We start from the raw sequence: 115,343 nt of genomic DNA on the forward strand, positions 1-115,343 counted from the left end.
GCATTACCCCATTACGATTCTTCATAAAATGCGGGAGCAGATACTTTGCCACTCTCGCGGCACCGAATAAATTGACATCAAAAACATCATGCCAGTTGCCAATATCCTGAGTATGCAATAAACCATCAAATGACATCGCTGGAGTATAGATAACCGCATCAATACATTTCATCTTTTCAATTACAATTTCAATTGCTTCTTTTACGCTGCTATCCGACATAACATCTAAATGAATCGCTTCATTATGCGGTTTACGCGAAGTCCCTAATACTTCATAACCACTCTCTGCCGCATGTTTACAAATCGCATTCCCAATATCACTTGATGAACCAATAATAAGTACCTTGCTGTTATATTTATGCATTTAAACATCCCTACCTTATCCCGAAGTTATTTTCAACAGTCAACCCTACTTTAAATAAAGCATTCAGAATAAATATTATTTAAAAGAGTATTTTTTGACTGATTTAATGCATATAATTCCATGAGTCACTATAAATAATAGGGTGGGTTCTTATATCTGTCAAATTATTAATCTAATATTTAAGAAACATTAAAACATTGGTCAAATTACACGCAAAATTAAAGTGAAAATATAAATTGTGAAATCATTTAACACGGCTAATTTAATCCATGTATAATAATATAACCAGTAAATTCATAATCAATTATTTAATTTTGAAACAATAACAATTACAAATTATCATCAATCATATTAATTCATTAAAAAAACAAAATCCGACAACCCAATAATTAATAAAAAAATATATAGCATCAAATCTAAAAACATTGATTATATTATTTATGAAATTGTTTTAATAAAATTCACCAATAAGAATAAATACCTAATAGAATCGGTTTCAAGATATTTCCCAGTGATAAGAACGCTATTCTCCCTTTTACTTTTCACTTTCCTACCGTTAATCTATTCACATTGAGTTTGATGTATGGCGCTATCATTTTGAACTAAAAGCATTACTCCTGCAATTCGGATTATGATGACCCTTATTGCCTTTTTCTTTTATTTTTTTGGTTTATGCACAGATGAAAACTCGTAGAATGAACGGCATACGGCCATTTAGTGCTGTAATTGATGCTTGTTGGAAAGAACCCTACTCTTTTACCCGTTTAATTAAAGATATTATTGCCGGTATTACTGTCGGTATCATCGCTATTCCACTCGCGATGGCGCTCGCTATTGGCAGTGGTGTCGCGCCACAATATGGGCTTTACACTGCCGCTATCGCTGGCATTGTTATCGCTGTCACTGGCGGCTCGCGCTATAGTGTTTCCGGTCCTACAGCCGCTTTCGTTGTCATTCTCTATCCGGTATCTCAGCAATTTGGCCTGAGTGGTTTGCTTATTGCCACATTAATGTCGGGAATTATGCTGCTGGTTATGGGGTTAGCCCGCTTTGGCAAACTGATAGAGTATATTCCTCTATCCGTGACACTGGGTTTTACTTCTGGGATCGCCATCACGATCGCCACCATGCAGGTAAAAGATTTTTTTGGTCTGCAATTGGAACATGTACCAGAGAGTTACATCAATAAGGTTGCCGCGCTGTTTCAGGCACTGCCAACATTGCATTTAAGTGATACGCTGATTGGCCTGGCGACACTTTCAGTTCTGATTTACTGGCCTAAGCTTGGGCTGAAATTACCCGGGCATCTTCCGGCCTTGATCGCGGGAACCGCCGTGATGGGGATAATGAATTTATTTGGTCAGGATGCTGTGACTATCGGTTCTGAATTCAGTTACCTATTGAATGACGGTACGCAAGGCCAAGGTATCCCCCCCATCCTTCCTCAATTCGTTTTACCATGGCGTTTACCCGATATAGACTCTCATCACGTTGATATAAATTGGGCAACAGTTTCAGCTTTATTACCCGCAGCCTTTTCAATGGCCATGTTGGGTGCTATTGAATCACTGCTTTGCGCCGTTGTTTTGGATGGTATGACCGGGAAAAAGCACCACTCAAACAGTGAATTAATTGGTCAGGGGTTGGGAAATATCACTGTACCGTTCTTCGGGGGTATTACAGCTACTGCTGCCATTGCCCGATCAGCGGCAAACATCAGAGCCGGCGCAACATCACCTGTTTCGGCAATTGTTCACTCTCTGCTGGTGTTATTAACTTTACTGGCATTGGCACCAATGCTCTCCTATCTTCCGCTGGCCGCCATGTCCGCCCTATTGCTCATGGTCGCCTGGAATATGAGCGAGATACATAAAGTTATTGATCTGATCCGCCGCGCACCAAGAGATGACATTATTGTGCTGGTGCTTTGTATGTCGCTCACGGTGCTGTTTGATATGGTCATCGCTATTACGATTGGTATCGTGTTAGCCTCACTGCTGTTTATGCGTCGGATAGCCAATATGACCCGCATCAGCCAATTGCCACAAACAAATGGGGATAAAGATCTGCTGGTTGTTCGTATCAATGGCCCGTTATTCTTCGCCGCAGCTGAACGTATCTTTACAGAATTAAAGGAAAAAAGCGCAGGTTATCAGACAATCCTCATGCAATGGGATGCGGTTCCTGTACTGGATGCCGGTGGGTTGCACGCTTTCCAGCGCTTTATTGATGAAGTCGGTAAGGATAAATATATTGCTGTTTGCGATATTCCATTTCAGCCGTTAAAAACACTGGCCAGAGCCAGAGTTCAATTGATTGAAAACCATCTCAGCTTCCATGCAACACTGCCACGGGCAATGGAAGAATTGAATTTCAATTGAAAAATGGACAACTGAAACCACTAGAAAGAAGAGTTTAGTCAGCCTTTTCCCAATAATGGCGCTGTAAACCAGCGCCAAACACATTCATCATTTGATAACCAGATTATTTACTGGTATCCAGTTGAGGGAAGCTTTTCACTGCGTCATCAATCGTTTTCATCTGGATCAGGAATGGTTCAAGTTTTGCCAACGGCAACGCTGATGGACCATCACACATCGCATTTACCGGATCGGGATGCGCTTCAAGGAATAGGCCGGCAATACCGACGGCCATTCCCGCACGCGCCAATTCAGCCACCTGAGCACGACGGCCACCCGACGCGGCACCAAATGGATCGCGGCATTGCAGTGAATGAGTGACATCAAAAATTACAGGATGCCCCCCCGTGGCCTGAACCATGACATTGAAACCCAGCATATCCACAACCAAATTGTCATAACCAAAGTTACTGCCACGATCACACAAAATCACCTGATCGTTGCCACCTTCTTTGAATTTTTCAACAATATTTCCCATCTGGGCTGGACTGATAAACTGTGGCTTTTTAACGTTAATCACCGCGTCGGTGCGGGCCATTGCCTCAACCAAATCAGTCTGACGCGCCAGAAATGCCGGAAGTTGGATCACATCAACCACTTCCGCCACCGCTTGTGCTTGTACCGGCTCATGCACGTCAGTAATAATTTTCACACCAAAAGTTTGTTTCAGCTCCTGAAAAATCCGCATTCCCTCTTCCAGCCCAGGACCACGGTAAGAGTGAATTGATGATCGGTTCGCTTTATCAAAGGACGCTTTGAAAACATAAGGAATGCCCAGTTTTTGTGTCACTGTCACATAGTGCTCACAAATACGCATGGCCAAATCCCGTGACTCAAGGACATTCATACCACCAAAAAGAACAAACGGCAGATCGTTAGCGACCTTGATATCACCAATATTAACCACTTTCTGTTGCATACTTATACCTTCCGTTAAGGGCAAATCAATTAACCAAATGAATCAGCGCAGAGTCATATCAGTGCAACACGATATATTGCTGCTCAATGGAGTGTATCTGCATTCTGATCATTTCTGTGGCCGGATCTTCCGGGCAGTGCTCGACAAAATAATTTAAATCAGAAACCGCAATATGATGACAATCAAGCTCAGCGTAAATCAGCCCTCTATCACGTATTTCATATGGGTCATCGGGATCAAACATCAGAACAGCTTCACTGGCTTTCAGCGCCAGCTCCAACTGCCCTTCTGCCATTAATGCGGCTTTTATGGTCTCCAACACTTTAAATACGATGCTGATATTATCGGCTTCCTGCACATCATCCGCCGTCAATTTGGCTGTCTGGCTAATATTACCTTTTAGCCACACATCAAGCATATATTCACTCAGCACTTCGCCATTGGTTGGATTAATAAATCTCACCGGTTTATCTGGGCAATCAACACGCAAAATCAACTGTGTCGGAAAAACAACCGGCATAAAGGGCAGTTCTAAAGCCTGAGCAATATGGATAAGAATTATGCCCAAAATAGCAGGAGAACCTTGACGGGTTTGCAGTACTTTATCCAACCACAATGTATCTGACAGACAATAAACACCCCTGGCACCGCCGAATTTCCAGTTCTGATAAAACAGCTTGAGTAATTTTTCCAGCTGCTCCTCTCTATTCATCTGTGGAGATATTTCACGTCTGGCTTCATCAATCAATACCTGAAGCTGCTTCTCCACTGAATTCTGAGGAAAGTCAGAGCGAATGGTGCCAGATATTAACAGAATACCGCGGCTTAAAGATGCGTTATTAAATTCATAATCAGCTATGGCTTTCATCACTTTTCCACTGGCCCAGTGTTATTCGCTCATTACCGCCATAATCCTGAAAAGTAGCCACCTGCTGATAACCACTCTCAGAAAACAGGCTTCTTACAACGTCTCCCTGTTTCCAACCATGCTCCAGCAACAACCATCCATCAGGTAACAGAAAATGACGTGACAAATTGATAATGGTATTCAGATCGGCCATTCCCTGTTTTGCCGCAATTAATGCACTCTCTGGCTCAAACCGCACATCACCGTGAAACAGATGTGGATCGGTTTCATCAATGTAAGGCGGATTACTCACAATCATAGCAAATTGTTGATTATTCAACGAAGAGAACCAACTGCTTTGCAGAAAATCCACATTTTGTATTTTCAGTTTTTCAGCGTTACCCTGCGCCAGAATGACCGCATCAGGATTGATATCAACCCCGGTAACCCGGCAATCAGGGCGCTCACGGGCAATCGCCAGCGCGATCGCACCGGTGCCGGTTCCCAAATCCAGAATGTGGCAAGGTGCCGGTGAAAGCCGTTCAAGCGCTTTTTCAACCAGACACTCCGTGTCAGGCCGCGGGATCAATGTGACCGGCGAAACATTTAGTGGCAACGACCAGAATTCGCGTTCTCCGGTAATGTAAGCGATGGGTTCACCTTTTGCCCGGCGAGCCAGTAACGTTTCAAGCTGGCTGAACTGCGCTGAACAGAGTTGCGTTTCCCCGAACGCCAATAGGTAAGTTCGGGAATGGTGAGTGACGAACCCCAACAAAATCTCTGCATCCCGTTTAGGGCTGTCACTGGCTGATAACTGTATTGTGGCTTGTTTAAGCCAGGATTGATAATCCATCAATCCTGCTCTGACAACGCTGATAATTGATCGGCCTGATATTCATTAACGATCGGCTGAACAAGCATATCCAGTTTACCTTCCATCACTTCATCAAGGCGGTACAAGGTCAGGTTAATACGGTGATCCGTCACCCGTCCTTGTGGGAAGTTATAAGTACGGTTGCGATCTGAACGATCACCGGAACCCAGCAAGTTACGGCGCTCCGAAGCTTCCGCTTCCTGGCGCTTACGCACTTCAGCGGCACGAATACGCGCGGCCAATACCGACATCGCTTTCGCTTTGTTTTTATGCTGAGAGCGCTCATCCTGACACTCAACCACAATGCCGGTTGGAATATGCGTGATACGGATAGCGGAATCTGTGGTGTTGACGTGCTGGCCACCGGCACCAGACGAACGGAACGTATCAATACGCAAATCACTTGGGCTGATTTCTGGCAATTCTGCTTCCGGAATCTCCGGCAAAACGGCAACAGTACAGGCAGAAGTGTGAATACGCCCTTGCGATTCGGTTTCCGGTACACGCTGAACACGATGACCACCAGATTCAAATTTCAGATGACCATAAACCTGTTCGCCAGAAACTTTAGCGATAATTTCTTTATAACCACCATGCTCACCGTCATTGGCGCTCATCACCTCGACTTTCCACCGACGGGATTCAGCATAACGGCTGTACATACGAAACAGATCCCCGGCGAAAATAGCCGCTTCATCCCCCCCGGTTCCGGCGCGAACTTCAAGAAAACAGTTGCGTTCATCATCAGGATCTTTCGGTAGCAGCAACAATTGCAACTGCTGCTCTAACTCCTCATTACGAACTTTGGCGTCCTTGATCTCTTCCTGTGCCATTTCCCGCATTTCAGGGTCATCAAGCATTATTTCAGCGGCTTTAAGGTCATCCTGCACCGTGCGCCAGACCTTAAAACAATTCGTCACATCCGTCAGTTGAGCATATTCCCGTGACAAAGCACGGAAACGTTCCTGATCAGCAATCACATCAGCATCGCTGAGGTGAGCCAAAACTTCTTCGTGACGTTCTTGTAATGCTTCCAATTTAGCAACAATAGAAGGCTTCATTCGTGATTTCAGACCCTATTCCGAGATATGGTTAATTATGTTTCAGCCCCAAGCTGTCACGTAATAAATTAAGATGCTCCAAGTCACCATTGCTGCCAGCCTGCTGGAGTGATTTGGTAGGAGCATGCATCAGGCGATTCATCAATTGATGAGTCAATTGATTTACTGTCTGTTCTACGTCAGCCCCTTGGTTGATAGCCGCCAGCGCTTTGGCTGTCATTTCAGTCCGCATCTGTTCTGCCTGATCACGATACTCACGGATTGAGTTGACTGCGCCTTGTGAACGCAACCAGTCCATAAAATAACCGCTTTCCTGCTGAATAATATATTCAGCCTGAACAGCCGCCGCTTTGCGCTGTGCAAGATTGTGCTGAATAATTGCCTGCAAATCATCAACACTGTAGAGATAGACGTTATTCAATTTTTCTACATCAGGTTCTACATCGCGGGGAACCGCAATATCAACGAGCAACATGGGTTGGTTACGGCGTAACTTTAATGCACGTTCAACCATACCCTTACCAATAATCGGCAAAGGGCTGCCGGTTGAACTGATGACAATATCAGCTTCAGATAAACGAGTATCAATTTCAGGTAAAGTGATCACTTCCGCCTGAACTTCGTCAGCCAATGCCTGCGCCTTCTCTCTCGTCCTGTTAGCAATCATCATATGATGCACCCGATGCTCTTTCAGATGGCGGGCAACCAGCTCAATGGTTTCACCAGCACCAACCAGCAAAATATTCAGCTCAGAAAGTGTTTCAAAAATCTGCCGCGCCAAGGTACAAGCCGCAAAAGCGACGGAAACCGCATTTGAACCAATCTCTGTTTCAGTTCTGACACGCTTAGCGACAGAAAATGATTTCTGAAATAATCGTTCCAGCTCACTCGATAAAGAATGGCTGTCCTGCGATTCGGCAAATGCTTTCTTCACTTGCCCCAGGATCTGAGGTTCTCCAAGTACTAACGAATCCAGCCCACTCGCCACTCTCATCAAGTGGCTGACAGCTTCATTATCATGATGCCAGTAAAGACTGGATTTTAGATCTTTGGGATTAAGCTGGTGGTATTCACACAACCAGTTAACTAATTGCTCATACAGATTATCCTGCTGTTCTACACTGAGATAAAGCTCTGTGCGGTTACACGTTGACAATACAACTCCGCCCCTCACCAGGGGTTGCTGGAGAAGGTTGTCGAGTGCTTCACTGATAGTGTCCGGTGAAAAAGTGACGCGTTCACGCAGGGATACAGGAGCGGTTTTATGGTTGATACCAAGTGCTAACAAAGTCATATTGAGTTATCAGCAGGGAGGCCGTTCATCGTAAATAACATCTTATTTTGATGAAATCATCACCCTTAATAAGGACTCTTATTGGCTGTGCATTCTACTTGATACCTCCGTTCAATAAAAGACGATCAGCGATGTCTGATCTCATTATTCAGGATATTTTTTTGAGATTTAACTGGATTAATGCGCCATTCTTCATTATTAAGTGGTGTAAAAGTTTTCAAGTTATTAATCAGGGATTGCCGATGAAGCCAATGCAAAAATTATCACTATTCCGTCTGCTGCCACTCTCTTGTGTGCTGTTGACCGCCTGTACATTAACGCAACCTGGTGGATCCGGTTCGGCTGACTCCCCTCAGTGGCGGGCACACACACAACAGCTACAGCAACTGAACCAATACCAGACCCGTGGGTCTTTTGCCTATCTGGCTAATGAGAAAAAAGTTTATGCCCGCTTTTTCTGGCAACAATATAACCCTGAGCGCTACCGTTTATTATTAACGAATCCTCTGGGCAGCACTGAATTAGAACTGGTCGTTCAACCCGGCATGACGCAATTAACCGATAACCAGGGTAAAAAATATTTCAGTGACAATCCTGAAGCGATCATTTATCAACTCACCGATATGGATATTCCTCTAGATAATCTGCGACACTGGATAACCGGCCTGCCCGGTGACGCAAAAGACTTTAAGCTGGATGCCAACTATCTGTTAAAAACTTTAAATTATCAACAACATGGCGCAACATGGCGGGTTAATTATCAATCCTACGATACCTCAACAACCCCCTCTCTTCCTGACCGTCTTGAACTGACTCAGGGCGACCGCCGCATTAAACTGAAAATGGATAACTGGACCACCAAATAATGACGCTGACCTGGCCTTCACCCGCAAAACTTAACCTGTTTCTCTATATTACCGGTCGCCGTAATGATGGTTATCACCAGTTACAAACCCTGTTTCAGTTTCTTGATTACGGTGATGAAATTACCATCATCCCACGTCAGGATAATGAAATCCGTTTACTGACACCGGTAGAAGGCGTGGAGCATGATAACAACCTGATTATTCGCGCGGCACGTCTGTTGCAATCCTACAGCCATCAACACGGCACCGGCATTGTTCATCAAGGCGCAGATATCCATATCAACAAGCGTCTGCCTATGGGCGGTGGGTTAGGAGGCGGTTCATCAAATGCCGCTACCGTACTGCTCGCCCTGAATTACCACTGGCAAACTGGCCTCACAGACGAGACACTGGCAACCCTCGGCGTCAATCTTGGCGCTGATGTGCCGGTCTTTATCAAAGGCCATGCCGCATTTGCAGAAGGTATTGGTGAAATCCTGAACATAGCAGAGCCGGAAGAGAAATGGTATCTGGTTGCTCACCCTGGGATTGAGATCCCAACTCTGCGCATCTTCACAGATCCAGAATTAAAACGTGATACACCAATTCGCTCTCTGGCCGCATTATTACAGGCTCCGTACGCAAATGATTGTGAATCTCTTGTAAGAAAACGTTTTCGTAAGGTTGAACAGCTTCTTTCATGGCTGCTAGAATACGCGCCGTCACGCCTAACAGGGACCGGTGCATGTGTATTCGGCGAATTCGAATCAGAAGCATCGGCCCGTAAGGTGTTAAATCAAGCCCCTGAGTGGTTGCATGGTTTTGTTGCGCGTGGCGTCAACAATTCACCTTTGCACAATTTCCGCTCTGGGATACCCGGTTATTGAACCAATGAACAGATATCGTTCATTTGAGCATTGGTCAACAATATTTCTCTGGACGCAAGCCTGAGGTTTTTCTCGTGCCCGATATGAAGCTTTTTGCTGGTAACGCCATCCCTGAACTAGCACAACGTGTTGCCAACCGCCTATACACCAATCTTGGAGAGGCTGCTGTCGGTCGTTTCAGCGACGGTGAAGTCAGCGTACAAATTAACGAAAATGTACGCGGTGGTGATATTTTCATCATCCAGTCCACTTGTGCACCGACTAACGACAACTTAATGGAATTGGTCGTTATGGTTGATGCACTGCGCCGTGCCTCTGCCGGACGTATTACCGCAGTAATCCCTTATTTCGGTTATGCCCGTCAGGACCGCCGGGTCCGTTCAGCCCGCGTGCCGATTACCGCAAAAGTTGTTGCAGACTTCCTGTCCAGTGTCGGCGTAGACCGCGTATTGACAGTTGATTTGCATGCTGAACAGATCCAGGGTTTCTTTGACGTTCCGGTTGATAACGTATTTGGCAGCCCGATTCTGCTGGAAGATATGTTGCAGCAAGAATTAGAAAACCCTATCGTTGTTTCCCCGGATATTGGTGGTGTTGTCCGCGCCCGCGCTATTGCTAAACTGCTGAATGACACGGATATGGCTATCATTGACAAACGCCGGCCACGCGCTAACGTTTCTCAGGTGATGCACATTATTGGGGATGTTGCCGGTCGCGACTGCGTACTGGTCGATGACATGATTGATACTGGCGGTACATTATGCAAAGCGGCTGAAGCATTGAAAGAACGCGGAGCCAAACGTGTATTTGCCTATGCCACTCACCCGATTTTCTCCGGCAACGCAGTGGACAATATCAAAAACTCGGTGATTGATGAAGTCGTTGTCTGTGACACCATCCCATTGTCTGCTGAGATCAAGGCGTTGAACAAGGTTCGCACTCTGACTTTATCCGGTATGTTAGCTGAAGCGATCCGCCGCATCAGTAATGAAGAATCAATCTCTGCCATGTTTGAACACTAAGTTTCATCCATAACCGCCTTATAAGAAAAAACCCGTTGTCAAAAGCTTCAACGGGTTTTTTGCTTATCCAGAGACATAATAATATATCTCCATTAGCAAAAATTCTAACTAACACTGTTTTTGTTATGGATACCGATGGTCACCACGACGATAACGCTCATCGTAATTTTTCAACCACCAATAACGATCTGCCACACCTTCCCGACCTCCCACGCCGGCACCAGCTAACCAAACAAGAGCACCAACAAAAACTCCCAATAGCGCTGCTTCAGATAAAAATTCAGGCCAGCCAAAACCGAAGATATGGGGCAGTAATGTATAAGCCAGGCTGCTAACGATGGTCAACATACCAACACCCATTAATACATTACCGACTATGAAGGCACTTTGACGTTTCATATGTTACCTCCAACCTCTTCATACACACTAAGAACCTAAAGTCAAAAAAATTATGTTTACTTACACTATAGAGTATAGCTCTATTTGCTAAAAGGCCATTGCGGACGCGATCACAACTAGCAGATATTTAATCGCAATTTCCTACTTATAGTGAAAAATAACAGGATAAAAATAATAACTTAGATAATCTGAACCTCATTTAAAAAGAAGTTCAGGTTTTCGCTGTAATATTGATATATAACAATGATAGTTGTGAAACTCGATCGAGGTTATTATCATTTTAAGCAATATTCCTTACCGGTATAATAAAAACCATAGGCAGATTCACATGATAACGGCTAAAAATAGGCGATTTCTCTAACTTTTCAATAATAAATCATGCAATCAGCACCCCCAAAATAGTCAGCGTCTAATATAGTTATAAGGTTAATTCTATCCACGTTTGACAATATACCCTCCCATCAATACAACTTTATACCAACTGATGAAGTTTCACTCATGAGAGATACAGGACAAGGCGAATATCCTCAATTTTTTCGGATCTGCATTTAATAAACCGAGGAGTTCAGGACCATGAGATAAAATTAATTATCAGCCGATAACCACTAGTAATCACTTAGCAAAAACCGCCGTAAACCCTTGCCCAGTGTGTCATTAAATATCTACACAATTTTCATCAAAATATAAAAAACCCGTTGTACAAGTAATTAAACGGGTTTTCTGATTATTTGTGATTATAAGTTCGCACCCAATTATTGTAGTTTTTCCGGCAATTGCACTCGAACATTAATCACTCGTCCATCGGGAATATCACATAGCTCACCATCATTGTAATAAATGACTTCCCCGTCACCGTTAACGCTCTTTACACGCTTATTTTGAGTAAATATCGGCGCATCGGTATTTTGCCGATGATAACATTCGATGGTTATATCGCCACTAGACGTGTCTACTAATTCATTAACCCAAATAAGATTTAACCCGTTGCTGTCTGCCGGGATGATGGTACCACCGTGAATTCCCCATGCACCGTCTTTAGCAAAACCATTGCAGCCACTAATGCGATATTTCCCGGTCTCTATCCGCTCGACAGTCACCCCCTCCGCTTCATGGGTTAGCTCGTAAGTTCCGTCTGGATAAATACTCACTACGGGGCTGGATACTCTAAGATTACCGTTAGTATCGGCTATACAATTATCATTAAGGATTGCAATATTATTACCGTTATATTTCAACTTATCGCCAACTGTCAGCCTGCCATATTTTTTTTCATTGCAAATATCAAAATCCGATGATCCATCACCTGGAAATCCAACGAATGCCGTTCTTGTTGTCCCTTCATAAAACTGCAAATATGCATGTCCGCCTGCATCGTATGTTACGTTAAAAACACCCCCAGCTCCCTTTAAATTTGCCGACCCGGCATTAATCCGACCCACCGGAGAAACAGAGAAAACCAGATTGTTATTAATATATGCCGCCAACTCTCCACCAATTGTTAATTTGCTAGATTTTTTTTCGTTACAAATATCAAAATTCGGTGACCCGTCACTTGGAAATCCAACGTAGGCCGTCCTTTTTGCTCCCTCAATAAACTGAAAATATGCATGTTTACCCGTATCGTGGATTATGTTAAAAACACCCGCATTCCCCTTTATATTTGCTGACGCCGCTTCAATCTGACCCGCAGGAGAAACAGAAAAAACCCGTTTACCATTAATATCCACAGTATATCCGTAGGTATCTACGCTACTACCACGCACAATACCTGTTTTAATATAATTGTCATACCAATTGTAAAGCGTAAACCCGACTATTTCACTTGTCGGTTTGGCGCCCTGTAAAGAAACTAACATAGTCGCATTACGTTCGGTGGGCAATGTTTCAACCTGTTTAAACCTAAAATACCCTGAATAATTGCCACCATCGGCCGATACCGCATTTTTCGCCAACGCCACCGTTTCCGATAAGCCGAGATTTTTTACAAACGTGTTTTTATCAGGAATATCTGCACCATTTTGATTTTTTGCCAATCTGTTATTAGCGTTATCATTTACATCAGAAACAAGCTTCTGCGTCACCGCAAGGGTATTACTGTTACCGGTTTTATCTGTAAGCTGAGTAACACCTTTTTGTATTAATGACGCACTTGGTACTTCGGTTGCGATTTTTTGTTCTAACGCTCTACTTAATTGGTCAGCAAGCTTAACTATGTCACCATCGTCTAAAACATCATTACCAGAATATGTCGAGATAAAATTAGCCACAACAGATGCTATTGTTGATGACTGACGTAATACCTTATTGAGCAAATGAGTAGTAATATTTTCTGGCGGAAAACCAGTCTTTAAACTCTGACTTTCTTCATATCCTTCTTGACTCACTACATTGGCATTATTACTAATAGAAAAAGCTTTAAAATCATTTTTTTGACTCATATATCCTCCTCAAATTAAACAACATCACTTTATAAATAACATGTTGAATTATTGTAAACATCATTTCCCGTAATTTTATTTCAATTATAGTCTATCTCGGAAAAATAATAATTAAACATTCTTATGACTTAGCTAAATAAGGTTTCATAATTCCGCTACACATGGTTTTATTCAACTCATTGTTATACATAGGGTTGTTGGTGGATAAGGTGTAGCGCCATTTTGGAAAGTTATTTAGTTAACTATTTTTATACCACTGACAACAATAAAAGATTCAATATTTTCAAACCAGACAGATATCATCAATATCTGTAAATTACTTCTTTCCTTCCCATTTCCTCTCGAAAATTTTTGTAACAATATTTCCTCACTTTCAAACTGAACTTTGTACTCGTCGCACCTGACAGGTAAACTACCCCTCTTTATTGTTTTTACTGTTAAAAGTGAAGAAAAATAGTGAGCAACATAAAATTAATTGTCGGTCTGGCTAATCCTGGTGCTGAATATGCCCAAACCCGGCACAACGCCGGGGCCTGGTACCTTGACCTGCTAGCGCGGAGCCACAATCAACCATTGAAAGAAGAGAGTAAATTCTTCGGCTACACCGCCCGGATTAATATGTGCGGCCATGATGTTCGTCTGTTAGTCCCTACAACATTCATGAATCTCAGCGGTAAATCTGTCGCAGCCCTCGCCTCCTTTTACCGTATCCAACCAGATGAAATTTTGGTGGCACATGATGAACTCGATTTACCGCCGGGAGTGGCAAAAATGAAGCTGGGCGGAAGTCATGGCGGCCATAATGGTTTGAAAGATATCCAAAACAAATTTGGCAATAATCCTAACTTCTATCGCTTACGTATTGGTATCGGTCATCCAGGCGATAAAAATAAAGTTGTTGGCTTTGTACTGGGAAAACCACCAGCCAGTGAACAAAAGCTGATTGATGACGCGATTGATGAAGCTCTGCGCTGTACTGATATTCTAATGAAACAAGATATGGATAAAGCGATCAACCGCTTACACAGCTTCAAAGCCAGTGCCTGACGACACAGAATAGATAAATCTTATTTGCGGGATCGTGATAGCTCGCCATTCCGTGTATAATGGCGCCAATTTTTTCTTATTCAACACAAAGGCCACCCCAGCCTATTGATTTATAAGTAATTTAAGGTGAAAACTTATGGGATTCAAATGCGGTATCGTTGGCTTGCCTAATGTCGGGAAATCAACATTATTCAATGCGCTGACCAAAGCAGGTATCGAAGCGGCAAACTTCCCGTTCTGTACCATTGAACCAAATACCGGTGTAGTACCGATGCCCGACCCACGACTTGAGCAACTGGCGCAAATTGTAAAACCTCAACGTATCCTGCCGACCACAATGGAATTCGTCGATATTGCCGGTCTGGTGAAAGGCGCATCAAAAGGTGAAGGTCTGGGCAACCAGTTTCTGACTAATATTCGTGAAACGGAAGCTATCGGCCATGTTGTGCGTTGCTTCGTTAACGACAATATCATTCACGTTTCCGGTCAGGTTGACCCTGCCGCTGATATTGAGATCATCAATACAGAACTGGCCCTTTCCGATCTGGACACTTGTGAGCGAGCCATTCATCGCGTCCAGAAAAAAGCCAAAGGTGGCGATAAAGATGCCAAAGCTGAGCTAGAAGCGCTGGAAAAATGCCTGCCGCATCTGGGACAAGCCGGTATGCTGCGGGCATTGGATCTCAGTGCCGAAGAGAAAGCCGCTATCCGTTACTTGAGTTTCCTGACGCTGAAACCCACGATGTACATTGCAAACGTCAACGAAGATGGTTTCGAAAACAATCCTCATCTGGATATTGTTCGTGCAATCGCAGAAAAAGAGGGATCGGTTGTCGTACCTGTTTGTGCTGCGGTAGAAGCCGATATTGCAGAGCTGGAAGATGATGAACGTGAAGAGTTTATGGCTGAACTTGGTCTGGAAGAACCCGGTTTAAACCGCGTTATCCGGGCTGGCTATCAGCTACTGAATCTGCAAACTTACTTCACCGCTGGCGTGAAAGAAGTCCGGGCATGGACAATCCCTGTAGGCGCAACCGCACCGCAAGCTGCCGGTAAGATCCACACTGATTTCGAAAAAGGCTTTATCCGTGCGCAAACTATCGCTTTTGCAGATTTCATCACTTATAAAGGCGAACAAGGCGCAAAAGAGGCTGGCAAAATGCGCTCAGAAGGTAAGGAGTATATCGTTAAAGATGGCGATGTGATGAACTTCTTGTTTAATGTCTAAACTATTACTCATGTCCCGTGACATCGCATGGTGTTTCAGAGGCTGAATGAATCACTTAAAATCCACGCAGTTGCGTGGATTCTTATTTTCAATCTTCGACAACGACTCACCAAGGCATCAATACCACCTTTTCAGCCAGAGGCGGCAAAATCTAACGGCCGAATCGTCCGGGTAATGGGGCCATTACTGACGCTACGTTTCAGGAATGAAACTTAACTATCCGATCAATAGCAAATTGCAGGCTATCATCATCGAATAATTTCAATTTTCGATTCGCCCACCTTTCACCGGCAGGCCAGTGATGTAATCCCTCTTTCACAGATATCAGTGTTGGCTGGCAATTTTCGCGGGCCAGTAACCAATCAACCGTAGCCAGTAACTCCATACCAAACGGTGATTCAAAGCCATCAATTAACTGGCTCACCTGTTCAAGTGCAGGTAGCCAGCTTTTGGCTTCACTGTGCAGGTAAGCGCTCACATAGTCTCTTTCCCTATCGTTAAACCAGATTACATCCAATGGCTGACTATCTGGGATGCGTTTTTCTGCTTTGAGATAACGACCATCCAGCGCATTTAGCAGATGATTCAGATTAGCGGCATACGAGCCATAATAATTTGCCTCAAATCGTAGCGTTAACACATCTTCCAAATGATGCTGGTCAATAGCGCGTTGTAGCAACCATCCCAGCTTTTGAATTTCCAGCAGGCTGCACTCCATACCTAACACCCAATAGCGCCGCACAAGTTCTGCGATCATCGCTCTGGCTGGCGTTAAATTTTTTACCCCAGTATTTTTGGCAACATTTTGATATTTATCCGTTGGCTCATAGATCAGGATTTCTGTGTCGTGGAGATCGGACAGGGTTTTCTCAATCCGAATTTTCACCTCAGGCCAGTTCAATCCACCGTTACCGGCCCCCAGCGGTGGAATAGCAATGGAACACACCTGATTTTCAATCAGAAACAGACGTAAATCCTGCAATCCAGTTTCAATCCATTCCATTTTAGAGTCAACACGCCAGTGTTGTTTGGTAGGGAAATTGACTATCCAGCGCGGCCCCATCAACTCACCGGTTTCAGTGACGAACATCTTTCCAGTCACGACCTGCTTCTGCTTACAAGCTTTGGCATAGGCCTGCATATTGAGTGGAAAACGCTCTTTGAACATCAGGGCAATGCCTTTCCCCATGACACCCACAGTATTGACCGTATTCACCAATGCTTCTACAGGGGCATCCAGTAAATTGCCTTTTGTATATCTAATCATGAGAAGTACCATCTTTCGCGGGCATAAACGGGCATAGTTATGTTGCGTTGAGTCAGCCAGCCTTCTAATTGTAACTTGACAGCATCGGTATAACAAACCATCCCTTTCAGCAACGCAATCGGACAATGCTGATGAATAAGCGCCTCTGCCTGATAACGTTCAAACTTTGCCGGATTTTCCGGATCACGTTTGAAATCCCGCTCTTGCAGAATGCGCCAGTCAACATGATTTAAATCAGTCAGATCGGTATAAAAATTCGACCAGTTGTAATAAGCGTGACTATCGGTAAAAACAAAACGCACATTTTGTGCAAACTACTGACCAGAATCACTATTTCATCATTTGGCCGTTGTTTAATGCCTCCACGACCACTGCGTATATTCATCAACATGGGTGAAAAGGGGGTAAAATAAAATGGAACATAATCATGCAAAACTCCCCCCGTACCAACAAGAACCGGATGACTGGCGCGCTTACTAATCAATTCTGGGTTACCAATGTTGACCCAGTTTTCGGCCTGAACAGGACTGTTACCACAGTGCAAACCGTTATCCAAAATCCATGGGATATTATCCCGGTGGACAACACGCCAGATCAGGGCTTTTTCAGGGTTAAGTTTGTCGCTGTAGTCATATGCCATTTCAAACTCCTGGAAACATATGCGGATTGTTATTAACCTGCATATCTAATTGAATGCTAAAAAATTATGCTTGTGTTAGATAATGATGATATGGTCTTTTTTTCATAATTCCTCCCCAGAATATGACTAATAAATTTTTAAGTAACATTACTTTTCATAGGATAACGTATTGATTTTGATCATATTAAGGCTATTACTTGTTTTTCAACATAGCATGGATTCATTAAAAATAGCGTCATCAGGGAAAATATTCGTATCCCTTATCCGTTGTTCTGCCAATAACGGTTGTGTTGAAAAATAGACGACGACTAAATCTTTTCTGGCTCGAGTGCAACAGACATAAAAAAGCCGTCTCGTTCGCTCAACAGACGTATCCTTCTTTTCTTTTATGTTTTTCAAATCTTGTAGTGACAAGTCCTTAACACCGAAATACTTATCATATGAAAACTGCCTATGAGTACCTTCATCATCGTCCAATACAACCAACACTCTTTCAAATTCAGCACCTTTAATGCCCTGTTGTGTAGAAAAAGGCGATTGCTCACGAAAATAGCACCAGAAACCTCTGAACTCTCTGGCGGGGCAGGCAAGAAATGTCGCCATCGCTGTTATTTCACGGGATAAATCATCTCCTTCTACCTCATCCTCCTCTCCGTTGACCACAGGAAAAGTATCCTCAAGATAATTCAATATCCTAGGATCGAATACAACAAGTTGTTGATCGCGTAATAACACTAATACATCACGGGTAGTAGCCGAAGAACCTTCAGCCATCATTTCTACCAATTGATGAGTTGCGCTCCTCAGACGACCAAGTAATTCTGCCACTTTTTTGCCGGTCAGTGCTTTTTTGTCAAGCTGCGGACAATATTCTCGTAATAGCGTCATAGCCTCAAATTCCCGCCCAGCTTCTACTGCATCAACCATCGGCAACACAAAAGAGACAAATGGTCGAAGTGGCCATGCGCTTGCGTCCATAAATCTATCACCGAAATAACTGGGGGCTTTATCGTTCATTGCCGCATACAACTCTGCAAATCCAAGACGCATAGCGGCCATGCGGTGCACGATAACCAGTTGTTTTACCTCCTCTTGAGGCCCTACCCGCCATGCAGGATCGTTTTGCACATCCGCCACCCATTCACGGACAGCCACCATAAAATCGTTTCTACGATCATCCGCTGGCAGAATAAATATTCGAGCCGACCCGGTAACGATTTGCCGTTCACCGTTAATATCTATCGTTCTGCCGCCGTACTGAACCAGTCTATCGCCAGTTCGCCGGATGGCATTAGCAACATTCAGAACAGTTGAAGGACAGCGAAAATTTTCTTCTTTAGTTATCAACTCCCAGCCATCTTCACAGAGAATATGTCCGACGCCAGATGGATAAATTCTCTGCATTGGATCACCGAAGAAACCCAAACTGAAGGTTGGGCCAGCCTGAAAGGTAATCGCTTTTAATGCATCAACAACGACATTCTGGGTGTCCTGGCTCTCATCAACGAAAACAAAGGGAAACTGTTGCCTAAGCAGGGTTCGAAATAGCGGCCTTTCCCGTAAAAAATCCGTCGACATTCTGATAATGTCGTCATGCCCCAAAATACCTTTGTTATAATTACTACCTGCACCATAGTTAAAAGTTGGCACGTGCTTGATTCGGGGTTTTAACGCCTGATAGCGTTCGATATCACAACTGTTTTTATCCCTCGTTTTCTGTTGGATCCGAGATCCAAAACTCGCCGCACTCGCTTGAAGCTCAGCAATACGTTCATCAATCCGACGTTCAACCCAACAACGAATATCGCTCTGAAAGGTTCGCGTAATCATCCACAGAAAACTATGGATCGTTGAAACATGAATAAGCGGATTATTCTCCACATCAGCCCATATCTCACCCACTGCAATTTCAGTGTAAGTGATACAAGCAATCCGTTGTCGATTAAGTTTCAGCGTTGGACCATGTGCCGAAACAATTGTAGCAAGCGCTTTTACCAATGACGTTGTCTTACCTGATCCCGCACCCGCAACCATTGTGAAACAACGCTTCTCAGGGGCAAGTAAGCAGTTACGTAGCTGAATATCTGCTGGGGTATCAGGACTGTTTATTCTGCGACTGGTCATGACATTGACTCCATCACGGAGATAGGTGCTTGAACCATCGCCTCAGTTTCTTCTTCGACCTCAAGACTCACCTGTCCTTTAAGCCAGACTAGTCCTTCCTGTATATATTTTGGAACATTCCATGCTTCTTTTTCGCTGGCAAGTACCTGTAATGCAAATTTCGTTTTATCAAACGCTTTTCCTGTAACGCGCTTGTGTAAAGCACTGGCAAGCATATTTGGATCCACAGGAGGCGTTCTAATCTTCAAACCAACAGACTTCTGTTCTAGAGCCTGACACCACTCCGCATTTTCCAAACCAAATGCTTCTTCAAGAGTACGACCGCATAACGATACCGTCGAGCCTCCCCAAATAACGTCAGTTGCTATCTGGTAAGCAACCCGAATTTTGGCTGGTCCTGAACCAGCCAAATCCGCCTCCTTGCTTTCATTCCCCGCAGCCAGAAGTTTATCAATATTCCGTATACCGGGTAACCATTGAATAAGCGTCTGATTTGATGTTACTGCACCCTGTGTTGCAGGCAGACACGCCTTGCCATAACGTTTTACAGAAGGTACTTCAGGTTCATTACCCGGATCGTCAAATTCAATAAACTCATCTTCATCTTCGTCGTTTGTGGGGGCATCTGTATTTATTACACTGTCTATATCGGTGATAATGAGTGTGGTGATCCCCAAAAACTCAATCAATTCCCTGAAACGATGACCGAATGCTCCGCCCACTTCCAGTATACAAAGCGAAGCGGAACGAAGAAATTTTGCTTCTTTCTCAATCATCAATGGCAATAATAACCGTTCAACATTTCCTTCAACAAGGATGGCGGCATCTGCAAAAAACAGATCGCAATGAGTAAGCTTCATATAGCGTTGAAGAAAATCCCGGTCTTTAGGCATATCACCGGCCTGAAACCTAGATAAGTTGAGTATTTTCGTGCTTTGCTCACCGTTAATAGTATGACGTCGAAAATAGCGAATTGGACTAAAACCTCGTTCGTAAATAACATGTGGCGAGTGAGTCGTTATTACCACCTGACTGGAAAATACCCCATTCTCTTCACCTTCAACTTTCAGTAAATCAAGAACATTACGGACGAACACTTGCTGAAGCTGGGCATGCAAATGAGCTTCCGGTTCTTCAATGAAGATAAGATGAAGTGGGGGACGATCTTCTTTCTCATGGATCCATTTTTCCTGAAGATCTAAAATCTCAACCACAATATAAATCAGGTTCTTAAATCCTAATCCACTATAGCTGTCTGGAAGACGAACTGCGTCGTTACCCTTTCCAAGCACATAGTGAATACGAGCATCCTGACTCATAAGCGTTGCTGGCTTAAGTGCCGATTTAATTTCCAAGTGTGGATTATGGAGCCCTGGGTAACCAAGCGTAGCAATTCGATCCAATGTCGGTTTGAAAACCTCCATTAAATGATCATTTAACCCATTTTCAGAGTCAAAAAGGGCTTTTAACACAGTATGATCCTCATCCCGCTGGGCAAGGTTACGCAGGTAAAAGCGGCTTAAACGTCGGGAGAGATCCTCTGATCGACCTCCAGCATTCTGCGTATTCGAGGATGGGTCAGCCAGATGCCGCTGGGCATTCAAACAGTCCACACGGATCAGCGTCTTTAAAACCGCCCCACCCCCAGGGTTACTAGTAAGAGGAACCGGTTTATAGCCATCATTAGAGATCAACTCATCATTAAACTGGGAACGATCTAAAATGAAATAGCGAAGATCAAATTCATTATGCAGTTCCTTCTCCAGATAATCCATTAATGATTTAGGCCATGGAATATAATCACCAGCTCCGCCAAGTAATGCAGTAGCCCGTTCATAAGAATTCTGCTTCTTTTCACGAAAACGCCGGAGAAGTTCAATCGGATTTTGGGCAGCAAACTCTATCCTGATACCCACAAGGTTACCGCTCCAGTCGCTACTTGGTAGAATCGGGATAACCAGATAGAGATCCGGCTCTGTTACATGAAACCAGAGATCTAACGTAATGGCAGGCATCTCAAGATCTGTATCTTCACCGCTAAGTTCGTTAAATATTTTCCAGGTATACGAACTAAAGTCGAAAAGTGAAAAACGATTCTTTGATCCCGATAAAAACATCTCAAGAGCCTGAGTCGCTGACGTTTTGCCGCTATTATTTGCACCAACAAAGATGGAAATATCAGGAGCAAACTCTACATGAACGTCACACAGACGCCGATAATTTTTTAACCGATATGAATGCAAATGCACTTTAACCACTCCTCTCTAAGAATAAAACCAAGAAAATCCTCATGTTCAGGATAGGTTTTCATGATTAATACTCATTAGTTATCATTTAATATTTCACAATATCAATAGATGGAACTTCGTTATATAAGGTGATGGGATCCAAATGAAATAACTCATTTATTATTCTTTCTATTGAAAGTACTGGAGCCTTATCAAATCTTGGCTTTGAGTAGTCAGCATCATTTTTTTCTATAAAGTCGAGATATCTATTTATTTTATGTAATAACATATTCTGAGTATGTCTTGTACCTGAACTCTGAAGTTCATGAAACCCAGCCGTTGAATTAACCGAACTAAAAGCTACAAAAGATAGCCTTCTGGCACTTGAGTGGATATTTACTAGACGCTGCATTGTATTTTCGTTAAGAGAAAAATCTTGTGCCCATTTGCCTGATGCTTTTAAAAGATAATATTCCAGAGTGCTATAAAAATAGCCGATAGTGATTTCTCTCCAAACATTAACGAGACTACATTCAACATCATTTCTTCTAAGTATTTCCTCTTTTATAATTTTTAATGACAGCGTTTTGGTATCTTCGATACCAATAATATTTAAATGCAACCTGGAATTATTAATAAATAAATCAAAATTATATAATTCGTCATCTTCTAATACATTAAAATCGGATGCTGAGATTTTTATAATATGTTTTGTAAGTAAATCTTTCAGCAACCTGTTACTTATTTTTGTTGAAGGAAATGTATATCTCAAACGTTGTTCTGTCGTAGTAAATCCCCAGTCTCCACCACATCCATCAATAAACCCCGCCAATATTAATAACATCTCCGTTGAAACAGAATCTAATGCAACAGGAGTTATATTAACAGGATTGATCGGATGCTCATACCGTTCCAGCTCTTTATTTATCGCTTTTTCACCTTGCTCCTGTAATTGTTGATATACAGGATCGTCATAACCCACCAGCGATTCAAGAAGCATCATCCATTCATCATACTCATGCCAAAGGGAACAACGTATTGTAGCACTTATTGTATTTTTACATAATAATTTTTTATAAGAACTATTATAAGATAAATTTCTTGCGGATAGAAATGCAGAAGCATAGCCTATTGCTTGTTTATCTTTTTCATTCAATTTGAAATAGGATAAAAAGAAATAAACAGACTGACTACCTTCACCATAAAGATGATTGTCAACAAATAAGGTGAATTTATTTAGTTCACTACCATTATCTATTAATAAACGATGAAAATACTCATAAAAAGTCAATAAAACATCATCATATAAATGCTCTGATAGTAGACAATTAATTCCTCCTACGTTATCCATCAGTCTCATAAAACAATTAAAGTAAGGGCTAACTCTTCCTTTTGCTCCAACTCTAATAAAAACATCAAATAACTGATAATAATGGTGTGCTGTTTTAAGTTCAGATCTGATATTATCAAGATTTAAGAATATCATTCGTTCAGAAAGAGTAAAAGAGTGTTTTCCTGAAATAAGTTTATTTATATATGAAGGAATTTCATCACCAATAGTTAGAAGTAATAGGAAAGCAGACTCTCTGTGCATTTCATAGTCCTTGTTCTCCCAGTAAATAATCATTCTGGCAAAATGAAAATCAGAACTACTTTCCAGCGTTGGATTTATTCTTACCTGTTCAAGTATGCTGAGACAAAAATCAACCAGAGAAATATCAGTTGGTAAAAGGATACCATTAAAAGTATATTCTTCTTTCCTTACAGGAGAAGCTATATTCTTCTTCTGCAATAATTTTCTATGATTGCTTTTCGATTTCTTAGTAGCCATACTCCCCCCCCTTAGATTAGATAAGCAATCCCATGCTAACACTGAGTATGAAAAAGTTAAACAGTCATATCCTTCATTCCGCACCTAATTCAGGAATAAACCGCTTTATATTGTGCGCCTAATAAACTCAAAAGCTCATGGTGGTAAGATTGCATTCCTGTCACCATTTTATGTTCTTGAAATTCAAAGGTGCTGATCCCTTCAAAGGCCAGAAACACCCAACGCGCGGTGGGGGATTGTGTCGGTTTGTTCTTCATATCGGGGAAAAACGGCACACTTTGTTTCAATTCATGGCGAATTTTATGTTCCAGCGCCGCATAAACCATGAGACAACATGTCATCACCATTAACAGCGCTTCTATCCGCTCTGGTTTTTTCAGGAAAATAGCAGACGTCAGGAATTCCGGACTTTTCAGGAAGCGAAAACCCCGTTCCACCTTTTGTTGTGCCTTATAATTAGCCAGTAACGCCGCCATATCAAGCCGTCCTTCATCCCGTTCATTGGTCGCTAAAATAAACCTCCCGACCCGCAATCTGGCCTGCTTCACCTTGTCTAACCGGGTATAAACCTGACCGGCTAATTGATAATGAACCGATTTGGGGTGTTGATGCTTGCCGGGTTTCCCGCGCCCCGCATAGACGGTAATCGCCTGAATTTCCGGCGAGGCGATGCCGATAAACTGGCATTGAGACTCAAAATCATGCAGTGCCTGTAAGGCATCTTCCCGGCAGGCAAAGGATTTTTTGCCCAGTTTGTCGAACTGTTTAGACTCATTTTCTGTTTCCCTGAGTGTGTTTTTCCGGAAAGTCTGGTTTTCACGTTTTTCAGCCGCCGTACTGTTCACCAGTAACCAACGCTGAGGAACGCCGCCATACGATGACGTCACCCAGCAGCCTGAATAGCCCTCACTGATGGGGCTGAATTGCTCCGCTGTCACGTTCAGGAGAGACTGTTTAGCTTCCTTGATCGTCAGGGGAACACGCGTAATAAATCGTTGTTTTTGCTGATGAAGCGAAGCGATCGCGGCTTCAGTATAAAGGGCAGCATCGGCCACAAAGTAGCGGCTGTTTTGTGCCGCTTTCAGACATTGAATATGGGTTTTGATCGTCTGGGCAAAGGCTTTGGCATCATTCGTATTCCCGCTCATAGCCTGCATATAGACAGGGATGCCTGCCTGATTTTCGCAAATCAGTTCAAGGACAACCTGGTTCAGTTCAGGCCGGTGATCCCGGCTATAACCCGGCACCAGTGCAATGCGTTTTGTGTCATCTCCCAACGCGCTGTCATAGTCACCATCGACATGAAAACTCGTGATATCCAAATGAACGGAATCGGGCTTCAGCCCCAATTTATCAACCACTTGCTCAGCAAGCACCTGATAAACTTCCGACACCCCCGCTTCATATAAGGCATCCAGTGTACGGCCGAGCACATCATCATTAAGGTGTTCAGCTTCAATGTCAGCGCCAATTAAACGCGCAATCGGCTTATGTTGAAAAAAGCCGGAAAACATGTGCAATGTCCGGCTGTGAAACCCCAGCCCGTTAAGGATCATCGCCAGAAAAGCGTCGGCGTGAGAGACGGTATGCGATGAATATTTTGGGATAATGGCATCAATCATGCGGGGTAAACCGGCTTCATGACAAAAAGCGGCGATAAGGCCAGGATGATCGAGACGTTTAATGGCAGGTATGGGTGTGGACATATTCGCTTTCCGGCAAATAAAAGTAATAGATCAAAATTAGCGATTACCGTCAACCCCACCGATGTCATCAATACAAAAAACCTGTGTAAGATCACATTATTTTTAAATCAGAAATACGGTGCGGAATGACGGATGAAGAGTTATTTAGAGAGATATAAGTTATCACCACAAAAAATAAATTTACGCTGGTGACCGGGGATAATGTATTTACCAAGAATAATCAAAGTATCGCTGCCTTGATTCGCTATATAAGATATTATGCAGACGCTAAACAACTTCATGACAGTCCTGTCATCTCTGCCTTTGATCTGCTTTATGATGAATATGACAAATCATTAGAAAAGTTAAATACCAAGTTGCGTACAAGTGATTCCAAATTCAAATCGGAACAAATTGTTGCCCAACTGCTACGCGAGATCCTAGCTCAGGAAGCGTTCAATTCAATTAAATATCACATGCAGGTTGACCTCTTTCAGCTGGTTTCACCGAAAAACAACACATTTACTCCGCGCGAGTTGGAATTTATGAGAAACAGGGCCAGCTGTGATTTTGTTCTCTACTTCAAAATGGGGAAATCTCCTTTGGGAGTCATTGAGGTGGATGGTTATTATCATGATTCAGCTCAACAGGCTGAACGTGATAATGTAAAAAATTCTATTCTGATAAAAGCAGGCATTCCTTTATTAAGATTAAAAACCATCGATAGCAATATTAAATGTAAAATAGCTGATTTTATAACTGGCAGATTCAATAACCCCCTTATGACAACTACTTGAATGCAAATGTTGTTTACTAAATGGAGAATCTGACTGAAATCCATCACTGTTTAACTTATCCAAATTTAATTTAAAGCCTCCTGTTATTTCAGAAGGCTCTTTGAATTTCCGGTAAAATCGAATTCGTTTTTTATTTACCTCCGACTTTTCCTTGATTAATATAAATTATTAAAATTTCGTTATTATCGTTATCTACCTTTCATCGCTAATAACAATAAAACAAGATAAACCAAACGACAAAAAACATTTCAACCAAGAAGCTAATATAATCAATAACAATCCTTACTTGTAATTATTCATTTCACATAAATATAAACAAAAAACAAATCAATATATAATTGATAATAAAAAAATTATTAGCAGATATAAATACATTATCAAACTGTATAATAAAGGGTTATTTTTATAAAACACCCTAAAAACAAATTTTATGATAATAAACTTTACATATTGTATTTTTAAACTATTATAGAAATATCATGGATGCAATTTCCATCAATTGACATAGATATTACAGGTTTTCAGAAAATATATTTATCACACAAAATAAAATCATATCTCATTGATCTAAAATAAATATATTTCCTGAAGACATAATTAACCTGAATTAAAAATAAATATTCAATAGTTAATTATATAAACTTATAAGGAAAATAATTATGAAGAATATATTCACCAGCTTTGACTATGAATTTAAAAAAGCTCAAGAGTGGCTGGAGTATATTAAACAAGGAAAACTAAGATACCTGAAAATACAGGAATATCCCGATAACATTTTTTCTCCTTCCCCCGCACCTGAAAATCTTTCTGACGTGCAAAGCCCAGCCAGTGTAGCAGTAACAAATGAATACTCAATATTTGCAAAGAAATCTGCTACATCATATAAATACCCAGTAAGTGTCACTGAAGGTTTGCAAACTATCATCAACTTATGCAGGATAGCTTCAGGCTATGATCCTTTAAAACCAGAAGGTAACGGCAATGCGAAAAAGTTCATTGCATTCACAAAAGAAATAGCAAATATTCCATTTCTCTCTTTACTGTGGGCAAACTCCAGTATTGTGACTCAACAAAGCCATAATACCGATATCCTAATCGATTCTTTTGTTCAAGCCTTTAGAGGACTCTCTCCTCAGGATAAAATTACAATCAAAATCTATCTAAAAGAGTTGGCTAATACTGCTTTGTCATATGCTGATGAGAAAGAAAGACAATCTAATTTCGTACAATACGTTCTTACTAAATCCCCAAATGGCGCTTCACTTATATTATACTCCTCTGTGTTAACAATAAAGAGAGTGAATAATAAAGGTACTATAAAATTCAAATCCAGTTATAAACTTTCACAGGCAGAATATAATCTCAGTCAAGCATCATGGGAAAATGTAAAATCGGCATTCGAGAAAGAAAATAAAATATCAATCGAATATTTAATTGATTGTATGACAACCAGACTAAAAACATAAATTAAAATATTTTTATAAAAAGATTATAGGCATTGTTGCAAATAGGACTCAATATCGTTCCCTATTTTCAACAGTATTTTGACATTCAATATCTTGTTTAATAAACCTAGAAAGGATAAAAATCATGGAAAATATCTTAAGCAATCCTGATTACGCAGTAAAGAAAACCCAAGAATGGATGGAACATATTGAGAAAGGAGGAACAAGGTTACTGAAAGATTGGCAACGCTCAGATAACATTTTCACAGATATTTCCGATCTTGAAGATTATTCCAAAGTACAAAGCCCAGCTAACGCCGCAGCTACAGAAAATTATACACTACTTGCAAAACAATCTGCTACATCATATAAATATCCGGTAAGCGTTACCGAAGGTCTGCAAACTATAGTGAATATATGTCGTGCAGTTTCAGATTATAATGCGTTAGATCCAGAAGGCAAAGGCAATAAAGAACACTTCTTTGCATTTACAAAAGAATTATCGGGTGTACCGATCTTGTCCTTAATATCAAAAAGCGTACAAAATGTTGTCCAAAAAAGCCGTAATATGGATGTTTTGATCAATTCTTTCCTAGAAAGCTTCCACGGTTTAACTTATCTGGAGAGAGACCAGATGAGAATCCCCTTGAGACAATTGGCTCTCGCTGCATTATCCTATGCGGGTAAGAAGCAGACTCGATCTAATTTCGTACAAAACGTGCTTGCCACATCGTCAAGAGGCGTATCATGCTTCTTATATTGGTCTGAGTTTTCAATAATCGCTTTAGAAAATAATAAAGGCACTATCGAATTCCAATCGACTTACCTTCTACCGCAAGCAGAATATCAACTGAGTTACGAAGCATGGAGAAATTCACGGCCCGCATTCGAGAAAACACAGAAAGAAACATTAGAAGACTGGATTAACACTATGACAACCCGGAATAAAGAAAAGAAGTAACGGCACTTTGTATATACCCGTTATCTTTCAAGTTGCCTCTTTGTTGGCTGCGCTCACTCACCCCGGTCACATCGTTTTCTATGCTCTCGGGGATTCGCTCCTTTGCCGCCGCGATGCATCTTGAAATCCATAGGGTATAGGATAAGTTGATATAGTGAAATAACTGACAAAATGGTGTCCGCAAATTCATCGTGGACACCATAATGAATATCTCCGATGTAAAACACTTCGTTAAAAAAAGTCATAAATACAGTAAGTACCCCCTTAGTTAGCCCAGTTCTCCACGCGAAGACCAGAAACTCGCTCAAATTCACGCACATTGTTGGTAACGATAATCAGTCCTTGACTTCTAGCATGTCCTGCTATCTGGTTGTCATAAGCCCCAATGCGCAAACCGTTCCGCTCAAGCTCTGCAACGACTTGGCCAGAGTGCATAGCAGCCCTATTATCGAAATTCAACACTTCCAACCTAGCAGCGAATTCCTCAATTACCTTCATATTAGCCTCTGGATTTCCTGATTTCTCCGCCCCTTTCACCAGTTCCATTAATGTCACCGTGCTGATACACAATTGACCGTGATGACGCAGAAAAGCTTCACGCACCTTCTGGGGCCGGTTCTTGAGAGTGTAGATACAGATACAAGTATCAAGCATGTATTTCAGCATCAGAACCCCTCACGCTCTTGCACTGGCGGCTGTTCACGTTCTGCCATGAAATCGGCAGTTACACCTGGACCATCAAACCAGCTGTTCCAAGACTCACCTGCGGGTGTAATGATACGAGTACGACCCACGGCGACCACATCAACACGTTTCACTTCTTCCGGCAAGGCTACAGCTTTGGGAAGTCTGACTGCTTGAGAACGGTTACTTTTAAATACGGTTGTTTGCTCCATAAGATTCTCCTCCACAGGGATATGCTTCTTATATATCCCATAATAAGCACCAGGAAGAATATGTCAAAGGGATATACCTGATTTTTCCTATTTAAGCACTCTATATGTGACTTCCTCTATAGAGCTTGAACTAAATTTCACCCTAACCATCCGGCCAATACGTTATAGTTATTACCCACATTCAGCCAATAAAGTATGGCAAAGATGACCTAAAATCTGCATAGCACGTTCCATGTCCTCATTCCAATCAAAAGAGACATTAAGACGAAAGGCATGGTTAAACTGTTGGCTGGTACAAAACATACTGCCAGGCGCAATACTGATCCCTTCCGCCAATGCCAGTTGATAAAGCCGCTCGGCACTGAACAGTGGCTCAAATTCCAGCCAGAGGAAATACCCGCCTTTCGGGCGATTCACTTTCACTGACGCAGGCATATAGTCACCAATCGCCCGTAGCATTTGGTGTTGACGTTGCTCCAATACACGGCGAAGACGGCGCAAATGTTTATCGTATCCCCCTTCAGCAAGATAATCGGCAATAGCCAGTTGCGTCGGTGTGCTGGCAGAAACCGTACTCATCATTTGCAACTGCTGGATTTTTTTTGCGTGCTTTCCGGCCGCAACCCAACCTACCCGGAATCCCGGGGCCAGACATTTAGAAAATGAAGAGCAATGCATAAAGTTACTCTCACTGTCCAGAACTTTCGCCGGTACAGGCCGTTGCTGATCAAAATAAAGTTCACCATACACATCATCTTCTATCAGTACCACTTGGTTACTGTTAAGAATATCCACCAACCGTAATTTATTTTCGGCAGACATCGTTCCGCCTAATGGATTCTGGAAGTGAGTCATTAACCAACAGGCTTTTACCGGATATTTTTGCAGCACCTCCTCCAACGCATCTAAATCAATGCCGTGTTGCGGATCGGTTTTTATTGCCACGGCTTTTAAGCGTAAACGCTCAATTGCCTGCAAAGCACCATAGAAAGCCGGTGATTCAATGACCACCCAATCACCCGGTTCAGTCACTGACTGCAAACTGAAACTCAATGATTCCATCGCCCCGGCGGTAATCACAATTTCATCAGGAGAAACATGAATACCCTGCATCGCGTAGCGGCGCGATATGTTACGGCGTAACTTATCGTTACCCGGTGGTAAGTTGGCTAAAGAGCTATGCGGCGCTATTCGTCTGGCAACTGCCGCTAACGCTTTGGTGAGTTTAGGCTGAATCAATAAGGATGGATCCGGGAATGCTGAACCAAAAGGTATAATCGAAGGATCTTTGCACGCTTGTAATACATCAAAAATAGAAGCGCTTATTTCCACGCTTTCGCTCAGATGTAATCGCTTTCCCCCTTTCGCCGCCGCAAATGGTTGCAAACGCTTGGTGACATAATAACCAGACTGAGGCCGGGAAGTGATCCATCCCTGACTTTCCAATAACTGATATGACTGAACAACTGTCATCAAACTCAAACCCGATAATTTCACTGACTCTCTCAGAGAGGGTAACCTATCACCTACCAGCCAGGTCCCATCTTCAATATGTTGCAAAATTTGCTTGGCAAATTGTTCATAACGCTTCATAAGTTCAGACCTCCGTGAAAACTGTTATAGTCAATATACAGAAAACTGTCACTATTATAGTTATTTTTTTCATGTTCTACTTACCCACACACATTTCCTGCCTTTGTTCAAACTAAAAATAAGAGGTCACTATGTTTGGCTTAAGTGCTCTGGAACTGGCCAGAATTCAGTTCGCTTTTACTGTCTCCTTTCACATTATCTTCCCAGCAATCACCATTGGGCTGGCGAGTTTTTTAGCGGTACTGGAAGGATTATGGTTGAAAACCCGTCATACCGATTACAAAGAGTTATATCACTTCTGGTCGAAAATTTTTGCAGTTAACTTCGGCATGGGCGTGGTTTCTGGCCTGGTTATGGCTTATCAGTTCGGCACCAACTGGAGTTTTTTCTCCGAGTTTGCCGGTTCGATCACCGGCCCCTTGCTGACGTACGAAGTGCTGACCGCGTTCTTTCTTGAAGCAGGCTTTCTTGGTGTGATGTTATTTGGCTGGAACCGTGTGGGTGAAAAGTTACATTTTTTCGCCACCTGTATGGTTGCGCTGGGGACTCTGATATCCACCTTTTGGATACTGGCCTCCAATAGCTGGATGCAAACCCCACAAGGCCATGAAATTATCAATAATCAGGTCGTCCCCATCGACTGGCTGGCCGTCATATTTAATCCCTCCTTTCCATACCGTCTGGCTCACATGTGTACGGCGGCATTCCTTGCCTCCGCATTCTTTGTTGCCGCTTCAGCGGCATGGCATTTATTAAAAGGCAATGACTCAACAGCAATGAAAAAAATGCTATCCATGTCGATGTGGATGATCCTGATTATTGCGCCTTTGCAGGCGTTGATTGGTGACGCGCACGGTCTTAACACACTCAAGTACCAACCCGCCAAAATCGCGGCAATGGAAGGCCATTGGGAAAATCGGCCCGGCGAAGCGACTCCGCTGATCTTGTTTGGTATTCCTGATATGGAGCGGGAAGAGACCCGTTATGCCGTGGAAATTCCTTATCTCGCCAGCCTGATTTTGACCCACAGCATCGATAAACAGGTTCCTGCTCTTAAAGCGTTTCCACCGGAAGACAGGCCAAACGCCCTAATGGTTTTCTGGTCATTCAGAGTGATGGTCGCCCTGGGTATGCTGATGATCATTGCCGGCTGCTGGGGACTCTGGTTGCGTTATAAGCAACGGCTTTACCAATCAAAACCCTTCCTGCGTTTTATATTTTTGATGGCACCTTCCGGCCTGATCGCTATTCTTGCCGGCTGGTTTACCACAGAAATAGGCCGTCAACCGTGGGTGGTTTATGGTCTGCTACGCACCAAAGACGCGGTATCCGCACACGGTGAGATACATATGAGCATCAGCCTGTTGCTGTTTATCGTGGTTTATAGCTCGGTGTTTGGTGTGGGTTACACCTATATGATGAAACTTATCCGCAAAGGCCCCAAAAAGGAGTTAAAAAATGGGTATTGATCTGCCGTTAATCTGGTTCATCATCATTGTATTCAGCACCATGATGTACATTGTCATGGATGGTTTTGATCTTGGGATTGGGCTGCTCTATCCCACGATGAAAAGCGACAGCGACCGTGATTTAATGATGAACAGTGTCGCCCCCGTCTGGGATGGTAACGAAACCTGGCTGGTACTTGGGGGTGCTGGTTTATTCGGTGCTTTTCCTCTGGCTTATGCCGTTATACTTGATGCACTGACAATCCCCCTGACATTCATGTTATTTGGCCTGATATTCCGGGGCGTTGCCTTTGAGTTTCGTTTCAAATCCGCGCCTGAACATCGTCACATTTGGGATAAAGCCTTTATCAGTGGTTCTGTGATTGCCACATTCGTTCAGGGGGTTGTGGTGGGTGCCTTTATTCAGGGGTTCCCTGTTGAAAACCGGGCTTATGCGGGTGGCTATTTTGACTGGTTCTCACCTTTCCCGCTGTTCTGTGGCTTTGGGCTTGTCGTTGCTTATGCCCTGTTAGGCTGCGGCTGGCTGATTATGAAAACCGAAGGCCATCTGCAACAGGCGATGTTCCGTGTAGCCCGCCCACTCATTCTTCTGATGCTGGCTGTCATCGCCATTATCAGTTTGTGGACACCCTTAATCCATCCGGCAATTGCCGAACGTTGGTTTAGTTTACCTAATTTATGGTTCTTCCTTCCTGTACCACTATTAGTGATATGGTCCGGCTGGAAATTACTGCGTTCCATCAAACGCGAAACCCATTACACACCGTTTCTGTTAGCACTATTGCTGGTTTTCCTCGGCTACAGTGGATTAGGTATCAGTATCTGGCCTAACCTGATCCCACCAGCGATCAGTTATGAAGCCGCCGCCGCAGCACCACAAAGTTTAGGTTTTATGCTGGTCGGTGCCCTGCTTATCATCCCAGTGATCCTGGTTTATACCTATTGGAGCTACTACGTTTTCCGGGGGAAAGTGAGCCATGAACAAGGCTACCACTAATCAAAATATCCAACGCCCTTCCGTATGGAAACGGATAGGCTGGATGGCGGTCATCTGGCTTTGCAGTGTGATGACTCTTTTTGCTGTCTCCACACTATTTCGCCTTCTGATGACAGCAGCAGGCATGAAATTAAAGTAATTGTTAACACTATTTAATAAATTGAGCTAAAGTTTTCATCAGTATTGCAGAACGGAATCTTTGCCTGATGAAAACAAGTTCAAATAACGCTATCTTCACAAACCAAAAGTTGTTTGTAATCAACTCCATTATAAATTTATTTTTACTTTTTATACTGTTATTGATTAATAAACCGTCTATTCAAGATTTAATTCTACCATTGCTGATAATGTTAAGCATGACAAATGCGTATTTCCTGATAAAAGTAGTGCATAACTCTGTTCCTGTCAAAGAATGGCAACATTCAAAATACAAAGCAGAAATTAACGCACTAAAACAAAAAAATGGCCATTTGGATTTCCTCTGTCAAAGCCATTTCAAACTACAAAACTGTAAACTTCTTCCTGAAAAGCTACAGGAGATTTTTTCTCATCTCAATCGCCTGATCCCTTTCTGTGAAGCCAAAATCATCTTTTATCCATCGCAACAAGAATACTTCTTCCGCAATCCCCACCAGTGTCCCTATTTCGATATGCCTCTGATTATGAGATGGAGTCTGGATGATAATATTGACAACTATGGGACACTCTGGATAAAAACACACAGAAATAGTGATCTGACCCCCGATGAAAAAAGCCTGGTTCAGAATGTGGTTGCCTTAATGACAAATAAACTGTTACGGGAAAACCAAATCCAGTGCCACCATCAGAGTATCTTGGCAGCAGAAAGAGCGGCTATTTCCCGTGAACTCCACGATTCAATTGCCCAATCGCTCTCTTTCCTTAAGATTCAGGTTAATTGCCTGTATATCGGTAGTGATAACTTATCCAAGCAAAGTTTAACTTCGCTCAATATGATCAAGGACGAGTTGAATATCGCTTACCGCCAGCTAAGGGAATTATTGGCAACCTTCAGGAACGAACAGCCTCAATGTAATTTACAAGAATCTTTACAAACGTTGATTAATGAATTTAACCATCGTCTGGACTTCAATATTGAATTCAATTACCGCCTGACACATCAACACATCCCTGACAGTTACTGTAAACATTTAATACAAATCATCCGTGAGTGTTTAAACAATTGCTACAAGCATTCCAATGCAAACTGGATCAGTATCCGTATTTATCCTATTGATGACAAAATCATTGCTGTTGTCAGTGACAATGGCCGGGGCATCAATCTAAATGCAATTGATAAAAACAGATTTGGACTGGCTATTATGCAAGACAGAGTCACGCTCATCGGTGGACAATTACAGATAAAAAACCGTAAAAATAGTGGTACAGAAATAGAAATTCAATTATCGCTGGATTAAAAAAGACAGATAAATCAAATTACTGGCATCAGCGCAACTTATTGAATGATAATGATTAGCATTTGTGTTAATTACTGTTACACTGCACTTTGCTTTATCAGATCATTACCTTCGATAAATTTTCCAGAGGAATTTTACGTGGCGAATAAAACAATTGAAGAGAAAAATATTTACCGCCCTGCACCACCGAGGCTTGTTCAGGTAAAAAAAATTTTCGACGTAACCCCCAATATGCGCAGTATTACTTTCGAAAGTGAAAACCTGGACACTTATCCCACTGAATGCGAAGGCGGGCTGGTAAAAATATTCTTACCTCTTCCGGGGCAGTCCAAACCCATCTTACCCACTCTATCCCCAGAAGGCCCAATATGGCCGACAAAAGAACTGCGCCCAGTGACCCGTGCTTACACTGTTCGGGCTCTCCGCGCCGAACAAAAAGAGATCGATATTGAGTTCGCACTGCATGACCATGGCGGTCCGGCGGTAGAATTTGCTCACAGAGCCAAAATCGGTGACTGGATCGGTATCACTAACCCCGGAGGCCCTGATCCATTACTGCCAAAAGTCAGCAACTATTACATGGCTGGCGACCCAAGTTCCCTGCCTGCAATTGCGGCTCTATTGGAAACAATAAAACCAGACGCTGCCGGGCAGGTGATTATCCGTGTCGAAAATGAACAGGATATTCAGGAGTTGAAAAAACCTGCGGGAATAACGATCCACTGGATTACCGGCGGTGTTGAAGTGACTGACAAGATGGTATCCACATTCAAATCCTGGTCATTACCAACCGAAGATGTCACTTTCTGGCTTGCCGGTGAAGATAAAATGGTCAAAGCACTTCGTCGCTATGTTCGCCGTGAAAAAGGTTATGAACGCTACCAGTTATATGCCATCCCTTACTGGAGACATGGCTTTAATGAGGAAGGTTATCACGAGCTGCGCCATGAAGTGATGGATAGCTTTGCGCTATGATTAGCGCATAATTTCAGCCAGTCATAATAGGCAGAAGATCACGCCGGGAGATTTTTTCAAAAACCTTGACGGTGTGATCTATATCACGAGAATGATCTACAACCATTAGGATATTAGATAGTTAATCTCAAATTTGTGCCTATCAGGTCAATCAATGATTTTGGCACACCAAAATCAGCAGCTAACTTACTCCAGGCAGAGACTTTTTCTATGGTTTCCTCAATAATTCCATTAACCATTTTTTTGGTGAACAGCGGGCTTAGTTTTTCTAATGAATAAAAATCTTGCCGGGTGAAGTTGTCTCTTTTACCATTTAAAGTCATCCAGTGACTATTTACCCACTTACTATCAGGCTTGTAACTGTAGGCTAAATCGTAGGCTGGCGCCAAATACCATTTTTTGTCTCTTAATATGAATGCAAAGTTTTTAGCGTGATCATCATGATTTCTAGCAATGATATTAAAGCACATTCTTCTTAGTAGCTGTTCAGCAGCCTTAGCCGATAGTTTTAGCTGCCTGGCAACAAAGAAAAGTTCCGCATAGGAGAAGGAACCTGGTTTTTTATAGTCAACGTGAGCAAGTCCATTTAATGTTTGAACATGGATTTTTTTATTCCCCAGACGATCAAAACGCTGTGTGATAAAGTGACGCCTGTTGCCTTCATGGAATAATCGGCAGGGCATCATGTCTATACCACACTCTTTTGCCATTAAATGGTAAACATATTCCATCGCTCCAAAGCCTAGTGGATCACCAAAGGTTTCCTGGTTTTTGTTGTGCTCACTGACACCATCAAATTTCATAAGATAGTGAATAAAACCGTCAGGAACTTTAACTTGACCAGAGCGAACCTGAGTGAAGTCCTCATTAAAGGATAATACAGCTTTGGGTCTGGCTCCACCAGCGCTCATACCCACAGAAAGTAGTGACATCATGGCCTCGCGGTCTTCCTGACCGTGATTAATCAACTCAACAGTAAAATCGCCACGGAAATCCAGAATTTCTTGGGCGATAGAAACTAATGAATCTATTTCTACTTGTTTTGAGGAATTGAGGTTTTTCATTTTGGTTGCTGGTGCGTATTCAAGAGCGCCCATTCCCCGTTTCCCAGTATATTGAAGTCGCTGTAAAGGTGTAATGTCGTTAGGAGATTTGCCTTGAGCTGCAACCCATGCATTAAGTACAGTGTTGCCAAAATCGTCTGGTAGTGAATCTGCAATCAAGCCAGGTAGTCCTTTAAACGTGTTATAGTCCAGTTCTGGAAAACTGTAGATTTTATTTGTTAAAGGCATTTTCAACGGAGACAGTTCGATCCCTTTAGCGATAAAGCTGGGGTCATACTGAAAAAAACCCAAATTTTTACCCGGGTCAAAACTCACCGCACCAACTTTATGTTGATTGTAAATTACGTTGATAACTTCCATTACCATTCCGGTGTATCCTCTTCAATATTGTTTTTTCTAAGACCAGATGCTCGTTGCCGTTTTTTTCCCTGAAGTTTAGCTAGTTGGATAGGAGATATGCTTTGTTTGGGTAGAAAAAGATCTAATTGTCCGGTTAAGTTTAACGCGGCCATAATGGCAACAAAAACCTCTAATTGGACTTTCCCTTTTTCAGCATTCAGTACAGTTTTTCTTGTGACGCCTAAAAGTTCAGCAACTTCAGCTTGAGTCAGATCATTGTTTAGTCGAGCTTGTTTCAAGCGTCCTCCCAATTCTTCTGCAATTGCTGAAGCTGTTCTTTCATGTGAAATCATAATATCCCCAAAGTGGCACATTAAAATTATTAATAGCTATAATGGATATTTATTAGCACATTATAATATAACTGTAACGTGATTTTTTAATGTCACTTTAATCGAATATTATGCGCTATTATGATTATAATGTCCTATAAATAGAACATTATAAATCATGTTGATTTAGATTGGATTAACGGTAGGAACTGAAATAAGGAGAACATAACTCTATGATCACCCCCGTTTTTACAACACTGATTTTGATTAATAGTGGACGTAGATTTGGATAAATACCTTTGATTGCTCCATTAGCGGTGACTGCTCCCCACCGTAAAAAACGGCGAGGCTTCCCACTTCTCAGGCCGCAACCGTTGGTGCAACGGATTTACGCAGGCCTCCATGAGCAGAGACGACGTGTCCCGCCGCCTGTAATTCAACTATCCCTTTTTGCCGGATGTTGATCGCCGCATTGATATCACGGTCATGTTCTACCGCGCATTCAGGGCATTGCCAGCGCCGTTTATGCAGCGGCATTTCCGACGTCTTGCAACCACCACAATGACACCTTCTGGAACTGGCGTACCACTGATCGAGTTTCACCACATAAACGCCTTTTTGTTCCGCTTTGTATTCCCGCCTGCTGATGAAACTATGCCAGCCTGCATCCCCGATGTAGTGCAGGCGGCGCAACAATTGAAACGTTGAAAACCTATGTCAGATCGCAGGAAATCCCTGGTTAGCTCCCCTTATATCGCCGCCCGATTGGGCGACGGTTTACGGGGTAATGCCTAAATCACTTACGAACATTGTTCCCAGAGGGAAAGAACGTCCATCCTATACTGAACATTTTTAGCAAAAGAAGTGAACGGAATTTAATCGGCGTGCATCCTGATCTGGTGAAAGTTGCCCGCTTAACTTTGCAACTTTCCCATACCGATTTTTGTGTTATTGAGGGGCTAAGAACAGCCGAACGCCAACGGCAAGTGTTTGCTGATGGGCATAGCCAAACATTGAACAGTCGCCATTTAACCGGACACGCTGTAGATATAGCGCCATTAATCAATGGCATTATTCCCTGGGATAACTGGCAAGCCTTTATCGATCTTGCAACAACTGTCAAGCAAGCTGCCCAGCGTTTGAATATTCCCATTATTTGGGGTGGGGACTGGAAGTCACTAAAAGACGGTCCACATTTTGAATTGCCTCGCCAATATTATCCATGAGAAACTTTTCAATTCTGGTCAGATCCTCGTGTTTCTCCTTATTACTCGTGGAAAGCTAGCTATAATGCAGAAGTACTTCTTCAATACATCGGGTAAATGATAGGTTCTTAGTTTGCCCTTGCTCCCATCAGTGATGTAAAAATTCAGCTTCTCAATGATATTCCAATGCAGACCAATCAAATTGCAGGATATGAACGTTATTGCAGCCACAACTTTTCAACTACATTTTTTTACCCGGTCAAAAGTGTTCACATTGACCATGATGGCGCGTTTTGGTATATAGAATATATTTCTATAACCATTCAAAAATTATAGTTTCTTTGCAAAATTATTCCCCCAAATCTTTATTATCATACTTCTGAATAATTAATAAGCTATCAGAGGGTTGATATGTCCAGTAGTAACGATATGTTGTTCATTCAGTGGCTGAAAAAAATGAACATTCGTATTGCTAACCAATGATATCTCATCACTTGGCAGGCTAATCTCGGCCTGTATATGGAATAATTATGAAAAAAGCAACTATTCTACGGGGTATCAGCGCAGTTATGCCCCTCTGATTACAAAAACAGTATGGTATTGGGAGTGGAAACCTCGGCAGAAGGAGGGTTAACTGGCGCAATTACTTGGTTGCTTACTGGATGAACAAGGAAATATTCAAGCAGATACGTGGCAACAGACGACGATACTTGGTGTCTATGCCGCAGGAGAATGCACCGGTATTGGCGGCAGTGAGCTTGCACTTTGTGAAGGATTCATTGCCGGGTTTGCAGCGAGTGGTGAATACGCATTAGCTGAAAAATGGCAGCAGAAACGGATAACATGGCGGCATTTTGCAACAGCGGCGGCACAGGCGTTTGAATTGAATAAAGAGATCACGCGGGCACTTTCACCCGATACGTTGATCTGTCGTTGTGAAGACGTACATTTAAAAGAGCTTGAATCATTTCAGGATTGGAATAGTGCAAAAATGGCAACACGGTGCGGCATGGGAGCTTGTCAGGGAAAAATCTGTTCCGCCATTCTCCACGACATAAAACACTGGGCAATACCATCCCCTCGCATCCCACTATCGCCTGTTAGTCTTGAAACGCTGACTGCGGAAGTTGATAAGACAATTGATTGATCATGAAGGGACTTGATCATTTTTAACAAAACAGCGCTGATCCCGTTACAGCCACACTGCACAAATAAATTCGTGACATATATCACATTTTCAAGATTGATCGGAAATTAGTCAACTAAACAAACGAGACACCGTAAATTTTTTGTTATATTTTACTCTCTCTTAGGTCACCCATGGCATAACAGCCCAGGTTACCTGTTCAATGCAGGTTATCAATACAAGACTAACAGCAACAGACTGCTAGCAGCCTCATTGTCTTAAATGTTCTTCCTCAAGGCGGTCTCTTTAACCCCTTGATTATTAATGACTACACGCAAAAAACCGCCGGACCGAGGGTCCGTGCGTTGAATATCCTCATGAAAAATTAAGGGGACGTGATGTCATTCCAGAAAAATCCACCCAGGCCATCGGGCGCTAAACACCTTGCCGACCGGCTAAAGACGCAAAGCGCTGGCGGCTTACTCTTTACCCTCACGGCCGGTGAATTACCGCCTGAAACCTTTGTCGTCGCCGGCTTTTCACTCAATGAAGCCTTCTCCACCCCTTTCAGCCTGAACGTCAGTTTAGCCAGCGCCGACCCGGCCATTGATTTCTCTGCGGTCCTCGATAACCGCGCCACCCTCACCATCCTGCGCGCCGGCAACATCGAGCGCACCGTCACCGGCATGGTCGCCCGCTTTGTGCAGGGCAACACCGGCAAACATCAGACCCGCTATGAGATGACCCTCCGCCCCGATATGTGGCGCACCACCCTGCGCCAGAATTCACGGATTTTTCAGCGGCAGGATATCAAAACCATCCTCACCACCCTGCTCAAAGAGAGCGGCGTCCGCGATGTGGTGTTCCGCCTGCGCCATCCGCACCCGGAGCGGGAATTCTGCGTCCAGTACCGGGAAACCGACTTTGACTTTCTGCACCGGCTGACCGCCGAAGAAGGCCTGTTTTACTTCTTTGAATTCAACGAGAATAAAAACACCCTGGTGTTCGCCGACGTGGCAGGCGCCCTCGCCACAGGCCCGGTCCTGCCCTATCACCCCGGTGAAGCGACCGACGCGTCGCAGCTGTGCGTCACCACCCTGACCCGGCAGGCGCAGGTCCGCCCGGCCTCCGTCGAGCTCAAAGACTACACCTTTAAAAACCCGGTCTGGGCCGCCGAGTTTCGCCACCATATGCAGGAACAAAACCTCCAGCACACCGGCTATGAACACTTTGACTTCCCCGGCCGCTTCAAAGACGAGCAGCACGGTGCCGATTTCACCCGCTACCGGCTCGAAGCCCTGCGCAATGACGCCCTGACCGGCCACGGGGACAGTAACCACGCCGCCATGCAGCCGGGCGTGCTGTTCACCCTCACTGACCATCCCCGCGATGACCTCAACCAGCTCTGGCAGCTGGTCAGCGTCTCCCACAACGGCAGCCAGCCGCAGGCGCTGGAACAGGCTGGCGGAGAGTCAGGCACCATCATGAGCAACCAGTTCACCTTTATCCCGGCGCATCAGCACTGGCGTCCGAGGCCGGCGCGCAAACCGGTAATGGACGGCCCGCAGATAGCCAAAGTCGTTGGCCCGGCCGGCGAAGAAATCTTCTGTGATAAATACGGCCGTATCCGGCTGCAATTCCTGTGGGACCGTGACGGCCAGAGTGATGACCACAGCTCCTGCTGGATACGGGTAACGCAACCGTGGGCCGGTCAGGGCTGGGGCATGCTGGCCATCCCGCGTATCGGTCAGGAGGTGGTGGTGGACTTTCTCAACGGTGACCCGGACCAGCCGATTGTCATCGGGCGAACGTATCATGCCAGCAACCTCCCGCCGGGCACCCTGCCGGGCAGCAAAACCCAGATGGCCTTCCGCTCAAAAACCCACAAGGGCGAAGGCTATAACGAACTGCGTTTTGAGGATGCCAAAGGCAGTGAAGCGCTGTCGCTGCACGCGCAACGGGATATGCATACCCGGGTGAAACATCGCCAGATACTGACCGTAGAAACCGCCGACCGGGAGATTACGGTTCAGGCCGGGGATGAAAAAACAGCCATTCAACAAGGTAACCTGATGGAAACCATCTGCCAGCTGCGCAGCACCGAAGCCAATCAGGTACAGGTCAAGGCCAGCGCCGGTAAAGCGGGAGACGGCACTCAGCTGTATGAAGCCAGCGACAATATTACGCTGACGGTCGGCGCGGGAAAAATCGTGATGACCAAAGAGAGCCTCAAACTCGTCTTTGGCGGGGATGCCAACAGTATTGAAATCAACGCAAGCGGCGTCATGGTGCTGGGCGGCAACATCAATATGAACAAGTAACCCGGATACCCCCAACACCTTAAAATAATTATCAGGACCCCATCATGACTCAGGAAACCCGCTTCATCCCGTTCCACTTCAATGCCGGCACGGTAAACGTGCCCCACGACTGGCAGGATGTCAGCATGCTCGTCCTCAGCAGCGCCGATGACCCCCACGGCAGCAGTTTCACCCTGTCCCGCGATACCCTGCCCTGGGGGCTTGATTTTACCCAGTTTGCTGAACGGGAAATCCACTCACTCGGCCAGAAACTGAAAAACTATCAGGTTATCGCTCAGGAAACCGGGGAGCTGAACGGCATGACCACCGTCACCGCCGAGTTCAGCTGGACTTCGCCACAGGGCCCGCTTCATCAACTGATGATGCTGCTTCATCTGCCGGAACAGATAATCATCCTGACCGGCACCTGCGCCGGGACCATGACGCCGGCCCAGCATGAACAGATGAAGGCCATGATGACCTCATTTCAGCCCCGTCGCCATGACAGCTAATCACCGCCGGGAGTAAATCACCATGAGTTTATTGATGATGGCCTGGCTGGGGGCCGGGGCCGCGCAACGCGCCCGCCCCACCGGGACCGACCGGCAGGACAATACCCCGCCACCAACAGAAGGCACTTCGCCCGCCGATACGGTGCTCAACTATCTGGAAAGTGAGGATTTTCAATACCATTCGCTGGCGGTAGCGGGCATGTATACCGCCGGTGTCGGGGGGCCGCCCGCCTTACTCCCGCTGGCAGCGGGGGTGGCCGCCGGAAAACTGGGCGCTCAAATTGGCCATGAAGTCGGCACAACGGTGACCCACGGAGTCATGTCCTTATTCGGCCATCACACCATTGCCACCGAAGGCCAGGTGCCGGCCCGGACAGGGGATGCGATTGCCCATCAGAACAAAAGCGCCGCATTATGGGGGGCGCTGGGTGGGGTGTTACTGGGGGCCCTGGCCGCCGTGACGATTGCCACATTAACGGTGGCAACCGGTGGACTGGCGTTAGCGGTGGTCGCCGGTGCGGCTGCGGGACTCGCCGGGGGCTACGTTGGCGGGGTGATAAGCAGTGCGGGGGCGGCACTCGGACAGTATGGTGCCAATAAGGGCACGATTATCGGGGGCTCCCCGAATGTCTTTTTTGAAGGCCAGCCGGTGGCCCGTCAGGGTGACGAAATTGTGTGCAGCGACCACCCCGGCCCGATAGTGATTGCGGAAGGGGCAAAAACCGTATTTGCCAACGGCAAACCGATTGCCCGCTCAGGCCACCGCACCACCTGTGACGCCAATATCAACAGTGGTGCCGCCTCCCTTGCCGTGACCAGCGAAACCGGTAATGCCCTGACTATCCTGACCGAAAGCAACAAAGACCTGCGCTGGCTGGTTGCCATTGCCGGCGCCCTGCCGCTACCGCCTGGCCGAAAAGGCCACGCCGAGAAAGCGAAATCGGGGGCAGAACCCACCCCCTCGGTGAAAAAAACCGGCAAAGCAACCGAGACAACGCCCAGTGCCAGTGACCCGGTGGATGTGGCGACCGGCGACTTCTTACAGGTCTGGCCGGTGCTCGCCCTGCCGGGGCTGTTGCCGCTGGCGCTGAACCGGGTGTATCGCTCGACGGCGAACTTTTCCGGGCTGTTCGGCCCCAAATGGGCGGATGACTGGTCACAACACCTGAGACGGGACGGCGAGGAGACCCATTTCACCGACGCGGAAGGCGTGATTTACACCTTCCACACCCCGACAGAACACGTTTTCTCGGTCAACCTGTATGCCGGTCATTATCTGCTGTACGGGCAACTGAGCGGTGAACTGCACCTGTTTAACCGCCGCACTCAGCACACCCTGAGTTTTACTCAGAGACAGGGCGATAAACGTTGCCTGTCAACGACAGAAGACCGCAACGGCAACCGGACCGTGTTTCGTTACGATGAGACCGGCCGCCTGGCGGATATCGTCCATGCCGACAGCGCGGAACTGGTGTTGCACTATGAACACCGGCAACTGACCGCCATTGACTGGCTGCATCAGGGGCAGCGCCAGCGACTGGTCACCTGTCGCTATGACAGCCAGGGTTACCTGGCAGAATGTGAGTCGTTTCAGTTTAATCATTTGTGGCATGAATACAGCCCGCCCGGCTACATGACCCGCTGGCATGACACCGATAAAACCGACGTGACCCTGCATTATGACACCCGGGGCCGGATAACCGCGCTTACCACCCCGCAAGGCTACTGGCAGGACCGTTTTGACTATGATGACGAACATCGGGTGACCACCTATTTTGATGCCGAAGGCGGATGTACCCGGTACGAATATAACGCGGACGGGCTGGTCACCCGGGCAATAAACCCGCTTGGTCATGAAACCCTGACCCGGTGGGACTTTGGTCACAAAGTCGCGGAAACCGACCCGCTGGGCCGGACTGCCACATTTGAATACAGCCCGTACGGGGAACTGATGCTGTTCACTACGCCGGCGGGAGACAGCACCGCTTACCACTACGACGAATACGGACAGCTAACCCGGCTCACACCACCGGACGGGGAAAGCTGGCGATTTCACTACAGCGACCGGGGTAATCTGGACGCGGTCACCGACCCGCAGGGCCGGCGGGAAGAGTTCCGGCACGGGGAGCACGGTGAAATCCTGCGCCATGTCCTGCCCGATGGTCGCCACTGGCATTACAGTTATGAACAGCAGCAATTAAGTGAAGTGATTGCCCCGAACGGTTGCGCCACGCAACTGGCCTCTGACGGACTGGGCCGGCTCCTGAGCGTCACCGATGCCCATAACCAGCAGACCCGCTATCACCACAGTGCCTTTCATGCCAGCCCGGCGGGCAGTGTCAGTGAAATCCACTTACCGGACGGGGTTCGCCAGACGATTGACTACGACAGTGAGCGGCGCGTATCAGCGGTGACCGACGGTGCCGGGCGCACCACCCGGTATACCTATGACGCCTTTGACCTGTTGAGCCGCGTCACCCGCCCGGATGGGACGGCCCTCACCTTTGCCTACGACAGACTGACCCGCCTGACCGCGGTGACTAACGCCACTGGCGAGACCTACCGTTACACCCGTGACCGGGCCGGGCGGATTATCGGTGAAACTGATTTTACCGGGCGCACGATTCAATATCAGTACGATAACGCCGGACGCCGCATCACCGCCCGTTACCCGAATAATCAACTCTTACGCTGGTGCTACACCCCGGAAAACCGCATTACCCGGCAGGAAGTCTGGCAGGAAGAAGATGAACAGTGTCAGCGGGTTTCGGTCACAACATACGACTATAACGACGCCGGCCAGCTTATCCGCGCCACCAACCCGGATGCGGTGGTGGCATTTGAATACGATGAATCGGGCAACCTGACGGCAGAAACGATTAACGGGCGGACGGTGACCCATGAGTGGGATACCCTGAGCGGTTTACCGGTCAGCCGGCAGGGGAACAACCTGCCGGCCCTGCACTGGGACTATGGCCCGCCAGGTCAGGTCACCCGTTTTGGGTTGGAAGGCCACGCGCCGCTGGATATTCAATATGACGGCCTGGGACAGGAAACCGTGCGCCGCAGTGACGCCGGCTTTATTCAGGCGCAATATCACACGCCTGCCGGGTTGCTGGCGCATCAGGCGGCCGGCCGCAATTCCGCACGATTCAGGCAGGCATTGCAGGAAGCCGACCCGCATCATCCGCCGTTTGGCAGTGAAGTGAACCGTCACTGGTATTACACGCAGGCGCACCATGTCGAGTGCATAAAAGACGACCGCTGGCAGGAAACCCGTTACGGGTACAACGCCAACGACCAGATAGTGGCGGCTATCTTTAGCGGCACCCCCTGGGCGCGTGAAGAGCAGTTCATTTATGACGCTAACCAGAATATCGGTCACTACCAGCGAATACCGGAATATATGAACGAACCGGTGCGTCAGGAATATCAGGAGTATCAGGCGGCCCGGATGGAACGCCGTGGAGATAACGCCTTCCGCTATGATGAAAATGGCCGAATGGTGGAAAAAACCGTCCATAAATATCAGTACCGGTCAAGGACATTCTGTTACCACTGGGATGCGCATAACCAGCTGACCGGGTTTATCACGCCGGAAGGGACCCGCTGGCGCTATCGCTATGATGCCTTTGGCCGGCGTATCAGTAAACGCAAGGAAGTGGACAGCACGCTGGAAGCCACCAACCTGAAACGGTGGCTGGACGGACTGCCGGACCTGACACTGAAACCGACGGCGATTATCGGATACGATTACCTGTGGAGTGGTGACCAGCTGATAGAAGAGACGCCGGTGTATGCAGACGGCACCGTGGGATATGAGCACAGCATTCACTGGTTATATGAACCGGGAAAACTGACCCCCTCGGCGCGTTATGAACAGGGGCAACTGCACTATGTGGTCAGTGACCATCAGGGAACCCCGCGGGAAATATTAACGGAAGCAGGAAAACTGGCCTGGGCCGGGCGGCTGTTCACCTGGGGCGAACCGGAGTTCTGGACCGTCTCAGTGCGGAAAGAGGAAACGGTCAGCTGCAATCTTCGGTTCTGTGGACAATATGAAGATGAAGAAAGCGGTTTATTTTATAATCGGTTCCGGTATTATTCGCCAGAGACCGGGCAGTACCTCTCGCCTGACCCGCTCGGGCTAAATGGGGGTCCGAACCCGTATTCGTACGTCCATAATCCGGCGAACTGGATTGACCCGTTTGGGTTGGCAAGTTCACCTTCTCAATTATTAAATCGGAAACTTAGAGCCTTACAAAAAGCTCAAGGTTCTGCCGTGAATATCCGCGAATTACCTGATGGGCGGATCCGTTATTATGATAAGGAAGCGTTAGCTAGAACTAAAGGGCCAACGCGTGGACGTTCTCATGTCACAGAGTGGAATCCATCGACAGGAAGTGTGAGGTCTTGGGAAGAAACTTACGACCATTCCAGCAAGGTTAATCGTATACATCCTAAGATGAAAGATGGTCAGGTATTGGATTTACCTCATTATCCACCCACCAAAGCGGATATAGATTCAGGCATAGCAACAACCCCAGGAAAAGCTATTAAAAAATGTGGGGGATTGTCATGAACGATCTAATCCATCTTTTTATAAGCGGCCTGAATGAAAAACTTCAAGAAAATTACGATACTGCTAACGTTGCTAGATATGCATATGAATTTTACCTTGATCATGACATTGATGATGAGAGGCTAAGATATGTCGTTGATTATTTGAAAGGAATGGATGCAGATCCTGCATTTGAATTAAATAAAGACGAAGTTACTTCTTTTGTTCGAGAAAATCTTTTTTACATCTAAAAACACCGGAAGATCCGTGTGATCTTCCGGCCTTCTGATGATCTATCTTGGTGAATACCCACGGTAAGGGTCGCGGTAGGAATAGCCGTTACCGGCTACCCCCCGCACAGATCCGGACGTGCGCTACTAACGCATCCGGCTCCTACGTAAGTAATGCTCCGGTCATCTCACCGTAATGTTCCGGTGAACTCACCTTGCGTTGTCAGATAAGTAAGAGTCCGGTCATCTCACCTTGCGTTGTCAGATAACAACAAAATGGGATGTTAACGGAAGGGATTCTCAGGCCAGGGCAGCAGCTCATTCAACCGACTGTTCGGCCAGACAGGCAGCCGACTGAGGACATCACGTAACCAGACCCAGGGCTCATGTCCGTTGGCTTTGGCCGTTTCCAGCAGGCTCATTATCATGGCCGCCCGTTGCCCCGCGGCCAGTGAACCCGCAAAAAGCCAGTTCTTTCGGCCGAGCGCCACACCCCGGACCGCATTCTCCGCCCGGTTGTTGTCTATCGGCACCCGCCCGTCATCCAGATAACACACCAGCGCCGGCCAGCGCTTCAGCGTGTAATCTATCGCTTTGCGTAACCCGGAATTCGGGGCCGTTTGGGCCTGAGTCGTCTGCAACCAGGACCGGAACTCATTCAGCCACGGCCGGGCATAACGCTGTCGCCACTGACGCCGTTTATCCGGCGGCCGGTGTTTGATTTTTCGCTCCAGCTTGTACAGGTCGCGAATGCCATCCAGCGCCTGTTTCGCCACCGGACTTTGGCTCGCTTTGTATTGGTCAAAGAATTTGCGGCGGGCGTGAGCCCAGCAACCCGCTTCAGTGATATCCGCCCGGGCATGCAGCGCGTTGTAACCGGCATAATCATCCGTCACCAACATGCCGCCCGACCAGTCTTTCAGCAGGCTCTGGGCATAACGGCCACTGCGGCCGGGATGCAGCTCATAGTACACCACTGCCGGCGAGGTATCGGGGCCGGTGACATACGTCCACAGATAGGCGCGCTGGGTCTGGCCTTTTCCCGGGGCCAGTATCGGCAACGGGGTCTCATCGGCATGCAGCACCGGGGACGTCAGCAGCGTCTGCTTCAGGGCATCGGCTAACGGTTGCAACGCCACAGCCACCTGCCCCACCCAGTCCGACAGGGTGCTGCGGGCCAGGGTTACACCACTGCGGGCATAGATTTTCTGCTGACGGTAGAGCGGCAGGTGGTCACGATATTTGGCGACCACCACCTGAGCCAGCAACCCCGGCTCTGGAATGCCCTTTTCAATCAGGTGGGCGGGTTGGGCTTTAGCATGCACGCACTGACAGCGCGCGCAGCTGTACTGCGGACAGACATAACGCCGGACAACAAACGTCGCGGGGCGATATTCCAGCCGCTCACTGATTTCGTCACGTAAAAAGCGCAGGGCATGACCGCAATCCGGGCAGCTCTCCGTCTCCGGCGCCAGCCGGATATCTTCACGGGGTAAAGTCGCCGGCAAAGGCTGACGTTTAGGCTGGGCCGGGGTCGCGTTTTCCTTGATATGCAGGCGTGACAGCCGGGTTTCCAGCACCGCGATATCGGTATCGGCATCTTCCTCAAACTGACTGCGTTTGGGACCGGCAGGCAGGGTTTCGCTGTGCGCACCAAAACGCCAGCGTTGCGCCTGTTTCAGGGCGTCTTCCAGCTGGCGAATATAATCACCTTGTTGCTGAAGCAGCGCCAGTGCCCGCAGGCGGAACTGGCCGGGGTCATCCAGCGCGATTAAGTCATTGAGCGTCATGCAGACAGTGTACCGGATAATTCCCCGTCGTTATCCGGTAAAAGTGTGACCGGGGTAGCGGAATTAGCTTCGCCAGCCGGACAGGTCATCTCCCTCGACTTGTTGCCAGTGAATGCCGCGGATGAGCCAGTCAAACTGGGCGGGCGTCATCACCCAGCTGCGCTCGCCCTGCTTCGGCCAGACAAAATGGGCCCGGTGCAGACGGCGGGTACACAGCCAGACGCCGTGTCGGTCCCAGCGCAACACCTTGAGACGGGAGCGGGCCTTGTTGCAGAAAACAAAAGCGGCCTCGTCCTGCCAGCGCAAATTCAGTCCCTCCAGGTGCCGGGTCAGGGCATCAATGCCCCGGCGCATGTCGACGGGCTCTCGCACCAGAAAGAGCTGTTGCGGTTTCAGCATCGGGCCAGTACCCGCATCACGTCAGGCAGCAGCGTCAATGGACAGGCGATGGCATAGCCGTCTGGGGTATGCAGGGTGACGGTGCGCGTGTCGTCAGGCTGGAGTGAAACAGGCAAGAGGGCGGGCAGTGTCTGGCTGAGAGGTTGGCGCATTTTGTGACTGTCGGCAATCCAGTCGCGGAAAGAGGAAAAACTCAGCTGATGCTGTTCGCAATACTGTTTTCGAGTCAGGTCACTGTGGCGCCATTGGGTCACATGGTGTTGTTTTTGCTCCGGGGTATATCGACTACGGCTCATGGTGTCAGTCTCCAAATGAAGATAGGGAAGCGGTAGCGTGCATGGGCCGGAGAGGAAGAACAAGGTGAGATGACCGGAGCATTACTCAGATAACAACAAAATGGGATGTTAACGGAAGGGATTCTCAGGCCAGGGCAGCAGCTCATTCAACCGACTGTTCGGCCAGACAGGCAGCCGACTGAGGACATCACGTAACCAGACCCAGGGCTCATGTCCGTTGGCTCTGGCGGTTTCCAGCAGGCTCATTATCATGGCCGCCCGTTGCCCCGCGGGCAGTGAACCCGCAAAAAGCCAGTTCTTTCGGCCGAGCGCCACACCCCGGACCGCATTCTCCGCCCGGTTGTTGTCTATCGGCACCCGCCCGTCATCCAGATAACACACCAGCGCCGGCCAGCGCTTCAGCGTGTAATCTATCGCTTTGCGTAACCCGGAGTTGGGTGCCGTTTGGGCCTGAGTCGTCTGCAACCAGGACCGGAACTCATTCAGCCACGGCCGGGCATAACGCTGTCGCCACTGACGCCGTTTATCCGGCAGCCGGTGTTTGATTTTTCGCTCCAGCTTGTACAGGTCACGAATGCCATCCAGCGCCTGTTTCGCCACCGGACTTTGGCTCGCTTTGTATTGGTCAAAGAATTTGCGGCGGGCGTGAGCCCAGCAACCCGCTTCGGTGATATCCGCCCGGGCATGCAGCGCGTTGTAACCGGCATAGTCATCCGTCACCAACGTGCCGCCCGACCAGTCTTTCAGCAGGCTCTGGGCATAACGGCCGCTGCGGCCGGGATGCAGCTCATAGTACACCACTGCCGGCGAGGTATCGGGGCCGGTGACAGACGTCCACAGGTAAGCTCGCCGGGTCTGGCCTTTTCCCGGGGCCAGTATCGGCAACGGGGTCTCATCGGCATGCAGCACCGGGGACGTCAGCAGCGTCTGCTTCAGGGCATCGGCCAGCGGTTGCAACGCCACAGCCACCTGCCCCACCCAGTCCGACAGGGTGCTGCGGGCCAGGGTTACACCGCTGCGGGCATAGATTTGCTGCTGACGGTAGAGCGGCAGGTGGTCACGATATTTAGCGACCACCACCTGAGCCAGCAACCCCGGCTCCGGAAGGCCCTTTTCAATAAGATGGGCGGGCTGGGCTTTAGCATGAATTCGCTGGCAGGCCGCACAGCTGTACTGCGGACAGACATAACGCCGGACGATAAACGTGGCCGGACAGTATTCCAGTCGCTCACTGATTTCATCACGCAAAAAGCGCAGGGCATGACCGCAATCCGGGCAGCTCTCCGTCTCCGGCGCCAGCCGGATATCTTCACGGGGTAAAGTCGCCGGCAAAGGCTGACGTTTAGGCTGGGCCGGGGGCGCGTTTTCCTTGATATGCAGGCGTGACAGCCGGGTTTCCAGCACCGCGATATCGGTATCGGCATCTTCCTCAAACTGACAGCGTTTGGGACCGGCAGGCAGGGTTTCGCTGTGCGCGCCAAAACGCCAGCGTTGCGCCTGTTTCAGGGCGTCTTCCAGCTGGCGAATATAATCACCTTGTTGCTGAAGCAGCGCCAGTGCCCGCAGGCGGAACTGGCCGGGGTCATCCAGCGCGATTAAGTCATTGAGCGTCATGCCGACAGTGTACCGGATAATTCCCCGTCGTTATCCGGTAAAAGTGTGACCGGGGTAGCGGAATTAGCTTCGCCAGCCGGACAGGTCATCTCCCTCGACTTGTTGCCAGTGAATGCCGCGGATGAGCCAGTCAAACTGGGCGGGCGTCATCACCCAGCTGCGCTCGCCCTGCTTCGGCCAGACAAAATGGGCCCGGTGCAGACGGCGGGTACACAGCCAGACGCCGTGTCGGTCCCAGCGCAACACCTTGAGACGGGAGCGGGCCTTGTTGCAGAAAACAAAAGCGGCCTCGTCCTGCCAGCGCAAATTCAGTCCCTCCAGGTGCCGGGTCAGGGCATCAATGCCCCGGCGCATGTCGACAGGCTCTCGCACCAGAAAGAGCTGTTGCTGTTGCGGTTTCAGCATCGGGCCAGTACCCGCATCACGTCAGGCAGCAGCGTCAATGGACAGGCGATGGCATAGCCGTCTGGGGTATGCAGGGTGACGGTGCGCGTGTCGTCAGGCTGGAGTGAAACAGGCAAGAGGGCGGGCAGTGTCTGGCTGAGAGGTTGGCGCATTTTGTGACTGTCGGCAATCCAGTCGCGGAAAGAGGAAAAACTCAGCTGATGCTGTTCGCAATACTGTTTTCGAGTCAGGTCACTGTGGCGCCATTGGGTCACATGGTGTTGTTTTTGCTCCGGGGTATATCGACTACGGCTCATGATTCCTCACAAGGTTAAGACAAAAACCTAGCGTGCATGAACCGAATGAGAGGAGCAAGGTGAGTTCACCGGACGTTTACGTTATACTGATTAAAGTCATCCGTTAAAAAACAACGTTTAATAACAGATTAAATCCTGCCCATTATAAAACTCTGAACTGGTTCCCACTTTTTGACCCTGTCCTGTTTAATTCGTTTATCTACGATTCTACATTCCATTTATTTTACATTTTACTGACCTGCTTAATCATTTAAAAAACGAATGCCAAAGTATTAAAGCTTTTATATCAAGGAAGAATTTAACTCAATAAATGCGCCTTTTTAAAAGGACAGTCAATGGCATTTAATCGAAAATCATTAACCATTAATCGCAAGTTGAAAAGAAATCGCACGTAAAAAGATATTATCCGAATAGGTAGGCATTAAAGTACTTTCTCACCAATTAGTTAACAGCGTCAGTAAAGATAAATCGAATATGATCCGCGTTCATTAAACGTAATCCTATGATGAGTAAATTTAATAAAAAACCGGTGGTAAAAGGAGTAAAAACAACGGTTAAAAAGCTATACCAATTAAAGCCATCCGTTAAAAAATAACGTTTAATAACAGTTTAAATCCTGCACATTATAAAACTCTGAACTGGTTCCCACTTTTTTACCCTGTCCTGTTTAATTCATTTATCCGCGATTCTACATTCCACTTATTTTACATTTTCCTGACCTGACTAATCATTTAAAAAAACGAATGCCAAAGTATTAAATATTTTATATCAAGGACGGATTTAACTTAATAAATACACCTTTTTAAAAGGCCAGTTAATGGTATTTAATCGAAAATCATTAACCGTTAATAGTGAGTTGGAAAGAAAATACATGTAAAAGGATATTATCCGAATAGGTAGGTATTAAAGTGCTTTCTCACCAGCTACTTAACAGCGTCAGTAAAGATAAAATGAATATGATCCGCGTCCATTAAACATAATCCGATGATGAGTAAACTTAATAAAAAACCGGTGGTAAAAGGGGTAAAAACAACAGTTAAAAAGTTATACTAATTAAAGCCATCCGTTAAAAAACAACGTTTAATAAAAGTTTAAATCCTGCACATTATAAAACTCTGAACTGGTTCCCACTTTTTTACCCTGTCCTGTTTAATTCATTTATCCACGATTCTATACTCCACTTATTTTATATTTTCCTGACCTGCCTAATCATTTAAAAAAACGAATGCCAAAGTATTAAAGCTTTTATATCAAGGACGGATTTAACTTAATAAATACACCTTTTTAAAAGGCCAGTTAATGGTATTTAATCGAAAATCATTAACCGTTAATAGTGAGTTGAAAAGAAAACACACGTAAAAGGATATTATCCAAATAGGTGGATATTAAAGCTCTTTCTAGCCGATTATTTAACAGCGTCAGTAAAGATAAAGTGAATATGATCCGTGTTCATTAAACGTAATCCAATGATGATTAAACTTGATAAAAACCGGTGGTAAAAGGTAAAAACAACGATTAAAACTTTATACCAATTAAAACCACAAGTTAAAGAAATGAATTTTAATAACAGGTTAAACCCTGCCCATCATAAAACTCATAGCGGGATTCACTTCATTTACCCTTCCCTGTTTAATTCATTTATCCGCGATTCTACATTCCACTTATTTTACATTCTCCTGACCTGCCTAATCATTTAAAAACGTGAATAACAAAGTATTAAAGTTTCATATCAAGGGCAGATTTAACTCAATAAATGCACCTTTCTAAAAGGACAGTTAATGGCATTCAATCGGAAATCATTAACCATTAATCGCAAGTTGAAAAGAAATCGCACGTAAAAGATATTATCCGAATAGGTAGGCATTAAAGTAAATAACTTTTCAAAATAATAGATCACTTGGAGGGAACTCAGTCCGATTTTTGCGATCTGATCAATTGCGAAAAATCCCAAACCCCAACACGGACTGAGTGATGCCTATCATAGCACCTATACCTCAAGATGAATGCCAGAAAATGAGAAAACTTATCCATAAAACCCGTGATAAGAACTATTCCCGTCGATTAACGGCGTTATTGATGCTCAATGAAGGATTGACAGTGACTTATGTCGCCAAGACCCTTCATGCCGCACGCTCTTCCGTCAATCGTTGGGTTCAGTGGTTTACATTATATGGGCTGGAAGGACTCGAAAGTTTACCCGTTGGCCGACCTGTTGTCTGGGATCTCTCCCCGCTCTATAACCTCTTACTTTTCTTATTACAGCAATCCCCCCAAAAGTTAGGCTATCTCCGCTCTCGCTGGAGCCTTGAACTCATGACTCATACCCTCAATGAATTACTCAACCTCTCTCTGACGCAAAATGTCCTTTATCGTTACTTTGCTCAGGTGGGGATTGTCTGGCGTAGAGCGGCACCCACAGTGAAACAACCTGATCCCGAATACGATGAGAAAATGGCAAAGATCGCGGAAGCCAAAGCGAACATTTCAGAAAAACATCCCGTTTTTTATGAAGATGAGGTGGATATTGATTTAAACCCGAAAATCGGCGCGGACTGGTGCTTCAAAGGACAACAAAAACGGGTTATCACCCCGGGAAAAAACGAAAAACATTACCTTGCGGGCTGCCTTAATGCCCAAACAGAGCAAATCACCTATGTTAAAGGAGTAAAAAAGAATTCTGATTTATTTATCAAAATGTTAGATGAACTGAATCATCAATATCCCCATGCGGAAACCCTCACATTAATCTTAGATAACTACTGTATTCATAAAAGTCAGAAGGTAAAGGACTGGCTGGCACGACATCCAAAATTTACCCTGTTGTTTTTACCGGTCTATTCACCGTGGCTAAATAAAATAGAACGGTTATGGCAATCGCTCCATGAGACAATAACGCGAAATCATTGTTGTCAATTTATGTGGCAGTTACTGAATTATGTTGATGCCTTTTTGGCATCGTTTTCATCACAGCAAAAGCCAGGAAGACAAAAAATGGGTGTAGCACAATTATGAAATCTTATTTACTTTCTCACCGATTATTTAACAGCATCAGTAAAGATAAAGCGAATATGATCCCCGTTCATTAAACATAATCCAATGATGATTAAACTTAACAAAAAATCAGTATTAAAAAGGGTAAAAACAACGATTAAAAATTTATACTGCTTAAAACCATCAGTTAAAAAAATAACTGTTAATAACCATTTAAATCCTGCCCGATGGTCGCCACTGGCATTACAGTTATGAACAGCAGCAATTAAGTGAAGTGATTGCCCCGAACGGTTGCGCCACGCAACTGGCCTCTGACGGACTGGGCCGGCTCCTGAGCGTCACCGATGCCCATAACCAGCAGACCCGCTATCACCACAGTGCCTTTCATGCCAGCCCGGCGGGCAGTGTCAGTGAAATCCACTTACCGGACGGGGTTCGCCAGACGATTGACTACGACAGTGAGCGGCGCGTATCAGCGGTGACCGACGGTGCCGGGCGCACCACCCGGTATACCTATGACGCCTTTGACCTGTTGAGCCGCGTCACCCGCCCGGATGGGACGGCCCTCACCTTTGCCTACGACAGACTGACCCGCCTGACCGCGGTGACTAACGCCACTGGCGAGACCTACCGTTACACCCGTGACCGGGCCGGGCGGATTATCGGTGAAACTGATTTTACCGGGCGCACGATTCAATATCAGTACGATAACGCCGGACGCCGCATCACCGCCCGTTACCCGAATAATCAACTCTTACGCTGGTGCTACACCCCGGAAAACCGCATTACCCGGCAGGAAGTCTGGCAGGAAGAAGATGAACAGTGTCAGCGGGTTTCGGTCACAACATACGACTATAACGACACCGGCCAGCTTATCCGCGCCACCAACCCGGATGCGGTGGTGGCATTTGAATATGACAAATCGGGCAATCTGACGGCAGAGACGATTAACGGGCGGACGGTGACCCACGAGTGGGATACCCTGAGCGGCTTACCGGTCAGCCGGCAGGGGAACAACCTGCCGGCCCTGCACTGGGACTATGGCCCGCCCGGTCAGGTCACCCGTTTTGGGTTGGAAGGCCACGCGCCGCTGGATATTCAATATGACGGCCTGGGACAGGAAACCGTGCGCCGCAGTGACGCCGGCTTTATTCAGGCGCAATATCACACGCCTGCCGGGTTGCTGGCGCATCAGGCGGCCGGCCGCAATTCCGCACGATTCAGGCAGGCATTGCAGGAAGCCGACCCGCATCATCCGCCGTTTGGCAGTGAAGTGAACCGTCACTGGTATTACACGCAGGCGCACCATGTCGAGTGCATAAAAGACGACCGCTGGCAGGAAACCCGTTACGGGTACAACGCCAACGACCAGATAGTGGCGGCTATCTTTAGCGGCACCCCCTGGGCGCGTGAAGAGCAGTTCATTTATGACGCTAACCAGAATATCGGTCACTACCAGCGAATACCGGAATATATGAACGAACCGGTGCGTCAGGAATATCAGGAGTATCAGGCGGCCCGGATGGAACGCCGTGGAGATAACGCCTTCCGCTATGATGAAAATGGCCGAATGGTGGAAAAAACCGTCCATAAATATCAGTACCGGTCAAGGACATTCTGTTACCACTGGGATGCGCATAACCAGCTGACCGGGTTTATCACGCCGGAAGGGACCCGCTGGCGCTATCGCTATGATGCCTTTGGCCGGCGTATCAGTAAACGCAAGGAAGTGGACAGCACGCTGGAAGCCACCAACCTGAAACGGTGGCTGGACGGACTGCCGGACCTGACACTGAAACCGACGGCGATTATCGGATACGATTACCTGTGGAGTGGTGACCAGCTGATAGAAGAGACGCCGGTGTATGCAGACGGCACCGTGGGATATGAGCACAGCATTCACTGGTTATATGAACCGGGAAAACTGACCCCCTCGGCGCGTTATGAACAGGGGCAACTGCACTATGTGGTCAGTGACCATCAGGGAACCCCGCGGGAAATATTAACGGAAGCAGGAAAACTGGCCTGGGCCGGGCGGCTGTTCACCTGGGGCGAACCGGAGTTCTGGACTGTTTCAGTGCGGAAAGAGGAAACGGTCAGCTGCAATCTTCGGTTCTGTGGACAGTACGAAGATGAAGAAAGCGGTTTATTTTATAATCGGTTCCGGTATTATTCGCCAGAGACCGGGCAGTACCTCTCGCCTGACCCTTTGGGGTTAACCGGAGGAGTAAATCTTTACAGTTACGTGTCTAATCCGGTGAGTTTTGTTGATCCTCTGGGGTTAGCAGCATGTCCGGTAATTAAACAACGTGTTCTGGATAATATTGCGGCAAATAAAGCGGCCAGAGAATCGTCAGCTTTTGGTAAAAATGCGATTCGAACTCCATATGGTACAGCTATCCAATCTAATGCTCCAACCGCGTTGACAGCAAGAGGAAAAGTTGAGAATGGAGCTACGCTTTATCGCATAGGAACAACGGGTAAAAGTGAGGTCGTTGGAGCACAATTTTGGGCACTGGAGCATCCATATAATCCAGGTTATGCAAATAGATATGGAATACCTCAAGAAAACATTACTAGGAGCAACTTTATTATGACAGGAGAATTAAAACTCGGAGCTAATTTTATTACTCGTCCTGCTCCTGGTGTTGGAAAGAATTTAGGGGGAGGCATTGAAGTTGTAGTACCTCCAAATGCTGTTAATATAAAAACATTTAGTACATTTTAAATATGAAATATGATATTTACGCACAATCAAGAAGATTAGCCACCTTGATGAAAGATAAAGGATTTCTGAATATATCTCAAGATATTACCAATTCCATTGAATATAGTTCAACCGCTACCGAGATCTTAATGAAAATTAGATTTATTTTTAAAGAAATAGATATAAATGACAAAAGATTTAGTGTTGATGAAATCAACTTAATTAAAGAAATTTCAAATGAAATAAATAACAATTTGAAGTAATTTGTCCATTAAATAAAGTCGAAAGATCTAAAAGATCTAAAAGATCTTTCGAACTTCTGCGGGCAGTATGAAGATGAAGAAAGCGGTTTATTTTATAATCGGTTCCGGTATTATTCGCCAGAGACAGGACAGTACTTCTCGCCTGACCCTCTGGGGTTAGTCGGAGGAGTAAATCTTTATAGTTACGTGCATAATCCGGTGAGTTTTGTTGACCCGTTGGGGTTGACAGCAAGCCCGGGGACTAAATCCCCCCAAAATGGGCCTTATAAAGAGATTGAAAAAGCCCAATTACCTAGTTGGATGATAGATTCCTTTAAGGATAGGAATTATAAGACAGTAATTACTACCACAGATATGACTGTTTATCGTGTGTTTGGAGGAGAAGCTTCTATTGGTGGTTCATATGTAACAACTTCTCCTGCTCTAAATAAGATTCAAACTAAAATAGATGCAGCTCTTTTACCTGAATGGAGAAATACCAGACATTTCGAATCCACAATATTAGTTCCAAAAGAAACTGTACTCCACGTTGGCAAAGTTGCACCTCAGATCACTAAATCTGGAACAATTTTGCAAGGAGGAAGTGATCAGATAATTTTACCGCAAAATTACCCTATGAGTTGGGTAAAAGATGTAAGATTTTTGAATTAAATTAAGGTTTTTAAGATGAATAAAAAAACTCTGCTGCTAGAAATGGAGAACGCAATAAAATTAATGGAAAATGAGAAAATAAATAACAACAAGGGGAAATTACAGGCAATTATAGATTTATTTGAAAGAGCCAAGATAAGAATAAATAATAACAACCTGAAATTTAATGCAATACGTGGTGCTGCAAGAATGTATGCAGAAATGTATAGCGATTATATGAATCCAATACCTGAATATCTTTATCATGTGGAGAAGAAAATGGATAAATTTTTAGAAGAAAATAAATAACTCATTTTTTTAATGAAAACCGGAAGATCTTCCAAGATCCTCTGGCGTTATTAACGATCTACTGTGGCAAATAACTATTGCAAGAGTAATGCTCTAGTCATCTCACGGAAGTCTGGCAGGAAGAAGATGAACAGTGTCAGCGGGTTTCGGTCACAACATACGACTATAACGACGCCGGCCAGCTTATCCGCGCCACCAACCCGGATGCGGTGGTGGCATTTGAATACGATGAATCGGGCAACCTGACGGCAGAAACGATTAACGGGCGGACGGTGACCCATGAGTGGGATACCCTGAGCGGTTTACCGGTCAGCCGGCAGGGGAACAACCTGCCGGCCCTGCACTGGGACTATGGCCCGCCCGGTCAGGTCACCCGTTTTGGGTTGGAAGGCCACGCGCCGCTGGATATTCAATATGACGGCCTGGGACAGGAAACCGTGCGCCGCAGTGACGCCGGCTTTATTCAGGCGCAATATCACACGCCTGCCGGGTTGCTGGCGCATCAGGCGGCCGGCCGCAATTCCGCACGATTCAGGCAGGCATTGCAGGAAGCCGACCCGCATCATCCGCCGTTTGGCAGTGAAGTGAACCGTCACTGGTATTACACGCAGGCGCACCATGTCGAGTGCATAAAAGACGACCGCTGGCAGGAAACCCGTTACGGGTACAACGCCAACGACCAGATAGTGGCGGCTATCTTTAGCGGCACCCCCTGGGCGCGTGAAGAGCAGTTCATTTATGACGCTAACCAGAATATCGGTCACTACCAGCGAATACCGGAATATATGAACGAACCGGTGCGTCAGGAATATCAGGAGTATCAGGCGGCCCGGATGGAACGCCGTGGAGATAACGCCTTCCGCTATGATGAAAATGGCCGAATGGTGGAAAAAACCGTCCATAAATATCAGTACCGGTCAAGGACATTCTGTTACCACTGGGATGCGCATAACCAGCTGACCGGGTTTATCACGCCGGAAGGGACCCGCTGGCGCTATCGCTATGATGCCTTTGGCCGGCGTATCAGTAAACGCAAGGAAGTGGACAGCACGCTGGAAGCCGCCAACCTGAAACGGTGGCTGGACGGACTGCCGGACCTGACACTGAAACCGACGGCGATTATCGGATACGATTACCTGTGGAGTGGTGACCAGCTGATAGAAGAGACGCCGGTGTATGCAGACGGCACCGTGGGATATGAGCACAGCATTCACTGGTTATATGAACCGGGAAAACTGACCCCCTCGGCGCGTTATGAACAGGGGCAACTGCACTATGTGGTCAGTGACCATCAGGGAACCCCGCGGGAAATATTAACGGAAGCAGGAAAACTGGCCTGGGCCGGGCGGCTGTTCACCTGGGGCGAACCGGAGTTCTGGACTGTTTCAGTGCGGAAAGAGGAAACGGTCAGCTGCAATCTTCGGTTCTGTGGACAATATGAAGATGAAGAAAGCGGTTTATTTTATAATCGGTTCCGGTATTATTCGCCAGAGACGGGACAGTACCTCTCGCCTGATCCTCTGGGGTTAGCCGGAGGAGTAAATCCTTACAGTTACGTGCATAATCCGGTGTCGTGGATTGATCCATTGGGATTAGCGGCAAGTTCGGGGGCGAATTCTTGGAATGATTTCCAATCTCGCTCAAAAGGAATGTTTAACAGTAGTACTCACTCTGCTAAAGCATATTCACTTTGGAAGAAAGGAGATTGGGTAGCTTTAGAGAAACTTATGGGGCCTGATTCATGGCCACCAAATCGTGGGTTTGTAAACGCAACATCGACAGTTTTGCAACCAGGCACTAAAATTGATCGTTATGGTGGGTGGTTTGAAGGAAAAAATTTTAAAGACAACGGTACATTTGTCTCCCCAGCAGGGGCCTCATTTGAAAGTCGAGCATTACCTATGAATACTTTGCAAAAACCCTATAGTGTTTACGAAGTTGTCAAACCTATTAAAGCTGATATGGGACCTGCCATACCGTGGTTTAGTCAACCCGGTATGGGGACTCAATATGATCTTTCGGGTAGAATAGGTAAATTAATTAGTGAAGGTTATATTAAAAAAATCTGAGGAATAATGATGAAGTTTATTAATCTACATAGAAAAAAAATCTTTCTTCACGATGGGCTAGAAGATGAATTTATTTATAAAAAACAGAAAATCGAGTGTCCAATATGCAAAGGTAATATTCTTTTTAGTGTTTATGGCTCTCAAGATTTTGATGAATTAAATAAATACATTCAAGATAATATTGCTAAAAGTATAACAGGATTAGAAAAAACAGACTGTGATGACAATTCTTCATATAAGTACAAAAGGTTTTCATTAATGCTAAATTATACTAAATGCGACGTTGATCACCATGATTTTGCAGTAGTATTTTCCTTTGGTGAAGAACAACCGGCTAGATATCAAGCCTATTTGTTAGGTTTATTTAATATAAATAGCTCTCAACTAATATCATGAGTATCAGGCAGATCGGATGGCCCGCCGCGGAGATAACGCCTTTCGCTATGATGAAAATGGCAGAATGGTGGAAAAAACGGTCCATCGTGGAAATATGGATCTATAAAATGAAAACTTCCGGTAAAATGTTTTTAACTGATGCTCTTCAATTAATTTTGGAAGCAATAGAATTATACCAAGATGGGAAAACAGCACCTTTATCTATCAATATATTAATGCAGGTAAAAAAAGAATTAGAGGAAATGATAAGGGTTATGAATCCAAAGATTTATTCGCCATCTTATCCTCGATTTATTATAGATTGGCCTGGTGAATCTGAGATCATGTCAAAATTAATTAACGCAGCTTATTATTACCAAAAAATAAGAAAATAACTAAAAAGCCGGAAAGACCCTTCGGGATCTTCCGGTTTTGTTCTGCTTGCTCAACAACAAACGGAACCTTACTTGGAATTTTCAGTTTCTGCGGGCAGTATGAGGATGAAGAAAACGGTTTATTTTATAAAAGGACAACTAATTACATTTAATCGAAAATCATTAACCATTAATCGCAAGTTGAAAAGAAAACACACGTAAAAGGATATTATCCGAATAGGTGGATATTAAAGTACTTTCTCACCGGTTATTTGACAGCGTCAGTAAAGATAAAGCGAATATGATCCGCGTTCATTAAACGTAATCCAATGATGATTAAACTTAATAAAAAACCGGGGTTAATAAGGGTAAAAAGTAATGCTCCGGTCATCTCACCTTGTTCTTCCTCTCCGGCCCATGCACGCTACCGCTTCCCTATCTTCATTTGGAGACTGACACCATGAGCCGTAGTCGATATACCCCGGAGCAAAAACAACACCATGTGACCCAATGGCGCCACAGTGACCTGACTCGAAAACAGTATTGCGAACAGCATCAGCTGAGTTTTTCCTCTTTCCGCGACTGGATTGCCGACAGTCACAAAATGCGCCAACCTCTCAGCCAGACACTGCCCGCCCTCTTGCCTGTTTCACTCCAGCCTGACGACACGCGCACCGTCACCCTGCATACCCCAGACGGCTATGCCATCGCCTGTCCATTGACGCTGCTGCCTGACGTGATGCGGGTACTGGCCCGATGCTGAAACCGCAACAGCTCTTTCTGGTGCGAGAGCCCGTCGACATGCGCCGGGGCATTGATGCCCTGACCCGGCACCTGGAGGGACTGAATTTGCGCTGGCAGGACGAGGCCGCTTTTGTTTTCTGCAACAAGGCCCGCTCCCGTCTCAAGGTGTTGCGCTGGGACCGACACGGCGTCTGGCTGTGTACCCGCCGTCTGCACCGGGCCCATTTTGTCTGGCCGAAGCAGGGCGAGCGCAGCTGGGTGATGACGCCCGCCCAGTTTGACTGGCTCATCCGCGGCATTCACTGGCAACAAGTCGAGGGAGATGACCTGTCCGGCTGGCGAAGCTAATTCCGCTACCCCGGTCACACTTTTACCGGATAACGACGGGGAATTATCCGGTACACTGTCTGCATGACGCTCAATGACTTAATCGCGCTGGATGACCCCGGCCAGTTCCGCCTGCGGGCACTGGCGCTGCTTCAGCAACAAGGTGATTATATTCGCCAGCTGGAAGACGCCCTGAAACAGGCGCAACGCTGGCGTTTTGGTGCGCACAGCGAAACCCTGCCTGCCGGTCCCAAACGCAGTCAGTTTGAGGAAGATGCCGATACCGATATCGCGGTGCTGGAAACCCGGCTGTCACGCCTGCATATCAAGGAAAACGCGCCCCCGGCCCAGCCTAAACGTCAGCCTTTGCCGGCGACTTTACCCCGTGAAGATATCCGGCTGGCGCTGGAGACGGAGAGCTGCCCGGATTGCGGTCATGCTCTGCGCTTTTTACGTGATGAAATCAGTGAGCGGCTGGAATATCGCCCCGCGACGTTTGTTGTCCGGCGTTATGTCTGTCCGCAGTACAGCTGCGCGCGCTGTCAGTGCGTGCATGCTAAAGCCCAACCCGCCCACCTGATTGAAAAGGGCATTCCAGAGCCGGGGTTGCTGGCTCAGGTGGTGGTCGCCAAATATCGTGACCACCTGCCGCTCTACCGTCAGCAGAAAATCTATGCCCGCAGTGGTGTAACCCTGGCCCGCAGCACCCTGTCGGACTGGGTGGGGCAGGTGGCTGTGGCGTTGCAACCGTTAGCCGATGCCTTGAAGCAGACGCTGCTGACGTCCCCGGTGCTGCATGCCGATGAGACCCCGTTGCCGATACTGGCCCCGGGAAAAGGCCAGACCCAGCGCGCCTATCTGTGGACGTATGTCACCGGCCCCGATACCTCGCCGGCAGTGGTGTACTATGAGCTGCATCCCGGCCGCAGTGGCCGTTATGCCCAGAGCCTGCTGAAAGACTGGTCGGGCGGCACGTTGGTGACGGATGACTATGCCGGTTACAACGCGCTGCATGCCCGGGCGGATATCACCGAAGCGGGTTGCCGGGCTCACGCCCGCCGCAAATTCTTTGACCAATACAAAGCGAGCCAAAGTCCGGTGGCGAAACAGGCGCTGGATGGCATTCGTGACCTGTACAAGCTGGAGCGAAAAATCAAACACCGGCTGCCGGATAAACGGCGTCAGTGGCGACAGCGTTATGCCCGGCCGTGGCTGAATGAGTTCCGGTCCTGGTTGCAGACGACTCAGGCCCAAACGGCACCCAACTCCGGGTTACGCAAAGCGATAGATTACACGCTGAAGCGCTGGCCGGCGCTGGTGTGTTATCTGGATGACGGGCGGGTGCCGATAGACAACAACCGGGCGGAGAATGCGGTCCGGGGTGTGGCGCTCGGCCGAAAGAACTGGCTTTTTGCGGGTTCACTGCCCGCGGGGCAACGGGCGGCCATGATAATGAGCCTGCTGGAAACCGCCAGAGCCAACGGACATGAGCCCTGGGTCTGGTTACGTGATGTCCTCAGCCGGCTGCCTGACTGGCCGAACAATCGGTTGAATGAGCTGTTGCCCTAGCCTGAGAATCCCTTCCGTTAACATCCCATTTTGTTGTTATCTGACAACGCAAGGTGAGATGACCGGACTCTTACAAAAAAACCGGCAAAGCAACCGAGACAACGCCCAGTGCCAGTGACCCGGTGGATGTGGCGACCGGCGACTTCTTACAGGTCTGGCCGGTGCTCGCCCTGCCGGGGCTGTTGCCGCTGGCGCTGAACCGGGTGTATCGCTCGACGGCGAACTTTTCCGGGCTGTTCGGCCCCAAATGGGCGGATGACTGGTCACAACACCTGAGACGGGACGGCGAGGAGACCCATTTCACCGACGCAGAAGGCGTGATTTACACCTTCCACACCCCGACAGAACACGTTTTCTCGGTCAACCTGTATGCCGGTCATTATCTGCTGTACGGGCAACTGAGCGGTGAACTGCACCTGTTTAACCGCCGCACTCAGCACACCCTGAGTTTTACTCAGAGACAGGGCGATAAACGTTGCCTGTCAACGACAGAAGACCGCAACGGCAACCGGACCGTGTTTCGTTACGATGAGACCGGCCGCCTGGCGGATATCGTCCATGCCGACAGCGCGGAACTGGTGTTGCACTATGAACACCGGCAACTGACCGCCATTGACTGGCTGCATCAGGGGCAGCGCCAGCGACTGGTCACCTGTCGCTATGACAGCCAGGGTTACCTGGCAGAATGTGAGTCGTTTCAGTTTAATCATTTGTGGCATGAATACAGCCCGCCCGGCTACATGACCCGCTGGCATGACACCGATAAAACCGACGTGACCCTGCATTATGACACCCGGGGCCGGATAACCGCGCTTACCACCCCGCAAGGCTACTGGCAGGACCGTTTTGACTATGATGACGAACATCGGGTGACCACCTATTTTGATGCCGAAGGCGGATGTACCCGGTACGAATATAACGCGGACGGGCTGGTCACCCGGGCAATTAACCCGCTTGGTCATGAAACCCTGACCCGGTGGGACTTTGGTCACAAAGTCGCGGAAACCGACCCGCTGGGCCGGACTGCCACATTTGAATACAGCCCGTACGGGGAACTGATGCTGTTCACTACGCCGGCGGGAGACAGCACCGCTTACCACTACGACGAATACGGACAGCTAACCCGGCTCACACCACCGGACGGGGAAAGCTGGCGATTTCACTACAGCGACCGGGGTAATCTGGACGCGGTCACCGACCCGCAGGGCCGGCGGGAAGAGTTCCGGCACGGGGAGCACGGTGAAATCCTGCGCCATGTCCTGCCCGATGGTCGCCACTGGCATTACAGTTATGAACAGCAGCAATTAAGTGAAGTGATTGCCCCGAACGGTTGTGCCACGCAACTGGCCTCTGACGGACTGGGCCGGCTCCTGAGCGTCACCGATGCCCATAACCAGCAGACCCGCTATCACCACAGTGCCTTTCATGCCAGCCCGGCGGGCAGTGTCAGTGAAATCCACTTACCGGACGGGGTTCGCCAGACGATTGACTACGACAGTGAGCGGCGCGTATCAGCGGTGACCGACGGTGCCGGGCGCACCACCCGGTATACCTATGACGCCTTTGACCTGTTGAGCCGCGTCACCCGCCCGGATGGGACGGCCCTCACCTTTGCCTACGACAGACTGACCCGCCTGACCGCGGTGACTAACGCCACTGGCGAGACCTACCGTTACACCCGTGACCGGGCCGGGCGGATTATCGGTGAAACTGATTTTACCGGGCGCACGATTCAATATCAGTACGATAACGCCGGACGCCGCATCACCGCCCGTTACCCGAATAATCAACTCTTACGCTGGTGCTACACCCCGGAAAACCGCATTACCCGGCAGGAAGTCTGGCAGGAAGAAGATGAACAGTGTCAGCGGGTTTCGGTCACAACATACGACTATAACGACACCGGCCAGCTTATCCGCGCCACCAACCCGGATGCGGTGGTGGCATTTGAATATGACAAATCGGGCAACCTGACGGCAGAGACGATTAACGGGCGGACGGTGACCCATGAGTGGGATACCCTGAGCGGTTTACCGGTCAGCCGGCAGGGGAACAACCTGCCGGCCCTGCGCTGGGACTATGGCCCGCCCGGTCAGGTCACCCGTTTTGGGTTGGAAGGCCACGCGCCGCTGGATATTCAATATGACGGCCTGGGACAGGAAACCGTGCGCCGCAGTGACGCCGGCTTTATTCAGGCGCAATATCACACGCCTGCCGGGTTGCTGGCGCATCAGGCGGCCGGCCGCAATTCCGCACGATTCAGGCAGGCATTGCAGGAAGCCGACCCGCATCATCCGCCGTTTGGCAGTGAAGTGAACCGTCACTGGTATTACACGCAGGCGCACCATGTCGAGTGCATAAAAGACGACCGCTGGCAGGAAACCCGTTACGGGTACAACGCCAACGACCAGATAGTGGCGGCTATCTTTAGCGGCACCCCCTGGGCGCGTGAAGAGCAGTTCATTTATGACGCTAACCAGAATATCGGTCACTACCAGCGAATACCGGAATATATGAACGAACCGGTGCGTCAGGAATATCAGGAGTATCAGGCGGCCCGGATGGAACGCCGTGGAGATAACGCCTTCCGCTATGATGAAAATGGCCGAATGGTGGAAAAAACCGTCCATAAATATCAGTACCGGTCAAGGACATTCTGTTACCACTGGGATGCGCATAACCAGCTGACCGGGTTTATCACGCCGGAAGGGACCCGCTGGCGCTATCGCTATGATGCCTTTGGCCGGCGTATCAGTAAACGCAAGGAAGTGGACAGCACGCTGGAAGCCACCAACCTGAAACGGTGGCTGGACGGACTGCCGGACCTGACACTGAAACCGACGGCGATTATCGGATACGATTACCTGTGGAGTGGTGACCAGCTGATAGAAGAGACGCCGGTGTATGCAGACGGCACCGTGGGATATGAGCACAGCATTCACTGGTTATATGAACCGGGAAAACTGACCCCCTCGGCGCGTTATGAACAGGGGCAACTGCACTATGTGGTCAGTGACCATCAGGGAACCCCGCGGGAAATATTAACGGAAGCAGGAAAACTGGCCTGGGCCGGGCGGCTGTTCACCTGGGGCGAACCGGAGTTCTGGACTGTTTCAGTGCGGAAAGAGGAAACGGTCAGCTGCAATCTTCGGTTCTGTGGACAGTACGAAGATGAAGAAAGCGGTTTATTTTATAATCGGTTCCGGTATTATTCGCCAGAGACGGGACAGTACCTCTCGCCTGATCCGCTCGGGCTAAATGGGGGTCCGAACCCGTATTCGTACGTCCATAATCCGGCGAACTGGATTGATCCTCTAGGATTGGCGGGTTGTGATCCTACTGGATACCATAAACGCAAGGCCCTTCGAACAGATGTTTATAATGCTCAACGTCCTACGGCTGGTCGTCATGCAACAAAACATATCAACGCAAAAGATATTAATGAAGCTAAAAATCTGAGTGTAGGTAAAGGAAGCTTAGATAAAAGACCTGAAGCATCTTATTTACCGGAATATGCAAGTAAGGTAGCTGGCTTTGAGAAACAAGCTGCATATGGAGCTATTCGCAATGGCCATGCTTTTGACCACGGCGGAACTCGATTCATGTTCTATAAAAACCCTACCGGTCATGTTGGGTATAATGAAGGGCAATTAACCAATTGGGTAAGAATCGAAATGACGAATGCCCCTATTCCTACTATTCACAGTTTCCCGGCATCGTTGGAACAAGTCGGAAAATACATTCCCGGAGTTCGTTAATGAAAAAAGATATATGGAAGAATATTCAGCCCTTGAGAATACCTAGTAGGTGGGTAATTGATGTAAATAATTTCTATGACTATGAACCTACTAAAGAAAATATGGATTGGTTCTATGGATCAATTTTGATTAGTGGACATAATTCTCTTGATGGCCTTTGCTTTGATTCACGGTATGAACCAGAAGGAGATCCTAACGGTTTATTTGTATTAGATTTTTTTATCATAAAAACAAATAAAAAGACAGGAAAAACAGAAGAGGAAAAATTCCTAGGCAGTAAGCAAACAAGAGATAAAGCCAAGTTCATTAACATACTTGAAGAATTTATGTTTACTGGAAAATATGAATAGTTAAATTTAAAGCCGAAAAGATCCCCGAGATCTTTCCGGCTTTGTTATTTTTATACTTAAAATGTAATGTTCCGGTGAACTCACCTTGCGTGGTCAGATAACAACAAAATGGGATGTTAACGGAAGGGATTCTGACCCATTGGGGTTAGCTGGCGGAGTAAATCTTTACAGTTATGTGTCTAATCCGGTGAGTCTTGTTGATCCACTGGGGCTAACTAACCTCCCTGTACCGTATTGGCCATCCTAATGATGGTGCATTTGGACCTGTAAAGAATACGATTTTGGAACTAGGAACTATAATAGATCGCTATGGATATACAGGAGGATATTATACATCACCTATTGGTACACCGTATTCTATGCGAGCTCTTCCACCTGGAACTGATGCAATGAAACCATATTCTATTTATAAGGTGATGAAACCAATCTCTAATGTATCAGAAAGCAAAATTGCTCCGTGGTTTGGAGAAATAGGGCTTGGTACGCAATACAAACTTGAAAAGTCTGTACAAGAATATTTAGATTCTGGTCATTTAATAGAAGTAGATAAAAAAGGTAATAAATGTGGATAAGAATAGTTTAATCAGGACCTTGTCCTCTATGAAAATACCTAAAGATAGTTATTCTATTGATTCAATAGAGAATGAATCTCTTTGCTTGATAAAAGACGGTATATTGTGGTCTGTCTTTTATAGTGAGCGTGGTCAGCAATCTGGAGAAGAACATTTTAACCAAGAAGAAGCTGCTTGTGAGGCTTTTCTTCAAAGATTAAAAAAAATGCTAGGTTTAAAGTGAAAAATAAGGCCGGAGAGATCCTCCGGTCTTTTTATTCTCTACCGTGGCGAATACCCACAATAAGTCAAGGCGGATTGAAACTTAGAGATCGCATCTTTGGTCTAATGCGCTTCCTCGTCATTCGCTGTACAGGCGCGTATCTTCGCCCAGTTCAGCCGCTTAACCAGTTGGGCCAAGGCCAGCGTTCAATGTGGGTTAAATGTACTTCCTTTTTTGTGGACAATATGAAGATGAAGAAAGTGGTTTATTTTATAAAAGGACAGTTAATGGCATTTAATAGAAAATCATTAACCATTAATCGCAAGTTGAAAAGGAAACACACGTAAAAAGATATTATCCAAATAGATGGGTAGTAAAGCGCTTTCTCGCCGATTATTTAACAGCGTCAGTAAAGATAAAATAAATATGATCTGCGTTCATTAAACATAATCCAATGATGATTAAACTTAACAAAAAACCAGTATTAAAAAGGGTAGAAACAACAGTTAAAACTTTATACCGATTAAAACCAAAAGTTAAAAAAATGATTTTTAATAGTAGCTTAAACCCTGCCCATCATAAAACTCAGGGGGGATTCACTTTATGTTTAGTTCATTTATACGCGATTCTATACCCCACTTATTTTACATTTTCCTGAACTACCTAATCATTTAAAAATGCGAATGCCAACGCATTAAAGCTTTTATATCAAGGACGGATTTAACTCAATAAATACCACTTATCAAAAGGACAATTAATTACATTCAATCGAAAATCATTATCCATTAATCGCAAGTTAAAAAGAAATCGCATGTAAAAGGATATTATCCAAACAGATGGGTAGTAAAACGCTTTCTCGCCGATTATTTAACAGCGTCAGTAAAGATAAAATAAATATAATCTGCGTTCATTAAACATAATCCAATGATGAGTAAACTTAATAAAAAGCCGGTAGTAAAAGGGGCAAAAACAACAGTTAAAAAGTTATACCGATTAAAGCCATCCGTTAAAAAACAACGTTTAATAACAGGTTGAATCCTGCCCATTATAAGCCTCTGAACTGGTTCACACTTTTTTACCCTGTCCTGTTTAATTCATTTATCCGCGATTCTATACTCCACTTATTTTACATTTTCCTGACCTGCCTAATCATTTAAAAACGTGAATAACAAAGTATTAAAGTTTCATATCAAGGGCAGATTTAACTCAATAAATGCACCTTTCTAAAAGGACAGTTAATGGCATTCAATCGGAAATCATTAACCATTAATCGCAAGTTGAAAAGAAATCGCACGTAAAAAGATATTATCCGAATAGGTAGGCATTAAAGTACTTTCTCACCGATTATTTAACAGCATCAGTAAAGATAAAGCGAATATGATCCCCGTTCATTAAACATAATCCAATGATGATTAAACTTAACAAAAAATCAGTATTAAAAAGGGTAAAAACAACGATTAAAAATTTATACTGCTTAAAACCATCAGTTAAAAAAATAACTGTTAATAACCATTTAAATCCTGCCCGATGGTCGCCACTGGCATTACAGTTATGAACAGCAGCAATTAAGTGAAGTGATTGCCCCGAACGGTTGTGCCACGCAACTGGCCTCTGACGGACTGGGCCGGCTCCTGAGCGTCACCGATGCCCATAACCAGCAGACCCGCTATCACCACAGTGCCTTTCATGCCAGCCCGGCGGGCAGTGTCAGTGAAATCCACTTACCGGACGGGGTTCGCCAGACGATTGACTACGACAGTGAGCGGCGCGTATCAGCGGTGACCGACGGTGCCGGGCGCACCACCCGGTATACCTATGACGCCTTTGACCTGTTGAGCCGCGTCACCCGCCCGGATGGGACGGCCCTCACCTTTGCCTACGACAGACTGACCCGCCTGACCGCGGTGACTAACGCCACTGGCGAGACCTACCGTTACACCCGTGACCGGGCCGGGCGGATTATCGGTGAAACTGATTTTACCGGGCGCACGATTCAATATCAGTACGATAACGCCGGACGCCGCATCACCGCCCGTTACCCGAATAATCAACTCTTACGCTGGTGCTACACCCCGGAAAACCGCATTACCCGGCAGGAAGTCTGGCAGGAAGAAGATGAACAGTGTCAGCGGGTTTCGGTCACAACATACGACTATAACGACGCCGGCCGGCTTATCCGCGCCACCAACCCGGATGCGGTGGTGGCATTTGAATACGATGAATCGGGCAACCTGACGGCAGAGACGATTAACGGGCGGACGGTGACCCACGAGTGGGATACCCTGAGCGGCTTACCGGTCAGCCGGCAGGGGAACAACCTGCCGGCCCTGCACTGGGACTATGGCCCGCCCGGTCAGGTCACCCGTTTTGGGTTGGAAGGCCACGCGCCGCTGGATATTCAATATGACGGCCTGGGACAGGAAACCGTGCGCCGCAGTGACGCCGGCTTTATTCAGGCGCAATATCACACGCCTGCCGGGTTGCTGGCGCATCAGGCGGCCGGCCGCAATTCCGCACGATTCAGGCAGGCATTGCAGGAAGCCGACCCGCATCATCCGCCGTTTGGCAGTGAAGTGAACCGTCACTGGTATTACACGCAGGCGCACCATGTCGAGTGCATAAAAGACGACCGCTGGCAGGAAACCCGTTACGGGTACAACGCCAACGACCAGATAGTGGCGGCTATCTTTAGCGGCACCCCCTGGGCGCGTGAAGAGCAGTTCATTTATGACGCTAACCAGAATATCGGTCACTACCAGCGAATACCGGAATATATGAACGAACCGGTGCGTCAGGAATATCAGGAGTATCAGGCGGCCCGGATGGAACGCCGTGGAGATAACGCCTTCCGCTATGATGAAAATGGCCGAATGGTGGAAAAAACCGTCCATAAATATCAGTACCGGTCAAGGACATTCTGTTACCACTGGGATGCGCATAACCAGCTGACCGGGTTTATCACGCCGGAAGGGACCCGCTGGCGCTATCGCTATGATGCCTTTGGCCGGCGTATCAGTAAACGCAAGGAAGTGGACAGCACGCTGGAAGCCACCAACCTGAAACGGTGGCTGGACGGACTGCCGGACCTGACACTGAAACCGACGGCGATTATCGGATACGATTACCTGTGGAGTGGTGACCAGCTGATAGAAGAGACGCCGGTGTATGCAGACGGCACCGTGGGATATGAGCACAGCATTCACTGGTTATATGAACCGGGAAAACTGACCCCCTCGGCGCGTTATGAACAGGGGCAACTGCACTATGTGGTCAGTGACCATCAGGGAACCCCGCGGGAAATATTAACGGAAGCAGGAAAACTGGCCTGGGCCGGGCGGCTGTTCACCTGGGGCGAACCGGAGTTCTGGACTGTTTCAGTGCGGAAAGAGGAAACGGTCAGCTGCAATCTTCGGTTCTGTGGACAATATGAAGATGAAGAAAGCGGTTTATTTTATAATCGGTTCCGGTATTATTCGCCAGAGACCGGGCAGTACCTCTCGCCTGATCCTCTGGGGTTAGCCGGAGGAGTAAATCCTTACAGTTACGTGCATAATCCGGTGAGTTTTGTTGATCCACTGGGGTTAGCAGCAAGCAGTTTGACTCCACCACAAAAACGCCAGCTGGAAATGTTAAAAATTAATGAAGGATATAATATTAGCCCTAAATCATGGGATGCTTACCCTGCGATTGGACGTGATGGAACATTTATTAGTGATAAACATGGAGTCATGAAGTATTTTTACAATGCAAAAGGGAAAAATGAAATAACCATAACCAAAGCTAAGGCGATAGCTATTGAAAAAAACATGGGGTTAAATGAGGGCTCATTGTTAGAAGGATTTAAGGTAAGAAAAGTGTCTAATATTCGAGAACTAATGCCAAGAAGCCCATTATCAGGTAATGATTATTTTAAAGGCCCTGGGCAACATCTTCCTAGTGGTGCTCCTGAAATGGTTATCAATTCAATTCCAACAGTTGATAATAATATTATCAATACCATTCTTACTGTAAATGTTAGGTAAATGATATGTCTTTTACGATATTAATTACTGTAATAGATGCCAATCGTATATTGGCAAAAGTTACCCATAATGAGTGTATAAAATCTCTTGAGTCCATTGGGTTTAAGAAAGAAAACGGATATTATGAAATTAAATTCAATAATGAAGAAGAAAAAATAAAAATTCTAAAAGAATTGAATGACATGGGAGCTTTTTTTTCTTTTGGGTACGGATGGTATCCATCTGAGGTCATGGCATACTTAAAAGGACAGGGAAAGATAGACTTTAGGTATAAAGTGATTTCTTGGAAAAATCCAAATGAATTTGAAATAAGCGAATATTAATAATTCCTTATTCGCAAGAATGACGCAGGGAAAAGGCAGAATTCAATCTGCCATTTTCCTACACATAGATGTTATCTGTTTGTCAAGTAACTACAAGTGAACCGGTCCTTCAGGAATATCAGGAGGCCCGGATGGCCTGCCGGGGAGATAACGCCTTTCGCTACGATGAAAACGGCAGAATGGTGGAAAAAACCGTCCATAAATATCAGTACCGGTCAAGGACATTCTGTTACCACTGGGATGCCCATAACCAGCTGACCGGGTTTATCACGCCGGAAGGGACCCGCTGGCGTTATCGCTATGATGCCTTTGGCCGACGCAAAGAAGTGGACAGTGCACTGGAGGCCGCCAACCTGAAACGGTGGCTGGACGGACTGCCGGACCTGACACTGAAACCGACGGCGATTATCGGATACGATTACCTGTGGAGTGGTGACCAGCTGATAGAAGAGACGCCGGTGTATGCAGACGGCACCGTGGGATATGAGCACAGCATTCACTGGTTATATGAACCGGGAAAACTGACCCCCTCGGCGCGTTATGAACAGGGGCAACTGCACTATGTGGTCAGTGACCATCAGGGAACCCCGCGGGAAATATTAACGGAAGCAGGAAAACTGGCCTGGGCCGGGCGGCTGTTCACCTGGGGCGAACCGGAGTTCTGGACTGTTTCAGTGCGGAAAGAGGAAACGGTCAGCTGCAATCTTCGGTTTTGTGGGCAATATGAAGATGAAGAAAGCGGTTTATTTTATAATCGGTTCCGGTATTATTCGCCAGAGACCGGGCAGTACCTCTCGCCTGACCCTTTGGGGTTAGCCGGAGGAGTAAATCCTTACAGTTACGTGCATAATCCGGTGTCGTGGATTGATCCGCTGGGATTAGCAGGCGGGGTTGGGAATAAAGGGGAGCCTACCCAAAAATCACCATCAGACTTTGCTAGAAGCTGGCAAGGACAAGGCGATTATCCCGGCGTTGATCGTTTCCGAGATATCACAGTCAAGAAAGGAACAATATTGATGGCAGGTGCACCAAGCCAAGGAAGTTTCTACACAACCGTTAGAGCGGTTGAGAGGAGCGGATATTCTAAAGAAGGTGTGTTTAAAGGATTACAGGTAATACCTCATAAAGATTTCGGATATAGGCCAGGTATGACAGCCTATAGAGTTCTGGAAGATACACCTGCTGCCTTTGGTATAGTGAGAGCTAACCCTCATGCTGGTCCCGGTGGGCTACCTCAAATAGTTATTGAAAAATACGATGGGATTTTAGAACCTTTATATTCGGTGAAGTTAAAATGATATACGCTAATGGTAATGTGAACTTGAATGGAATAATAATTACTCCATTAATTAAAAAAGATGTTTTTCTAGAAAAAACATCAGAACTTAATCCAGAAAGAATTTATCTTTTTGAAAGCAGAATACGTTACTCCATGGATAACATATTGTTTTTAAATGTAAATTATATTGTCAGCGCTGTTTTTCAGGATGAATTTCTCATTTATATTGAATTGCTTCCATTCGATAAGGAGATAGAAAATAAAATCAATGTATTTACCAATGAAAACCAAATGAGAAATAAATTAATCAATGATGATTTATTAAAATCACTATTTGGTTCATCAGAGAAACTTTATTTTCCATGGGGAAGTATTGAGTCTATAGCAGATACTAGATCAGGTATGTCATACATATCTATTTCTTATAAAAACAGTAATCACTAAGTCAGATATGAATAGTCGGGAAGATCCTCGTGATCCTTCGGCTTTTTATGATAGCCCCTATCAGTGCAAGCATCCGATAATTAACGCTTGCATCTACTTTCAGTTCTGCGGGCAGTATGAAAAAGCGGTTTATTTTATAATCGGTTCCAGTATTATTCGCCAGAGACGGGACAGTACCTCTCGCCTGACCCTTTTGGATTAGCTGGAGGAGTAAATCTTTACAGTTACGTGCATAATCCGGTGAGTTTTGTTGATCCTTTAGGATTGAATCCATTGAGATTACCAGCACCAACATCTCTAGATCCTTGGGGGAGCGGTGCAAAATTAGAATCTACAATAGTCCCTAAAGGTGGGATTACTGTTGAAATGGCTATGTCTCCAGGGCAAATTAAACCTGGAGGATGGGCAACCTTAGATCATATTCCGAATGTTGAGTATGTAAGAAATCAATTGGCGGTAATTCCTCAATTCAAGCCTGAAATATCTCATGTGCAGAAGTTCCATATTCCAGAAAGAATTCGTATACAAACAGGGCCGGTTGGTCCACAGATTTCTGGAGGGAAAATTTATTCAGGCGGAGGTACCCAGATACAAATCCTAAATTATGAAGATAGAGCAAAATTAAAACCCATTGGTGAACCAAGAATAATTTACTCTAAAAAATGTGGAGGCTAAATGAACATCATTAGTGATTTTAAGGTAATAGATACTCTGGGTGACTATGATAAGAAACGGAATCCTCAAGGATTAAGTGTTTTCGAATTACTTCCTACTGGCATTACATGGGTATATGCAGGAAAAAGACAAGAAATATACGATGACAATAAACTGATACCTCTTATTTTGAAAGATTCCATTGGAATAGCTTTGATTGTAGCTCCTTTTAATAAATCTAAGAATCAAGCATATATTCTAAATCCAGATAACTCACTTAAATGGGATATTAAGGAAATTTTAAATACTAAAGATGTGATTTTTTCAGATGTTTATTATATAAAAAATGAATTGTATTTTTTTATCCATATTAATGGAATAGATTTCAGATTTTCATTCGATATTGAATCAGGCTCTCTAGGAGAATTAATTCAATCGTATTAATGAATAAACCGGAAGCTTCTAACGATCTTCCGGCCTTACTGATGATCTACCGTGGTGAATGCACTGGCTGTATGAACCAAGCTATTAAAACTTTTATATCAAAGGCAGATTTAACTCAATAAATGCACATTTTTAAAAGGGCAGTTAATGGAATTTAATCGAAAATCATTGATCATTAATCGCAAGTTAAAAAGACATCGCATGTAAAAAGATATTACTCGAATAGATGGGTATTCAGGTATTTTCTCACCAATTATTTAACAGCGTCAGTAAAGATAAAGCGAATATGATCCGCGTTCATTAAACGTAATCCGATGATGAGTAAACTTAATAAAAAACCGGTGGTACAAGAGGTAAAAACAACGATTAAAACCTCATACCGTTTAAAACCACAAGTTAAAAAACGACTTTTAATAGTAGCTTAAATCCTGCCTATCATAAAACTCATGGCGGGATTTACTTTTTTACCCTATCCTGTTTAATTCATTTATCCACGATTCTATACTCCACTTATTTTAAATTTTCCTGACCTGCCTAATTATTTAAAAACGCAAATAACAAAGTATTAAAGCTTTTATATCAAGGACGGATTTAACTTAATAAATGCACCTTTTTAAAAGGACAGTTAATGGCATTCAATCGGAAATCATTCACTATTAATCGTAAGTTGAAAATAAAACATACGCAAAAGGATATTATCCAAATAAGTGGATATTAAAGCGCTTTCTCACCAATTATTTAACAGCGTCAGTAAAGATAAAGCGAATATGATCCACGTTCATTAAACGTAATCCGATGATGAGTAAACTTAATAAAAAACCAGTAGTAAAAGGTAAAAACAACGATTAAAATTTTATACCAATTAAAACCACAAGTTAAAGAAATGAATTTTAATAACAGGTTAAACCCTGCCTATCATAAAACTCATAGCGGGATTTACTTCATTTACCCTTCCCTGTTTAGTTCATTTATCCGCGATTCTACATTCCACTTATTTTACATTTTCCTGACCTGCCTAATTATTTAAAAACGCAAATAACAAAGTATTAAAGCTTTTATATCAAGGACGGATTTAACTTAATAAATTCACCTTTTTAAAAGGACAGTTAATGGCATTCAATCGGAAATCATTCACTATTAATCGTAAGTTGAAAATAAAATATACGCAAAAGGATATTATCCAAATAAGTGGATATTAAAGCGCTTTCTCACCAATTATTTAACAGCGTCAGTAAAGATAAATCGAATATAATCCGCGTTCATTAAACGTAATCCAATGATGAGTAAATTTAATAAAAAACCAGTGGTAAAAGGAGTAAAAACAACGTTTAATAACAGATTAAATCCTGCCCATTATAAAACTCTGAATAACATTTATGGAGATCACTGAATAACAAAACGGGTCAAAAGTGATCTCCATAAATGTTATTCAGCGATCCAGTCAAGTGTTATTACCCAATCTCGACGGATGTTATTGGGTGATCTCCGAGGACGAAAATACGCAGTCGTCGTTCAAGCGCTATGCTAGCAGTTCTTTAACGAATTTAAATGATTTATGAAAATCGGCTTTAGGATCTTTAATTTCACCCGACCCATCCTGATTGAACTCTAAAGACCAGTGATATGGGTAACGCTGTTTCAATTGCTGTAGTTCGTCATAAGTTAATACCGTATAGCCGTGTTGTTTCATGTAAGAAGCAAATACCTCAAGTTTTGGTTCGGCTATAGTAGTAATAACCGCTCGGTCGCAAAGATATTTAGCATAGTGCTGACCAATTTCTTTATTTTCTGCCTCAGCTGCTTGTAAAGCCACCTCTACAATGTGAAGCGGCGCCTGCTGCGACACAATTGCACTACAAGTTTCAGATAAGTCATTAATAGTAGGATTATTCATAATGCTTTTGCCTTTCTTTTTTAATTTTCAATGGTTTGTGCTATTTGTTTTGCGACCTGATGTGCTCTAGGATCAGATTGAGTACGCAAGCCTTCTATAATGGCTAAGCGGTCATCAACGTTACGTTGCTGCATCAACTGCCTTTTTCCCAGTAGATTGTGAATAGTCAGCTCGATCCCAACGACATGCTGTTTTAAGCCGTCTATGAAATCTTTCGGTGCTTCTGCGACTTGCCATGGATCCGGTAATCCTGCTTCAAAACAATTAACGGATTGCTCAAAATGCGCCTTTATCCAACTGTCATCATCAATAAACTTGATGGAACACATGGCATGAACTGCCGTGTAAGCCCAACTAGGTTGAATTCGACCATTAATATGTCGTCCAGGTAACCAACTAGGTGAAATATAAGCGTCTGGTCCTTGGAAAATAACCATCACTTCATTAGTTTCAGCCACGCTTTTGTGCAAAGGATTTCCGCGTGCAATGTGTGTTTTCAGCACGCCTAGCTCTAAACCATGCCTATCTAAAGTAAAAGGCAGATGATCAGCACTCAATCCATAACTGCCATAGACGGTCAAAGTCCCCAGAGGGTTTTGCTCTATCAAGTCATGCAAAACAGAGATTCGATTTTCTTCAAATACTTTTTGTATATACATTGCTTGAATCTTATGAGTTCAAAGAAGACAAAGGCTCACTATAACCTTGTTCTTCAAGCTCCCGTTGTGCACGGTCGTTTTTCTTCAAGTCTGCTAATCCCATACCATTGAGAACACCAGGAGACTTAGTAAATTTAATATTCTCGTAGCTGACCACTTCGATATGATTGCCCCAAGGATCCAGAAAACCCAAAAATCGACCAGGCAAAGGTTCAATATTGAATTGCTTTAATGCCTCACGAACCTTTTCTTTATCATCAACAACGAACCCAAAGTGACCAGGTTTGTGAGCTTGTTCTCCTTGGCTGCAAGTAAAGGCAACAAACTGATCACCCAGTTCAATCGATCCCTCAGTCTCTGATAACGGCCCAGGTTTAATGCGCATAAGCGCACCATAAAATGCAGCGGCTTCATTAATGTTACCAACTTCAATTGATACATGGTTGATCCCTACGGCTCTGGCCTTCTCTGTCATGATTCCCTCTTCATCAAATTTTTTTTAAGTTCAATTTGTCTACAACGATATCAAGTGCCGAAATAAATTTTTCGCAATGTTCGAGCTGTGAAATGGTTACTCTCAGCCAACCTTTTAAATTACTCTGTTCAAACGGACGTCTGATTAAAATACCCTGCTCTTGAAACAATTGTTCTATCTCTTTTGAATCGTATCCGGCAAACTGTACCAACATGAAATTGCCGTGAGTATCTTTGAAAGTCTGTCTTCTTTCGGTCAAAGCTTCTCTCATATAGGCTTTTGTCTGCTTCATCTTCTCCTGAAAACGTTCAAGCACTTCAGGATGATCTAGCTGCCATTCCGCAGCCCATGCCGATAATGCACTAATCTCATATAGCGGCCTGACATTTGAAATATGGCCGATTAACTCTGTCTCTCCGATCAAAAATCCGACTCTTGCTCCTGCCAATCCATGAGCTTTAGAAAGGGTTTGCGCCAAAATAACGTTCGGAAATTTCTGCAAGATATTCAGGTTTGCGCTTTGTTTTCCTTCTACATATAGATAGGCTTCATCAATCAGCAGCAACACACCCTTGTTATAAAGCGCTTCAGCCAAACCATGCATTTGGGAATAAGATAAACGCGTGCCGACAAAACCACTCGGATCTTCTACAACCACTAATTTGGTATTTTCTTTGACTGCATCGATAATAGCCGCTACATCCGGTTTCCAATCTTCGGTGACCGGTGTTGACGAGATTGATACCCCAGCATACTTTGCGTAGTTTTCAAACATAAAGTAGCAAGGGTTATGTAAAACCACATGGTCTCCCTCTCTTAAGCATGCATCAAATAATGCTTTTATCGCCAGGTCTGAACCCGAGCCGAGGTAGATGTTGCGCTCTTCAACGCCAACCAGTTCGGCTATTTTTTTATATAAGTTATTTAGCACCGGATAATTACACAAATGCTCTGGTTTTAATGAGGCTCGAAACGCTTCAAAAAGATCTTCATCCATTGGATGGTGATTCTCATTTTTATCTAGCATCAAGTAATTGGGACGTTCTTCCAGATAGCTCCATAAGCTTTCCCTTTTATTTTCAACTACATGCTCTTTGATTACTGCTTGTATATTGAACATTTATTTTTTCCCTAACTTTTAAGAGTGAGCCATTTGTCCATCTAAGATGAGGATTTGCTTTCAATGGCTAGTGATTGTTTTATGCTGATTGCAACAAATAAAATCTGACCAATAGTAATTACAGCTGCGGTTGCAAGTGCGTATTGGAAGCCTAATTCATGTGCGTAAGAGACCACCATGGCGACAATCCCGATATGTACTGAGGATACGATATACTTAATACTACTTAGCCTACCTATCATGTGAGATGGCAGCTGTTTATGTAGCAGTGTGCGCCAGTAAATACCGGAGTAACTTTGAAACAAGCCGATACTCACAATCGCGAGCGGCATCAAATAGACCGCCTGTTCTGTAAAACATAAACCTAGATAGATTAGAAAAGCGACCTGAATAGCGATAACATCTCTTAGAGAAGTACTTTTGTTCCTTATTTGCTTCGCAATAACAGCGCCACCAACAAACGCACCAATAGCGAATGAGGCATCTAATCCGGCAAGCCAGTATGTGCTGCCGTCAAATGCCTGACTGACGACGGAAACCAGCATAATGTTGAATATGGCTACAGTGACGAAGTCAAAATTACTTAGAACAAAATAGCGCATGTAGGGTTTACTCGCTTTAAACAACTGCCACAGGTTTTCTGGATCTTCACGTTTATCTATATCTGAAGGAGACTCAGCTAACGTCAAATTGGCTGTTGCTCGCCAGTAAAAAAAACTCGCGGCACTATATAGACAGACGACAAATGTCAAAATTGCTATAAAGTCAAACTTATCCAGCAACCAGGCAGATAAGGCCATACCAATCAACTGACCACCCTGAAATGCGGAAGTCAGTGTACCGTTATCTTTTTCTAAGCGATCATGTTGGGAAAGAAGTGGTGTAACACTGAATAAGGCCATTTTTGAAATTGGCCCAAGAAAACTCAAAAACACCGATATTAGCAATAAAATCGACACGGACATGCCCAATTGCGTCAATGCCAATACACCTGCCAAACAAAAGACAACATGACAAACGGCTGAACCAATAAGCACCTTTTTAATACCTTGGTTATCAACCGACTTGCCAACCAATATTGGTAAAATGGTTGAGATCAAGATTTCAGCTATGAAGATTAAGCTGATTTGCCATATTTGACCCGTTTCATCATACATAAATTTGGCAAAGCTCAGTAGCAATATAGCTTTACCTATATTGATGAACAACTCTGCAATTGCTAACGACTTCATTCATGTTTCCCTTCAGTTAGATACAGTACTAAATACTTGGATGAACCTATGGTTACACTACTTACCTACAACAAATTCAAGTTTCTGAATGGCTTCCTCTGCAATACTTAGCGCCTGTTCAGCACTGTCGCACAACACCAACACTGAGGCTGAGCGGTCGAAGCTGTTTCCTATTTGGGGCAATACTTCACCTGCCTGATGAGTGATAGATACATCTTCAACACCACTCCAATTTTTGATTTCTTCCTCGCCGTTTACTCGAATCACCTTTTTCCCAGGATGATCGTTGAGTTTAAATTTGATACACGCATGTTTACCGTTTAGTTTTGGTGTTAATTCGTCTTCACCGATAGGCAAACCCAAACTTTGCAGAGCTTGCAGACGATACATATCTATTCCTGTCGTCATCTGTACCAGGTCAAAAATTCTATCTCCGCCTACTCGAGTGTGTGTTTCTATTAGCTCTATCTTTTCACCCAACATAATTTCGCTGTGCGTAATACCCGACACGACCCCTAGAGCAGGTAGCACTTTGGCAATGAATGCAGCAATTTTCTCGTGCTCATCGCTAGATAAACGGGCAGGCACCAAATGCCCTGTCTCGATAAAACTTTGCGCATGTTTGAATTTTTCAGTGATTGCAAAAATATGGCATTTGCCTTCTTGCATGAATGCTTCGACACTGAATTCGCGACCTTCGACAAACTGTTCCACCAGCACAGGGTAAACGTTGTCTAAGTTAGCGGTTTCAAGCTCTTTACGTTCTAGCGATCGAACATTTTCACTGCCTGTACCAGCAACTGGTTTAACGATGACTTTATTTACTTGTGGATAAATCTTGAAAAAATCATGTAAATCTTGCTCATTCTCCGCTATCGCCGATTGCACTTCTGTCAGGTTTTTTTCGCGTAAAATCCGGCGACTTAATTGTTTATCTCTCGTGTTGACTATAGCCCCCATTGACAAACTAAAAGGCAGCTCTAGAGCATTTGCAATAGTCAATGCATCAAGCTGGGCTCCATCGTGAAAAGACACAACTGAATCGATTTTTTGTAATTGATCAATTGAACGCGCTAAACTGATTAACTGAGTTGCAGACTCGTTGCTGTACATTAATATTCGCTCGCAACGATTGTGATCTTCAGTCGCATGCGTAAAATTAGGTACTTTTTTATACATCCAAGAAATAGCATATCCCTGTGCTTCCAGTGTCTTATGAGGTTGGCGAATATTGCCAATCACAAGAACGTGTTTCTTTTTCTGGGGTATACACTCGCTGTAAGGCAAAGGAGTATCGACAGATATTAGTTGTAACTGTCCAAACAACCTATCAATCAGATCTGTTAGTTCTTTAGCGGATTTGGCTTTTAATAATCCGGCTAACGGAATTTCACTTTCTTTATAAGTAACCGCTTTGACCAAAGGTTGTTGCATCGTAAGCTGATTCAGCATTACAACCTCTTCCTTGCCATAAAGAAACTCATGCCCCGACACCAAGCCATAGTTTCCTGGCAGCTGGTGTCCAGGCACAATAAACCACGCATATTTGTACCCGGTATCATAGTTAAGTTCGAATTTGAAGTCTGGGTCTAGCAACAATCCAAGTTCCAGTATCGATGGATGAATCCCTGTCTGTAACGTCAACGTTTCAGCTATTCTAGCTCCCCCGATACGATGAGCGACTTCAAGAAACACCGGCCCTGTATCTGTTTGAATCGCTTCAAGGTGGAACGCCCCCAAAGATATATCAACCGCATTTAGGATTTGAAGCGCCCAGGTTTTCATCTCTTCCGTGGTTTCTAACTGCACAGACCCTGCTGGATAGCCGTTGGCAAAATCCAGCAATGTATTGATATATTGGCTGACGACAATCATCTCTATTTGTCCGTTACGGATCATGCCGTCGATATGCAATACAGGACCGGATACAAATTCTTCAACTTCAAAGTTTTCAATCCGTTCAGGTGTTTCTTTATCAAGAGCCACAATTCCAGTTGTGCGATCTATAAGCGCCTGTTCCAAAACTTTCTGACTGTCAAACTTGACCACATCAACTGACGAAGCGCCATCCAGAGGCTTTAAAATAACTGGTGAAGAGGGAGGAATCGCTAGTCGTTCTGAGTTCATAAAATCGGACAAAGACATGTACTGCGGAGTACGAATATTTGCAGCGCCAACACAGTGTTTCATCACAATTTTGTTTCGAACTTTTTCGACATCGGCCACTTTAGGGCCCGCAATGTTGAGCTTTTCTCGTATCAAGGCAGCCTCAATCAATTCAAACTCATTAATTGAAACAACGTGATCAAAGCAAACATCAAGATTTTCTATTTGTTCGAGGACTTCTTTGTGTACAGCATCCACGCCGGGTCTTACTATTTTTGTACAACGTAGATCGCCAGGGATTTCATTCAGATTTTCTTCGATACCAATGTAGTAAACATTATGTAGTTCGTGATCGATAGACTGATGGTAAAGCACGTCAACGTACCTAACTCGGTGTAAAATAAGTATATTCATTAGCTTTCACCCATTTCGAAAATTTGTTCAGTCAATTGTTGTGTAAGCATCAGGTACTCTTTCGGTTTTCCATTTAGCTCATAGTCTGGCCAGAAGAATTCAACATAACCCTCAAGTTCTGCGTTGCTGTATAGCGGATTGACCCGAGCTCCTTCGGATGTCCAAAGTTGTAGTCCAAACACCTCTTTTGGTAACTCATGCTGAGCCGGCAACTTAATTCGCTCAATCGTCCCTTGCTTAGCTTTCATAAATCCAATCGCAGCTAGTCCAGACATGTGATATGCAGGTACTTCAACTTCATCGTATAGATAAGAGCGAGAGTGAAGCTCGAGCATATTCACTCCGGCTATTTTCTCGAATATTTCAGGAATGCCGCCGCCTGGAGTACGCGCATTCAACTCCAGTAGGTAAATCTTGCCACTGTGATCAATCATAAATTCAACATGAGCTATACCATGTTCAACATCCAAGACTTCACAGGCTTTAAGCGCTGCTTGTTTAAGCGCTTCGTTATCAGATTCTATACTGGGTAAGGAATGGCCGATTTCAACAAAATGAGGCAACGGGGTCAGTTCTTTATCGGTCACTGCCAATACACGTCTTCCCGTTTTAGTATTTAGTACTTCAACCGAAAGCTCAATTCTAGCATCGACAAACTGTTCTATCTGATAGTCGTTATCTGCCATACCAAACTTACTACCATAATTTTCGGTCACTCGACGCAAGTTAGCAAAAGCACTAGCCAAATCATCTTTGCCAGCTACGTAGGTTACACCTTCACTGCCCCCGGCGTTGGTCGGCTTTACAACTGCTGGAAAAGGAAAATCTTCAGCAAGGGTCGCTAGCTGCTCAAGGTGATTAAAACGTGCAAACTTCGGAACGTTCAACCCACCTGCATGTGCAGCCTTACGCATTTCAAATTTGTTGCGGGTTAATGTCAGCGCTTTTTCAGACAAATAATTTAAATTATAGTACTGCGCGATACGAGCTCCCGGGGCCATCGTCATTTCTGTCAATGGAACAACTGCGCCCGGTTGCATTCCTTCTCGCTCGGCAAAGGCCTGTACTGCAACCAGAGCTTGTTCAATGTTTTCTGGATTACCCTCAATCACTAGATCAGCGTAACGGTTTCCATTAACATAACCACTTGGGGCCATGATCGCTATTTTCATGTTGGTTGCCCTAGCCGTGGCAACCAATGCACGAAATCTGTTTTTCTCTGTTCCTAGTAACAAGCAGTACTTTGAATACATCGACTTTTCCTTAAAAACTCTTCGCAAATTAACTTTGTGTTATTCAACAAGCGCCAACACCCTGCAAGGGCTTCCTGAACCACCAACGATGGGAAGCGGCGCTATCATGATCACTGCACCTGTTGGCGGTAACTTTGCCAGGTTCTTCAACTGAGTCAGGCCATATTTTCCCGCCCCATGAAAGTACCAGTGTACGGGGTAAGGTTGTTCAAATTTTCCGGCTTGACCTGCGTCGGTTCCAACAGTCTCCACCCCGATACCTATAATTGGTGTTTGCTCAGCCAACCATTTTGCACAAGCTTCACTTACCCCTGGAGTATGACCATGATTAAGAAAGGTATCAGCATCTGAGTCTCGACTGTCCCAACCTGAGCGGAATAACAACCAACCACCTTCAGGTAAAGGTCCATGGACTTCGCACCATTGATCGACATGTTCACGTTCGAGTAAAAAATCTGGGGCTGTTACTTGATCAGATACATCAATTACAACGGCAGGCGCGACCAAGTGCCTAGGAGGTACACTTGAGACATCGATAGAATCTTTGCCTGACCGCCAATGGATAGGGGCATCAAAATGAGTCCCTGTATGCTCGGACATCTGGATATTATTCCAATAAACTTCTTTGCCTTTTTCGTCATAACGGCTTATTTTTTCCAACTTAAAAGGCCAAGGTTGCCCTCGTTCAGGCGGCAAACGGATCACAGGTGTTTCCGTTGACAACGGCGCTGTAAGGTCAAGTACCTCAACTTTCCCCTGCATGAACTTCGCATAGATTGAAGATGTCATAGTATTAAGATTTCCTTATTCTCATTATGGGTTTAATAGACAGGGGTTGAATATTCAGATGTCGAATTCGACATCACCTCGTCTTCATAAGCAACCTGAAGCTTACGGGTCATCAAACCAGGACGCCCGTCCCCAATAGACTTTCGGTCAACACTAATCACAGGAACGATTTCAGCGAGAGTGCCACAGGTGAAAACTTCATCAGCCAAATACAACTCGGTACGATCAATTTCTCTTCGTTCACATTCAACCAAAAGCTTATCCTTCGCTAGTCTTATAATGCTGTCTACCGTAATCCCTTCAAGTACGCCTGCTGAACCTGGCGGCGTGATCAGTCGGTTATTTTTGACCATCATGATGCAAGATCCAGGGCCTTCAGCCACAGTGCCTCTGTGATTTAGAAAAAACGCAGTATCAAAACCATTTCGCATCGCTTCATGCTGAGCTAAGCGGCTATTATGGTAATTTGCTCCTGTTTTAATCCTCGGCGGCATTGAATCGTCACTGATTCGTCTCCAAGTTGAAAACGAAGCCGTCATCCCTGTGTCATAACGCGCAGACCTTGGCATAGGTAATGCTGTAATATGCATACCAGTGTCTTCGGTATAAATAAGTGGATCGAAGTTTTTCCCCATCGCAAAATAAGGCGCGATAACCAGATGCACATGTTGCTTAAAGTTGTTTTTTCGTACTAGGTCGATGCAAGCTTCAACAATCTCTTGATCTGTGAAAGTGACAGGCATGTCAACACACTTCATGGAATCGCGCAGGCGCTTGATATGCTCTCGTATCCGATACATATACATTTGCTTATCCGTTTTATTCCAATAGACTCGCACACCTTCAAAAACATTTGCGCCCCAAAAAGCGCCCTGCGTTCTGGCATGTAAGGTACACTTTTCCCAAGGCACGCATTCACCATTTAGCCATGCGAATTCTGGCGTATTGTGGGTAGACGACATAAGTTAATCTCCGTTTATGATGCTTCACGCTGAAACGTTAAGGAATCAGTACCACTGACTTTTTCCAGGATTAAACTAAGAGACGGTGCGTTATCAAGCAGGTAATGTCCGGCTAAATGGCCATCAGGACGGATAACAAACAATGAATCTTGTTTTTCTGTCAGGGTTTCAAAAAACAGAATATCGTCGTAAGTAACACTGATAAGTCTCTCGTCCACTTTTGGCGAGAAATATCCTTTTGGTACAGCAGTAACCAAACTAAAATCCAAACTATTATAGGTGTGGCTTTGCTTATTTAAATACTGCTTCACCCTATTTGGGTCTGCGCAAAAAAGACAAACAAACCCTTCCCCGAACAACTTACGTAAGCGGCTTTTTTTTCCGTCGATATAAACCACTACATCCGGAGCGAACGCACCGACATAGGGTGTCCGATGGTTATAATCAATCAAACTAGAAGATTCGTAGGTAAAAGGTTCTGTCATTTTCCCGTGATTCACTTGCTTACGAAACGGTTTCCAGACTTCTGAAATTCGCAGCACGGTGTCACGCCAGATTTGCTTCAAAGGTGTTGGCGGAACCATGAACTGTATCGTGGCTTCCGTCAGTCTCAAATTCTCTTTCGCTGCAAGGAACCTTTCCTCATGATAAGTATCCAACAATTCATCCCCTGCGCTTCCTCTAATTACTAGCGCCAATTTCCATGCCAGGTTGTCTGCGTCTTGAATCCCGCTGTTCATGCCGCGAGAGCCATAAGGTGGAAATGAGTGAGCCGCATCACCAGCAAAAAACAGTCGATTGAGTCTGAACTTCTCCACGACTCGCTGGTTAAAACGATAGGTACTGATCCAGTCAATCTGATACGGAATATCACCGATGACAGACTTGATACGCTTGTCTAGTTGGCCATTTTTCTTTTCAGCTTCAATATCCGCATCTGGAGGCAATTGCCAGTCGATACGCCATATATTGTCGGGCTGAGGATGCATCACCAACTGACGGCCTGGATTAAACTGAGGATCAAAATGAAAGTGACGTTCTTTGGTTAAAGCAATATTTGCTTTAATATCAGTAACTAAAAAACGATCTTGGTGAGTGTATCCGGTAAAGTTAACCCCTGTCAGATCGCGTAACGTGCTTCTAACTCCATCGCAGGCAATTACATAATCAAATTCTAGGGTCTCTGTTTCGGTACAGTGTTTTACCTCTAGCTTAACCTTGTCCTGTTGTTGTGAATAACCAACGACTTCACTTGACCACCTGAGTTCACATAGGGGATTGGCTTCCAACAGCTTAACGAGCTCTTGCTCTATACGGTATTGGGAAATATTGACAAATTCACCATAACCCGGACGTTCGGGGTATTCTTGGGTGATCCTTTCAACATTTCGAATATAGGTGTGCGCTATCCGCCAATGAATCCCTTCTTTTGCAATCTGTTCTCCACACCCGACTTTATCAAGTACTTCTAGCGCATCGCCGTGGATCAGGCAGGCTTTAGAACCTTTTCGAAGCAGATAAGAGGCTTTATCCATCACGATGCTCGTAATACCGAATGAAGCCAGTCGAGCTGATAAAATCAGGCCAGCTGGACCTGCGCCAATAATAGCAATCTTGGTTTTATTTGAACTATTCATCTCAGTAATCTACTTATCAAGCTGGGTTTCAAAAACAGGAATGTCTTTGACAGAAGCCAAGTAAGGAGTGCCTTCCGTGTAACCAGTACCCGAGCCCTCACCCAACATCTTCATCGCAAGACCATAATGGGTTTGCTTCCAACGTTTCAACGTCGTAGCAAAACTTTTCATGTCTTGTTTGACCTCACCAAAGTCGTTGCTATCGAAACGACCACTCTGTTGCGCTTGACTCAATGCAAGGTCTAAGTTATTTGGCCGCGCCAACAGTTTTTCTTGAACTTCAGGGACAGAGCCGTAAGCAATAGAGTTCAACCGATCCTCATCCGGTTGTCTGCATAGTGATTCAATACGCTTGTAGTTTCTTGATTGGATCGCGCTTGCGCCTTCAGTATATGCACGAAACACCTTAAAGGATTCTGCACGCATAGAAGACAGTAAATGGAAAAAACCGATGGCTTCTTTAATTTTTTTCTCGCAACTTTCAACCAGAATACTTGTCTGGCTAGGCGAATCAGTGCAAGCTTCAATTGCCGCCCTCAAACCAACTGCAATCCAAGAGAAAGTGTATTCGAACGTTTGTAAGACCCGAATGAACATATATTCGTCGTGAATGAGATAGACAGGTAAATTAGTTGTCATCAGCATTTGCTCATCGTTGTGTGTTTTCCTTTGCTCTACTGCGGCAATAAAATGTTTTGCTGATTCGATAACACATTCCGATGAAATATAGGACAACTTAGCCCGTTGTACGTATGGAGTCACCGCTTTTAGAGCCATAACACAACGTTTTTCAACTAAAGTACGTTCTGGCAACTGATGTCTGAAATTTTCCTCTGTTTCTAACCCGCCAAGTTCAAATTTGAGTAGATCCGCTGTAAGCAGCAACGTCATACGGTCAATGTGGGATTGCGCTTCTTCGTATGCTTTAATCTCTGTCTGGTCATCAGGCATATTTAACAGTTCAAGCGCCAGATAAGAGCGGTAGTCATAAGTACCGTCGTATTTATCCAACAAGACATTCAAAAAACGTGTGACTTGCTCGATTTCCTCACTGTTTAATTTTGCGCACTCTTTTCTAGTAATATTCAACAGCTCGAGAAAATATTCAGGAACGAAATGTTTACCTGTCTTATGATACATGCGAACAACATCCTGATATGGGAAGGTTGTTTTATTTTCCTTGGCAAACCGCAATATGGTGTGAATGCTAAGATTAATAGTGATTTTTTCTGAATCACTGTAATCACAAAGCAAACTAGTAAATTTTGGATGCTCAAGTTCTAATATATCCAGCACAGTAAAACTTTCCTTTTATTATAATTTATTGAAATAATTAACCTATATTCACCATATTTGGGTTTTGAAGTACTCGCAAATCAATCTACATGTTTGAACAACTTCGTCTGCCGTATTAAAGTGATGAAACGCAAGTCTGAGCATCTCACCTCGCGAGCTTGTAATTATCTTGTGCTGCTTTAAGTACCTGTCCAATGCAGGAACATTTGGAACAAGTAAAGCAATATGCGCCGAAAATAATGTTCCGGGGACCTTTACGATTGTCACGTCGCCTTTTTCCAAAATGTCGATAGCAAGTTCAACTAATGTCTGAATATGCAGCCGACCTTGCTCAAAATCTAAAGTCAAAAGCGCAGTTAAGGCGCTGCTTGCCGCATAAAGCGCGGGCACAGCGGGAGTTCCGGTTTCAAATCGTTTGGCGCAATCGGGGAAATCCACCAACGATGGGTTAAAAGCAAATGGTTCTTTACGTCCTTGCCATCCAGTCAGCCCCAGTGCAACAGTGTTACGAATGCCATCTTTTACATAAAGGAATGCAATACCTGGCAAACCTAACATGTACTTCATGCTGCCGCAGATCAGGTAATCACAATTCAATTCACTGACATTAATTTTTTCAGCGCCTAGCCCTTGGTATGCATCGACTAATATTGGAACTTGTGATTGATTAGCGAGTTCTGTTATTAATTCGACCGGGTATCGTCTACCTGTGCGGAAACTGGCTAACGGTACTGAAACTAAACATGTATTGCTGCCCAACATTGCGCGGGTAATGGCGACAAAACTTTCGTCTGAAACCTGACTTTCTATGCAACGCGTGACGAGTCCACGACTCGCTTGTTGCAACCAAACATGGGACAGAGACGGAAATTCATCTTCCGTACAAAGAATTTGTTCTCCGGAATTGGCTACTAGCGTTGAAATAACCTGATAAGCAGCTATCGTTGCGTTTGGCAAAATCGCTATTTGTGATGCATCTGCGCCTATAAACTCAGCAAACAAGCGCCTGGTCTGTTCGGTTTGCTGCTCGAAATACACCCACGCCAGCTCATTTTTTGCCATATCACCTAGCATCGTTTCCATCGCTGTATCAAGGAACTGAGAACGAGGAGAAATACTACAACTGGCAAGATGGACAAGGCCATGCAACCCGCTAAAATAATTGTCCCGAAATGCTTGAGGTGAATACATAGCGACTAGTAACTGTTGGTATTAGTCATTTCGGTACGCAATTCCCACAGTTCTGGAAAGAATTGCTTATTCATCAGCACCGTCAGTTTTTCAACCGGAGTTCCCTTGGTGCCTATCGTGTTAAGTCCGATAGTACGTACTGCGATTTTATAATGTCTACTGCGCCATAAACTGACCATTTCATCCCAGCTCACCATTTCTTCCATTAGGAAATAAAGCGGCGACTTGTCTTCCTCGGTATAAACGCCCATCAGGTCGATACTCATAGACTTAACAATACGAATAAAAGTTTGATGGAGTTCCCGCCCAACTGATTGCAACCGCCTCCAGCCTGGAGATTCGAAGCCTGAGCCGTTGCCTAATGCAGGTCTTACTTTCTGAAAGTCATACGGAGTCATGTATTTGAACATTTCGAGTTGCTTAGTAATTAACTCAATAGGATAGCTGGACCGCTTAATTAACTCAGTTGCAGCAACAAAGTCTTTCTTGGATAGCTTTTTTATCGCTTCAGCTAACTCATTATTGCTCAGTTTCAGCCAAAGCTCAGTAGATTGATGAACCACCTGAAATAATAATTCATCGCGGTGGAGCATCTCTTCTGGCGTTACTTGCAAATTGAGCAGCGCAGGAATGCGCATATACTTCTCATAATCGCTATCCCCTTCACCAGACAGTACACTTGTTGAATAATCCCTATTTCCTATCACGTTCTTTCTCCTTCTCAAAAACGGATCAAAGACAGCCTTTTATTTGCAAAATATCAGCCGTCAATGTATATAAAATAGCGATAAATCGTAACATAAATAAAAATAAAAATAACAAAAAACACACATATAAATAACCTAATGCGTATTTCAGTGATTGTGATCACCTATTTCCGCTTTTTCTCTCTCTTCCTATTTTTACGCCGCTGTTTTTCAAGTTTGGCGTAAAAGCGCTGCAAAGGATAAGGATGCTCAATTCGTGAGCTGCATCCCGGCCGCAGTGGCCGTTATGCACAGAGCATGGAGTATCACGCAATCCTGACGTCATTCCGGCAGGCAAATCACACTGGCTTATATCGCCGTTCACAATCACCGTGACATTTTCCCCAAGCCGGGTCAGAAACATTTTCATCTGGTTGATCGTCACATTCTGAGCTTCATCCAAGATCACGAATGCATTTTCAAACGTTCGGCCACGCATATAGGCAAAAGGGGCAATTTCTACTTTACTAATTTCAGGCCGCAACTAACGAATCATCATGACAATCTTTACGTTATGGCAAATAAGCCAAAAACTTTCCATTAAAAACAATCGACAGTATTGTCTGTTTATTTTTATGGGAATTTTAACTTATTGAACGGTATGACTTGATACTGACTACAATGAATATCCATTAATATAAGCTAACTATTTATTAGTATAGCTGTTGTTGGCAAGTGTGGATCTATTTACTACGGTATTCGGTTGCCATTGGGTAAGAGAGTCACTACTGAGGTAATCTTTTTTCACCCTATGGCAACCATTTTATTAAGATGCCTGCTGCTGACAACAGAACAATAGTTAATTATCTGTATTGTTAAGTACGCTTACAATTTCCAGCCAATCGGAAGCCAGCATTTTTTGCTTCAGCTTCTGTTTGAAAATAAATAGCATTCTTCTCCAAAATTCCCTTATATCCTGGACAATGAGAGAAATGATAAATTTTGCTATTGTTATTACCTTTGATTAATCCTGTATGTGACGAATCAGATGACACTCGTTTTTTCTGAGTATCTGTTTGATTACTCTTTCCCTGCCCCTTTCTCTGCTCTGCGGGTGAAACACCAATAGCTGAATTCTTATGCCATAATTCCCATTTCTGCTCACCGGTAACAAAAGGATTATGATGCCCCATAATGCCAGCAATTCGGTTATCTCTCTCCCGTTCCCATTGATTTGGTGGATATTGACGATCCCAGGCCGTAAATAACTGCTGCTGTTGACGCGACATAGAAAGGTTGTAACGATCGTGCATATAAAAATTGATCCGGGCAATTTGCCCTTTTACTGCATCCCGCGGCTCGAACGTGCGAGATTTAGCATCGACTTTGCTAGTACAAACACCATAATCATTCGGCTCATTCTTTGGTAACATTCCATAACTGAAATTACTGCGATCACCGTTAACCTCGCCAATGGATGGAGATAAATTATGCATATCAGATTCCATTGCCCTGAAAACCGAATCTGAGGATACACAATTTTTCCTGCCTCCCTTTTGCCAACACTGCCGCTGATGTCCAAAAGTCCAGGCAGGAACAATATGTTCCCATTCAATCCGTTCGGCCCGATTCCGATTCTGTTGTGACCTGATTTGATAACCACACGAAGACAGATTGACACGTCCCCCACTCTTCCCCGTCCACTGCCAATGACAGCCACAATACAATGTTCCCGTCTTTGATCTAAATTGATCATGATAAACATGATGACGCAGTTCAGTTTTAGCTTGTTCAAATGTAGCCGGAACAGCAAAAGAAGATAAAGGAACAATTAAACTTAAACACCCAATATAAATCGCCAAAAAATTAATTTTTCGTTTCAATGACATACCCTATTATTCAAAATATCATTTTGATCTTTCCCTTTTATGTTGCCTCATAATCGACCTATAAGACAAATATTGTTTATTTGCATTTCTTCCTAAACGCTCCTTTTAAAACGAAAGACTATCTACAGGCAGGCTGAGATACCCCATTCATTCTGCCTGACAAAAGATTATTGATGTTAAAGCGAGCAAAAGAGGGTGCTAGGGTGTTAAAGCCTAAAAGGCCGAAAACGTCATCAAGCGATTATTGAAGCCGCAACAAATGTCTTTATTGAGCATGGCTATGAAGGAACAACACTGGATATGATTATTGAACGTGCCGGCGGTTCGCGCTCGACGTTATATCATTCATTGCTTGAGTCAAAGATTAATCACTGCTTTATTATCCTCTTGATTTTTAACTGTAATTGACGCTGTACCATGACGAACATGAATTGATGCTTGTTTCTTTGCATAAGGAATTGGCTTAAAAATAATCTTGTCTACCACAACATCCTCAAATTTAACCTGGTATTATTCATCAACTTTAATTCTATCGCCAATGACAGTAGAGAATAACTTCCAATTATTTATTTGACTCGAATTTATATTAATCCTAGGGGCTGTTGACGTTTTGAGAGGAATGATTGAACAGCATGATGATTTGGTATAATTGCTTTCGCCAAAGAACCACTGAAGTATGAATAAGGCGGGTGACGGTTCAATATTCCTGAGTTTTCTGCCAGCGATGAATGGGCAGGCGGCCAGAGCGATCTGTCGGGAGTGTAAGGGGATGGTTCCCCTGCGCCACACGATAACCCCACATCAAAAATAATCAATTTTTTTAATTTAATTCAATAAGATATATTACGAAGGTGAGACTTTTCAGGGAAATGCGCACACCGCCCCTTATTAGCCTTATAGGTTTGCTCCCAAGCTATGTAAAGCAAACCTACGCAACAAAGCTCAAAGACCGAATTTTTCTTTAAGTTTATCAAGCTGCTGTTGTTGAAATAGCTCAAACTCAGCTCTTGGCTGCTGCAAGCGTATAAAATCTAACATTGGATCTTTGACTTCAGTACGAATGCCGCTCATCTGTTCAAGTACTGCCAATCCACAGAATGGTACATAAGACTCCGCATACCCGCCTTCATGAACAACGACCAGTTTTCCGTCGCATAAACTATCCGCTGCCTGTTGCACTAGCTGGGTCATCTCCCGAAAACTTTCACTATGGAGCTGCATCCTTGCCAAAGGATCCACCGCATTCGCATCATAGCCACAGGCAACAATTATCAGCTCCGGTTTAAAGCGTTCAAGCGCAGGAAGTACTATCTGTGTCATTGCATAGATATAGCTATTATGTCCGGCTCCAGCAAGTAATGGGATATTCAGGTTATAACCTGTCCCTTCACCTTCCCCGATATCATCTTCACCGCTGTATCCTGGAGGGAAACAACCATCCTGATGTATCGAGATGGTCAAAACATCAGAACGATCCCAATAAATATGCTGAGTACCATTACCGTGATGAACATCCCAATCAATGACCGCCACTCGTTTTAAATCAAAACGTGCTTTTGCTTGTTCAATTGCCAATGGGATATTTGCTAAAAAACAAAATCCCATGGACTTATCAGGCAAGCAGTGATGGCCTGGTGGTCGAGAAAGACTATAAGCATTATCAAGCTCACCACTAAGCACAGCTTTCACCGCGGCACAAGCAAGGCTGGCTGAGAGTTTAGCAATTTCATAGCTTCCCGGTCCCAGAGGCGCTTCTATACCAAGCATCCCTCCGCCATTATCACTGACTTGCTTAAACCGCTTCAGATACTCTTCCGGATGAATTTTACGTAATGTTTGCTCATCAATAGGCGACGCCGAAGAAAGATGCAAAGAGTGGCTCAAACCTGATACATCCATCAAATTTTTCAACCGCCTTTTTGTTTCCGGCGATTCAGCATGTGCAGTTCCAGAAGGAGGCTGAACCCAACCACCGACAGGCAGAGTCGTTACATACACGCCAGTACTATGCCAAAAACAATGCTCATCAAAGAAAAACCCCGTTTTTCGTCTCATCATCCCTTCCTTCCACATTAAATTAATTCACATATTATCAACATAATCAAAACATAAAACAGATTAATAACGAATTATGGCGAAGCCCCCCAAAAGTGATGATGTTAAAAAGGGCGATTACCTTTGGACTCTTCGACTATTTTTCCCATTTCGCCTTCTGTACTGATACTGTCATCCAGAAATTTTACGGCAACGCCTTGTTCATCAAATTCTTTTATCAATTGAACCATATCAGCGGTATCAGCAAAGTAACTCCATCAATCAGTAAAAATCATTGTTTTTCAGCAAGCAGTAACCTGTAAATTACACCACCCACAATCCCGCCAATAATCGGCATAACCCAGAATAGCCATAACTGATCTAAAGCCCAGGTATTCTGGAATATAGCAACAGCGGTGCTTCTTGCAGGGTTAACTGAAGTGTTTGTAACAGGAATACTGACCAAGTGAATTAAAGTCAACGCCAAACCTATTGCTAATGGCGCAAAACCCGCATAGGCTCGTTTATCTGTTACACCAATAATGACAATCAGGAAAATAGCCGTCAAAACAACTTCAGCAACAATAGCTGCCTGAAGTGAAAATCCACCAGGTGAATGCTCACCATAACCATTGGATGCAAAACCACTGGCTGTCACATCAAAACCAGACTGCCCACTGGCAATAACATACAACACAGCCGCCGCAAGAATACCGCCTATAACTTGAGAAATAATATAAGGTATAATTTCTGCGGCCCTAAAACGTCCCCCGGCCCAAAGGCCAATTGTTACCGCAGGATTGAAATGTCCACCAGAAATATGCCCTACTGCGTACACCATCGCCACAATGGTTAAACCAGATGCTAAAGCGACACCGACAAAACCAATACCTAATTCAGGAAATCCAGCAGCTAATACAGCACTACCACATCCCCCAAAAACCAGAACGAATGTTCCAAGCAATTCAGCCGTTAATTTTCTTAACATATTTTATCCTCATCCAGTTATCGAATAGAGTCACCTTGCTGGAATTAACTATAGCTAATAAATGAAAATCACGCTTATTTTTGACATAACAACATAAGTCGCTGATTAATTAGATATATTTATATTAAATTCACTTTAAACACAATATTCAATGCAGAATTTGCCCTATTGGATCAACTTTTCGATAAAATAGGGATCATTTAAAATCAATTATCTCCAGAATAAGATCAACATTCTTTTTAAAATATAAAAATCCGGTTCAGAATATAGACACCGGATTATCACATAAGTATTGAATAGCTCAATATATATTAAACAATGGGTACGATAAAAAAGATGACTTTTTCATTACTAAATAAATAACTCATCTGACTACCAAAACTGAAATATTTGCATATCCGACAATTCCTGAAGCGTTTGAACCTAATAAATGGGTCGAAATATTAGGTCGCCTGGAACCAATGATAATTAAATCGGCTTCAATCTCATTTGCTGTTGATAATACTTTGTCCCTTGGTGATCCAAAAGCGACGGAGAAAGAGACTCGCTCTTTTGGCAAGTCTATTCTTTCAGCAACTTTTGCCAGTTCTTCTTCTGACCTTGCAGTAGATTTCTTGGCAAAAGAGTTGATCAAGTCATAATGATAACTATAACTAACTGAAAATATTGATACATCAGGAATGGAATGGAAAAGATGTATATTGGCACCAGACAACTTAGCCAAATACTCTGCATGTGCAATCGCTTTATCGGTCAATTCATCTTCTGAGATTTCCACCGGCACTAAAATAGTTTTGTACATATGCACTCCTATATTTATATACCAAACTTAACTACTTCAATGAGTATATGAAATATTCCACCATTTGCTGTGAGTTGTTTAACTAAATCAAACAAATTACTGCATAACGCATTTTTCATTACTCAGCATCAATATGCCATTTGTGTAATATTCGGTGGATGAAAGGTGTTACAACAAGCCCTAAAGTAATCAAGAACACACTTTCCAGAAATAATCCATATATCGCAATAAAATATTTACCAAACAAACTAACAGGCGCAGGATCTAACCCCTGTGCTCCAAGCATAGATAACGCATTGAGCAAAGACTCAGAAAATGAGTGCCCTTCTATCAGGTAAAACCCCAGCACACCCGGAATTATCCCAATAAAGAAAAATGTGGCAGCGATAAGGTAAAAACGCGTCACTCGCCATAGAAAATGATCCAGACGAACCAGTTTATCAGTAAATTTTTCCATAATTATTTCATCCGCAATAATTCTGCACAGTCACATGCAATTTCAATGAAAATGAAGCCAAATCAAACCTTGCTAAAACAGCTTTAACTAATGGTAAGCCATTCTAAAATGGCTTACCAATTCATCCAATTAAGAGCCCATCCCATATCTTACCTGATAACCAAAACCGATATTTTCGAGTATTTGACAACACCTGCTGCATTAGATCCTAATAAATGCGTTGTGATATTGGGTCTCCTTGAGCCAATAACAATAAGATCAGCATTAATTTCTGTAGCAGTTGCTGTTATTTCGTCTCTTGGCGAACCAAATGCAATGGAGTAGGATAGCTTCTCATCAGGAAGATCCATCGTATCAAGCAGCATTTTTAAATCATCTTCTGCTTTAATTGTCGCTTTATCCTTAATTTCCTCATATCCTAATGAATATGCATTAACAATCGCCGATGAGATTGGCAACACATGAAGTATATGAAGCTTCGCACTCGTTTCTTTAGCTAAAGACAGTGCATGCTTCACGGCTTTACTCGTTAGTTCATCTTCTGAAATATCTACCGGTACTAAAATAGTTTTGTACATATGCACTCCCCTATATTTACATACCAAACCAGATTGCTACATTTAGTATACTCTATATCCCGTTAATTACTATGAGTTATTTAACCAAATGAAAGCAATAACAAAAGGTAAAAATACTTATATTTCATATCCATATAGAATATAACCGATATCTTTCACATAGAATTAACACTTATAAAAATAAAAACCCAATCACCATGATGGTAATAAATTTATTACTGTTTGTCATCAATGATTATTCAGCCTATTACTCGCAAAATAAAAAATCAATTAATACCTTTATTCAATATATCATCCTGTATATAACAATAAAATAACAGTTATAACTTAAGTATTTTTCACCTATTACCGCTACCTACCTTCCTTTTCTCTATAGACAGATAATGACTGCACTTTTAATCTGTTTATCTTATAGCTTTAAATTCATATGGTTATATAAATTTAACACACATAATAATATATTTTTCCAAATGAAATATTATAAAATAAACGTTTAGCATTTTCACATATGTTAAAAGTAGAATGTATAGGGGCAATGACATCAACCCCTGAAACCTATTTTACTGCCGATATAGCGATTTTATTTTCTGAACGGTATTTTCAAATATCTTAGCCTGTTTTTCATCGTCTATTTCTGCAATAGCGTGCTCCATATTCAGTATAACTTTCCCGACATTAGCTTGTCCCATTGTTTTAAAAATCGAAGCCAACAACATTTTTAAACATGTCACTTCTGTTGCCAAGATTTGGGTATCGAAAGATGAAGCCAAATCAATTTTACTCATAGTCGTTACCTGCTTAAGTATTAATTACGTCATGAAAATAATAATTTTACCACATAATCCATCCCCTACTTTTATGCATTTGGTAAATATATCTGCAAAAAACAAATGTTAACCCATTGTTAAAATCATTTATTTTATAAATATTTGTGTAGTTATTAATTCTACGATAATCAGAATATACAGGATGTTCTTGTTGTAAATAAATAACACATCTCACCATATAAGATAATTCTCTTTTGTCTTTGAGAGATATAAGTATAATATTCACATTCCTGATGAATTTTTGGGATAATTTATCTATTCTATTGTTTTATATAATTTTTACTAAAAATCAAAAAATAGATTACTGAAGTTAACTCTTCTGAAAAAAATTTAATTCGCAAGCAATATCAATGAAAGCTCATGTATGAGCATAGGGCCAGTTGGAGACACTTTTTTGATAAATGTTTTGTTAGTCGATGATCATGAATTGGTCAGGGTTGGTGTAAAACGTATTCTTGATGATGTGAAAGGAATAACAGTTACAGGAGAAGTCAATTGTGGTGAAGACGCGATAAAATGGTGCCGGACGAATAAAGTAGATATCGTGTTAATGGATATGAATATGCCAGGCATCGGTGGCCTGGAGACAACAAAAAGGATCCTGCGTTATCATCCCGATGTCCGGGTCATTATGTTGACTATCTATACTGAAAATCCACTGCCAATGAAGATGATGCAGGCAGGCGCCAGAGGGTATCTCAGTAAAGCCTCTACTCCTCAGGATGTGGTCAATGCGATTCGTACTGTTAATGCCGGGCAGCGCTATATCGCTCCCGATATTGCCCAGCAGATGGCCCTTAGCCAAATTAATCCACAGGCAGATAATCCACTCAGTTGCCTGTCTGATCGTGAATTACAGATTATGCTGATGATCACAAAGGGACAAAAGGTAAGTGATATCTCTGAACAACTTAACCTCAGCCCAAAAACCGTCAATAGCTATCGCTATAGAATGTTTAGTAAACTAAATATCGGCGGTGATGTAGAATTAACACATATAGCAATACGTTATGGGCTGTTCGACACAGAGAGTCTGTTAAATAGTGACGGAACAATTTGATTCAAAAGCATTTTTAAAAACAGTAACCCGTCAGCCTGGTGTTTATCGTATGTATGACACCTTGGGAACGGTTATTTATGTCGGCAAAGCTAAAGATTTAAAAAAGCGGCTTTCCAGTTATTTCCGTGTGCAGGTCGCCAGCCGTAAAACCGAATCTCTGGTTAAAAACATTGCTCAAATAGATGTTACTGTCACACATACAGAAACAGAAGCATTGTTACTAGAACATAATTACATCAAGCTTTATCAGCCCCGATATAACGTCTTACTGCGAGATGACAAATCTTATCCTTATATTTTTCTCAGCACAGAGAAACACCCACGGCTGGCAATGTATCGGGGTGCTAAACATTCTAAAGGTGAATACTTTGGCCCATTTCCAAGCGCTTATGCGGTACGTGAATCATTAATCTTACTGCAAAAACTTTTTCCTATCCGGCAATGTGAGGATAGTGTCTACCGCAATCGCTCCCGGCCATGCCTTCAATATCAAATTGGCCGATGTCTTGGGCCTTGCGTTAATGGGTTGGTCAGTGAAGAAGAATACCAACAGCAAGTTGATTATATTCGCCTATTTCTTTCAGGCAAAGATCAGCAAGTTCTAACCAAATTGATTAGCCGAATGGAAGCAGCCAGCCAGCAACTGAAATTTGAAGATGCTGCAAGATATCGCGATCAAATACAAACCGTCCGTCAGGTCACTGAGAGACAATTTGTTTCAGGCACAGACGACGATCTGGATGTTATTAGCATTGCATTTGAAGCGGGCATGGCTTGTCTGCATGTCCTGTTTATACGTCAGGGGAAAGTACTGGGGAGCCGAAGTTATTACCCTAAAATACCGACCGGGACAAAATCCGACGAAATTGTGCAAACATTCCTTGGTCAATTTTATTTACAAGGCAGCCAAAACCGGACTTTGCCATCAGAAATTTTGCTGGATTTTGCTCTGCAAGAGAAAGACATTTTATCTGATTCATTATCTGAAATATCGGGCCGAAAAATTCATATTCAAACCCGCCCTCGCGGAGACAGGGCCCGTTATCTGAAACTCGCCCGGACAAATGCAGCTACAGCTTTAGTTACCCGCTTATCTCAACAATCCACCATTCACCAAAGATTAGAATCTCTCGCTAATTTAGTTAAGTTGGCAAAAATTCAGAGAATGGAGTGTTTTGATATCAGTCACACTATGGGGGAACAAACTGTTGCATCTTGCGTTGTCTTTGATAGTAATGGCCCACTACGTTCTGAATATCGGCGCTATAATATTAGTGGCATTACGCCCGGTGATGATTATGCTGCCATGAATCAAGTATTGCGCCGTCGATACGGAAAAGCATTAGATGAATCAAAAATTCCCGATATTATTTTTATTGATGGCGGTAAAGGGCAGTTAGCTCAGGCAATAGAGGTATTCCAGTCTCTTGATGTTGAATGGGACAAAACACGCCCTCAATTGATAGGCGTTGCCAAAGGAAGCGATCGCAAAGCTGGGCTTGAAACACTATTTTTCGCGGCAGAAGGTGAAGGTATCGCATTACCACCAGACTCACCTGCCCTGCATGTGATTCAACATATCCGTGACGAATCACATAACCATGCGATAACCGGGCACCGCCAGCAGAGAGATAAAGTAAGAAAAACCAGTACGCTGGAATCTATTGCCGGTGTCGGTCCAAAACGCCGACAAATGTTACTGAAATATATGGGGGGATTACAGCCTTTACGCAACGCAAGTGTCGAAGAGATCGCAAAAGTACCGACTATTTCCTATGCATTAGCAGAAAAAATTCATAATGCATTGAAACACTAGGTGCATTGATGCACCATACTTATAAATTCCACTATAGCCAGATAGTTAAGAAGCACTATGCAATTAAATATACCAACATGGCTCACTCTGTTCCGTATCGCCCTGATCCCATTTTTTGTACTGGCATTTTACTTGCCATTCAATTGGGCGCCGATGGTCTGTGCCATAATTTTTGTTGTCGCTGCGGCGACAGACTGGTTTGACGGTTTTCTCGCCCGCCTTTGGAAGCAAACAACCCGCTTTGGCGCATTTCTTGATCCTGTCGCTGACAAAATCATGGTTGCCGCCGCATTAGTATTAGTTTCCGAGCATTATCATACATGGTGGATAACACTCCCCGCTGCAACCATGATAGCGCGTGAAATTATCATCTCCTCTCTCAGAGAATGGATGGCTGAATTAGGAAAACGCAGTAACGTTGCCGTTTCCTGGATGGGTAAGGTAAAAACGACAGCACAGATGGCGGCATTAATTGCCTTATTATGGCGCCCTAATTTTGAATTCGAACTGGGTGGATTCATATTACTTTACGTTGCTACAGTGATAACATTTTGGTCAATGTTTCAATATGTCAACGCGGCGTGGTCTGATTTGCGTGAAGCTTGATCGAAGTGACGTAAAAATCGTCGAACAAACACACCCTAACAATAATTGTGTTGACTCAATACGTGAAGTAAGTAGAATGCAACGCATCGAAAGGCACATGAGATTTACGAAAACAAATAAGTAAATCAGCCAGTTCGAAGCGGTGCGGGAATAGCTCAGTTGGTAGAGCACAACCTTGCCAAGGTTGGGGTCGCGAGTTCGAGTCTCGTTTCCCGCTCCAAGTTACTAGTTAAGATAGATGATTGGTAACTTTATAGCTGATAAGTAAGGCGCGTTGGCAGAGTGGCCATGCAGCGGATTGCAAATCCGTTAACCTCGGTTCGACTCCGGGACGCGCCTCCAAATTCAGCCCAGGTGGTGAAATCGGTAGACACAAGGGATTTAAAATCCCTCGGCTGTAAGGCTGTGCGGGTTCAAGTCCCGCCCTGGGCACCAAATAAAACTTGCTGTAAAACAGTGAGTTAGGGAAAGCAAAAAAGCCACCTTTCGGTGGCTTTTTTGCTTTCGGAAATGGCGTAAAAATAGCGAAGTGGCGGCATTTTGGCAAAACTGTCTAAATACACACTATCCATTTCAGGCAATATCTTCTCTCTCGAAGTATCATCAGAAAAATATTTTTCACATAAAAAAAGCACACCTGAACGAATCATGATGTGCTTTTTATGATTATTTATTCATCTGGTCTAATCAAAAAGACATAACGGCTTGCTGATCATTAGTAAATTTTTATACAGGAATGTTAGAGGTATCTAAAATTTTCTGTTCTAATGCTTCATTTAATTGCGCGGTAAGCTTGGTTATATCACCATTATCCAAAACATCCTCGCCAGATTGTTCTGCAATAAAATTAGCTACGACGGCTGATATAGTTGATGATTAATGCAACGCCTTATTTAACCAATGAGAGTGAACATCATCTGAAGGAAACTCTGTCTGCAAATCCGAACTTATTCCATATTTCTCTTGACTCACTACATTTTTATTATTACTAACAGAAAGAGCTTTAAAATCATTTTTTTGACTCATATCCTTACCCCTTAAGCAAAATAATATTTTTTATAATCAACATATTTATACCCTATGGATTTCAAGATGCATCACGACGGCAAGGGAGCGAATCCCCGGGAGCACAGAGAACTATATGACCGGGGTGAGTGAGTGCAGCCAACAAAGAGGCAACTTGAAAGATGACGGATATATATGCTTTAAAAACGAGCGGTTATATCACTCACCATTAATATGAAAAAATAGAGAATGATGCTCAACGTCAACATCCTAATATTGAAGCGCCAAAAAGCCCAAATAAGTGCCTATAATAGCCCTATTAGGATAGGCAGTAAAATACAGGGCCGATACACGGCCCCGTATTACTACAATTTATTACCAGAAGCGCTGATATTCTCCATTTCTTCCTGTAACTTCTTTCGATTCAAGTTCCAGAGTGAATCTTCTGGCATTTGGACCCGAATATCTAAACGGCAAGAATCGGGAATATCACAGGACTCCTCATCTTGATAGAATATCTTGTTGCCATTGTCATCAATAGATTTGAGCCGCCAATTTTGAAATCTCTCCGGTAGATGTGCGTGTTGGCGATGGAAAGTCTTAATGATAATAGAGCCATCAAGTTGAACGTGATCATCAACAAAAATCAGTTCGAGATTATTGTTGTCGCGGGGAACAGAAATGCCCCCATGCACACCCCAACCGCCATCAGCGTTATAGCCCAATATATTTGATATACGATATATGCCGGTTGCCTCTTTTATCACTTCTGCACCTTCGGATTCGTCATTAGTCGAGAATGTGCCATCAGGGTAGATTTCTACTACCGGAGAGGCTACCTTGAGGTTTCCGTTGGTATCTGGTTTAGCGTTCTTATCGTCCCAAAACTTACGTGTAACTTGTCTTTTGCTATGGCTGTTTATGCTATCAGTACGATATGAACTGCCTTCGTGCGCGAAAACTAACCTATGGCTCCATACACCATCCACGCCTTCATTTGATAAGCCATTTACATTACTAAATCTTAACTGAACGCCATACCAATCAGATGGCAGTCCATATTTAGTGAGGAATGACGCTTTGGGTCCATACCCGGCACAACCATCGTATAGATTTTCCGAGCCATGCAAACGAGCAAACTTCATTGAATGCATTGCATTATTAATTGATACTGCGCTCACATCCGCAGCAGTCAAATTAATATCTCCGGTCAACGCTTTACCGTTTATTTTCCGGTTATCGGGTACCTTAGTATTAATACTTCCCAGTAATGAATTAACTATTTCCTTAATCAACCTTTGCGTCACTGCCAATGTATCACTATCACCAATGACATCGGTAAGTTGAACAATACCTTTTTGTGTTAATGAAGCATTGGGAATTCCTGTTATCGCTTTCTGTTCTAAAGCTTTATTTAACTGTGCAGTGAGTTTAGTGACATTACCATCATCTAAAACATCCTCACCAGATTGTGCGGCAATAAAATCAGCGACAACCGATGTTATTGTTGATGTTTGACGAAATATCTTATTTAACATGTAATTATCAATATACTGCTTGTCTGGAAACCCACGTGACAAATTCGGATCTGTTTCATAGTCCTGTTGACTGGACACATTAGCGTTACTATCGATAGCAAAAGCTTTAAAATCATTTTTACTCATATGCCTTCCCCAAATTAAATAATGTTCATTTATAGTCAATAAATTGAATTAATTAGAAATAATTCTCCATAATTTACATCAGTTATAGTCTAACTCTGAAAAACAACAACTTATCATCAAAAATATACTCCAGCCTCTTACATTAAATATATGGAAATATACTTTCTGACTTCCCTCCACTTTTAGCGAAAATAAATCTAAAATTGATACTAAATCAATTTTACGAATCAGAGCTTATTTTTATGTGGACTTTTATACAAATCTCCTCAATCAAAGCACTGATTAAAAAACCAGTGCTTTGTTAATATCTGAGGATTATAAGACGTTAATGATATTATTCTTGCGGCTTTTCAGGCCAACTAATGTTTGGTGCCGATGAAACATCAACCCGACGCAGTACTAAATCGATCCTGAGCCGTAGGTTGATGAACGCCAGTATTAAATAGACTGCCGGGGTGAGTTCCAGAAGTATAAAAAGCACCATCAGTGGTACTAAACATACGGGATGAGTTAGTTGCAGTTCGTCCACTTACACTACCAGTAATGTTCCTGATCGCATCCCCTTGGTGAGTTAAAATTTCACGGCCACTATCAACACCTCGCCCATCATCCCAGCCACGAATAAACTCGCCTCTTAAATCAGGTAATCTACCGTTAGGATAAGCTTCTGCTAACTTCGGATACTGTGATCTACTAAAAACGGAACCATTACAAGTGAAATAACCGGGAGGTGGATGGGGCAACGGCCAAGGAATAGGAGAACCAACGGGGATACTGGAAATACTTGAAATTTTTTGCTCTACAGCTTTATCTAAAGCGCTATTGAATCGCACAGTAAGCTTAGCTATATCACCATCATCCAAAACATCATCACCAGATTGTGTCGCAATAAAATTAGCCACGACTGATGATATTGTTGAGGATTGGCGTAATACCTTATTTAATACATGAGTAGAAACATTCTCGGGTGGAAATCCCGTCTTTAAATTCTGACTTTCTTCATACTTTTCTTGACTCACTACATTAGCATTATCACTAATATAAAAGGCTTTAAAATCATTTAGTTGGCTCATAAACTCCTCTTCACCTCAATAATATCATTCAGTAATCAATATATTAAATGTTCGTACAGATAGCCTCTCTCAATTGGTGCTGATTATAGTCTAGTTCAGGAAAGGAATAATGAAATTTATTTTATAACTTATAGGGTTAATTATTTTTGTATAATTGGCAATAATAAATCACCCAACACATTTCAATAAAACACACCCAGATTACTTGCATTTTTCATCTCTTACTTTATCTTTGCTATTTATAATTAAAGATCTTCATGGAAATATTTCCTACCTTTATTAAAACAAATGAAAAAATAATAATGACAAAAAGTTCTTTCATTGAAAAGTAAAAAGACCACACTACAGCGTGGCCTTAAGCAAGGTAACTCACCAGTAAAAATCATTGTTTTTCAGCGAACAATAACCTGTAAATTCCCCCTCCAACAATCCCACCAATAATTGGCATCACCCAGAAAAACCATAACTGCTCTAAAGCCCAGGTATTCTGGAATATCGCAACAGCCGTGCTTCGTGCCGGATTGACTGATGTGTTGGTAATAGGAATGTAATCAAATTAATTAAAACCAGCGCCAAACCTATTGCTAATGGTGCAAAACCCGGAAGTGCTCGTCTATCTGTCACACCAATAATAACAATTAAGAAAAGCAAGGTAGCGCTGTCATGATACCGCCTCGTTCTGCTTTAAAAAAAGACAAGCTGGCATCCGAATATCACCGTCGAAAAATCGATGAATTAGGTGATCCGCTACTTGTTCTTGATAAGTATGTTGATTTCTCGGCACTGGCTGACACCATAGACCGTGTCGCGCCACGTATTATTTCTTCCAAAGGTGGACGCCCGCCATTCCCGACTGAGGTGATGGTTCGCATCATTATCCTGAAATATTTCCATAATCTTTCTGATGAAAAGATGGAATATCAATTGCCTGACCGAATGCGCTGGCAACGTTTGGTTTATTTTGGAAAATCCGGCATTCATACCTTTTAATTCCGGTATGTGATGAAAAAGCGATGAGTTTATTTTTTCCCCTGAAAAGCAAGAAAAAGTCATACACAATAAGGTCATTTATTGGTGAAGGCAATATCTTCTCTCTCGAAGTATCATCAGAAAAATATTTTTCACATAAAAAAAGCACACCTGAACGAATCATGATGTGCTTTTTATTACCAGTTGGATTGAGAATGACAACCCTAGGTGGAATTTTCCCATTCCTTTCTTGGGATCGGATGCGTTGACGGGGATATGTAGGATAAGTCGCTGTTTCTTGCTGAATGTACTTGCTGCTTTCTCCAATTCGTATGGGTCACGCAATATGTGATATACCCGTTCTGGGTCAAGTCCGAGCTTCCCATAACCCAGTAATTTCCTTTCCCCGATATGCATTAACTTTCGGGTACTGTAATTTGTTAAAAGCTGAACCGTTACAAATGAAATAACCAACAGGTGGATGGGGTAGCGGCCACGGAATAGGAGAACCAATAGGAATTTCATTGGCTGTTTTAATCCGGTTATCTATCTCTTTGCGGGTATATTCACGTAATGAATTTATTACTTCCTGAACAAGCTTTTGTGTAACCGCCAATGTGTCGCTATTGCCAATCTCATTTGTAAGTTGAACAACACCTTTTTGCGTTAATGAGGCACTGGGAATGTCTGTTGTAATTTTTTGCTCTAATGCTTTATTCAATTGAGCGGTAAGTTTAGCTATGTTTCCATCATCTAGAACATCATCGCCAGATTGTGTCGCGATAAAATCAGCCACAACAGATGATATGGTTGACGATTGACGTAGTGTTTTATTTAACAAATGAGTGGGAACATTATCTTGTGAAAACCCAGTCAGCAAACTCTGACTTTCTTCATATCTTTCTTGACTCACTACATTAGCATTATTACTAATAGAAAAAGCTTTAAAATCATTTTTCTGACTCATATACACTCCTAGAATTAAATAATATTATTTTATAAATGACTTATCACAATTCAGTGTATTTCAATAAAATAATAACAAAACACCCTTATAACTCAGAAGGCTGATTATTTTTATATAACTCAAAGAGTAAAAAATCTAATATCTCCAACTAAAAACACACTAATTCCATTTATATTTAACATCTGGATACTACTTTTCTCTTATTACTTCCATCTCTTCCTGAATCTCCCTCTGTTTAATATTCTACACTGAATCTTTAGGTATTTGGACTAAACACCTAAATAAGATTTCAAAATAGTAGATCACTTGAAGGGAACTCAGTCCGATTTTTGCGATCTGATTAATCACCAAATCAAAACAAATCCCAAAATGGGCTGAGTGATGCCAATCATAGCACCAATACCCCGAAACGAACGATGTCAGATGAAAAAACTTATCCATAAAACCCGGATAAATGTTTATCACACCAATCAATCAACAAGAGAATTTACAATTGCTGATATTGAATATGTCATGCCCGGTGTCAGTTTAGATCGGTTTTTTGCTGGCACAATTTAAGTAATTTTTTCATGGTGTTTTTGCGGTTCGTGATTTTTTACAGAAAGCACTATTTAACACCATAAGAAATAATAGAAAAGCTCCTAAAAATCGGAGGCTAAACAGGCGAAAAAATGAATATTTACAAAATTTTTCATTCACATAATTTAATGTTTTTGACATAAGTTGTGGGCGACATCCATGAGATTTTATCACACACCGAATAACCATCATTTTTTAATTGATTACCTACCAAAAAAGATATTGGAAGACTGAAAATAAAAGAAATAATCATAATAGAACCTAAACATTTGACATACAACATATGATTATTAGGCAGTTTATTGAAAAATAAATACAGATATCAAATAATACAAAACAAGTGGAAATGAAAAAAAGAAAATAACAATCAAACTAGAAAATACGATAACGATTGCCACACGCGTTCAATCTTGTTTAGCCAGGGAGAATAAACAGGTAAAAACAACAGATTAAATTTAGCGTTTTGCTTTAACCATGCCCTGACTTTCCGGCTTTTATGAATGCCATAGTTATCTAAAATTACCGTGATACTTTCTGCATGGCAATATTGGACATTCATTTCCTCTAACCGGGTGATAAATAAATCAGAATGCTTTCTTACACCACTGGCATACGTGACTTTACCTGTTTGTACATTGAGACAACCCGCAAGATAGTGTTTTTGATTTTTCCCCGGTGTCACTACCCGCTTTTGCTGCCCCTTAAAGCACCAGTCTGCGCCGAGCTTGGGGTTAAGGTCAATATCCACTTCGTCTTCGTAAAAAACGGGGTTTTGCTCTGACATGTTGGACAATGCTCCAACGTGAACGCAGGTAGCCAAAATCCTGCGGGGCGTGTTGTAATAAGAACGACAATAAAGTCAGCAGTGGAGATAAATGCCAGACAAATGCCAGACAGCGGGTCTTCCTGCCGGCAGGCTTTTTAACCCTTCGAGGCCAGATAATGTAAACCAATTTATCCAGCGATTGACTGAGGAACGTGAACAGTGAAGAGTCCTGGAGACGAGAGAAACCATACTCCCTTCATGTAACATCAAGAGCGCGGTGAGGCGACGCGCATAGTCCTTATCCCGGCCTGCTCTGCTAATCCATCTTTTCCTGCAACTCCTGCTACTTAACATTCTTTATTATCCGGCACTCTGTTTATCTATTGCTGAATAAAGGGTGCATGTAGTGCGACAAGGGTAAAAATGGCACATCGGTGGGCGAGCCCATTGGTCTAATGAGGAAAATAAGCCACAATATTTTTCATCATAAAAGAAACAAACCCCGTTCTTTTAAACGAGGTTTGTCAATGGTCCGAAGCCACCGCCAGGCAGCTTTTTTATCGATTTAGATCACATTCAGAATATGATTTCAAAAGATGTTTTTTCAAAATTGAATAAGCATTTTTCCACTGCGACTATCTATTAACAAAACTATCAATAGCAATTAGAACCACAATGGTCCTGTTTATCACTCCGGTACCTCCGGCCATTCAATATCGGGAGCCTGTGAAGTATCTACCCTGCTCAGTAATACCCGATATTTCTTCCATGCCAATAAAGCGGCTTTTTCGGACTCTGTCGAAATTTCCAAGTCAACAGAGTCTTGGAGTAACGACAATATTTCATTCGCTTGTCGTAACAGTGTTGCTTTCTGCTGCTTGACTTCTTCAATTTGATGGGATTTCAGTAGGTCTTTATCAACTACCCACTCTTGACCCTCCCACTTATCGTAATCGGTGGCGGGTTTCTTGAAAGTCAGGGTTTCAGGTAGTTCACCGATTTCAATAACTTCCTGCGGTAAACGTGTCTGCTTGTTATAAGCTGTTTTTCCACGGTTATCGGATACAATCAGCCAATGGGTTAAATCAGATGAACGGCAAGCGACATATCCCTCCTTAATATCAGGTGGTGCATCTGTGCAAGCATTAGCAGGAAGACCGACACCAATAGGAAGATACTCATCAGTACTGTTTAAATACTCCAGCGTAATCGCATCGTAATTAAACACAATGATACTTCCGGTACTGATAGCAATATTATTTTTATCCAGTACAGCCTTATTCATCAGGCAATCCTCACAATGTAATTAAATGCTACGTTTCGCGGACGTGTTTCTGTTCCTGTTGAAGCAGCAACCGCATTATCCATATAACCGAAACCACCAGATCCCATTCCGATGGCAATGCCTAGTCCGCGAGAATCAATTCCGTAGTTAACGCCTTGGTAGACACTATTGAGAATACGGCTTGGTGTACCCAAACCCTCGGCTCCAGCATTTGAGTTAGACCACATCCGGCCAATCCTGTGAATATGTGGAGCAATATCTGCCAGTTGATTGGAAAGTAGATATCGATTAACGTCCACCCCACGCCCATCATCCAAGCCACGAATAAATTCACCCCGTAAATCGGGTAATACGCCACTAGGATAAGCTTCCGCTAATTTTGGATATAAATATTTGTCAAAGATAGATCCATTACATTTCGTCCACCCATTTGGTGGTATGTTAGTCGGCCAAGGAAGAGGTATTCCTACCGGGATTTCTTCAAGTACAGATATGTTCATTATGCTGCCCTTACAATATAGTTAAATGCTATGTTTCGTGGTCTTGACACTCCTATAAAATTAGAATCCGCTAACCATTCTGTTCCAGTTGAATAATTTACAACTTTTATCAAAAGATAGGGCAACGGCCACGGAATAGGAGAACCCACAGGTATATTAATTTCTTCACGTAATGAATTTGTTATTTTCTAAATAAGCTTTTGTGTAGCCGCCAATGTGTCGCTATTGCCCAAATTTAATTGATCAATGAGTTTGGCTTTTTTCATATCTTTCTTGACTCACGACATTATCATTAATAGATAAAGCCTTAAAATTATTTTCCTTGCTCATGCCCCCTCTTAAATTAAATAATTTCCCCATGAAATAAGCATATTAAGTTATTGTAAAAACACTCCCTATGCAATTTACATCAATCAAAGTCTAGTTCATAAAAATAATAATGCAGCATTCCTATTTATTATAAGATTAACTGTTTTATATAATTAATAACAATAAGTAGTTCAATATTTTGGAATCGAAAATATATTCAAAGTTTACATTTAACATCTGAAAACTATTCTTCTCTTCCATCTTTTCCCAATACGACGTAAAGAGTGTTTTTATCCAGTCATTATTCTTCTCTGACTATGTAGTTAAATGCGATATTGCGGGGGCGAGTGATGCCAACAAAATTTGCACCCGCAATAAAATTTCCCGTTGTTGATACTACTCGTCCATTTACTTGAACATTATCGGCGGGAACATCCCAGTTCAGTGCTGCTCTATTATTTAGCGAGAAGTTTACAACATTATTAGGCGGATCATTAATTTCTTGTACTAAATAAGTACCCTTCTTGCCATAACAATATTGAACGAGATGGATCCACATTTCGACCCCTATCCCAACCATCGTAGCTACATAGTTTTATTTCTTTCAGACCAAAGTCGGCCATACCCGCACCTCCAAACAGTATTAAAAAAGTTCTACTGATACCGGATTTTCGCCCCAAATAACTCTTATCAACCATTGTCCGCTAACGTTTATTTATTAAATAAACAGCTTAACTCCGCAACTAATTTAATAAAAATTTAACCTACAATGGCATATATAATTAAACAATTCTCGTAATAAAATAGCCATAATCATTATTTTCTCAAAAAATTTGTCTTTGCTGGTAATAAAGTATTAAACTGACTACACAACTCAAACAGACCAAGATTGACATCCGCAAGCTGTGGAAAAAGGAATTATAATATGAGTCATCACACCACCATATCCCCTCAAATTATCAATACACTGGCAGCAAGTCATGATCCCTGGGGAGTCAAAGATAAAAATTCATGCTTTATTTACGGCAATCTGGCTTTAAAATCTCTTCAGAACTTTTCAAATTCATTTGAATTTGAGGGGTTTTATGAGAGTGAACTTCCTTGGGATAGCGCTAAATTTGCAGCAGAATTTATTAAGCATGATAAGAAAGTGTTGGAAAAACAACAAAGAATATGTTCAGTTGAAACACATATATTTGGAAAAGAACAAGTTCTGTCGTCTTATTTTTTCGAAAAATTTCCTTTTTATCATGAAGATGGAAACTGTATGGGAATCATATATCATGGTTGGAAAGCCCAAAATTATTCATTAACTTATCTGTATCAATATCATGATAAACTACCTGCCTCCATTATGCTTCAACCACCGACTGATCTTTTTACTCAACGTGAATGGGATATCATTTTCCTCTTTCTACAGAAAAATACCAGAAGACAGATCGGGCGGATATTGAATATTGCCTATCGTACTGTTGAATCTTATATAATCAGGATATATCACAAAATAGGCATTAACTCCAGTCAACAACTGGAGGAATATTGTCGGACCAATAATTTCAATCACTATATACCGGAAAGATTTTTATTGTCCTAAATTAGATATTTATTCTCGGTTTCATATGCTGCCCTTATCCATGATTAATGGACAAAGTAGCTAGCTTAGCTGGAATATATTTTATATAAAAGTATTAACGTTATGTTCAATGATTTTTTAAAGGTTATGCATGAAAAAATTTGGATGTAAAAAAGTTCCTTTTATTACCACTCAGTTAACAAATACATGGGATAGAAGCACAGAATCATGGTTCGTAAAAGATAAAGAACTCCGCTTTATTTATGCAAATACGGCCTCGATTAAAGCCAATAAGTTACCTAGAAACTTTAATATTATTGGATATACTGATAAAGAATTACCTACACCGTTCAATCATTTTGCTAACCTTTTTGAAGAGCATGACCGCAAAGTTTTAGCATGTATGCAGCGAATATCATCTATTGGCACCTATCCTCAAGGAAATGGTCAACAACTTAAATCCTATTTTTGTAATAAATATCCACTAATGGATGAAGATAATCAATGTATTGGAATCATTTCTCATGCCAAAGAAATAGATCATTTTACAATATCTCATTACGTAATGAATAATACGTCTATATCCATTAGATTTAGACCACCTAACAATATATTAACAAAGAAAGAATGGATGATAATATTTTTATTCTGTCGCGGCATCAGTAATAAATGTATTGCTGATGAGGTAAAAATCTCATTCCATACCGTGGAAAAATATTTTGAACGCATCTATAATAAACTCTCTATCGGATCATCAATTGAATTAAGGCTGTTTTGCAAAGAAAATGGCTATGACACATATATTCCATCAAGATATTTTCAACCTACAGGTCACTTTTTATTATAAACAATCTATTTTATTATTACGTATTTCTTTCTTTGCTTTATTTAATTAATCCAATTAACTAAGAAGATAAATGTAAATTTTTCAAAATAATTCCATATCAACAAATATTATTCATAATGTATAAACCATACTGTTTTTTAGTATTTTACTGGGCGCATATTAAACTCATCG

General features: G+C 44.0%; 94 protein-coding genes, 3 tRNA genes and 16 pseudogenes (1 of these 113 running past the window's edge). 53 read left to right on the plus strand and 60 right to left on the minus strand.

Annotated elements, in window-relative coordinates; translation table 11 throughout:
• Nucleotides 1–364: the 5' portion of an SDR family NAD(P)-dependent oxidoreductase gene (locus tag ACUN2T_RS14145; RefSeq protein WP_445493655.1), read on the minus strand. 329 nt of this gene lie to the left of the window's left edge; the window shows 364 of its 693 coding nt (coding positions 1–364); its start codon is at nt 362–364; the stop codon falls past the left edge of the window.
• Between the two features lie 680 nt (nt 365–1,044).
• On the opposite strand from ACUN2T_RS14145, the gene dauA reads away from it, so the two are divergent.
• Nucleotides 1,045–2,745, plus strand: a complete 1,701-nt coding sequence (dauA, locus tag ACUN2T_RS14150) for a C4-dicarboxylic acid transporter DauA (RefSeq protein ID WP_445493656.1) — start codon at nt 1,045–1,047, stop codon at nt 2,743–2,745.
• Between the two features lie 103 nt (nt 2,746–2,848).
• On the opposite strand, the gene kdsA is transcribed toward dauA, so the two are convergent.
• Genes kdsA through hemA form a run of 5 tightly spaced genes read right to left on the minus strand, consistent with a single transcriptional unit; the run spans nt 2,849 to nt 7,779 of the window.
• Nucleotides 2,849–3,703, minus strand: a complete 855-nt coding sequence (gene kdsA / locus ACUN2T_RS14155; RefSeq protein WP_445493658.1) for a 3-deoxy-8-phosphooctulonate synthase — start codon at nt 3,701–3,703, stop codon at nt 2,849–2,851.
• 58 nt (nt 3,704–3,761) lie between these two features.
• Nucleotides 3,762–4,571, minus strand: a complete 810-nt coding sequence (sirB1, locus tag ACUN2T_RS14160) for an invasion regulator SirB1 (RefSeq protein ID WP_445493660.1) — start codon at nt 4,569–4,571, stop codon at nt 3,762–3,764.
• Entirely contained in the window at nt 4,555–5,403 is an 849-nt protein-coding gene (gene prmC / locus ACUN2T_RS14165) for a peptide chain release factor N(5)-glutamine methyltransferase (protein ID WP_445493661.1), read from the minus strand. The genes sirB1 and prmC overlap by 17 nt, the downstream gene beginning before the upstream one ends.
• Complete coding sequence (gene prfA / locus ACUN2T_RS14170) at nt 5,403–6,485, minus strand: peptide chain release factor 1 (RefSeq protein ID WP_023044880.1); 1,083 nt, start codon at nt 6,483–6,485, stop codon at nt 5,403–5,405. The genes prmC and prfA overlap by 1 nt, the downstream gene beginning before the upstream one ends.
• Before the next feature lie 31 nt (nt 6,486–6,516).
• On the minus strand, nt 6,517–7,779 hold the full coding sequence (gene hemA, locus ACUN2T_RS14175) for a glutamyl-tRNA reductase (RefSeq protein WP_445493663.1): 1,263 nt from the start codon (nt 7,777–7,779) through the stop codon (nt 6,517–6,519).
• 242 nt (nt 7,780–8,021) lie between these two features.
• Between hemA and lolB the strand changes: the two genes are divergently transcribed.
• The 3 genes from lolB to prs all read left to right on the plus strand — a co-directional run bounded on the left by lolB (nt 8,022) and on the right by prs (nt 10,533).
• Entirely contained in the window at nt 8,022–8,645 is a 624-nt protein-coding gene (lolB, locus tag ACUN2T_RS14180) for a lipoprotein insertase outer membrane protein LolB (RefSeq protein ID WP_445493665.1), read from the plus strand.
• Nucleotides 8,645–9,511, plus strand: coding sequence for a 4-(cytidine 5'-diphospho)-2-C-methyl-D-erythritol kinase (gene ispE / locus ACUN2T_RS14185; RefSeq protein WP_445493667.1), 867 nt, complete (start codon nt 8,645–8,647; stop codon nt 9,509–9,511). The genes lolB and ispE overlap by 1 nt, the downstream gene beginning before the upstream one ends.
• 74 nt (nt 9,512–9,585) lie before the next feature.
• Nucleotides 9,586–10,533, plus strand: a complete 948-nt coding sequence (gene prs / locus ACUN2T_RS14190; RefSeq protein WP_445493668.1) for a ribose-phosphate diphosphokinase — start codon at nt 9,586–9,588, stop codon at nt 10,531–10,533.
• A 123-nt stretch (nt 10,534–10,656) separates the two neighbouring features.
• Here the strand turns inward: prs and ychH are convergent, their stop codons facing one another.
• Both ychH and ACUN2T_RS14200 read right to left on the minus strand, forming a co-directional pair.
• Nucleotides 10,657–10,932, minus strand: coding sequence for a stress-induced protein YchH (gene ychH, locus ACUN2T_RS14195; protein WP_133813194.1), 276 nt, complete (start codon nt 10,930–10,932; stop codon nt 10,657–10,659).
• Between the two features lie 752 nt (nt 10,933–11,684).
• The gene (locus tag ACUN2T_RS14200) at nt 11,685–13,370 is read right to left on the minus strand and encodes a phage tail protein (RefSeq protein ID WP_445493669.1); all 1,686 of its coding nucleotides are present in this window, start codon (nt 13,368–13,370) and stop codon (nt 11,685–11,687) included.
• A gap of 456 nt (nt 13,371–13,826) precedes the next feature.
• On the opposite strand from ACUN2T_RS14200, the gene pth reads away from it, so the two are divergent.
• A complete protein-coding gene (gene pth, locus ACUN2T_RS14205) occupies nt 13,827–14,417 on the plus strand; it encodes an aminoacyl-tRNA hydrolase (protein WP_445493670.1) in 591 nt (196 codons plus the stop codon).
• A 136-nt stretch (nt 14,418–14,553) separates the two neighbouring features.
• Nucleotides 14,554–15,645 (plus strand): redox-regulated ATPase YchF, encoded by a 1,092-nt coding sequence (gene ychF, locus ACUN2T_RS14210; RefSeq protein WP_445493671.1) that lies wholly within the window; start codon nt 14,554–14,556, stop codon nt 15,643–15,645.
• A gap of 199 nt (nt 15,646–15,844) precedes the next feature.
• On the opposite strand, the gene darG is transcribed toward ychF, so the two are convergent.
• The 6 genes and pseudogenes from darG to ACUN2T_RS14240 form a co-directional block, all read right to left on the minus strand.
• The gene (darG, locus tag ACUN2T_RS14215; RefSeq protein ID WP_445493672.1) at nt 15,845–16,912 is read right to left on the minus strand and encodes a type II toxin-antitoxin system antitoxin DNA ADP-ribosyl glycohydrolase DarG; all 1,068 of its coding nucleotides are present in this window, start codon (nt 16,910–16,912) and stop codon (nt 15,845–15,847) included.
• Nucleotides 16,909–17,552 (minus strand): annotated as a pseudogene (gene darT / locus ACUN2T_RS14220) (type II toxin-antitoxin system toxin DNA ADP-ribosyl transferase DarT). The gene darG and the pseudogene darT overlap by 4 nt, the downstream one beginning before the upstream one ends.
• A gap of 204 nt (nt 17,553–17,756) precedes the next feature.
• Nucleotides 17,757–19,676: a UvrD-helicase domain-containing protein gene (locus ACUN2T_RS14225; protein WP_445493673.1), complete on the minus strand. Its 1,920-nt coding sequence runs from the start codon at nt 19,674–19,676 to the stop codon at nt 17,757–17,759.
• The gene (locus ACUN2T_RS14230) at nt 19,673–21,925 is read right to left on the minus strand and encodes an ATP-dependent nuclease (RefSeq protein ID WP_445493674.1); all 2,253 of its coding nucleotides are present in this window, start codon (nt 21,923–21,925) and stop codon (nt 19,673–19,675) included. The genes ACUN2T_RS14225 and ACUN2T_RS14230 overlap by 4 nt, the downstream gene beginning before the upstream one ends.
• A gap of 85 nt (nt 21,926–22,010) precedes the next feature.
• A complete protein-coding gene (locus ACUN2T_RS14235) occupies nt 22,011–23,735 on the minus strand; it encodes a hypothetical protein (RefSeq protein ID WP_445493675.1) in 1,725 nt (574 codons plus the stop codon).
• An 89-nt stretch (nt 23,736–23,824) separates the two neighbouring features.
• Complete coding sequence (locus ACUN2T_RS14240) at nt 23,825–25,441, minus strand: IS1634-like element ISPlu4 family transposase (protein ID WP_445493676.1); 1,617 nt, start codon at nt 25,439–25,441, stop codon at nt 23,825–23,827.
• Nucleotides 25,442–25,599: 158 nt separating this feature from the next.
• Between ACUN2T_RS14240 and ACUN2T_RS14245 the strand changes: the two are divergent.
• From ACUN2T_RS14245 to ACUN2T_RS14255, 3 genes and pseudogenes are all read left to right on the plus strand, one after another.
• Nucleotides 25,600–26,217 (plus strand): annotated as a pseudogene (locus ACUN2T_RS14245) (DUF2726 domain-containing protein); the annotation flags it as partial.
• A 659-nt stretch (nt 26,218–26,876) separates the two neighbouring features.
• Nucleotides 26,877–27,683, plus strand: coding sequence for a hypothetical protein (locus ACUN2T_RS14250; RefSeq protein ID WP_445493677.1), 807 nt, complete (start codon nt 26,877–26,879; stop codon nt 27,681–27,683).
• Nucleotides 27,684–27,807: 124 nt separating this feature from the next.
• On the plus strand, nt 27,808–28,623 hold the full coding sequence (locus tag ACUN2T_RS14255) for a hypothetical protein (protein WP_445493678.1): 816 nt from the start codon (nt 27,808–27,810) through the stop codon (nt 28,621–28,623).
• 264 nt (nt 28,624–28,887) lie between these two features.
• Here ACUN2T_RS14255 and vapC read toward each other — a convergent pair whose 3' ends face one another.
• The 3 genes from vapC to ACUN2T_RS14270 form a co-directional block, all read right to left on the minus strand.
• Entirely contained in the window at nt 28,888–29,289 is a 402-nt protein-coding gene (gene vapC, locus ACUN2T_RS14260) for a type II toxin-antitoxin system tRNA(fMet)-specific endonuclease VapC (RefSeq protein WP_445493679.1), read from the minus strand.
• Complete coding sequence (gene vapB, locus ACUN2T_RS14265) at nt 29,289–29,519, minus strand: type II toxin-antitoxin system VapB family antitoxin (RefSeq protein ID WP_445493680.1); 231 nt, start codon at nt 29,517–29,519, stop codon at nt 29,289–29,291. Before vapB ends, vapC begins: the two co-directional genes overlap by 1 nt.
• Nucleotides 29,520–29,690: 171 nt before the next feature.
• Nucleotides 29,691–31,112, minus strand: coding sequence for an aminotransferase-like domain-containing protein (locus ACUN2T_RS14270; RefSeq protein ID WP_445493681.1), 1,422 nt, complete (start codon nt 31,110–31,112; stop codon nt 29,691–29,693).
• A gap of 131 nt (nt 31,113–31,243) precedes the next feature.
• Here ACUN2T_RS14270 and ACUN2T_RS14275 point away from each other — a divergent pair, with 131 nt between their 5' ends.
• The 5 genes from ACUN2T_RS14275 to ACUN2T_RS14295 all read left to right on the plus strand — a co-directional run bounded on the left by ACUN2T_RS14275 (nt 31,244) and on the right by ACUN2T_RS14295 (nt 35,989).
• Complete coding sequence (locus tag ACUN2T_RS14275; protein ID WP_445493682.1) at nt 31,244–32,581, plus strand: cytochrome ubiquinol oxidase subunit I; 1,338 nt, start codon at nt 31,244–31,246, stop codon at nt 32,579–32,581.
• Nucleotides 32,571–33,578, plus strand: a complete 1,008-nt coding sequence (gene cydB, locus ACUN2T_RS14280) for a cytochrome d ubiquinol oxidase subunit II (protein WP_445493683.1) — start codon at nt 32,571–32,573, stop codon at nt 33,576–33,578. Before ACUN2T_RS14275 ends, cydB begins: the two co-directional genes overlap by 11 nt.
• Nucleotides 33,559–33,717: a DUF2474 domain-containing protein gene (locus ACUN2T_RS14285; RefSeq protein ID WP_445493684.1), complete on the plus strand. Its 159-nt coding sequence runs from the start codon at nt 33,559–33,561 to the stop codon at nt 33,715–33,717. Before cydB ends, ACUN2T_RS14285 begins: the two co-directional genes overlap by 20 nt.
• A 217-nt stretch (nt 33,718–33,934) precedes the next feature.
• Nucleotides 33,935–35,014 (plus strand): histidine kinase, encoded by a 1,080-nt coding sequence (locus ACUN2T_RS14290; protein WP_445493685.1) that lies wholly within the window; start codon nt 33,935–33,937, stop codon nt 35,012–35,014.
• A gap of 138 nt (nt 35,015–35,152) precedes the next feature.
• The gene (locus ACUN2T_RS14295) at nt 35,153–35,989 is read left to right on the plus strand and encodes a siderophore-interacting protein (protein WP_445493686.1); all 837 of its coding nucleotides are present in this window, start codon (nt 35,153–35,155) and stop codon (nt 35,987–35,989) included.
• Between the two features lie 113 nt (nt 35,990–36,102).
• Here ACUN2T_RS14295 and ACUN2T_RS14300 read toward each other — a convergent pair whose 3' ends face one another.
• From ACUN2T_RS14300 to ACUN2T_RS14310, 3 genes and pseudogenes are all read right to left on the minus strand, one after another.
• Nucleotides 36,103–37,419 carry a type II toxin-antitoxin system HipA family toxin gene (locus tag ACUN2T_RS14300; protein ID WP_445493687.1) on the minus strand — a complete coding sequence of 439 codons (1,317 nt, stop codon included), beginning with the start codon at nt 37,417–37,419 and terminating at the stop codon, nt 36,103–36,105.
• Nucleotides 37,413–37,745, minus strand: a complete 333-nt coding sequence (locus tag ACUN2T_RS14305) for a helix-turn-helix transcriptional regulator (protein ID WP_445493688.1) — start codon at nt 37,743–37,745, stop codon at nt 37,413–37,415. The genes ACUN2T_RS14300 and ACUN2T_RS14305 overlap by 7 nt, the downstream gene beginning before the upstream one ends.
• A 339-nt stretch (nt 37,746–38,084) precedes the next feature.
• Nucleotides 38,085–38,399 (minus strand): annotated as a pseudogene (locus tag ACUN2T_RS14310) (zinc ribbon domain-containing protein); the annotation flags it as partial.
• A 164-nt stretch (nt 38,400–38,563) separates the two neighbouring features.
• Between ACUN2T_RS14310 and ACUN2T_RS14315 the strand changes: the two are divergent.
• The 6 genes from ACUN2T_RS14315 to ACUN2T_RS14340 all read left to right on the plus strand — a co-directional run bounded on the left by ACUN2T_RS14315 (nt 38,564) and on the right by ACUN2T_RS14340 (nt 47,679).
• Nucleotides 38,564–38,950, plus strand: a complete 387-nt coding sequence (locus ACUN2T_RS14315; protein ID WP_445497878.1) for a M15 family metallopeptidase — start codon at nt 38,564–38,566, stop codon at nt 38,948–38,950.
• An 862-nt stretch (nt 38,951–39,812) separates the two neighbouring features.
• Nucleotides 39,813–40,076 carry a hypothetical protein gene (locus tag ACUN2T_RS14320; protein ID WP_445493689.1) on the plus strand — a complete coding sequence of 88 codons (264 nt, stop codon included), beginning with the start codon at nt 39,813–39,815 and terminating at the stop codon, nt 40,074–40,076.
• Between the two features lie 377 nt (nt 40,077–40,453).
• The gene (locus tag ACUN2T_RS14325) at nt 40,454–42,376 is read left to right on the plus strand and encodes a type VI secretion system Vgr family protein (RefSeq protein ID WP_445493690.1); all 1,923 of its coding nucleotides are present in this window, start codon (nt 40,454–40,456) and stop codon (nt 42,374–42,376) included.
• A 44-nt stretch (nt 42,377–42,420) separates the two neighbouring features.
• Entirely contained in the window at nt 42,421–42,867 is a 447-nt protein-coding gene (locus tag ACUN2T_RS14330) for a DcrB-related protein (protein WP_445493691.1), read from the plus strand.
• Nucleotides 42,868–42,889: 22 nt separating this feature from the next.
• A complete protein-coding gene (locus ACUN2T_RS14335; protein ID WP_445493692.1) occupies nt 42,890–47,449 on the plus strand; it encodes an RHS repeat-associated core domain-containing protein in 4,560 nt (1,519 codons plus the stop codon).
• Nucleotides 47,446–47,679 carry a hypothetical protein gene (locus ACUN2T_RS14340; RefSeq protein WP_165579167.1) on the plus strand — a complete coding sequence of 78 codons (234 nt, stop codon included), beginning with the start codon at nt 47,446–47,448 and terminating at the stop codon, nt 47,677–47,679. The genes ACUN2T_RS14335 and ACUN2T_RS14340 overlap by 4 nt, the downstream gene beginning before the upstream one ends.
• A 263-nt stretch (nt 47,680–47,942) precedes the next feature.
• Here ACUN2T_RS14340 and tnpC (ACUN2T_RS14345) read toward each other — a convergent pair whose 3' ends face one another.
• The 6 genes from tnpC (ACUN2T_RS14345) to tnpA (ACUN2T_RS14370) form a co-directional block, all read right to left on the minus strand.
• On the minus strand, nt 47,943–49,448 hold the full coding sequence (tnpC, locus tag ACUN2T_RS14345; protein ID WP_445493693.1) for an IS66 family transposase: 1,506 nt from the start codon (nt 49,446–49,448) through the stop codon (nt 47,943–47,945).
• A gap of 63 nt (nt 49,449–49,511) precedes the next feature.
• On the minus strand, nt 49,512–49,847 hold the full coding sequence (gene tnpB / locus ACUN2T_RS14350; RefSeq protein WP_214089177.1) for an IS66 family insertion sequence element accessory protein TnpB: 336 nt from the start codon (nt 49,845–49,847) through the stop codon (nt 49,512–49,514).
• The gene (gene tnpA / locus ACUN2T_RS14355) at nt 49,841–50,143 is read right to left on the minus strand and encodes an IS66 family insertion sequence element accessory protein TnpA (protein ID WP_445493694.1); all 303 of its coding nucleotides are present in this window, start codon (nt 50,141–50,143) and stop codon (nt 49,841–49,843) included. Before tnpA (ACUN2T_RS14355) ends, tnpB (ACUN2T_RS14350) begins: the two co-directional genes overlap by 7 nt.
• 108 nt (nt 50,144–50,251) lie before the next feature.
• Nucleotides 50,252–51,757 (minus strand): IS66 family transposase, encoded by a 1,506-nt coding sequence (tnpC, locus tag ACUN2T_RS14360; protein WP_445493695.1) that lies wholly within the window; start codon nt 51,755–51,757, stop codon nt 50,252–50,254.
• A 63-nt stretch (nt 51,758–51,820) separates the two neighbouring features.
• A complete protein-coding gene (tnpB, locus tag ACUN2T_RS14365) occupies nt 51,821–52,162 on the minus strand; it encodes an IS66 family insertion sequence element accessory protein TnpB (RefSeq protein ID WP_445493696.1) in 342 nt (113 codons plus the stop codon).
• Nucleotides 52,156–52,458, minus strand: a complete 303-nt coding sequence (gene tnpA / locus ACUN2T_RS14370) for an IS66 family insertion sequence element accessory protein TnpA (protein WP_445493694.1) — start codon at nt 52,456–52,458, stop codon at nt 52,156–52,158. Before tnpA (ACUN2T_RS14370) ends, tnpB (ACUN2T_RS14365) begins: the two co-directional genes overlap by 7 nt.
• Nucleotides 52,459–54,429: 1,971 nt before the next feature.
• On the opposite strand from tnpA (ACUN2T_RS14370), the gene ACUN2T_RS14375 reads away from it, so the two are divergent.
• The 16 genes and pseudogenes from ACUN2T_RS14375 (at nt 54,430) to ACUN2T_RS14450 (ending at nt 69,719) form a co-directional block, all read left to right on the plus strand.
• Nucleotides 54,430–55,470 carry an IS630-like element ISPlu16 family transposase gene (locus tag ACUN2T_RS14375; protein WP_445493697.1) on the plus strand — a complete coding sequence of 347 codons (1,041 nt, stop codon included), beginning with the start codon at nt 54,430–54,432 and terminating at the stop codon, nt 55,468–55,470.
• A gap of 253 nt (nt 55,471–55,723) precedes the next feature.
• On the plus strand, nt 55,724–58,177 hold the full coding sequence (locus tag ACUN2T_RS14380) for an RHS repeat-associated core domain-containing protein (protein WP_445493698.1): 2,454 nt from the start codon (nt 55,724–55,726) through the stop codon (nt 58,175–58,177).
• Nucleotides 58,178–58,179: 2 nt separating this feature from the next.
• Complete coding sequence (locus ACUN2T_RS14385) at nt 58,180–58,419, plus strand: hypothetical protein (protein ID WP_445493699.1); 240 nt, start codon at nt 58,180–58,182, stop codon at nt 58,417–58,419.
• 54 nt (nt 58,420–58,473) lie between these two features.
• Nucleotides 58,474–59,070, plus strand: a pseudogene (locus ACUN2T_RS14390) (RHS repeat-associated core domain-containing protein); the annotation flags it as partial.
• A 15-nt stretch (nt 59,071–59,085) separates the two neighbouring features.
• Nucleotides 59,086–59,358: a hypothetical protein gene (locus ACUN2T_RS14395; RefSeq protein WP_445493700.1), complete on the plus strand. Its 273-nt coding sequence runs from the start codon at nt 59,086–59,088 to the stop codon at nt 59,356–59,358.
• A 1,115-nt stretch (nt 59,359–60,473) separates the two neighbouring features.
• A pseudogene (locus ACUN2T_RS14400) lies at nt 60,474–60,956 on the plus strand (RHS repeat-associated core domain-containing protein); the annotation flags it as partial.
• The gene (locus tag ACUN2T_RS14405) at nt 60,945–61,427 is read left to right on the plus strand and encodes a TNT domain-containing protein (RefSeq protein ID WP_445497879.1); all 483 of its coding nucleotides are present in this window, start codon (nt 60,945–60,947) and stop codon (nt 61,425–61,427) included. The pseudogene ACUN2T_RS14400 and the gene ACUN2T_RS14405, both read left to right, overlap by 12 nt.
• A gap of 6 nt (nt 61,428–61,433) precedes the next feature.
• Complete coding sequence (locus tag ACUN2T_RS14410; RefSeq protein ID WP_445493701.1) at nt 61,434–61,823, plus strand: hypothetical protein; 390 nt, start codon at nt 61,434–61,436, stop codon at nt 61,821–61,823.
• Nucleotides 61,824–61,870: 47 nt separating this feature from the next.
• A complete protein-coding gene (locus ACUN2T_RS14415; protein ID WP_445493702.1) occupies nt 61,871–62,197 on the plus strand; it encodes a hypothetical protein in 327 nt (108 codons plus the stop codon).
• Nucleotides 62,198–62,636: 439 nt separating this feature from the next.
• On the plus strand, nt 62,637–62,939 hold the full coding sequence (gene tnpA, locus ACUN2T_RS14420; protein ID WP_445493694.1) for an IS66 family insertion sequence element accessory protein TnpA: 303 nt from the start codon (nt 62,637–62,639) through the stop codon (nt 62,937–62,939).
• Nucleotides 62,933–63,268 carry an IS66 family insertion sequence element accessory protein TnpB gene (gene tnpB, locus ACUN2T_RS14425; RefSeq protein ID WP_214089177.1) on the plus strand — a complete coding sequence of 112 codons (336 nt, stop codon included), beginning with the start codon at nt 62,933–62,935 and terminating at the stop codon, nt 63,266–63,268. The genes tnpA (ACUN2T_RS14420) and tnpB (ACUN2T_RS14425) overlap by 7 nt, the downstream gene beginning before the upstream one ends.
• Nucleotides 63,269–63,331: 63 nt before the next feature.
• Nucleotides 63,332–64,816 (plus strand): IS66 family transposase, encoded by a 1,485-nt coding sequence (gene tnpC / locus ACUN2T_RS14430; RefSeq protein ID WP_445493703.1) that lies wholly within the window; start codon nt 63,332–63,334, stop codon nt 64,814–64,816.
• A 122-nt stretch (nt 64,817–64,938) separates the two neighbouring features.
• Entirely contained in the window at nt 64,939–68,574 is a 3,636-nt protein-coding gene (locus ACUN2T_RS14435; RefSeq protein ID WP_445493704.1) for an RHS repeat-associated core domain-containing protein, read from the plus strand.
• Nucleotides 68,574–68,924, plus strand: a complete 351-nt coding sequence (locus tag ACUN2T_RS14440) for a hypothetical protein (RefSeq protein ID WP_112896979.1) — start codon at nt 68,574–68,576, stop codon at nt 68,922–68,924. Before ACUN2T_RS14435 ends, ACUN2T_RS14440 begins: the two co-directional genes overlap by 1 nt.
• 281 nt (nt 68,925–69,205) lie before the next feature.
• Complete coding sequence (locus ACUN2T_RS14445; RefSeq protein WP_445493705.1) at nt 69,206–69,496, plus strand: TNT domain-containing protein; 291 nt, start codon at nt 69,206–69,208, stop codon at nt 69,494–69,496.
• A gap of 28 nt (nt 69,497–69,524) precedes the next feature.
• Complete coding sequence (locus tag ACUN2T_RS14450) at nt 69,525–69,719, plus strand: hypothetical protein (RefSeq protein WP_445493706.1); 195 nt, start codon at nt 69,525–69,527, stop codon at nt 69,717–69,719.
• A 101-nt stretch (nt 69,720–69,820) separates the two neighbouring features.
• On the opposite strand, the gene ACUN2T_RS14455 is transcribed toward ACUN2T_RS14450, so the two are convergent.
• Complete coding sequence (locus tag ACUN2T_RS14455; RefSeq protein WP_445497880.1) at nt 69,821–69,895, minus strand: DUF7706 family protein; 75 nt, start codon at nt 69,893–69,895, stop codon at nt 69,821–69,823.
• A gap of 2,907 nt (nt 69,896–72,802) precedes the next feature.
• Here ACUN2T_RS14455 and ACUN2T_RS14460 point away from each other — a divergent pair.
• The 6 genes and pseudogenes from ACUN2T_RS14460 to ACUN2T_RS14485 form a co-directional block, all read left to right on the plus strand.
• Nucleotides 72,803–73,720 (plus strand): annotated as a pseudogene (locus ACUN2T_RS14460) (RHS repeat domain-containing protein); the annotation flags it as partial.
• Nucleotides 73,721–73,725: 5 nt separating this feature from the next.
• Nucleotides 73,726–74,043, plus strand: a complete 318-nt coding sequence (locus ACUN2T_RS14465; protein ID WP_445493707.1) for a hypothetical protein — start codon at nt 73,726–73,728, stop codon at nt 74,041–74,043.
• A gap of 110 nt (nt 74,044–74,153) precedes the next feature.
• Nucleotides 74,154–74,927 (plus strand): annotated as a pseudogene (locus tag ACUN2T_RS14470) (RHS repeat domain-containing protein); the annotation flags it as partial.
• Nucleotides 74,928–75,337: 410 nt separating this feature from the next.
• Nucleotides 75,338–75,766: a hypothetical protein gene (locus ACUN2T_RS14475; protein WP_445493708.1), complete on the plus strand. Its 429-nt coding sequence runs from the start codon at nt 75,338–75,340 to the stop codon at nt 75,764–75,766.
• 240 nt (nt 75,767–76,006) lie between these two features.
• On the plus strand, nt 76,007–76,441 hold the full coding sequence (locus tag ACUN2T_RS14480; protein WP_445493709.1) for a hypothetical protein: 435 nt from the start codon (nt 76,007–76,009) through the stop codon (nt 76,439–76,441).
• Nucleotides 76,442–76,864 carry a hypothetical protein gene (locus tag ACUN2T_RS14485; protein ID WP_445493710.1) on the plus strand — a complete coding sequence of 141 codons (423 nt, stop codon included), beginning with the start codon at nt 76,442–76,444 and terminating at the stop codon, nt 76,862–76,864.
• A 1,519-nt stretch (nt 76,865–78,383) separates the two neighbouring features.
• On the opposite strand, the gene ACUN2T_RS14490 is transcribed toward ACUN2T_RS14485, so the two are convergent.
• The 15 genes and pseudogenes from ACUN2T_RS14490 to ACUN2T_RS14560 all read right to left on the minus strand — a co-directional run bounded on the left by ACUN2T_RS14490 (nt 78,384) and on the right by ACUN2T_RS14560 (nt 94,461).
• Nucleotides 78,384–78,758, minus strand: a complete 375-nt coding sequence (locus ACUN2T_RS14490) for a hypothetical protein (protein ID WP_445493711.1) — start codon at nt 78,756–78,758, stop codon at nt 78,384–78,386.
• Nucleotides 78,759–78,778: 20 nt separating this feature from the next.
• A complete protein-coding gene (locus ACUN2T_RS14495) occupies nt 78,779–79,417 on the minus strand; it encodes an FMN-binding negative transcriptional regulator (RefSeq protein ID WP_445493712.1) in 639 nt (212 codons plus the stop codon).
• A 10-nt stretch (nt 79,418–79,427) separates the two neighbouring features.
• Complete coding sequence (locus tag ACUN2T_RS14500) at nt 79,428–79,892, minus strand: VOC family protein (protein ID WP_214089575.1); 465 nt, start codon at nt 79,890–79,892, stop codon at nt 79,428–79,430.
• A 13-nt stretch (nt 79,893–79,905) separates the two neighbouring features.
• Complete coding sequence (locus ACUN2T_RS14505) at nt 79,906–81,012, minus strand: pyridoxal phosphate-dependent aminotransferase (protein WP_445493713.1); 1,107 nt, start codon at nt 81,010–81,012, stop codon at nt 79,906–79,908.
• A gap of 41 nt (nt 81,013–81,053) precedes the next feature.
• Entirely contained in the window at nt 81,054–82,244 is a 1,191-nt protein-coding gene (locus ACUN2T_RS14510; RefSeq protein ID WP_350304199.1) for an MFS transporter, read from the minus strand.
• Nucleotides 82,245–82,301: 57 nt separating this feature from the next.
• A complete protein-coding gene (locus ACUN2T_RS14515) occupies nt 82,302–84,764 on the minus strand; it encodes an ATP-grasp domain-containing protein (protein WP_445493714.1) in 2,463 nt (820 codons plus the stop codon).
• Entirely contained in the window at nt 84,764–86,017 is a 1,254-nt protein-coding gene (locus ACUN2T_RS14520; RefSeq protein ID WP_445493715.1) for an ATP-grasp domain-containing protein, read from the minus strand. The genes ACUN2T_RS14515 and ACUN2T_RS14520 overlap by 1 nt, the downstream gene beginning before the upstream one ends.
• 39 nt (nt 86,018–86,056) lie before the next feature.
• A complete protein-coding gene (locus ACUN2T_RS14525; protein WP_445493716.1) occupies nt 86,057–86,806 on the minus strand; it encodes a cyclase family protein in 750 nt (249 codons plus the stop codon).
• A gap of 32 nt (nt 86,807–86,838) precedes the next feature.
• Entirely contained in the window at nt 86,839–87,768 is a 930-nt protein-coding gene (ilvE, locus tag ACUN2T_RS14530; RefSeq protein ID WP_350304203.1) for a branched-chain-amino-acid transaminase, read from the minus strand.
• A 14-nt stretch (nt 87,769–87,782) separates the two neighbouring features.
• A complete protein-coding gene (locus ACUN2T_RS14535) occupies nt 87,783–89,405 on the minus strand; it encodes an FAD-dependent monooxygenase (RefSeq protein WP_445493717.1) in 1,623 nt (540 codons plus the stop codon).
• A 9-nt stretch (nt 89,406–89,414) separates the two neighbouring features.
• Nucleotides 89,415–90,701: a hypothetical protein gene (locus ACUN2T_RS14540; protein ID WP_445493718.1), complete on the minus strand. Its 1,287-nt coding sequence runs from the start codon at nt 90,699–90,701 to the stop codon at nt 89,415–89,417.
• Between the two features lie 48 nt (nt 90,702–90,749).
• A complete protein-coding gene (locus tag ACUN2T_RS14545; protein WP_445493719.1) occupies nt 90,750–91,784 on the minus strand; it encodes an aminotransferase class V-fold PLP-dependent enzyme in 1,035 nt (344 codons plus the stop codon).
• A 113-nt stretch (nt 91,785–91,897) separates the two neighbouring features.
• Entirely contained in the window at nt 91,898–92,599 is a 702-nt protein-coding gene (locus ACUN2T_RS14550; protein WP_214089584.1) for a tryptophan 2,3-dioxygenase family protein, read from the minus strand.
• Between the two features lie 304 nt (nt 92,600–92,903).
• A pseudogene (locus ACUN2T_RS14555) lies at nt 92,904–93,122 on the minus strand (PhoH family protein); the annotation flags it as partial.
• 331 nt (nt 93,123–93,453) lie between these two features.
• A complete protein-coding gene (locus ACUN2T_RS14560) occupies nt 93,454–94,461 on the minus strand; it encodes an endonuclease (protein ID WP_445493720.1) in 1,008 nt (335 codons plus the stop codon).
• A 246-nt stretch (nt 94,462–94,707) separates the two neighbouring features.
• On the opposite strand from ACUN2T_RS14560, the pseudogene ACUN2T_RS14565 reads away from it, so the two are divergent.
• Both ACUN2T_RS14565 and ACUN2T_RS14570 read left to right on the plus strand, forming a co-directional pair.
• Nucleotides 94,708–94,809 (plus strand): annotated as a pseudogene (locus tag ACUN2T_RS14565) (helix-turn-helix domain-containing protein); the annotation flags it as partial.
• Nucleotides 94,810–95,143: 334 nt separating this feature from the next.
• On the plus strand, nt 95,144–95,278 hold the full coding sequence (locus tag ACUN2T_RS14570) for a hypothetical protein (RefSeq protein ID WP_445493721.1): 135 nt from the start codon (nt 95,144–95,146) through the stop codon (nt 95,276–95,278).
• A 131-nt stretch (nt 95,279–95,409) separates the two neighbouring features.
• Here ACUN2T_RS14570 and ACUN2T_RS14575 read toward each other — a convergent pair whose 3' ends face one another.
• The 7 genes and pseudogenes from ACUN2T_RS14575 to ACUN2T_RS14605 all read right to left on the minus strand — a co-directional run bounded on the left by ACUN2T_RS14575 (nt 95,410) and on the right by ACUN2T_RS14605 (nt 100,111).
• Nucleotides 95,410–96,522, minus strand: coding sequence for a class II histone deacetylase (locus ACUN2T_RS14575; protein ID WP_445497881.1), 1,113 nt, complete (start codon nt 96,520–96,522; stop codon nt 95,410–95,412).
• Between the two features lie 134 nt (nt 96,523–96,656).
• Nucleotides 96,657–96,764, minus strand: a pseudogene (locus ACUN2T_RS14580) (recombinase family protein); the annotation flags it as partial.
• A 29-nt stretch (nt 96,765–96,793) separates the two neighbouring features.
• Complete coding sequence (gene aqpZ, locus ACUN2T_RS14585) at nt 96,794–97,489, minus strand: aquaporin Z (RefSeq protein ID WP_445493722.1); 696 nt, start codon at nt 97,487–97,489, stop codon at nt 96,794–96,796.
• Nucleotides 97,490–97,853: 364 nt separating this feature from the next.
• A complete protein-coding gene (locus tag ACUN2T_RS14590) occupies nt 97,854–98,291 on the minus strand; it encodes a universal stress protein (protein ID WP_445493723.1) in 438 nt (145 codons plus the stop codon).
• Nucleotides 98,292–98,409: 118 nt separating this feature from the next.
• A complete protein-coding gene (locus ACUN2T_RS14595) occupies nt 98,410–98,748 on the minus strand; it encodes a hypothetical protein (protein WP_445493724.1) in 339 nt (112 codons plus the stop codon).
• A 149-nt stretch (nt 98,749–98,897) separates the two neighbouring features.
• On the minus strand, nt 98,898–99,326 hold the full coding sequence (locus ACUN2T_RS14600; RefSeq protein WP_445493725.1) for a universal stress protein: 429 nt from the start codon (nt 99,324–99,326) through the stop codon (nt 98,898–98,900).
• Nucleotides 99,327–99,886: 560 nt separating this feature from the next.
• On the minus strand, nt 99,887–100,111 hold the full coding sequence (locus tag ACUN2T_RS14605; RefSeq protein ID WP_445493726.1) for a DUF2594 family protein: 225 nt from the start codon (nt 100,109–100,111) through the stop codon (nt 99,887–99,889).
• Between the two features lie 436 nt (nt 100,112–100,547).
• Between ACUN2T_RS14605 and uvrY the strand changes: the two genes are divergently transcribed.
• The 6 genes from uvrY to ACUN2T_RS14635 all read left to right on the plus strand — a co-directional run bounded on the left by uvrY (nt 100,548) and on the right by ACUN2T_RS14635 (nt 104,070).
• Nucleotides 100,548–101,213, plus strand: a complete 666-nt coding sequence (gene uvrY, locus ACUN2T_RS14610; protein ID WP_445493727.1) for a UvrY/SirA/GacA family response regulator transcription factor — start codon at nt 100,548–100,550, stop codon at nt 101,211–101,213.
• On the plus strand, nt 101,197–103,029 hold the full coding sequence (gene uvrC / locus ACUN2T_RS14615) for an excinuclease ABC subunit UvrC (protein WP_445493728.1): 1,833 nt from the start codon (nt 101,197–101,199) through the stop codon (nt 103,027–103,029). The genes uvrY and uvrC overlap by 17 nt, the downstream gene beginning before the upstream one ends.
• 57 nt (nt 103,030–103,086) lie before the next feature.
• Entirely contained in the window at nt 103,087–103,635 is a 549-nt protein-coding gene (pgsA, locus tag ACUN2T_RS14620; protein ID WP_445493729.1) for a CDP-diacylglycerol--glycerol-3-phosphate 3-phosphatidyltransferase, read from the plus strand.
• Between the two features lie 144 nt (nt 103,636–103,779).
• Nucleotides 103,780–103,855, plus strand: a tRNA-Gly gene (locus ACUN2T_RS14625).
• Between the two features lie 48 nt (nt 103,856–103,903).
• Nucleotides 103,904–103,977, plus strand: a tRNA-Cys gene (locus ACUN2T_RS14630).
• A 6-nt stretch (nt 103,978–103,983) separates the two neighbouring features.
• Nucleotides 103,984–104,070: transfer RNA gene (locus tag ACUN2T_RS14635), tRNA-Leu, on the plus strand.
• A gap of 297 nt (nt 104,071–104,367) precedes the next feature.
• Here ACUN2T_RS14635 and ACUN2T_RS14640 read toward each other — a convergent pair.
• The 5 genes and pseudogenes from ACUN2T_RS14640 to ACUN2T_RS14660 all read right to left on the minus strand — a co-directional run.
• Nucleotides 104,368–104,661, minus strand: a pseudogene (locus ACUN2T_RS14640) (phage tail protein); the annotation flags it as partial.
• A 344-nt stretch (nt 104,662–105,005) separates the two neighbouring features.
• Nucleotides 105,006–106,304, minus strand: coding sequence for a phage tail fiber protein (locus ACUN2T_RS14645; RefSeq protein WP_445493730.1), 1,299 nt, complete (start codon nt 106,302–106,304; stop codon nt 105,006–105,008).
• Nucleotides 106,305–106,638: 334 nt separating this feature from the next.
• A complete protein-coding gene (locus ACUN2T_RS14650) occupies nt 106,639–106,731 on the minus strand; it encodes a tail fiber assembly protein (protein ID WP_445497882.1) in 93 nt (30 codons plus the stop codon).
• A complete protein-coding gene (locus ACUN2T_RS14655) occupies nt 106,688–107,377 on the minus strand; it encodes a phage tail protein (protein WP_445493731.1) in 690 nt (229 codons plus the stop codon). The genes ACUN2T_RS14650 and ACUN2T_RS14655 overlap by 44 nt, the downstream gene beginning before the upstream one ends.
• Before the next feature lie 382 nt (nt 107,378–107,759).
• A pseudogene (locus tag ACUN2T_RS14660) lies at nt 107,760–108,022 on the minus strand (aquaporin); the annotation flags it as partial.
• Nucleotides 108,023–108,040: 18 nt separating this feature from the next.
• On the opposite strand from ACUN2T_RS14660, the pseudogene ACUN2T_RS14665 reads away from it, so the two are divergent.
• Nucleotides 108,041–108,328: pseudogene (locus tag ACUN2T_RS14665) on the plus strand (transposase); the annotation flags it as partial.
• Nucleotides 108,329–108,764: 436 nt separating this feature from the next.
• Here the strand turns inward: ACUN2T_RS14665 and ACUN2T_RS14670 are convergent.
• The 6 genes and pseudogenes from ACUN2T_RS14670 to ACUN2T_RS14695 form a co-directional block, all read right to left on the minus strand.
• A pseudogene (locus ACUN2T_RS14670) lies at nt 108,765–109,313 on the minus strand (tail fiber protein); the annotation flags it as partial.
• A gap of 691 nt (nt 109,314–110,004) precedes the next feature.
• Nucleotides 110,005–110,175, minus strand: coding sequence for a DUF1240 domain-containing protein (locus ACUN2T_RS14675; RefSeq protein ID WP_445493732.1), 171 nt, complete (start codon nt 110,173–110,175; stop codon nt 110,005–110,007).
• A gap of 102 nt (nt 110,176–110,277) precedes the next feature.
• Nucleotides 110,278–110,964: pseudogene (locus ACUN2T_RS14680) on the minus strand (IS630 family transposase); the annotation flags it as partial.
• 382 nt (nt 110,965–111,346) lie between these two features.
• Nucleotides 111,347–111,943 (minus strand): tail fiber assembly protein, encoded by a 597-nt coding sequence (locus ACUN2T_RS14685; protein ID WP_445493733.1) that lies wholly within the window; start codon nt 111,941–111,943, stop codon nt 111,347–111,349.
• Nucleotides 111,943–112,419 (minus strand): annotated as a pseudogene (locus ACUN2T_RS14690) (phage tail protein); the annotation flags it as partial. The gene ACUN2T_RS14685 and the pseudogene ACUN2T_RS14690, both read right to left, overlap by 1 nt.
• Before the next feature lie 634 nt (nt 112,420–113,053).
• Nucleotides 113,054–113,311 (minus strand): hypothetical protein, encoded by a 258-nt coding sequence (locus ACUN2T_RS14695; protein ID WP_445493734.1) that lies wholly within the window; start codon nt 113,309–113,311, stop codon nt 113,054–113,056.
• Nucleotides 113,312–113,677: 366 nt separating this feature from the next.
• Between ACUN2T_RS14695 and ACUN2T_RS14700 the strand changes: the two genes are divergently transcribed.
• Together ACUN2T_RS14700 and ACUN2T_RS14705 are read left to right on the plus strand one after the other, a co-directional pair.
• On the plus strand, nt 113,678–114,346 hold the full coding sequence (locus ACUN2T_RS14700; RefSeq protein ID WP_445493735.1) for a LuxR C-terminal-related transcriptional regulator: 669 nt from the start codon (nt 113,678–113,680) through the stop codon (nt 114,344–114,346).
• Between the two features lie 130 nt (nt 114,347–114,476).
• A complete protein-coding gene (locus ACUN2T_RS14705) occupies nt 114,477–115,172 on the plus strand; it encodes a helix-turn-helix transcriptional regulator (RefSeq protein ID WP_445493736.1) in 696 nt (231 codons plus the stop codon).
• Nucleotides 115,173–115,343 lie beyond the last annotated feature (171 nt).

This window comes from Photorhabdus machadonis (genome assembly GCF_052657765.1).

Bases quoted from the DNA above. Each gene is read 5' to 3' on its own strand.
- ACUN2T_RS14485 (WP_445493710.1), top strand. From the start codon at position 76,442: ATGAACATCATTAGTGATTTTAAGGTAATAGATACTCTGGGTGACTAT.
- ACUN2T_RS14255 (WP_445493678.1), top strand. From the start codon at position 27,808: ATGGAAAATATCTTAAGCAATCCTGATTACGCAGTAAAGAAAACCCAA.
- ACUN2T_RS14495 (WP_445493712.1), bottom strand. From the start codon at position 79,417: ATGTATATACAAAAAGTATTTGAAGAAAATCGAATCTCTGTTTTGCAT.
- ispE (WP_445493667.1), top strand. From the start codon at position 8,645: ATGACGCTGACCTGGCCTTCACCCGCAAAACTTAACCTGTTTCTCTAT.
- cydB (WP_445493683.1), top strand. From the start codon at position 32,571: ATGGGTATTGATCTGCCGTTAATCTGGTTCATCATCATTGTATTCAGC.
- tnpC (WP_445493695.1), bottom strand. From the start codon at position 51,757: ATGACGCTCAATGACTTAATCGCGCTGGATGACCCCGGCCAGTTCCGC.
- tnpC (WP_445493703.1), top strand. From the start codon at position 63,332: ATGACGCTCAATGACTTAATCGCGCTGGATGACCCCGGCCAGTTCCGC.
- tnpB (WP_214089177.1), top strand. From the start codon at position 62,933: ATGCTGAAACCGCAACAGCTCTTTCTGGTGCGAGAGCCCGTCGACATG.
- ACUN2T_RS14535 (WP_445493717.1), bottom strand. From the start codon at position 89,405: ATGAATAGTTCAAATAAAACCAAGATTGCTATTATTGGCGCAGGTCCA.
- ACUN2T_RS14675 (WP_445493732.1), bottom strand. From the start codon at position 110,175: ATGTTGTATGTCAAATGTTTAGGTTCTATTATGATTATTTCTTTTATT.
- ACUN2T_RS14330 (WP_445493691.1), top strand. From the start codon at position 42,421: ATGACTCAGGAAACCCGCTTCATCCCGTTCCACTTCAATGCCGGCACG.
- lolB (WP_445493665.1), top strand. From the start codon at position 8,022: ATGAAGCCAATGCAAAAATTATCACTATTCCGTCTGCTGCCACTCTCT.
- ACUN2T_RS14520 (WP_445493715.1), bottom strand. From the start codon at position 86,017: ATGTATTCAAAGTACTGCTTGTTACTAGGAACAGAGAAAAACAGATTT.
- ACUN2T_RS14645 (WP_445493730.1), bottom strand. From the start codon at position 106,304: ATGAGTAAAAATGATTTTAAAGCTTTTGCTATCGATAGTAACGCTAAT.
- tnpB (WP_214089177.1), bottom strand. From the start codon at position 49,847: ATGCTGAAACCGCAACAGCTCTTTCTGGTGCGAGAGCCCGTCGACATG.
- ACUN2T_RS14250 (WP_445493677.1), top strand. From the start codon at position 26,877: ATGAAGAATATATTCACCAGCTTTGACTATGAATTTAAAAAAGCTCAA.
- vapB (WP_445493680.1), bottom strand. From the start codon at position 29,519: ATGGAGCAAACAACCGTATTTAAAAGTAACCGTTCTCAAGCAGTCAGA.
- ACUN2T_RS14595 (WP_445493724.1), bottom strand. From the start codon at position 98,748: ATGGAAAAATTTACTGATAAACTGGTTCGTCTGGATCATTTTCTATGG.
- ACUN2T_RS14375 (WP_445493697.1), top strand. From the start codon at position 54,430: ATGCCTATCATAGCACCTATACCTCAAGATGAATGCCAGAAAATGAGA.
- ACUN2T_RS14505 (WP_445493713.1), bottom strand. From the start codon at position 81,012: ATGTTCAATATACAAGCAGTAATCAAAGAGCATGTAGTTGAAAATAAA.
- ACUN2T_RS14510 (WP_350304199.1), bottom strand. From the start codon at position 82,244: ATGAAGTCGTTAGCAATTGCAGAGTTGTTCATCAATATAGGTAAAGCT.
- ACUN2T_RS14300 (WP_445493687.1), bottom strand. From the start codon at position 37,419: ATGGTAATGGAAGTTATCAACGTAATTTACAATCAACATAAAGTTGGT.
- ACUN2T_RS14685 (WP_445493733.1), bottom strand. From the start codon at position 111,943: ATGAATAAGGCTGTACTGGATAAAAATAATATTGCTATCAGTACCGGA.
- ACUN2T_RS14700 (WP_445493735.1), top strand. From the start codon at position 113,678: ATGAGTCATCACACCACCATATCCCCTCAAATTATCAATACACTGGCA.
- ACUN2T_RS14705 (WP_445493736.1), top strand. From the start codon at position 114,477: ATGAAAAAATTTGGATGTAAAAAAGTTCCTTTTATTACCACTCAGTTA.
- ACUN2T_RS14395 (WP_445493700.1), top strand. From the start codon at position 59,086: ATGAATAAAAAAACTCTGCTGCTAGAAATGGAGAACGCAATAAAATTA.
- tnpA (WP_445493694.1), bottom strand. From the start codon at position 50,143: ATGAGCCGTAGTCGATATACCCCGGAGCAAAAACAACACCATGTGACC.
- sirB1 (WP_445493660.1), bottom strand. From the start codon at position 4,571: ATGAAAGCCATAGCTGATTATGAATTTAATAACGCATCTTTAAGCCGC.
- ACUN2T_RS14515 (WP_445493714.1), bottom strand. From the start codon at position 84,764: ATGAATATACTTATTTTACACCGAGTTAGGTACGTTGACGTGCTTTAC.
- ACUN2T_RS14575 (WP_445497881.1), bottom strand. From the start codon at position 96,522: ATGAGACGAAAAACGGGGTTTTTCTTTGATGAGCATTGTTTTTGGCAT.
- ACUN2T_RS14605 (WP_445493726.1), bottom strand. From the start codon at position 100,111: ATGAGTAAAATTGATTTGGCTTCATCTTTCGATACCCAAATCTTGGCA.
- ychF (WP_445493671.1), top strand. From the start codon at position 14,554: ATGGGATTCAAATGCGGTATCGTTGGCTTGCCTAATGTCGGGAAATCA.
- tnpA (WP_445493694.1), bottom strand. From the start codon at position 52,458: ATGAGCCGTAGTCGATATACCCCGGAGCAAAAACAACACCATGTGACC.
- ACUN2T_RS14200 (WP_445493669.1), bottom strand. From the start codon at position 13,370: ATGAGTCAAAAAAATGATTTTAAAGCTTTTTCTATTAGTAATAATGCC.
- ACUN2T_RS14290 (WP_445493685.1), top strand. From the start codon at position 33,935: ATGACAAATGCGTATTTCCTGATAAAAGTAGTGCATAACTCTGTTCCT.
- ACUN2T_RS14415 (WP_445493702.1), top strand. From the start codon at position 61,871: ATGATGAAAATGGCAGAATGGTGGAAAAAACGGTCCATCGTGGAAATA.
- ACUN2T_RS14305 (WP_445493688.1), bottom strand. From the start codon at position 37,745: ATGATTTCACATGAAAGAACAGCTTCAGCAATTGCAGAAGAATTGGGA.
- ACUN2T_RS14475 (WP_445493708.1), top strand. From the start codon at position 75,338: ATGATATACGCTAATGGTAATGTGAACTTGAATGGAATAATAATTACT.
- ACUN2T_RS14335 (WP_445493692.1), top strand. From the start codon at position 42,890: ATGAGTTTATTGATGATGGCCTGGCTGGGGGCCGGGGCCGCGCAACGC.
- ACUN2T_RS14410 (WP_445493701.1), top strand. From the start codon at position 61,434: ATGATGAAGTTTATTAATCTACATAGAAAAAAAATCTTTCTTCACGAT.
- ACUN2T_RS14225 (WP_445493673.1), bottom strand. From the start codon at position 19,676: ATGACCAGTCGCAGAATAAACAGTCCTGATACCCCAGCAGATATTCAG.
- prmC (WP_445493661.1), bottom strand. From the start codon at position 5,403: ATGGATTATCAATCCTGGCTTAAACAAGCCACAATACAGTTATCAGCC.
- ACUN2T_RS14325 (WP_445493690.1), top strand. From the start codon at position 40,454: ATGTCATTCCAGAAAAATCCACCCAGGCCATCGGGCGCTAAACACCTT.
- ACUN2T_RS14590 (WP_445493723.1), bottom strand. From the start codon at position 98,291: ATGTACAAAACTATTTTAGTGCCGGTGGAAATCTCAGAAGATGAATTG.
- ACUN2T_RS14465 (WP_445493707.1), top strand. From the start codon at position 73,726: ATGTCTTTTACGATATTAATTACTGTAATAGATGCCAATCGTATATTG.
- ACUN2T_RS14240 (WP_445493676.1), bottom strand. From the start codon at position 25,441: ATGTCCACACCCATACCTGCCATTAAACGTCTCGATCATCCTGGCCTT.
- aqpZ (WP_445493722.1), bottom strand. From the start codon at position 97,489: ATGTTAAGAAAATTAACGGCTGAATTGCTTGGAACATTCGTTCTGGTT.
- vapC (WP_445493679.1), bottom strand. From the start codon at position 29,289: ATGCTGAAATACATGCTTGATACTTGTATCTGTATCTACACTCTCAAG.
- ACUN2T_RS14270 (WP_445493681.1), bottom strand. From the start codon at position 31,112: ATGAAGCGTTATGAACAATTTGCCAAGCAAATTTTGCAACATATTGAA.
- darG (WP_445493672.1), bottom strand. From the start codon at position 16,912: ATGATTAGATATACAAAAGGCAATTTACTGGATGCCCCTGTAGAAGCA.
- ychH (WP_133813194.1), bottom strand. From the start codon at position 10,932: ATGAAACGTCAAAGTGCCTTCATAGTCGGTAATGTATTAATGGGTGTT.
- kdsA (WP_445493658.1), bottom strand. From the start codon at position 3,703: ATGCAACAGAAAGTGGTTAATATTGGTGATATCAAGGTCGCTAACGAT.
- ACUN2T_RS14340 (WP_165579167.1), top strand. From the start codon at position 47,446: ATGAACGATCTAATCCATCTTTTTATAAGCGGCCTGAATGAAAAACTT.
- ACUN2T_RS14490 (WP_445493711.1), bottom strand. From the start codon at position 78,758: ATGAATAATCCTACTATTAATGACTTATCTGAAACTTGTAGTGCAATT.
- ACUN2T_RS14385 (WP_445493699.1), top strand. From the start codon at position 58,180: ATGAAATATGATATTTACGCACAATCAAGAAGATTAGCCACCTTGATG.
- ACUN2T_RS14235 (WP_445493675.1), bottom strand. From the start codon at position 23,735: ATGGCTACTAAGAAATCGAAAAGCAATCATAGAAAATTATTGCAGAAG.
- ACUN2T_RS14275 (WP_445493682.1), top strand. From the start codon at position 31,244: ATGTTTGGCTTAAGTGCTCTGGAACTGGCCAGAATTCAGTTCGCTTTT.
- ACUN2T_RS14440 (WP_112896979.1), top strand. From the start codon at position 68,574: ATGAAAAAAGATATATGGAAGAATATTCAGCCCTTGAGAATACCTAGT.
- dauA (WP_445493656.1), top strand. From the start codon at position 1,045: ATGAAAACTCGTAGAATGAACGGCATACGGCCATTTAGTGCTGTAATT.
- ACUN2T_RS14285 (WP_445493684.1), top strand. From the start codon at position 33,559: ATGAACAAGGCTACCACTAATCAAAATATCCAACGCCCTTCCGTATGG.
- ACUN2T_RS14545 (WP_445493719.1), bottom strand. From the start codon at position 91,784: ATGGAAACGATGCTAGGTGATATGGCAAAAAATGAGCTGGCGTGGGTG.
- tnpB (WP_445493696.1), bottom strand. From the start codon at position 52,162: ATGCTGAAACCGCAACAGCAACAGCTCTTTCTGGTGCGAGAGCCTGTC.
- prfA (WP_023044880.1), bottom strand. From the start codon at position 6,485: ATGAAGCCTTCTATTGTTGCTAAATTGGAAGCATTACAAGAACGTCAC.
- ACUN2T_RS14450 (WP_445493706.1), top strand. From the start codon at position 69,525: ATGAAAATACCTAAAGATAGTTATTCTATTGATTCAATAGAGAATGAA.
- ACUN2T_RS14695 (WP_445493734.1), bottom strand. From the start codon at position 113,311: ATGTGGATCCATCTCGTTCAATATTGTTATGGCAAGAAGGGTACTTAT.
- ACUN2T_RS14570 (WP_445493721.1), top strand. From the start codon at position 95,144: ATGAATAAGGCGGGTGACGGTTCAATATTCCTGAGTTTTCTGCCAGCG.
- tnpA (WP_445493694.1), top strand. From the start codon at position 62,637: ATGAGCCGTAGTCGATATACCCCGGAGCAAAAACAACACCATGTGACC.
- ACUN2T_RS14500 (WP_214089575.1), bottom strand. From the start codon at position 79,892: ATGACAGAGAAGGCCAGAGCCGTAGGGATCAACCATGTATCAATTGAA.
- hemA (WP_445493663.1), bottom strand. From the start codon at position 7,779: ATGACTTTGTTAGCACTTGGTATCAACCATAAAACCGCTCCTGTATCC.
- ACUN2T_RS14525 (WP_445493716.1), bottom strand. From the start codon at position 86,806: ATGACATCTTCAATCTATGCGAAGTTCATGCAGGGGAAAGTTGAGGTA.
- ACUN2T_RS14600 (WP_445493725.1), bottom strand. From the start codon at position 99,326: ATGTACAAAACTATTTTAGTACCGGTAGATATTTCAGAAGATGAACTA.
- tnpC (WP_445493693.1), bottom strand. From the start codon at position 49,448: ATGACGCTCAATGACTTAATCGCGCTGGATGACCCCGGCCAGTTCCGC.
- ACUN2T_RS14655 (WP_445493731.1), bottom strand. From the start codon at position 107,377: ATGAGCCAACTAAATGATTTTAAAGCCTTTTATATTAGTGATAATGCT.
- ilvE (WP_350304203.1), bottom strand. From the start codon at position 87,768: ATGTCGTCTACCCACAATACGCCAGAATTCGCATGGCTAAATGGTGAA.
- pgsA (WP_445493729.1), top strand. From the start codon at position 103,087: ATGCAATTAAATATACCAACATGGCTCACTCTGTTCCGTATCGCCCTG.